This window comes from Chelatococcus asaccharovorans (assembly GCF_003201475.1).
In the GTDB taxonomy this organism is placed as follows: Bacteria; Pseudomonadota; Alphaproteobacteria; order Rhizobiales; family Beijerinckiaceae; genus Chelatococcus; species Chelatococcus asaccharovorans.
Window position 1 is genome coordinate 403,701 of record NZ_QJJK01000002.1, and the last position, 115,343, is coordinate 519,043.

At 64.0% G+C, this 115,343-nt stretch carries 88 protein-coding genes (2 of these 88 cut by a window edge); 47 read left to right on the forward strand and 41 right to left on the reverse strand.

Features of this window, described 5'->3' with window-relative positions; all coding sequences use genetic code 11:
• The 7 genes in view from treY to C7450_RS06495 are tightly spaced (at most 4 nt apart) and all read right to left on the reverse strand, a layout consistent with a single transcriptional unit that may run on beyond the window.
• On the reverse strand, positions 1 to 949 hold the beginning of the coding sequence (treY, locus tag C7450_RS06465; protein ID WP_110373582.1) for a malto-oligosyltrehalose synthase. Its footprint begins 1,652 nt before the window's first position; 949 of the gene's 2,601 nt are visible here — the first part of the coding sequence; its start codon is at positions 947 to 949; the stop codon falls past the left edge of the window.
• Positions 946 to 3,054 carry a 4-alpha-glucanotransferase gene (malQ, locus tag C7450_RS06470; protein ID WP_110373583.1) on the reverse strand — a complete coding sequence of 703 codons (2,109 nt, stop codon included), beginning with the start codon at positions 3,052 to 3,054 and terminating at the stop codon, positions 946 to 948. The genes treY and malQ overlap by 4 nt, the downstream gene beginning before the upstream one ends.
• A complete protein-coding gene (treZ, locus tag C7450_RS06475; protein ID WP_110373584.1) occupies positions 3,051 to 4,832 on the reverse strand; it encodes a malto-oligosyltrehalose trehalohydrolase in 1,782 nt (593 codons plus the stop codon). Before treZ ends, malQ begins: the two co-directional genes overlap by 4 nt.
• Positions 4,829 to 6,946: a glycogen debranching protein GlgX gene (gene glgX, locus C7450_RS06480; RefSeq protein WP_110373585.1), complete on the reverse strand. Its 2,118-nt coding sequence runs from the start codon at positions 6,944 to 6,946 to the stop codon at positions 4,829 to 4,831. Before glgX ends, treZ begins: the two co-directional genes overlap by 4 nt.
• A 4-nt stretch (positions 6,947 to 6,950) precedes the next feature.
• Complete coding sequence (gene glgB / locus C7450_RS06485) at positions 6,951 to 9,188, reverse strand: 1,4-alpha-glucan branching protein GlgB (protein ID WP_110373586.1); 2,238 nt, start codon at positions 9,186 to 9,188, stop codon at positions 6,951 to 6,953.
• Positions 9,188 to 12,481, reverse strand: a complete 3,294-nt coding sequence (treS, locus tag C7450_RS06490; protein ID WP_110373587.1) for a maltose alpha-D-glucosyltransferase — start codon at positions 12,479 to 12,481, stop codon at positions 9,188 to 9,190. Before treS ends, glgB begins: the two co-directional genes overlap by 1 nt.
• Position 12,482: 1 nt before the next feature.
• The gene (locus C7450_RS06495; RefSeq protein ID WP_210206382.1) at positions 12,483 to 15,560 is read right to left on the reverse strand and encodes an alpha-1,4-glucan--maltose-1-phosphate maltosyltransferase; all 3,078 of its coding nucleotides are present in this window, start codon (positions 15,558 to 15,560) and stop codon (positions 12,483 to 12,485) included.
• A gap of 490 nt (positions 15,561 to 16,050) precedes the next feature.
• Here C7450_RS06495 and C7450_RS06500 point away from each other — a divergent pair, with 490 nt between their 5' ends.
• Positions 16,051 to 16,143, forward strand: a complete 93-nt coding sequence (locus tag C7450_RS06500; protein WP_110373589.1) for a DUF2934 domain-containing protein — start codon at positions 16,051 to 16,053, stop codon at positions 16,141 to 16,143.
• 280 nt (positions 16,144 to 16,423) lie between these two features.
• Here the strand turns inward: C7450_RS06500 and C7450_RS06505 are convergent, their stop codons facing one another.
• Entirely contained in the window at positions 16,424 to 17,440 is a 1,017-nt protein-coding gene (locus C7450_RS06505; RefSeq protein WP_110373590.1) for a carbohydrate kinase family protein, read from the reverse strand.
• 327 nt (positions 17,441 to 17,767) lie between these two features.
• Here C7450_RS06505 and C7450_RS06510 point away from each other — a divergent pair, with 327 nt between their 5' ends.
• From C7450_RS06510 to C7450_RS06535, 6 genes are all read left to right on the forward strand, one after another.
• Complete coding sequence (locus tag C7450_RS06510; RefSeq protein WP_170147101.1) at positions 17,768 to 18,490, forward strand: helix-turn-helix domain-containing protein; 723 nt, start codon at positions 17,768 to 17,770, stop codon at positions 18,488 to 18,490.
• Between the two features lie 314 nt (positions 18,491 to 18,804).
• Positions 18,805 to 20,055 carry an ABC transporter substrate-binding protein gene (locus C7450_RS06515; protein WP_110373592.1) on the forward strand — a complete coding sequence of 417 codons (1,251 nt, stop codon included), beginning with the start codon at positions 18,805 to 18,807 and terminating at the stop codon, positions 20,053 to 20,055.
• Positions 20,052 to 21,014, forward strand: a complete 963-nt coding sequence (locus tag C7450_RS06520) for a carbohydrate ABC transporter permease (RefSeq protein ID WP_110373593.1) — start codon at positions 20,052 to 20,054, stop codon at positions 21,012 to 21,014. Before C7450_RS06515 ends, C7450_RS06520 begins: the two co-directional genes overlap by 4 nt.
• Entirely contained in the window at positions 21,014 to 21,859 is an 846-nt protein-coding gene (locus tag C7450_RS06525) for a carbohydrate ABC transporter permease (RefSeq protein ID WP_110373594.1), read from the forward strand. The genes C7450_RS06520 and C7450_RS06525 overlap by 1 nt, the downstream gene beginning before the upstream one ends.
• Before the next feature lie 10 nt (positions 21,860 to 21,869).
• On the forward strand, positions 21,870 to 23,246 hold the full coding sequence (locus C7450_RS06530; protein WP_210206383.1) for an FAD-dependent oxidoreductase: 1,377 nt from the start codon (positions 21,870 to 21,872) through the stop codon (positions 23,244 to 23,246).
• A gap of 109 nt (positions 23,247 to 23,355) precedes the next feature.
• On the forward strand, positions 23,356 to 24,393 hold the full coding sequence (locus tag C7450_RS06535) for an NAD(P)-dependent alcohol dehydrogenase (RefSeq protein ID WP_110373596.1): 1,038 nt from the start codon (positions 23,356 to 23,358) through the stop codon (positions 24,391 to 24,393).
• 34 nt (positions 24,394 to 24,427) lie between these two features.
• Here the strand turns inward: C7450_RS06535 and C7450_RS06540 are convergent, their stop codons facing one another.
• The 5 genes from C7450_RS06540 to pcaD are packed head-to-tail and all read right to left on the reverse strand — an operon-like array spanning position 24,428 to position 28,070.
• Entirely contained in the window at positions 24,428 to 25,480 is a 1,053-nt protein-coding gene (locus C7450_RS06540; RefSeq protein WP_110373597.1) for a 3-carboxy-cis,cis-muconate cycloisomerase, read from the reverse strand.
• 47 nt (positions 25,481 to 25,527) lie between these two features.
• The gene (gene pcaG / locus C7450_RS06545) at positions 25,528 to 26,148 is read right to left on the reverse strand and encodes a protocatechuate 3,4-dioxygenase subunit alpha (RefSeq protein WP_110373598.1); all 621 of its coding nucleotides are present in this window, start codon (positions 26,146 to 26,148) and stop codon (positions 25,528 to 25,530) included.
• On the reverse strand, positions 26,148 to 26,897 hold the full coding sequence (gene pcaH / locus C7450_RS06550; RefSeq protein ID WP_110373599.1) for a protocatechuate 3,4-dioxygenase subunit beta: 750 nt from the start codon (positions 26,895 to 26,897) through the stop codon (positions 26,148 to 26,150). Before pcaH ends, pcaG begins: the two co-directional genes overlap by 1 nt.
• Positions 26,894 to 27,283: a 4-carboxymuconolactone decarboxylase gene (gene pcaC, locus C7450_RS06555; protein WP_110373600.1), complete on the reverse strand. Its 390-nt coding sequence runs from the start codon at positions 27,281 to 27,283 to the stop codon at positions 26,894 to 26,896. The genes pcaH and pcaC overlap by 4 nt, the downstream gene beginning before the upstream one ends.
• Positions 27,276 to 28,070: a 3-oxoadipate enol-lactonase gene (gene pcaD / locus C7450_RS06560; RefSeq protein WP_110373601.1), complete on the reverse strand. Its 795-nt coding sequence runs from the start codon at positions 28,068 to 28,070 to the stop codon at positions 27,276 to 27,278. Before pcaD ends, pcaC begins: the two co-directional genes overlap by 8 nt.
• Positions 28,071 to 28,220: 150 nt before the next feature.
• Between pcaD and pcaQ the strand changes: the two genes are divergently transcribed.
• Positions 28,221 to 29,168, forward strand: a complete 948-nt coding sequence (gene pcaQ, locus C7450_RS06565) for a pca operon transcription factor PcaQ (protein WP_110373602.1) — start codon at positions 28,221 to 28,223, stop codon at positions 29,166 to 29,168.
• Positions 29,169 to 29,311: 143 nt separating this feature from the next.
• Here the strand turns inward: pcaQ and C7450_RS06570 are convergent, their stop codons facing one another.
• Positions 29,312 to 30,172, reverse strand: a complete 861-nt coding sequence (locus tag C7450_RS06570; RefSeq protein WP_110373780.1) for a helix-turn-helix domain-containing protein — start codon at positions 30,170 to 30,172, stop codon at positions 29,312 to 29,314.
• A gap of 87 nt (positions 30,173 to 30,259) precedes the next feature.
• Here C7450_RS06570 and pobA point away from each other — a divergent pair, with 87 nt between their 5' ends.
• A complete protein-coding gene (gene pobA / locus C7450_RS06575) occupies positions 30,260 to 31,420 on the forward strand; it encodes a 4-hydroxybenzoate 3-monooxygenase (protein WP_110373603.1) in 1,161 nt (386 codons plus the stop codon).
• A gap of 333 nt (positions 31,421 to 31,753) precedes the next feature.
• Here pobA and C7450_RS06585 read toward each other — a convergent pair whose 3' ends face one another.
• The 7 genes from C7450_RS06585 to C7450_RS06615 form a co-directional block, all read right to left on the reverse strand.
• Complete coding sequence (locus C7450_RS06585) at positions 31,754 to 32,464, reverse strand: ABC transporter ATP-binding protein (RefSeq protein ID WP_110373781.1); 711 nt, start codon at positions 32,462 to 32,464, stop codon at positions 31,754 to 31,756.
• Positions 32,445 to 33,206, reverse strand: a complete 762-nt coding sequence (locus C7450_RS06590) for an ABC transporter ATP-binding protein (protein WP_110373605.1) — start codon at positions 33,204 to 33,206, stop codon at positions 32,445 to 32,447. The genes C7450_RS06585 and C7450_RS06590 overlap by 20 nt, the downstream gene beginning before the upstream one ends.
• On the reverse strand, positions 33,203 to 34,216 hold the full coding sequence (locus tag C7450_RS06595; RefSeq protein ID WP_110373606.1) for a branched-chain amino acid ABC transporter permease: 1,014 nt from the start codon (positions 34,214 to 34,216) through the stop codon (positions 33,203 to 33,205). The genes C7450_RS06590 and C7450_RS06595 overlap by 4 nt, the downstream gene beginning before the upstream one ends.
• Complete coding sequence (locus tag C7450_RS06600) at positions 34,213 to 35,076, reverse strand: branched-chain amino acid ABC transporter permease (protein ID WP_110373607.1); 864 nt, start codon at positions 35,074 to 35,076, stop codon at positions 34,213 to 34,215. Before C7450_RS06600 ends, C7450_RS06595 begins: the two co-directional genes overlap by 4 nt.
• A 70-nt stretch (positions 35,077 to 35,146) precedes the next feature.
• Positions 35,147 to 36,313: an ABC transporter substrate-binding protein gene (locus C7450_RS06605; RefSeq protein ID WP_110373608.1), complete on the reverse strand. Its 1,167-nt coding sequence runs from the start codon at positions 36,311 to 36,313 to the stop codon at positions 35,147 to 35,149.
• 264 nt (positions 36,314 to 36,577) lie between these two features.
• Positions 36,578 to 37,717, reverse strand: a complete 1,140-nt coding sequence (locus C7450_RS06610; protein ID WP_210206384.1) for an alpha-hydroxy acid oxidase — start codon at positions 37,715 to 37,717, stop codon at positions 36,578 to 36,580.
• A gap of 68 nt (positions 37,718 to 37,785) precedes the next feature.
• Positions 37,786 to 38,532 (reverse strand): ribonuclease activity regulator RraA, encoded by a 747-nt coding sequence (locus C7450_RS06615; protein ID WP_110373610.1) that lies wholly within the window; start codon positions 38,530 to 38,532, stop codon positions 37,786 to 37,788.
• Positions 38,533 to 38,782: 250 nt separating this feature from the next.
• On the opposite strand from C7450_RS06615, the gene C7450_RS06620 reads away from it, so the two are divergent.
• The 24 genes from C7450_RS06620 to C7450_RS06735 all read left to right on the forward strand — a co-directional run bounded on the left by C7450_RS06620 (position 38,783) and on the right by C7450_RS06735 (position 74,821).
• On the forward strand, positions 38,783 to 40,354 hold the full coding sequence (locus tag C7450_RS06620; RefSeq protein ID WP_110373611.1) for an ABC transporter substrate-binding protein: 1,572 nt from the start codon (positions 38,783 to 38,785) through the stop codon (positions 40,352 to 40,354).
• Between the two features lie 109 nt (positions 40,355 to 40,463).
• Entirely contained in the window at positions 40,464 to 41,654 is a 1,191-nt protein-coding gene (locus C7450_RS06625) for an enolase C-terminal domain-like protein (protein WP_110373612.1), read from the forward strand.
• A gap of 137 nt (positions 41,655 to 41,791) precedes the next feature.
• Positions 41,792 to 42,940: an Ldh family oxidoreductase gene (locus C7450_RS06630; protein ID WP_110373613.1), complete on the forward strand. Its 1,149-nt coding sequence runs from the start codon at positions 41,792 to 41,794 to the stop codon at positions 42,938 to 42,940.
• A 26-nt stretch (positions 42,941 to 42,966) separates the two neighbouring features.
• On the forward strand, positions 42,967 to 43,698 hold the full coding sequence (locus tag C7450_RS06635) for a FadR/GntR family transcriptional regulator (protein WP_170147102.1): 732 nt from the start codon (positions 42,967 to 42,969) through the stop codon (positions 43,696 to 43,698).
• A 7-nt stretch (positions 43,699 to 43,705) separates the two neighbouring features.
• Complete coding sequence (locus C7450_RS06640) at positions 43,706 to 44,656, forward strand: ABC transporter permease (protein ID WP_210206385.1); 951 nt, start codon at positions 43,706 to 43,708, stop codon at positions 44,654 to 44,656.
• A 10-nt stretch (positions 44,657 to 44,666) separates the two neighbouring features.
• A complete protein-coding gene (locus C7450_RS06645) occupies positions 44,667 to 45,536 on the forward strand; it encodes an ABC transporter permease (RefSeq protein WP_110373615.1) in 870 nt (289 codons plus the stop codon).
• Between the two features lie 10 nt (positions 45,537 to 45,546).
• Positions 45,547 to 46,455 carry an NAD-dependent epimerase/dehydratase family protein gene (locus C7450_RS06650; RefSeq protein ID WP_170147103.1) on the forward strand — a complete coding sequence of 303 codons (909 nt, stop codon included), beginning with the start codon at positions 45,547 to 45,549 and terminating at the stop codon, positions 46,453 to 46,455.
• A 133-nt stretch (positions 46,456 to 46,588) separates the two neighbouring features.
• Positions 46,589 to 47,572: a hypothetical protein gene (locus C7450_RS06655; protein WP_146227273.1), complete on the forward strand. Its 984-nt coding sequence runs from the start codon at positions 46,589 to 46,591 to the stop codon at positions 47,570 to 47,572.
• A 165-nt stretch (positions 47,573 to 47,737) separates the two neighbouring features.
• Positions 47,738 to 48,832 carry a hypothetical protein gene (locus C7450_RS06660; RefSeq protein WP_146227274.1) on the forward strand — a complete coding sequence of 365 codons (1,095 nt, stop codon included), beginning with the start codon at positions 47,738 to 47,740 and terminating at the stop codon, positions 48,830 to 48,832.
• A gap of 26 nt (positions 48,833 to 48,858) precedes the next feature.
• A complete protein-coding gene (locus C7450_RS06665) occupies positions 48,859 to 52,242 on the forward strand; it encodes a DUF6603 domain-containing protein (RefSeq protein ID WP_110373618.1) in 3,384 nt (1,127 codons plus the stop codon).
• Between the two features lie 22 nt (positions 52,243 to 52,264).
• Complete coding sequence (locus tag C7450_RS06670) at positions 52,265 to 55,570, forward strand: hypothetical protein (RefSeq protein WP_110373619.1); 3,306 nt, start codon at positions 52,265 to 52,267, stop codon at positions 55,568 to 55,570.
• A gap of 9 nt (positions 55,571 to 55,579) precedes the next feature.
• A complete protein-coding gene (locus C7450_RS06675; protein ID WP_110373620.1) occupies positions 55,580 to 61,153 on the forward strand; it encodes a hypothetical protein in 5,574 nt (1,857 codons plus the stop codon).
• Between the two features lie 9 nt (positions 61,154 to 61,162).
• Positions 61,163 to 63,031, forward strand: a complete 1,869-nt coding sequence (locus C7450_RS06680; RefSeq protein WP_110373621.1) for a hypothetical protein — start codon at positions 61,163 to 61,165, stop codon at positions 63,029 to 63,031.
• A 167-nt stretch (positions 63,032 to 63,198) separates the two neighbouring features.
• The gene (locus tag C7450_RS06685) at positions 63,199 to 63,945 is read left to right on the forward strand and encodes a FadR/GntR family transcriptional regulator (protein WP_110373622.1); all 747 of its coding nucleotides are present in this window, start codon (positions 63,199 to 63,201) and stop codon (positions 63,943 to 63,945) included.
• A gap of 111 nt (positions 63,946 to 64,056) precedes the next feature.
• Positions 64,057 to 66,003, forward strand: a complete 1,947-nt coding sequence (locus C7450_RS06690) for an ABC transporter substrate-binding protein (protein WP_110373623.1) — start codon at positions 64,057 to 64,059, stop codon at positions 66,001 to 66,003.
• Positions 66,004 to 66,061: 58 nt separating this feature from the next.
• Complete coding sequence (locus C7450_RS06695; RefSeq protein WP_110373624.1) at positions 66,062 to 67,054, forward strand: ABC transporter permease; 993 nt, start codon at positions 66,062 to 66,064, stop codon at positions 67,052 to 67,054.
• 2 nt (positions 67,055 to 67,056) lie between these two features.
• A complete protein-coding gene (locus C7450_RS06700; RefSeq protein ID WP_110373625.1) occupies positions 67,057 to 68,220 on the forward strand; it encodes an ABC transporter permease in 1,164 nt (387 codons plus the stop codon).
• An 8-nt stretch (positions 68,221 to 68,228) separates the two neighbouring features.
• Complete coding sequence (locus C7450_RS06705) at positions 68,229 to 69,266, forward strand: ABC transporter ATP-binding protein (RefSeq protein ID WP_245449503.1); 1,038 nt, start codon at positions 68,229 to 68,231, stop codon at positions 69,264 to 69,266.
• The gene (locus tag C7450_RS06710) at positions 69,259 to 70,329 is read left to right on the forward strand and encodes an ABC transporter ATP-binding protein (protein ID WP_110373627.1); all 1,071 of its coding nucleotides are present in this window, start codon (positions 69,259 to 69,261) and stop codon (positions 70,327 to 70,329) included. Before C7450_RS06705 ends, C7450_RS06710 begins: the two co-directional genes overlap by 8 nt.
• Entirely contained in the window at positions 70,314 to 71,072 is a 759-nt protein-coding gene (locus tag C7450_RS06715) for an SDR family NAD(P)-dependent oxidoreductase (RefSeq protein WP_110373628.1), read from the forward strand. Before C7450_RS06710 ends, C7450_RS06715 begins: the two co-directional genes overlap by 16 nt.
• Before the next feature lie 37 nt (positions 71,073 to 71,109).
• Positions 71,110 to 72,324 carry a mandelate racemase/muconate lactonizing enzyme family protein gene (locus tag C7450_RS06720; protein ID WP_146227275.1) on the forward strand — a complete coding sequence of 405 codons (1,215 nt, stop codon included), beginning with the start codon at positions 71,110 to 71,112 and terminating at the stop codon, positions 72,322 to 72,324.
• Between the two features lie 24 nt (positions 72,325 to 72,348).
• The gene (locus C7450_RS06725; protein ID WP_110373630.1) at positions 72,349 to 73,014 is read left to right on the forward strand and encodes an RraA family protein; all 666 of its coding nucleotides are present in this window, start codon (positions 72,349 to 72,351) and stop codon (positions 73,012 to 73,014) included.
• A gap of 3 nt (positions 73,015 to 73,017) precedes the next feature.
• Positions 73,018 to 73,899: an NAD-dependent epimerase/dehydratase family protein gene (locus tag C7450_RS06730; protein ID WP_110373631.1), complete on the forward strand. Its 882-nt coding sequence runs from the start codon at positions 73,018 to 73,020 to the stop codon at positions 73,897 to 73,899.
• A gap of 34 nt (positions 73,900 to 73,933) precedes the next feature.
• Positions 73,934 to 74,821: a helix-turn-helix domain-containing protein gene (locus C7450_RS06735; RefSeq protein WP_110373632.1), complete on the forward strand. Its 888-nt coding sequence runs from the start codon at positions 73,934 to 73,936 to the stop codon at positions 74,819 to 74,821.
• A 4-nt stretch (positions 74,822 to 74,825) separates the two neighbouring features.
• Here C7450_RS06735 and C7450_RS06740 read toward each other — a convergent pair whose 3' ends face one another.
• Complete coding sequence (locus C7450_RS06740) at positions 74,826 to 75,605, reverse strand: SDR family oxidoreductase (RefSeq protein WP_110373633.1); 780 nt, start codon at positions 75,603 to 75,605, stop codon at positions 74,826 to 74,828.
• Positions 75,606 to 76,080: 475 nt separating this feature from the next.
• Here C7450_RS06740 and C7450_RS06745 point away from each other — a divergent pair, with 475 nt between their 5' ends.
• The 4 genes from C7450_RS06745 (at position 76,081) to C7450_RS06760 (ending at position 80,468) form a co-directional block, all read left to right on the forward strand.
• Positions 76,081 to 77,031, forward strand: coding sequence for a carbohydrate ABC transporter permease (locus C7450_RS06745; protein WP_110373634.1), 951 nt, complete (start codon positions 76,081 to 76,083; stop codon positions 77,029 to 77,031).
• Positions 77,028 to 77,897: a carbohydrate ABC transporter permease gene (locus C7450_RS06750; protein ID WP_110373635.1), complete on the forward strand. Its 870-nt coding sequence runs from the start codon at positions 77,028 to 77,030 to the stop codon at positions 77,895 to 77,897. Before C7450_RS06745 ends, C7450_RS06750 begins: the two co-directional genes overlap by 4 nt.
• 5 nt (positions 77,898 to 77,902) lie before the next feature.
• Entirely contained in the window at positions 77,903 to 79,081 is a 1,179-nt protein-coding gene (locus tag C7450_RS06755; RefSeq protein ID WP_110373636.1) for an ABC transporter ATP-binding protein, read from the forward strand.
• Positions 79,082 to 79,154: 73 nt separating this feature from the next.
• Positions 79,155 to 80,468, forward strand: coding sequence for an extracellular solute-binding protein (locus tag C7450_RS06760; RefSeq protein ID WP_110373637.1), 1,314 nt, complete (start codon positions 79,155 to 79,157; stop codon positions 80,466 to 80,468).
• Between the two features lie 78 nt (positions 80,469 to 80,546).
• Here the strand turns inward: C7450_RS06760 and C7450_RS06765 are convergent, their stop codons facing one another.
• The 5 genes from C7450_RS06765 to C7450_RS06785 form a co-directional block, all read right to left on the reverse strand.
• Positions 80,547 to 81,377, reverse strand: a complete 831-nt coding sequence (locus tag C7450_RS06765) for an ABC transporter permease (RefSeq protein WP_110373638.1) — start codon at positions 81,375 to 81,377, stop codon at positions 80,547 to 80,549.
• 4 nt (positions 81,378 to 81,381) lie between these two features.
• Complete coding sequence (locus tag C7450_RS06770) at positions 81,382 to 82,287, reverse strand: ABC transporter permease (protein ID WP_110373639.1); 906 nt, start codon at positions 82,285 to 82,287, stop codon at positions 81,382 to 81,384.
• Positions 82,256 to 83,284: an ABC transporter ATP-binding protein gene (locus C7450_RS06775; protein WP_245449504.1), complete on the reverse strand. Its 1,029-nt coding sequence runs from the start codon at positions 83,282 to 83,284 to the stop codon at positions 82,256 to 82,258. Before C7450_RS06775 ends, C7450_RS06770 begins: the two co-directional genes overlap by 32 nt.
• 53 nt (positions 83,285 to 83,337) lie before the next feature.
• Entirely contained in the window at positions 83,338 to 84,360 is a 1,023-nt protein-coding gene (locus C7450_RS06780; RefSeq protein ID WP_170147104.1) for an ABC transporter substrate-binding protein, read from the reverse strand.
• 537 nt (positions 84,361 to 84,897) lie between these two features.
• Positions 84,898 to 85,851, reverse strand: coding sequence for a cucumopine synthase-related protein (locus C7450_RS06785; RefSeq protein WP_170147105.1), 954 nt, complete (start codon positions 85,849 to 85,851; stop codon positions 84,898 to 84,900).
• A 263-nt stretch (positions 85,852 to 86,114) separates the two neighbouring features.
• Between C7450_RS06785 and C7450_RS06790 the strand changes: the two genes are divergently transcribed.
• Positions 86,115 to 87,173 (forward strand): cucumopine synthase-related protein, encoded by a 1,059-nt coding sequence (locus C7450_RS06790; RefSeq protein WP_210206386.1) that lies wholly within the window; start codon positions 86,115 to 86,117, stop codon positions 87,171 to 87,173.
• 370 nt (positions 87,174 to 87,543) lie between these two features.
• Entirely contained in the window at positions 87,544 to 88,266 is a 723-nt protein-coding gene (gene hutC / locus C7450_RS06795) for a histidine utilization transcriptional repressor HutC (protein ID WP_146227276.1), read from the forward strand.
• A gap of 275 nt (positions 88,267 to 88,541) precedes the next feature.
• On the opposite strand, the gene C7450_RS06800 is transcribed toward hutC, so the two are convergent.
• The 4 genes from C7450_RS06800 to C7450_RS06815 form a co-directional block, all read right to left on the reverse strand.
• The gene (locus C7450_RS06800; protein ID WP_170147106.1) at positions 88,542 to 90,089 is read right to left on the reverse strand and encodes a M81 family metallopeptidase; all 1,548 of its coding nucleotides are present in this window, start codon (positions 90,087 to 90,089) and stop codon (positions 88,542 to 88,544) included.
• Positions 90,090 to 90,179: 90 nt separating this feature from the next.
• Positions 90,180 to 91,040: an ABC transporter permease gene (locus C7450_RS06805; RefSeq protein ID WP_110373646.1), complete on the reverse strand. Its 861-nt coding sequence runs from the start codon at positions 91,038 to 91,040 to the stop codon at positions 90,180 to 90,182.
• A complete protein-coding gene (locus C7450_RS06810) occupies positions 91,040 to 91,906 on the reverse strand; it encodes an ABC transporter permease (RefSeq protein WP_110373647.1) in 867 nt (288 codons plus the stop codon). Before C7450_RS06810 ends, C7450_RS06805 begins: the two co-directional genes overlap by 1 nt.
• Positions 91,907 to 91,909: 3 nt before the next feature.
• Positions 91,910 to 93,040, reverse strand: a complete 1,131-nt coding sequence (locus C7450_RS06815; protein ID WP_245449505.1) for an ABC transporter ATP-binding protein — start codon at positions 93,038 to 93,040, stop codon at positions 91,910 to 91,912.
• Between the two features lie 206 nt (positions 93,041 to 93,246).
• On the opposite strand from C7450_RS06815, the gene C7450_RS06820 reads away from it, so the two are divergent.
• The 7 genes from C7450_RS06820 (at position 93,247) to C7450_RS06850 (ending at position 101,726) form a co-directional block, all read left to right on the forward strand.
• Entirely contained in the window at positions 93,247 to 93,933 is a 687-nt protein-coding gene (locus C7450_RS06820; protein WP_110373649.1) for a GntR family transcriptional regulator, read from the forward strand.
• Positions 93,934 to 94,044: 111 nt separating this feature from the next.
• A complete protein-coding gene (locus C7450_RS06825) occupies positions 94,045 to 95,400 on the forward strand; it encodes an aspartate aminotransferase family protein (RefSeq protein WP_110373650.1) in 1,356 nt (451 codons plus the stop codon).
• Entirely contained in the window at positions 95,397 to 97,130 is a 1,734-nt protein-coding gene (locus C7450_RS06830; protein ID WP_110373651.1) for an acetolactate synthase catalytic subunit, read from the forward strand. The genes C7450_RS06825 and C7450_RS06830 overlap by 4 nt, the downstream gene beginning before the upstream one ends.
• The gene (gene fabG / locus C7450_RS06835; RefSeq protein WP_110373652.1) at positions 97,130 to 97,900 is read left to right on the forward strand and encodes a 3-oxoacyl-ACP reductase FabG; all 771 of its coding nucleotides are present in this window, start codon (positions 97,130 to 97,132) and stop codon (positions 97,898 to 97,900) included. Before C7450_RS06830 ends, fabG begins: the two co-directional genes overlap by 1 nt.
• 50 nt (positions 97,901 to 97,950) lie before the next feature.
• Complete coding sequence (locus C7450_RS06840) at positions 97,951 to 99,012, forward strand: ABC transporter substrate-binding protein (RefSeq protein ID WP_110373653.1); 1,062 nt, start codon at positions 97,951 to 97,953, stop codon at positions 99,010 to 99,012.
• A 61-nt stretch (positions 99,013 to 99,073) separates the two neighbouring features.
• Positions 99,074 to 100,579, forward strand: a complete 1,506-nt coding sequence (locus tag C7450_RS06845) for a M81 family metallopeptidase (protein ID WP_110373654.1) — start codon at positions 99,074 to 99,076, stop codon at positions 100,577 to 100,579.
• A gap of 61 nt (positions 100,580 to 100,640) precedes the next feature.
• Positions 100,641 to 101,726, forward strand: a complete 1,086-nt coding sequence (locus C7450_RS06850; protein WP_110373655.1) for an ABC transporter substrate-binding protein — start codon at positions 100,641 to 100,643, stop codon at positions 101,724 to 101,726.
• 46 nt (positions 101,727 to 101,772) lie between these two features.
• Here the strand turns inward: C7450_RS06850 and C7450_RS06855 are convergent, their stop codons facing one another.
• The 10 genes from C7450_RS06855 to C7450_RS06900 all read right to left on the reverse strand — a co-directional run bounded on the left by C7450_RS06855 (position 101,773) and on the right by C7450_RS06900 (position 114,790).
• The gene (locus tag C7450_RS06855; protein WP_110373656.1) at positions 101,773 to 103,725 is read right to left on the reverse strand and encodes an oxidoreductase; all 1,953 of its coding nucleotides are present in this window, start codon (positions 103,723 to 103,725) and stop codon (positions 101,773 to 101,775) included.
• A 67-nt stretch (positions 103,726 to 103,792) separates the two neighbouring features.
• Entirely contained in the window at positions 103,793 to 105,844 is a 2,052-nt protein-coding gene (locus tag C7450_RS06860) for a dipeptide ABC transporter ATP-binding protein (protein WP_245449506.1), read from the reverse strand.
• Between the two features lie 3 nt (positions 105,845 to 105,847).
• Positions 105,848 to 106,759, reverse strand: coding sequence for an ABC transporter permease (locus tag C7450_RS06865; protein WP_110373657.1), 912 nt, complete (start codon positions 106,757 to 106,759; stop codon positions 105,848 to 105,850).
• Positions 106,760 to 106,768: 9 nt separating this feature from the next.
• Positions 106,769 to 107,710, reverse strand: coding sequence for an ABC transporter permease (locus tag C7450_RS06870; RefSeq protein WP_110373658.1), 942 nt, complete (start codon positions 107,708 to 107,710; stop codon positions 106,769 to 106,771).
• Between the two features lie 35 nt (positions 107,711 to 107,745).
• Positions 107,746 to 109,422 carry an ABC transporter substrate-binding protein gene (locus C7450_RS06875; RefSeq protein WP_146227277.1) on the reverse strand — a complete coding sequence of 559 codons (1,677 nt, stop codon included), beginning with the start codon at positions 109,420 to 109,422 and terminating at the stop codon, positions 107,746 to 107,748.
• A 113-nt stretch (positions 109,423 to 109,535) separates the two neighbouring features.
• A complete protein-coding gene (locus C7450_RS06880) occupies positions 109,536 to 110,711 on the reverse strand; it encodes an NAD(P)/FAD-dependent oxidoreductase (protein ID WP_110373785.1) in 1,176 nt (391 codons plus the stop codon).
• A 2-nt stretch (positions 110,712 to 110,713) separates the two neighbouring features.
• Complete coding sequence (locus tag C7450_RS06885) at positions 110,714 to 112,093, reverse strand: FAD/NAD(P)-dependent oxidoreductase (RefSeq protein ID WP_110373660.1); 1,380 nt, start codon at positions 112,091 to 112,093, stop codon at positions 110,714 to 110,716.
• Positions 112,090 to 112,437, reverse strand: coding sequence for a (2Fe-2S)-binding protein (locus tag C7450_RS06890; RefSeq protein WP_281064260.1), 348 nt, complete (start codon positions 112,435 to 112,437; stop codon positions 112,090 to 112,092). The genes C7450_RS06885 and C7450_RS06890 overlap by 4 nt, the downstream gene beginning before the upstream one ends.
• 26 nt (positions 112,438 to 112,463) lie before the next feature.
• Entirely contained in the window at positions 112,464 to 114,014 is a 1,551-nt protein-coding gene (locus tag C7450_RS06895) for an AMP-binding protein (RefSeq protein ID WP_110373661.1), read from the reverse strand.
• On the reverse strand, positions 114,014 to 114,790 hold the full coding sequence (locus C7450_RS06900) for an enoyl-CoA hydratase/isomerase family protein (RefSeq protein WP_110373662.1): 777 nt from the start codon (positions 114,788 to 114,790) through the stop codon (positions 114,014 to 114,016). The genes C7450_RS06895 and C7450_RS06900 overlap by 1 nt, the downstream gene beginning before the upstream one ends.
• 165 nt (positions 114,791 to 114,955) lie before the next feature.
• Between C7450_RS06900 and C7450_RS06905 the strand changes: the two genes are divergently transcribed.
• On the forward strand, positions 114,956 to 115,343 hold the 5' portion of the coding sequence (locus C7450_RS06905; protein ID WP_170147128.1) for an IclR family transcriptional regulator. The gene runs 377 nt beyond the window's last position; 388 of the gene's 765 nt are visible here — the first part of the coding sequence; the start codon lies at positions 114,956 to 114,958; its stop codon lies off the right edge, out of view.

The following is a 115,343-nucleotide window of genomic DNA, read 5'->3' on the forward strand; positions in this document are numbered from 1 at the left end:
CGGTCGAGCCGTCGATGCCCCATTCGTGGGGGAGCTCTTCATGGTCAGCAAGGATCTTCTCGACGATGACGTAGCTGCCGCGCGGTGCGCCCGGCGGACGCCGCCCCTCCAGGGCCGTCAGCCGCTGGCGCAGGGCACGGCAATACCCGCTGGGATCGGTCAGGCCATCGATATGGTCGATGCGAAGTCCGTCGATCTCCCCCTCGGCATAGAGCCTGAACAAGGTCGCATGGGTGGCTTCGAAAACGACGGGATCCTCAACCCGCACCGCCACCAGTTCGTTGATGTCGAAGAACCGCCGCCAGTTCAGCCGCGTAGCCGCCTCGCGCCAGAAGACCAGTTCATAATGCTGCCGGGCGAGAAGGGCGCGCAGGTCGGTCGGCTGGTACAGGTCGGTCGACGCGTGCGCGTCGAGCGCGCTGTCGGGAGACAACGGCAGCCGGTGCTCACCGTAGGCGAGCGCGAGGGCATCGCTATCTGCGTCAAGTACAAGCGTGATCTCGCCCCGGTCGATACAGGTGTCGAGCGTATCTCCGAGGATTGGCAGGACGACGCGGGGATTGGCATCCCAGTCGATGTCGAAGAAACGCGCGTATTCGCTTGCGCGCCCTAAGGTCAGGACGTCCATCCACCACGCGTTATCGCGCCCGACACCCATATGGTTGGGCACGCTGTCGACGATGAGGCCCATATCGTGGCCGCGAAGCGTCTCAGCCAGCCTGAGGAGCCCGGGCTCTCCGCCGAGCTCCGAGTTGACCGTCGTCGGATCGACCACGTCATAACCGTGCATGGAGCCCGGACGCGCGGTCAGTATCGGCGATGTATAGAGGTGGCTGATGCCGAGCTCGGCCATGTAAGGCACGATCGCGGCCGCATCGTCGAAGGTGAAGCCGCCATGGAGTTGCAGACGCATCGTGGCGCGAGGATAAGTCCTGCCGCTCCCGTTCATGGCTTTCCTCTTCGTCTGGACAGGCTGCGCAGGCGGCGTGCCGCTGCCGGCGGTTCCGCTAGTCCTTGCGTTGCAATCGGCAGGCGTCGGCACCAGTTGGGATGTTCGGCCACGGTGCCGGGCAGGTTCGGCTGCTCGGTTTCGCCGAGGATGTCCTCGAGCGGGATGAGAACCAGATCCGCCGGCGTATCCGCGACGAAGGCGATAGCGGCGTCGACCACGGGCTCGGCTTGTGCGCCGGGCTGGGGCTCTCTATCCGTGACGAGCCCCTCCGTCGTGAACGCCGACCATAGGGCGGCGCGGTCCTCGTCCCGTGCCGCCCGCTCCGTGGCGGCGGACCCGCCGTGGCCAAACAGCGCGAGCTTCTCGCGCCAATCGATGTCACGCCCTGTCCACCAGCCCGCGACGGTCGGAAGATCATGGGTCGTCGTCATCGCTGTGGCTGTTCTCGGCCAGGAAGAGGCAGATTTGTAGGCGTTCTCGTCCCGCTCGAACCAGAGCACGCGCATGCCGATAACGCCAATGTCCTCCAGGGCCTCGCGCAGGCCGGGAGGGACGGTGCCAAGATCCTCGCCGATGACGATCGCCTGATGCCGCCAGGATTCGAGCGCGACGAGCCGCAGCATCGTGGCGAGCGGATAGGCAAGATAGGCCCCCTCATCCGGCGTCGCGCCGTCAGGAACGAGCCACAGTCGCGCGAAACCCAGAATATGGTCGATACGCAGGCCACCGGCATGACGCATGCCGGCGCGCAGCGTGTCCAGGAAGGGTGCGAAATCGCGGGCCACCAAGGTTCGCGGCGAAAGGGCCGTCAGCCCCCAGTCCTGTCCCAGCTGGTTGAAGAGATCAGGCGGCGCGCCAATGCTGACCCCCGCCATGACCTCATCGCGGTGGGCCCAGGCATAGCTGCCCCCGCCGTCGGTGCCGATGGCGAGATCACAGAGAATGCCGATGCCGAGCCCTGCATCCCGGGCCGCGGCCTGGGCGCGCGCGAGGCTCTTGTCCGCGAGCCACTGCAGGAAGAGATGGAAGGAAACCTCCTCGGCCTGCGCCGCGGCGAAAGCGGCCACCGCCTCGCTTCCGGACTCATGAAATTCGGCCGGCCATTGGCGCCAGTGATGGGCGCCGGGGTCGTTCTTCAGACAGGCGGCGTGCAAGGCTTCGAACACGGCATGATCGCGCAGCGCTCGCCCGCCGCGCGCGACGAAGTCCGCGAAATCTCCGCCGTAGGAGCCGCCGGGAGCGAGATCCGCCGCCATGATCGATTTGAGCGCGCGCAGGAATGCCAGCTTGGCCTTGGCCGCCGCCGGCCAGTCGATCAGGCGGCTTTCGTTATGGCGCACCATGGCCATCCGCATATCGGCCTGATCGAGCGCCTTCTCGATCTGCGACAGATCCGCGATCGCCGTGGGGTCCGCATGGAGAGGATTGAGGAACAACCGGCTTGAAGGTGCATAGGGGCTGGCGCGGCCGGGATCGGCGCTGAAGAGCGCATGCACCGGCCCGATCGAGACCGCTTCGCCGCGCGCATCGGCCACGACGCCCGCGAGATCCGCCAGGTCGCGGAAATCGCCGATGCCGCCATTGCCGACGGGCGTCTTCGCATCGATCTCACGCCGCAGGCCATAGAGCTGCGCCGCGACCCCCCAGCGACGTCCGGCGCCCGTGAGTTCCTCCACCGAGACGCATCGTGACGGTGCAATGGCGAGGGTCACCTCGCGGTCGCCATACCGGAGCCTATGGTACCCCGGCACGCCGATCGCAGGAATGGCGGATCCTCGCCCCTCTATAACCTCGCCGTTCTCGAGGCGGATTTCGAACGGCCGTGTTTGCGCGCCGGGGGACCTTAAGCCGGCCGGCATGGGAAACGGTTTGCCGACCTCGCCCGTGACGAGGGTCGGCGCTGCGTGCGAAGCCTGGCGCAGACGGTTGTGGCTGGCGGCGATGTCTGACGGCGTGTGCGCGGCGAGGCCGAGCGCCCCCAAGAGATGGCGCAGCGTGACGGACTTCACGGTCCGGCGCTTGCCGAACGCATCGGTCCAATCGACCGCTATGCCGGCGGCCGTCGCCAGCGAACGGAGATCGGGAGACGCCCCGCCGCTCATGGCTCCGTGCCTTCCGCCGGGCCGCAAGTGGCGATCGTCGCCCGCGGGGGAAGACGTCCGGCAGCGACCTCGGCCTTCACGTCCGGATCGCTCGCAAAGATGACATCCCCCGCCACCGGCGCGACGGACACAGCATCGGCACCGAGATTACAGGCGATCGTCAAGCGCCGGCCATTGCCGAGGCGCCAGGAGGCCATCACGGCTGCATCCCCAAGCGCTTGCGCGCCCATGGACTGCGCAGCGCGAATTCCGGGAACGATGTGCTGCCGCCTCAGATCGAGCAAATTCCTGTAATAAGCGAACATCGCCTCACCGTGCGCCGCGTCCGGCGCCACGGGGCGCGATCGCTCGAATGTGTCGACGGCGTTGGGATCCGGCAGGGCCTCCACGCCGACGTCGTTGAAGGCGGCAAAGGCCGCGAATTCGCGGCGACGGCCCTCCCGAACGGCCTTTGCCAGTTCAGGATTGTGATCCGTGAAGAAGAAGAACGGTGTTTCGCTGCCGTATTCCTCCCCCATGAAGATCAGCGGGATCTGCGGGGTCAGAAGCTGGAGCGCGACCGCCGCCTTGAGAGCGCCGGGATCAGCCAGCGTCGTCAAGCGCTCCCCGAAGGCGCGGTTGCCGATCTGGTCGTGATTCTGCAGGAAGAACACGAAGGCCGAAGGCGGCAGCATACCGCTTGGCGTGCCGCGCTTCTCGCCGGCGCGATGCGGCGATGGCTCGCCCTGGTAGATAAAGCCCTCCGACAAGGCCCGTGCCAGCTTGGAGGCAGGCGCGTCGGCGTAATCGGCGTAATAGCCGCCCGTCTCGCCCGTCAATAGAACATGCATGACGTGATGGGCGTCGTCGTTCCACTGGGCATCGAAGTCCCCGGCAAGATGCGAGGCAATATTGCCGTCGTGTTCGAGAACGAGATGCACATGGCGGCCAGGCTCGACGGTTCGCCTGACGGTTGCGGCCATCTCATCCAGCCAGTCGGGCTCGGTGATGGCATGCGCGGCATCGAAGCGCAGGCCGTCGAAGCGATATTCCATCAGCCAGTAAAGCACATTCTCTGTGAAATACCGCCTCACTTCGGGCCGACGAAAGTCAATGGCCGCGCCCCAGGGGGTCGCTATATCTTCGCGGAAGAATTGCGGCGCGTAAGAGGCAAGGTAATTTCCGTCCGGCCCGAAATGATTGTAGACGACGTCGAGGAATACCATCATCTCAAGCGCATGGGCGCGATCAATAAGCCGTTTGAGATCATCAGGCGTGCCGTAGGCTAAATTCGGCGCGAAGGGCAAGACGCCATCGTAACCCCAGTTGCGCCGCCCCGGACAATCGGCGATCGGCATCAGCTCGACCGCCGTTATGCCGAGCGCCTTGAGTTTCGGCAGCTGGGCCGCCACGCCGGCGTAGCCGCCCAGGAGGCCGGGGTGAAGCTCATAGAGCACCACCTCCTCCCATGGGCGTCCCAGCCAGTCAGCCTGCTGCCAGCGGTAATCCCGCGGATCGATGACCACGCTTGGACCGTGGACATCGTCGCGCTGGGCCCGCGACGCCGGGTCCGGCACGGATGTGCCATCGGGCAGGCGAAAGCGATAGGCGGTGTCCGCTCCCACCGCCGCCTCGCACGACCACCAGCCCTCCGCCGGGGCCATGGGGATGGGCGGCATTCCATCGATGACCAGGTCCACGGCGTCGGCACCGGGAGCCCAGAGCGCGAACCGGGTCCTGCTGCCCTCACTCGTCGCACCAAAGCTCAACGGATACGCGAAGCTTTGACCCGTGCTCATCCGCCTTCTCCGATATATCCCGCGAGAACAACTGCGCTATGGCCGGCAACCATGAAGCCCTCGCCGTCCAGGGTTTCCCACGCGCGCCAGGGATCGGCACTGTCGATCACGCGGCGCCACGCCAAGACGGGCGGCGGCAGGGTGAAGAGGGCATCCTCGGCGGAGCCATTGATCAGCAGGGACACGACCTCGACCGCGCCGTTTGCATCCCGACCGGCTCTGCGCAGATTAAGCCGCCGGCCCTCCGGATCGTTCCAGGCTTCCGGCGTCATTCCCTCGCCGCGTTCGTCGTACCAGGCGATATCCATGACGCCGGGCGCGGGTTCGGATCGGCCGTGCATGAAGGACTTGCAGCGGATCACCGGATAATCACGCCGCACGGCGATCAGCCTCGCGACAAAGGCTTGAAGGCTCTGGCCCTCAGGTGTCGCTGCCAGCGACCAGTCGAACCAGGATATCGCGTTGTCCTGACAATAGGCGTTGTTATTGCCGCCCTGGGTACGTCCGCATTCATCACCGCCCAACAGCATCGGCGTGCCGTGGGAAGCAAAAAGGGTGGTGAGCATCGCGCGCTTGATCTTCTGACGAACCGCGAGGATGTCTTCATTATCGGTCTCGCCCTCAGCGCCCCAATTGTTGCTGAAGTTCTCGGAGTGGCCGTCGTTGTTGTCCTCCCCATTGGCCTCGTTGTGGCGTTCGTTGAAGCTCACGGTATCTTCAAGCGTGAAGCCATCGTGGGCTGTCAGGAAGTTGACCGAGGCCCAGGGCGACCGGCCGTTGCGGTCGAAGATCTCGCCGGACCCGGAAAGACGCGCGGCCAGATCGCCGCGCACGCCGGGATCGCCGCGCCAGAAGCGGCGCACGCCGTCGCGGTAGCGGTCATTCCATTCGGCAAAGCCCGGCGGATGGTTTCCGAGTTGATAGCCGCCCGGCCCGATGTCCCAGGGTTCCGAGATGAGCTTTTTGGTCGAGAGGATCGGATCTTGCCGGAGCGCGTCGAAGAACCCCGATCCGGGATCAAAGCCGGAGGGCTCACGTCCGAGCGTGGTGCCGAGATCGAAGCGAAAACCGTCGATGCCGTAGAAGGTGACCCAGTAGCGCAGCGAATCCATCACCATCTGCAGCACGCGCGGATGGGAGAGATTCACCGTATTGCCGGTTCCGGTATCGTTGATGCAATGGCGTTCATTCCCGTCGACGAGCCGGTAGTAGCTTGCGTTGTCGAGGCCCCTGAACGACAATGTTGGGCCAAGTTCACTCCCCTCGCAGGTGTGGTTGTAAACGACGTCCAGTATGACTTCGATACCCGCGGCATGCAGGCGATTGACCGCCATACGCAATTCGTCGCGCGACCCGTCCGAGAGATAGCGGGGCTCCGGAGCGAAGAACGACAGGGTGTTGTAGCCCCAGTAATTCCTCAGGCCCTTTTCGAGAAGGTGCCGATCCTGCAGATAAGCATGGACGGGCAGCAGCTCGATACTTGTTATGCCAAGTTTGGCGAGGTGCTCGATAATGGCCGGTTCCGAGAGCGCCGCGAATGTACCCCGCTCATGCGGACGAATATCGTCACGATGCATGGTGAGACCGCGCACATGCGCTTCGTAGATCACGGTTTCGGACCACGGGACCCGGGGCAATGTGCGCCCATCCCGTGACGGCGGCTGAATTGGACTATCATCGGTGACGACGGCCTTCGGCATGGCGGCCGCGCTGTCGCGGCGATCGAAGGACATGTCCGCCCGGTTCGAATTCAGCCGGTACCCGAACAGGGCATCCGACCAGCGCACCTGGCCGTGGATGGCGCGCGCATAGGGATCCAGCAGGAGCTTATGATGATTGAAGCGATGTCCGCGACGCGGCTCATACGGTCCATAGGCTCTGTAGCCATAGAGCAAGCCCGCGCGCGCCAGGGGCAGATGGCCGTGAAAGACCTGATCGGTGCATTCGGGCAGCGTCAATCGCGCAATCTCGCGCCGGCCGGAGGGGTCGAACAAGCACAGGTCGATGCGCTCGGCATGGGCGGAGAAGATCGCGAAATTCACGCCGAGTTCGTCGCAGGTGGCTCCCAGCGGATAAGGTGATCCGGGCTCTAGGCGATCGGGCGTTGTCGGCATGGGGTCAGGTTTCCGGCGTGAAAAGGACGGTGGCGAGGGGCGGGATGGTGAGGCAGATGGAGAAAGGCTCGCCGTGGCTCGGCTGCTCGCTGGCGGCGACGCCGCCAGCATTGCCCATATTGCTGCCGCCAAAGATCGCTGCGTCGCTGTTGAAGATCTCGGCCCAGCGCCCCCCTTGCGGCACGCCGATACGATAGCGCGTGTGCGGCACCGGCGTCATGTTCACGACGACGAGAACGGGTGAAGCCTCGCGGCCGAGCCGCAGGAATGCGAACACGCTATTGGCGCGGTCGTCACCGACGATCCAGCGGAAGCCACGGCCTTCGCAGTCCAGCTGGTGCAAGGCGGGTTGGCTGCGATAGACGTGGTTAAGGTCACGAACAAGGCGCTGCATGCCGCCGTGCTCGGGCTGGGAGATGAGGTCCCAGTCGATCATGCGATCGTGGTCCCACTCGCGCTCCTGGGCAATCTCGCCGCCCATGAAGAGGAGCTTCTTGCCGGGATGGGTCCACATGAAGCCAAGGTAGGCGCGAAGGTTGGCAAAGCGCTGCCATCGATCGCCGGGCATTTTGCCTATGAGCGCGTGCTTTCCGTGAACCACTTCATCATGGGAAAGAGGAAGAACGAATTTTTCGGAGAAAGCATAGACGAGACCAAAGCCGACTTCGTCATGATGATAGCTCCGGTGCACAGGATCACGCTCGATATACTGCAGCGTGTCGTGCATCCAGCCCATGTTCCATTTGTAGGAGAAGCCCAGCCCGTCTTCGTCGACGGGTCTGGAGACGCCAGGCCAGGCCGTCGATTCCTCGGCGATCGTCATCGCGCCGGGACAGGCCTCCGCGATCACCGCATTCAGATGCTTGAGGAAAGCGACAGCTTCGAGATTTTCCCGCCCGCCGTGGATATTCGGCACCCATTCTCCGGGCGCCCGGCTGTAGTCGCGGTAAAGCATTGAAGCCACCGCATCGACGCGCAGGCCATCCACGTGAAAGCGTTGGAGCCAGAACAGGGCACTGGCAATGAGAAAGCCCGCCACCTCGCGACGACCCAGATTATAGATCAGGGTGTTCCAATCCGGGTGGTATCCCTCGCGCGGATCGGAATGCTCGTAGAGCGCGGTGCCGTCGAATTGCGCGAGACCGTAGACGTCAGAGGGGAAATGGGCGGGCACCCAGTCCAGGATGACACCGACGCCAGCCGTATGGCAGGCATCGACAAATCGCGCAAAGCCGTCAGCGCCGCCATGGCGCGCCGTCGGTGCAAAAAGGCCGAGGGGCTGATAACCCCAGGAGCCGCCGAAAGGATGCTCCATGATTGGCATGAGCTCGACATGGGTGAAGCCCATCTCCGCCACATAGGGCACGAGCCGCTCCGCCAGATCGTCCCATCCGAGAACAGACCCATCATCCTTCCGCAGCCAGGACGCCGAATGGACCTCATAGATCGCGATCGGCGCGTCGGGCGCGTGGCGAGCCGCGCGTCCGGCCATCCAATCCGCATCGGTCCAGTGATGGGCCGGCTTTGCCGGAACGATTGATGCCGTTGCCGGGGGCGGCTCAGTTGCCTGCGCAACCGGATCAGCCTTCAACGGCAGGACATCGCCATTGCGGGCGACAATCTCATATTTGTAGCGCTCCCGGGCGCGCAAGCCCGGGATGAAGATCTCCCACACGCCCGCCGCATGGCGCAGACGCATGGGATGCCTGCGCCCGTCCCAGGCATTGAAGTCACCGACGACCGAGACCCGCATCGCGTTTGGTGCCCAAACCGCGAACGAGACACCCTCAACGCCGTCAATCACCCGCGGATGAGACCCCAGCGCCTGCCAGAGGGTATGATGACGGCCCTCGGCAATCAGATGAAGATCGAGATCGCCCAGAATGGGCCCAAAAGAATAGGGGTCGGCGCGCTCGTCGACCACTGCTGCGCCGCCGTCTCCGGGCCATGTGACGCGCAGGCGATAGGGCGCCGCGTCGCGCAGGAAGCCGACGAACAGCGCGGGATGCTGGGGCGTGACGAGCGTCGCGAGAGGGCGGCCGTCGTCGCGTGCGATGACCGAGACCGCGCGCGCGCCTGGCAGGAAGGCGCGCAGGACCCGCTCTTCCCCAGCCTCGTGCGGGCCAAGCACCGAAAAGGGATCTTCGATGTGGCCCTGTGCAAGCGCCTGGACGGTCGCTTCATCGACGCGCAGGAGCGGGTGGTCGCAAGGTGCGGGAAACAGGGGCGCTTCCTCATGCATCATGCAGGCTCCCGTACCGGGCTGCCCACGAGCCGGGATGTCAGTGCGGCCAGCGCGCGAAGGGGGATATCGATCCAGTCAGGACGGTTGGCGGCCTCGTAGCAAAGCTCATAGGCGGCTTTCTCGAGCGTGAAGAGATCGATGAGGGCTGCATCGCGGGAGTCGCGGCGTTGCGGCTGCCGGTCGTCGGCCTCCGGCTGGACGCCGTGGTAGGCTTGCAAGAATGTATCATGGGCCACTTCGCGGAACTTCTCGATGAAGGCCTGCTTACGCGCGTCCGTCGATTCACCGCGAAGTTCTGTCCGCGCCGCCACCTTAGCCGCATAGTCAAACGAACGCAGAAGTCCTGCGACATCGCGGAAGCGGCTTGCTCTAGCGCGGCGTTCCACAAGACTGCGGCTCGGCTCACCTTCAAAATCAACGATGAAAACGTCGCTTTGCGAGATCAGGACCTGGCCGAGGTGGAAATCCCCATGAATGCGGGTTTCCAATGAGCCGACGCCGGCGGCGGCGAGCCGCGTCACCTCCTGTTCGAGACGGCCACGGTGGCGCACGATGCGCTCGGCGCGCAACCGGTCCTCGTCATTCGACCATTCCTTCCTGGCCTCGATGACGGCGCAGGCCTTCTCGATCTGCGCGACGACGGCCGCGGCCCATGCGGCCGTGCCGGCCTTGTCGACGACGACGGGCGCAAAGGCCGGATCATCGCTCGGGCGCGCGAGGAGGTCGTGCATCTGCGATAGCGCATGGCCGAGTGCCGCGGCCATAACCCGGTAGGATTTGAGCAGTTCCTCATCGGTCATGCTCTCGTCCCGAACTGCCTCACCGCAATTGCGCTTGATAAAATCGAGCGTCCAGTGCCAGCCGTCGCCCTGGTTCCGGATAAAACCCTGCACGATAGCAATCGTCCGGGCGTCGTCTTCACCCCATATCTTGACGACTTCGCCAAGAAACGGTGGGGAATTCTTGAAGCCGAGCTCCGCCAAATGGCGGTTCATCTCAGCCTCAGGATGGATACCCGGCTGCTGTCGCCGAATGAGCTTGGCAACAAGCACATCCCCCATGATGACGGAACTGTTTGATTGCTCGGCGGAAAGCCAGGTCAGCGGGGCATCCCCCGCGATATCGACATCCATAAGCTGCGGTGCCGGCAGAAAGCGGATTTCGCCGTCGCCGAGGACAATCCGCTTGGCATCGACAAGCGCGGTCAAGGTGCTGCGGATGAAAGGCTCCAGGGCAAAAGCATCTGTGAGATAACCCACGCGCCGGCCGCGGCGCAGACGCGTCAGCGCGAGCTGCTGCGGCAGCGGGGTGGAGATTTCGTCCTCCCAGGCGATCCCCATGGGCATGAGATAGCGCGCAGTGCCGCGCTTGGTGGTCACATCGATCTCGGCGATCACCGTATCGGCGACCTTGGGCAGGGGCGCGAGCGCTGCGATCTCGACCTTGACGATTGCCTCATCCTTCGCCGCGAACCAGCGGCGCTTCGGCAGATAGGCCGGCAGCGACTCCGTCTCGAGAATGCGGCGGATCGGCTTGTCCATGAGCTCATCGAGCCCGCGACGCAGCACGATCGTCGCGAATTCCGGGAGCGGCTCGGGCGCCGGCCTATGCCAGGAGGGGAGATTCGTCTCGGTCGCCAGCAAGAACCAATAGAAGCCGAAGGGTGGCAGGGTCAGCAGATAGGTCAGTTGTCCGATCGGCGGAAAGACCGAATCGGCTGTCATCTCCACCGGAATGCGGCCCGCGAAGGCCGACAGGTCAAGCTCGACGGCCTGCGGCGAGCGCGACAGATTCGCGACACACAGGATCGTTTCGTCCTCGTATTCACGCAGGTACGCAAGAATCTTTCTGTTTCTCGGGTAGAGAAATCTGAGAGTTCCGCGGCCAAAGGCTGGATGTTTGCGGCGCGTCGCCAGCATCCGCCGCATCCAGTTGAGCAGCGAATGCGGATCTCTGTTCTGCGCCTCGACATTGATGGCCTCGAAGCCATAGAGCGTGTCCATGATCGGTGGCAAGACGAGCTGCTCAGGGTCGGCCCGCGAGAAGCCGCCATTGCGATCGGCGGACCACTGCATGGGCGTGCGCACGCCGTCACGGTCACCGAGGTGGATGTTGTCACCCATGCCGATCTCGTCGCCGTAATAGATCACCGGCGTGCCCGGCATCGATTGCAGAAGGGCGTTCATCAACTCGACGCGACGGCGGTCGCGCTCGAGGAGGGGTGCAAGGCGGCGGCGGATGCCAAGGTTGATACGCGCGCGCCGATCCGCCGCATAGACTTCCCACAGATAATCGCGCTCGCTGTCGGTGACCATTTCGAGCGTGAGTTCGTCATGATTGCGCAGGAAGATCGCCCATTGGCAGTTCTCCGGAATTTCCGGGGTCTGGCGTAGAATATCGGTGATGGGAAAGCGGTCTTCGCGGGCGATCGCCATATACATGCGCGGCATGAGCGGGAAGTGAAACGCCATATGGCATTCGTCACCATCACCGAAATACTGCTGCGTGTCTTCCGGCCACTGGTTCGCTTCCGCCAGAAGCATCCGGTCGGGATAGGCCGCGTCGAGCTCGGCGCGGATACGCTTCAGGATGGTATGCGTTTCCGGCAGGTTCTCATTGATGGTGCCTTCGCGCTCCACCAGATAGGGCACTGCATCAAGGCGCAGACCGTCGACGCCGAGATCAAGCCAGAAGCGCATGACGCTCAGCACCGCCCGCACAACCTGCGGATTGTCGAAGTTGAGATCCGGCTGATGAGAATAGAAGCGATGCCAGTAATAGGCACCCGCCACGGGATCCCACGTCCAGTTCGACTTCTCCGTGTCGAGAAATATGATCCGCGTGCCGGCATAGGTCTGGTCGCTATCCGACCAGACGTAAAAATTGCGGGCGGCCGAACCCGGCTTGGCGCGGCGGGCCTTCTGAAACCATGGATGTTGATCCGACGTGTGATTGATCACGAGCTCCGTAATGACGCGCAGTCCCCGCGCATGGGCTTCGTCTATGAAGCGTTTGACATCGGCCATGACCCCGTAATCTGAGTGTACGTCCCTGTATGCGGCGATGTCATAGCCGTCATCGCGTCGGGGGGACGGATAGAAAGGCAGCAGCCAAACCGCGGTAACACCAAGACCGGCAATATAATCCAGTTTGTCGATGAGCCCCTTGAAGTCACCCACGCCGTCATTGTTCGCGTCAAAGAACGACTTGATATGGAGCTGATAGATAATCGCGTCCTTGTACCATTGCGGGTCAGCGGGAAGCGGTGAGATCTTCCGACGTTTCGCCATGTCAATGCCCTCCAGCCGGGCGAACGCGCCAGATGGCGTAGGGCTGATGATGGGGATCAAGGGTCAGCCATTGCAGCTTGCCCTCGCGCACCGACGATCGATCGTTGAGGAGATCGTCGATCTCGAGTGCGGCGTTGTCACCAAGTCCCCACTCCCAGAGGGGAAGCTCGAACGAAAACGTCGCCTGGTTGAACGGATCGAGGTTTATAAGCACCAGAATAACACTATCGCGTGCGGCCGTTGCCTTGCCATAATAAATAACCCGATCGTCGAACGCATTGTAGAACGTCAATCCAAGATGCGTTTGGAGAGCTGGATTGTTTTTTCGGATGCGATTCAACTGCGTTATCTCAGCGATAATATGTCCGTCTTTCGTCCAATCGCGCGGCTTGATCTCGTATTTCTCCGAGTCCTTGTATTCCTCGCGGCCGGGCAACGCCTCAGCCTCGCAGAGTTCAAAGCCGGAATACATGCCCCACAGGCCAGACAATGTCGTTGCCAGGGCGGCGCGAATGAGAAATCCCGGCCGGCCGGACGTCTGCAGGAAAATCGGATTGATATCCGGTGTATTCACGAAAAAATGCGGCCGGAAAAAGTCCCGAACCGGCGAGCTTGTTAGCTCCGACAGGTAGTCGATCAGGCCCTGCTTGTCATTTCGCCATGTGAAATATGTGTAGGATTGCGAAAAGCCAACTTTGGCTAAGCGGTACATCATCTTCGGCCTGGTAAAGGCTTCCGACAGGAATATGACATCGGGATAGCGGGACGAGACTTCATCGATCATCCATTCCCAGAATGGGAGCGGCTTTGTGTGCGGATTGTCGACCCGGAACAGGCGCACGCCTTCCGCGGCCCATGTCAGCACAATGTCGCGCAGGGCGAGCCAGAGCCCGGGAATGGCGCCCTCGCCGTCGAAATCGACATTGACGATGTCTTCGTAGCGCTTCGGAGGGTTCTCAGCATAGCGAATACTGCCGTCCGGACGCCAGGCGAACCATTCGGGATGCTCCTTCAGCCACGGATGGTCCGGCGAGCATTGAATGGCGAAATCGAGCGCAATTTCGATGCCGCGAGCAGCGGCTGCATCGCGCAGCCGTCGGAAATCCTCAAGCGTGCCGAGCTCCGGGTGGATCGCGTCATGGCCGCCCTCCTCGCTGCCGATGGCGTAGGGGCTGCCCGGCTCGTCGGGCCCGGCAATCAGGGCGTTATTGCGGCCTTTACGGTTCTTCCGTCCGATCGGATGGATCGGTGGAAAATAAAGAACGTCGAAGCCCATGGCGTGGATGGCGGGCAGGCGTTCGATGACGCCGGCGAGCGTTCCGTGCCGACGGGCGTCACTGGTTTCGGAGCGGGGAAACAACTCGTACCAATTCGCGAAAGCCGCTCCCAGGCGCTCCACCGTGAGCGGTATCTCGACAGGATGGCGCGCCCGATGGTCCTTCGGGTCACAGGCGGCAGCGCACTGCGCCACGTCGGGAGCAAGAAGCCGGTCTATCGCCGCATCGACAGTGGGCGCGGCTTCGGCGGCCTCGATCGCTGCGGTAAGGGCGTCGCCATCCGCGTGCCGGGCACCGGCCGAGGCCCGGCGCAAATGCTGGAGCCCTTCCGCCAGTGCCAGATCCAAAGGCTGCCTGGCAGCACGCTTCTTTTCAACCTCGTCACGCCAGGAGCCGTAAGCGTCGCGCCAGGCTTCCACGGTGTAGACGTGGCGGCCAAGGCGTAAAGGCATAAAGCTGCCTCGCCAGCGGTCGTTGTTCTCGAATGCCATCGGCGCCCGGCGCCACTCCGCTTCGTCGACAGGACGCCACAGGATTTGAGCGGCTATTTTGTCATGTCCATCGATGAAGATGTCGGCCGTCACAGCGACGGGGCAGCCAAGCAGCTCTTTGACGGCAAAACGCCCACCGTCGACCGCAGGGGCCACGCTTTCGATCACGATACGCGGCGCTTCGGCTGCACGGTGTACGGCGTCAGGACCCGGTGAGCGGACGACCGCCGGCGCGGCCCGAGAGCTCAGTCGCAAGGCGGCCCCGGGTTCCAGGCGAATGCTGCCGGTCGACGGTACCTGGATAGCGCCAGCCACGAACTGGAGCGATGCGGAGGGCAGAGGGCCGAGGCTCTCCGCCTTGATCATGGCTGGACGGTCGAGTGCGGGATTGACGAGAGCAAGCGCCGCTTCCCTCGCTGCGCGGGGAGCAGCGTGATCGGCGCGCAGCAAGACGGTCACGGGCGCATCGGGTCCGCTCAGTCCATGAAGCGTATCTGTGCGGTTCCCATATTGCCCTTTCCTGACGTCGCCCAGGACCTTGGAAAACCTGCCGGACAAATCCGCCGGGAGGGGCCTGCTCTCCTCACGGCTGTAGGCACGCATGGGCGTCGCGGCCCCGCGCTCGAAGCCTTGGGGGACGAGGATTCCGGAGCCTGCGAAAGCGGCGACCTCCAACGCGCGTTGCGCCGCACATAGGCGATGCTCTCCGGCACAAGCAGCGAGGCGGCGGCCGAAGGGTGTCTCCACCGCCCAGATGAAGGGCGCGACGAACCGGCCAGCCTGCTGGCAAGCGGCAAGATCGGCGGAACGATAGTCCCAGCCCGCAAGCGAGGATTGGAGCAGGTTGAAGCCGCATCCACGCAGGCGCTCGATCTCCGCCGGCTTGACACCCGTCACATCAGCGATGAAGAGGCAGTCTGGCGCGTCTTGCCGGATGTGCGCCATCAATCTGGACCAGACCTGGGCCGGCACTTCACTCGAACCGACGCACCGGAAACCTGATGCGCCGCTCACGTACAGGGGCGCGAGCACCCGCGCGAAATAGGCAACGATGCTGTGCTCACTTGCAGGGTCATCCCAGCGCGGGGTTCGGGAGCCGCGCGCGGTCAAATGGCGCGGGTCGATAACGTCCGGCCAGTTGCTTTCCGAAAAGTACGGGTGAAGCTCGGGAATATTCGCTTCCTCTGCCAGACGGCCCACGACGACGTCAATGAGAAGCTCAAGTTTGTGACGGTGGCAGGCCTCCGCCTTCCGCGCGATCCAGGCGGCGGGGGCATTGTCATGCCCCAGCTCTGCGAGCGCGTCGGCCACACTCGCGAAAGTCGCGGTGCGGAAAACATCACATCGACGGCCTGCCTTGAAAATTGGCGCAGTACATATATGCGTGAATCCCATCGAAAGGATTTCAGATAGCTTTTTATCCAGCCTATCATCGCAGAAGAATATCGGTGCGACGTAATAAATGCATGGAGATGCCGGATTCGCTGGCATATTATGTCTCTTCATATCCCCTTAAACCAACGAACGGCACGATTTTATCATTGCAGGGGGCCTGTTTTGCTGTGGGAGTGGAAGCCGGCTCGGACGCTGCTTCTGCAGTAACAACCACGAGCGTCAGAACAAGTTCCGTCAGCGCACGGCAAAGGTTACTGCAGCAGACCGCGGGTCACCGTGGCCGGGCTTCCGCGCAGAGAAAGAAGAACCGCAGGCGGCGTGCTCAACATGGCACGTCGGCGTACGGTTCTGTTCGGAACGTTCCTCCTTTCACGTGCGTTCTCCCTGCACCCCATTGGAGGACAGAATGGACGAAAGAGAACATCGCATCCGCGAACGCGCCCACCGGCTCTGGGAAGAGGAAGGCCGGCCGGAAGGGCGTGCCGAGCGCCACTGGTAGCAGGCCGAAGAGATCGTGGCGATCGAGGAGAGATACGAGGAGGGATATACGGACGATCGACAGGTGGTCGATGCTGCCGCGGCGCCCGCGGTAGAGCCGATAGGGGTGCCGGCCCATGCTGGCGAGAACAACCCGGCCAGCGAGAGCCACATTCCTCCCCCGGAACCGGCGCCGCAGGTGCAGCGCGGACGGAAACGCCAGCGGACGACCCGCTCAGAGTGACAAGCGGCGATGCCGTCCGTTTGCGGTTCCACTGCTGGAACCGCCGGTCCGGATTCAACTAGCGGGATGACCCTTCAGGTCCGGCCGTGCCCGGATCGTCAGGCCTGACCGCCCCGCCGCTCGCGAACCGTGGTTGCATGACCGCGAGGATATCCGATTCCGTTGGCAGATCGGCCCCTTTGCGCGAGCAGGTGATGGACGAGGCGGCGATCGCGAAATTCATCGCCTTGCGGAGATCGGCAACCTCCAGTTCCATGAAGCGAGGACGGGCAAGACGGCCGATCTTGCTGAGAGAGGCGAGCAGCGCGGCATGGAAACTGTCACCGGCACCAACGGTGTCAGCCACCTTGACCGGGAGCGCGTCCACGCGAATCTCCGGTTGCCCGCGCAGAAAGGCTGAGGCTCCATGCACGCCCCGCGTGAGAACCACAAGGCGGGGGCCCCGCAGCAACCATCCGGCGATCAAGTCCTCTGGGACGCAGGCAGTCCCATAGCCGGTGCAAAGATCCTCCTCGCTCGCCTTGATGATATCAGCGTAAGGCAGGAAGGCCTCGAACTGTGAACGCCACGCCTTGATGTCGGGTGTGACCGTGGGCCGGACGTTTGGATCGAGCGAGATCGTCGCGCGTCCCGCCTCCCTCTGGACAAGCGTCAGCAGGGCGTCCGCGACGGGCGGCACGGCAAGCGTGTAGGATCCGACGGTGATCGCCTCGAATTCATGCTCCGGACCGGGAAGATCGGCTTGCGTGATATCCCGGTCGGCCTTGCCCTCGCCGTGGAAAGCATAGCTCGGCTGGCCGTTCGCGTCGGTCGCCACGACGCTGATTGTCGAAAGGCGCTCGCTCTTCTTGGCGAAGGAGAGCGCAACCCCTTCTCGCGCGAGTTTCCGGCCGATCGCTTGGCCAAACGGGTCAGTGGAGATCCCCCCGAAGAAAGCCGCCCGCGCACCGAGCCGCGAGAGGCCAACCGCGACATTGAAGGGAGATCCCCCCAGCAACGCCTCCGTCGCCACGTCGTTCACCGGATCAACCGAGACAAACAAATCGACGAGGGCCTCGCCGCAGACAAGAATCATGATGGCTACTCATTCAAGGGCTAGACAGAAAAAGCTGATGCCGCGATTTTGCGGTTTACTGCGGTTGCGATAACGAAACATATGCAGATTTCAGCATCAGGTCGTTGCGTGGCCGCCCGAGGGGAAGCCCCGCGGATTTGATGCGATTGGTCTCTATGAGCGCAAATCATGCCCCGATCGATCAGCAAGAGCCCCGCCCTCGAACGCATCATAGCAAGTCCCGAACATAGCTTTCGGTGTGTCTCGCACGATTTTCCCTGCGAGGTCGCGCGTTGGAACTACCATCCCGAACATGAGCTTCACCTCATCCGGCGCTCGACCGGCCGTGTGTTCGTCGGCGACTATATTGGAACCTTCGGCCCGGGACATCTCGCCTTCGTCAACTCCAACGTTCCCCACAACTGGGTGAGCGATCTCCACCCCGATGAAGTTGTGGCCGATCGGGATCTGGTCATCCAGTTCGATCCCGGTCTCCTCGAAAAGGCGGCCAGCCTCTTTCCGGAATTGCGCAGCTTTTTGCCGAGCCTGGAGGTTTTCAACCGCAGCTGGCAGTTCCATGACGACTGCGCGCGCGCGGGAGCGAGCCTGATGGAAGACATCAGCACGGCAACCGGCGTAACCAGGCTGATACGCTTTCTCGAGTTGCTCCACCTTCTGGCGACGACAAAAGACCGAACGCCGCTCGCCACCCCCAGCTACGTCCCAACCCTCGATCAGGCCGCTTCGGACCAGATCGAAAAAGCGATGCGCTTCATCCTCGCCAGGCTTCCGCACGAGGTCAGTATGGAGGAGGTGGCCACCCATGTCGGTATGTCGTCCAGTTCGTTCTCACGCTTTTTCAAACGCAATACAGCGCATAACTTCGTTGACTATATGCGGAAATTGCGGATCGGCGAAGCCAGCAGGCTGCTGGCCGAAACCCAAAGGCCGATCACGGACATCTGCTTTGACGTTGGATATGCAAACATCTCCAGTTTCAACCGAAGCTTTCGTGAGGAACGCGGTATGACGCCGAGCGCCTACCGCAGACTTTCGCGTGCGATCGATTGAAATGGATTGAACGGCGGCGCCTTTTGCCCGGTAAAACCGGGAAACGCGCGGGACGAGCCCCTCCCTATCAGATCACCCGGCGCTCCTTTGCACCGGACGCGATCAATCATCCCAGACATGACTATTAACGATCGGCGCCTCCGTCTACAAATTTTTGCAGGCTTAGTGCGCCTCGCGCCGATCTTTCGATCTTCTTTGCGCAAAAAATCATAGGTTTTGCGCAAGCCTGATGCTGGCGCGCAGATCCCCGGAATGGTGTTATCTCAGTCGTCCCGGTTCGCCGCGAGACCAAAGATAAGCGGGAGGAGAATACGATGACGACGACTTTTGCACGACGATTCGGCTTGGCGCTCGGCGCCTCAATCCTGGCCGGTTCGCTGATTTCGGGCGCGGTAGCGAAGGATCTCACCGTCACGACCTGGACGGCGACCTCGCCGGGCCTGAAAGATTGGTGGAAAGTCATCGAGGAGAAATTCGAGAAGGCCAATCCGGGAGTCGACGTCAAGATCGAGAATATCGCCTTCGGCGACTATATTCGCACCCTGACCACCCGGTTTGTCGCGGGCAGCGCGCCCTCGATCGTGCATGTTCCTTTGCCGACCATCAATCTGCCCGCCTGGGCCGAAGCGGGCTTTCTGATGGGTGTCGATGACCGCATTGCCGGAACCGACATCGCCAGCAAATGGCCGGCCAACCAGGCAGCGATGTCCTGGAAGGGCGCCGACTATGGCGTTCTGCTCGTGCATTACGGCTACGTCTTCTTCGTCAACGAGAAGATGTTCAGGGATGCCGGCATAGCCATTCCAACGAACAGGAATGAACTGCTTGCCGCGGCCAAGGCGCTGACCAAGGACGGCAAATACGGCTTTGCCATTACCGACGATAACACGGTCAACTTCATGCGCGATGCGCTTGAGTTCGTCAGCGGTCTCGGCGGCCAGTGGGCGAAAGATGGCGCCTGGAATTTCACGGATCCCAAGGTCGTCGAGGCGATCGATCTATGGCGCGACATCGGCCAGAACTACGCGCCGCGCGGCACAGATATCAATGCCAAGCGGCAGGCGTTCTATGATGGCAACGTGGCCATGATGATCGAGAACCCCTCGGTATGGCCTAATGTGGCTGCGGCCGCGAAGCCCGGTGTCGTCGGCGATCTGCACCTCGCGACCATGCCCTTCAAGGTGGTGCCGGGCGATGTCAGCCACGGCTTGTCCATCCCCCAGGAAGCCGATGCCGAGACCGCAAAGCTTGCCTGGGCCTTCACCGAAATGGCCGCCTCGCCGGATCTCATGCGATCTTATGTCGAACTGGTGAAATCACCGGTGGCGCGGCCGGGGGTCGATGAAGCGCTGTTGAAGGATAGGGATACCGTCGTTATCGCCAAATCCGCGGAGAATGCGCAGGTCCTTGTTCCCAACGAATACTATGGCGTGCGCAAGAACTACGCGGCGTTTTCCACGGAATTGACCAACGCCCTTCGCAGCGTCCTGCAGGGACAGGCACCGACGAAGGAGGCCCTTGCCGCACTTCAGGAACGGTTGGTCGCCAAAGGCATCACGCCATGACACGTGTCGCAGCGACGGCGGCGCCTGCAGGCGCTGTCGCTCTCATGCGCCCACGGAGGACGCGGCATGGCGCGCCGCCGCGCGAAGGATATGGCTTTGCGCTGGCCCTGCTCGCGCCGTCGTCCGCGCTTATCGGCGCGCTCCTGCTGGCACCTCTTGTTCTGCTGCTGATCATCAGCTTCAAGAGCGTCAAGCTTGGCAATATCGCCCTGATCCTGAGGGCGGACTTTACCTGGGACAACTATATTCGGGTTCTCTCGGATCCGGCGACATGGCATAGCCTCTCGATCAGCGGAGCCTATATCCTGGGGTCCTCGATCATGGCTTTCGGGCTCGGCCTTGCGACGGCGCTGATTCTGAATGAGAAGTTCCCGGCACAGAGACTGTTTCGAACACTCATGCTGCTGCCCTGGGCCGTCCCAGGCATCACAGCGACGATCGCCTTTCTGTGGATCCTGCAACCGTCCTTTGGCGTTTTCAACTTCATGCTGCGGACGCTCGGCTTTGCTGCCCAGGACATCAACTGGTTTGGCGATTCACGGCTTGCCCTTCTCGCGGTTATTTTTCCGACGGTCTGGAAGACCTATCCCTTCTTCACGATCATGCTGCTGGCCGCGCTGCAGACAATCCCGCGGGAGCTCTATGAGGCCGCCTCGATCGACGGGGCCAACAAATGGCGTCAGTTCCAGTGGATCACCTGGCCCAGTCTTCGTCGCTATGCGATTGTCGCGCTCGTCTTCAACGCGATGTATGTCTTCCGCGAGTTTGACTTCATTTTTGCATCGACCAAAGGCGGCCCGCAGGGCGCCACCGATACGATCGCGATCCGCATCTATAACCTCGCCTTCGAGACCTTCGACATGGCCGCGGCTTCGGCGCTCGGCGTTCTCACATTCGTCCTTGTCGCGATCTGCGTGTTTGGCTTCGTCCGCTGGCAGATGAAACTGGAGCAACGGTGATGACCGGTGACGCCGGATCCCGCCTTGCGTCGACGCTTCGCCTTTTCCTTGCGGGGCTGCTGACGGTGCTGCTGCTGTTTCCGATCTACTGGATGGCTCAGACGTCCATCCTGCCAACGTCATCGATCCTGTCGCGCAACCCCGACCTCGTGCCGAGGCTCGCCGACATCAATCTGTCCGCCTTCGAGACGCTGGTGCGGCAGTATCCCGTTGCCCGGTGGCTCATGAATTCGGCGACGATCACGGTTGGCTCGGCCGTGCTCAGCACAGTCTGCGCCACGCTCGCGGGCTACAGCTTGTCGCGGTTCAAGTCTCGAACCGCCAGCGGCATCGCCTTCGTGCTCCTGCTGGGGCGCGTCCTGCCGGGCACGCTCCTGGTTCTCCCCTATTTCGTCCTGTTCCGCTGGGCGGGCATCCTCGACACCCACACAGCCGTGATCCTTGCCAACGCGTCGATGATCATCCCTTTCTCCACATTCATGATGAAGAACTACTTCGATGACGTGCCGCGGGAGCTCGACGAAGCCGCCAAGGTCGATGGCTGTTCCGCCATGACGGCACTCTGGTTCGTGGTCCTGCCGATCGCCAGGCCCGGGATTGCGGCCACGGTTGCCTTCGCCGCGACGGCCAGTTGGGTCGATCTTCTGTTCGCGCGGACGCTGTTGCTGTCGGCTGAGAATTGGACTGTCCCCGTGGGGATCGCCTCACTCATCGGCGAAGTGCAGACGAGTTGGAATCAGTTGATGGCAGCGGGTGTTCTATCCGTTTTGCCCGTATTTGCGGTCTATTGGTTTGCGCAACCCTATCTCGTCGGCGGAATGACGTCGGGCGCCGTGAAGGGCTGAAGGAATGACGATGAACGATACAGTCTATCGCGAAGCGGCCAAAGATCTCCCGGTCATCGCCGACGTCGACGTTCTGGTCGTCGGTGGCGGGCCGGCCGGTGTCTGTGCCGCGGTCGGTGCGGCACGTGCGGGCGCCCGCACGTTCCTCGTCGAACGCCACGGTTTTCTCGGCGGCATGTGGACCGCCGGCATGGTTCTGACGCTTGCGGGCTTCAACTCATGGCTGCGGCCTTACCACCGCTGTGTCGGCGGGATCGCTGGAGAATGGATCCGCAGGGCGGCCGCCCAGAACGGATGCCAGGATCATACCGGCTTCGTCCTCAACTCCGATCCGGAGATCATGAAACGCGTCGCCGATGATCTCGTCACCGAAGCGGGAGTGGAACTCCTCTTTCACTGCTGGGGCGCCGATCCGATCTGTGAAGACGGCGTGGTGAAGGGCCTGTGCATCGAGAACGTCGAGGGTCGGCAGGCCATCCGGGCGACAGTCACGATCGATTGCACCGGCGACGGCGACGTCATGGCGCGCTCTGGCGCAGGCTGGACCAAAGGGCAATCCCTGCAGCCGATGACCATGTCCTTCCGGATGGGCAACCTCCGGATCGAGACAGACAACGACATTCACAAGCCTGTGTCGCCCCCCATCGGCCCCGAGCCCGGTTATCTGCATGAACCCACGCTCAGCCAATATGCGTCCGTGCGGCAGGACGTGGTGGTCGATGCCGACCACATGCGGGCCGAGCGCGAGAGCGGCCGGTTGCCGCGCTACGGCGGGCCATGGTTCGGCGGCCTCGACGCGGATGTGATCTGGGTGAATTCGACACGGATCACCGGCGATGCCTCCGTCGCGTCGGACCTCACGCGGGCCGAGCTCGCAGGCCGTCGCGAAACAGCTGAGATAGTCGACTATTTCGTGAAGCACCTCCCCGGCTTTGCCGCGGGGCGGCTCATCCAGACCAGCACACAGATCGGCATCCGGGAGACGCGGCGGCTGGAGGGTGTCTATACGCTGAAAGCCGCGGACATTCTCGGCCGCACGGATTTCGACGACGGCATCGCGCTTGGCTGCTGGCCGATCGACGTGCATCCGACGACGGACGCCGTCGGCCATCATGCCATGTATGTGCCGCTGCCTTATCGCATTCCCTATCGCTCCCTGCTGCCGACCAACGTGAATGGCTTGCTGGTGGCAGGACGCTGCTTCTCGGCCGACCGGGAGGCGCTGGGCTCAGCCCGGGTCGGTGCAACCTGCGCCGCGATGGGGCACGCGGCGGGCGTCGCTGCGGCGATTGCCGCGGCACGCTCCACGGAACCCCGCGCGCTTGATGCGGCGCTTATCCAGCGGGTATTGCGCCAGCAGGACGCAATCATCGATTACCCCGGCTGATGCGTGGCGCACCTCCTTTCAAGGTGGCGGCTCTTCCCCGGCCCATCGGGTCAGGCCCGCATCGTTCTCCCACCTCTCGCCGGTCAGGCCCGGCACCGGAGCCGTTTCCATGAAAGCCCTTGTTCTCGAAAGCCCACGCAAACTCGTCCTTCGCGATATCGGTCTCGAAGCCGAGGCGGGACGCGGCGAGGTCAAGATCAGGCTGAATACTGTGGGTATCTGCGGTTCCGACGTGCATTACTATACGCACGGCCGCATCGGACCCTTCGTCGTGGAGGCGCCGATGGTGCTGGGCCATGAAGCCGCGGGCACCGTCGTCGCCGTCGGAGAGGATGTGACCGGCCTGAAGCCGGGGGACAGGGTCTCAATGGAGCCGGGCATCCCCGACCCTCACTCGCGGGCCTCGCGTCTCGGCATATACAATGTGGACCCGAACGTGACGTTCTGGGCGACCCCGCCGATCCATGGCGTCATCCGACCCTTCGTGGTGCACCCGGCGAATTTCACCTTCAGGATACCGGATCATATCAGCTTCGCCGAGGCGGCGCTGGTGGAGCCATTCGCCGTCGGGATGCAGGCGGCCGCGAAGGCACGGATCCAGCCGGGAGACACAGCCGTCGTCATTGGCGCCGGGCCGATCGGGATCATGGTGGCGATCGCGGCCTTGGCCGGTGGTTGCGCCAGGGCGGTCGTTGCAGATTTCGCCCAGCCGAAGCTCGACATCGCGGCGTCCTATGACGGCGTGATCCCCGTCAATGTGCGCGAGAGCAATCTCCAGGAGGAGGTCGCGCGGCTGACTGATGGATGGGGCGCCGACGTCGTCTTCGAGTGTTCAGGCGCTGCAGCGGTCTGGTCGGATATCGCGGCCCTGCCTCGTCCCTGCGGTACCATCGTGGCTGTCGGCTTGCCCATTGATCCTGTGCCCTTCGATATCGCCGGACTGTCGACCAGGGAACTCAGGGTCGAGACCGTGTTCCGCTACGCGCATCAATATGATCGGGCGCTCGCCCTGATGGGGTCTGGACGCGTGGATCTCAAACGCCTCATCTCCGCGACGTTCCCCTTCGAAGACGCCGTTGCCGCCTTCGAGCGTGCCGCCGAGGGCCGCCCGGCCGACGTCAAGCTCCAGATATGCCTCGAAAGCTGACAAGCATTCATCGGCCTGGATGGCCTCGGCCGATTCATTCCAGGCCGGATCTGCTCTCAGTCCTGATAGCAAGCTGGTCCAGCAGAGAGGCGGCGAGCCGCAAGCTCGCGCCGGTCGCAATCGCGATAGCCGGCAGGGTCATCCATTCCAGCGTCCAGGCTGCCCCGGATCGTTCATTTTCATGGACCATCGCCTGATGCAGGAGGCCCGCCTGGCCGGCGTTGTAGCGTGCGAGTGTCACGAGGATCTCGGCCGCCACCGGATTCGACTTATGCGCCATGGCCGATGAGCCGCCACCTCCGGTCAGCCGGACGGCGGCGATTTCATTCTGCGCCATCAGGGACACGTCCGCACCGATCTTGCCGAGCGACCCGCTCACCAGCGACATCAGCGACCCCAGGTTGGCGATCCGATCCCGCGCGGCGTGCCAGGGAGGAGCATCGCCAAGGCCGAGACGACGGGCCAGCGCACGCGCGATGGCATCGCCATGCCCCGCGAAACTGGACCGGTCACCGATCGGACCGCCGAGTTGAACCACCAGGCCTGACTTGCGGACCTCGGCCAGCGCCGCGAGATGACGCTCGAGCGGTTCGCTCCAGCTCCGCAACTTCTCATGCCAGGTGAAGGGCAGCGCCTGTTGCATGCGCGTATGGGCCATCAACGACAGGCCGCCATGAAGGCGATCGATGGCGTCCAACCGGCCCAGCACGGCCACCAAACGCGCTTCGAGGACAGCCAGAACGGCGGCAAGCTGCAGGACGAGCGCGGTGTCGACGACATCCTGGCTTGTGGCGCCCTTGTGCAGCGCCTCCCGGAAGGCGGGCTGCAAACCGGCGCGGATCTGTCCGACGAGAGCCGGCACGACGACGCCATCGCGCGCAATGCCGGCGGCGAGGCCGTCCCAATCCGGCCGGTAGAGCGAAATCGCCGCCGCCACGGCCTCGGCCGCCTCGGCCGGGATGAATCCCACCTCGGCCTGCGCACCCGCGAGCGCTGTTTCGAAGCGCAACATCGCCTTCAGCTGTGCGTCGTCGGACAGCAGCTCTTCGATGTCACGATCGCCGACAAGCGAGGCAAGAAGCGACATAGGCTTGCTCAAATCCGCATTTTTCCATTCCGCGCGAATACATCTTACTACATATCGAAGAATACCGTCTCACTATCCCCTTGCAAATGAATGTCGAGGCGATACTGCGGCACGTCGCCCTCCTCTTTCCGCGCGATCAAGGTCGCCCGCCGCTTCGGATCAGGAATGCGGTTCAGGACGAAATCCCGCGCATTCGCCGCCTCTTCGTCGGCAAAATAGATCCTGGTCTGCAAGCCGATATTGATGCCACGCGCGACGATCCACACCGCCACATGCGGCGCCATCGGCCGCCCGTCAGGACCGGGGACCGGCCCGGGCTTGATGGTTTCGAAGCGGAATTCACCCTCGCCGTTGGCAGGTTGCCGCCCCCAGCCCGTAAACGCCGGTCGCGCCTCCGCGCTCGACCCCACCGGCCGGCCGTATGAGCCGTTTCCGTCCGCCTGCCAGATCTCGACCACCGCATCGCTGACCGGCACGCCGGCGCCGTCGATGATCCGCCCGGACAGAATGATCCGCGTGCCGGGCGTGTCCGCCGACACCATCGTCGCCCCGGGATCCGCGTCGTACACGCCGCGGATCCCGGCCCAGTTGGGCGTCATGCCGATATGGACATAAGGCCCCGCCGTCTGCGATGGCGTTTCCTTCAAGGTTGGAACAGGGTGCAGCATCAATTCCCCTCCAGCTTGTTCTCGAACAGGGTCGAGCGCCGCCCGCGCAGGACGATATCGAAGCGATAGGCCAAAGCATCCATGGGGGTGGTGTTGTGGCGGTCGAGTTTCGCGATCAATTGCGTGATCCCGGCCTTGTCGGGCACGCTGCCGACGATCGGACACTGCCATATCATCGGATCGCCCTCGAAATACATCTGTGTAATCAACCTCTGGGCGAACGCATGGCCGAATATTGAAAAGTGGATATGGGCCGGCCGCCAGTCATTCGCGCCGTTGGGCCACGGATAGGCGCCCGGCTTGACGGTGCGAAAATGATAGAAGCCGTTGGCATCCGTTATCGCGCGGCCGCATCCGCCGAAGTTGGGGTCAAGCGGCGCAAGATAGCCTTCGCGCTTGTGGCGATAGCGGCCTCCGGCGTTGGCCTGCCAGAACTCGACCAGGGTGCCCGGGACCGGGCGGGCATTCTCGTCAAGGACCTGTCCATAGACAATCAGCCGCTGACCGATCGCCTCGCCGCCATCCTGGCTGTAGTTGCGGATCAGGTCGTTGTCGAGCGGATTGAGCGGCATGTCGCCAAAAGTTGGGCCCGTCAGCTCGGACGCCGTCCCCGGAAGAGACAGGAGCGCATGGCGCGGTGCGCGGAAAGTCGTGCTCTTGTAACCCGGCGTATAGGCGGGCGGCTGCCACGAACGATCGCGCGCAAAAAGTGCTCCCTGATCGTCACCCGGCAAAATGATATCGTTCACTTGTCTCCTCCCCCTCGTTTGGCCAATTCTTCCTTGGCGATCCTGAACGCGCGGTTCGCGGCCGGAACGCCGGCATAGACCGCGACGTGGAGAAGCGCCTCCTTGATATCGTCCGGCGTGGCGCCGGTATTGGCCGTGGCGCGCACATGCATGGCGAGTTCCTCATCATGGCCCATCGCCGCCAGCAAGGCGACCGTCAGCATCGACCGCTCGCGCTTGCTGAGCCCCGGGCGCGACCAGACCGTGCCCCAGGCCGCCTCGGTGATGAAGGACTGAAAATCCTCGTCGAAGGGCGTCTTTCGCGCCGTGGCGCCGTCGACATAGGTGTCACCGAGGACCGACCGGCGCGTGGCCATTCCTTGCTCGAAACGGGATGTGTCAGCCATCGTTGGTCCCTCGTAGGAAAGTGCTGATGTGCTCCGCGAGAATCCCGGGCTGCTCGATGCTCGGGATATGGCCCGCATTGGCGATGATTGAGAAGCGTGCACCGGGAATGCGCGCGGCGGTATCCCGGACAAGATCCACCGGCGTTGAGACGTCGTCGGCACCGACCACCATCACCGTCGGCACGGAAATTGATCCGACCTCAGCGCGCAGGTCGGTGTCGCGCAGCGTCGCGCAGGTTCCCGCGTAGCCGGAAGCCGGCGTGCGCAGGAACATGTTGCGCCACCCGGCGACGTCCTCCGGCCGCTCTTGCCGATATCCCTCCGAGAACCAACGCATCACGACAGCCTCACCGAGCGCCGGCATCCCGCCAGCCCGCACCAGCGCGATGCGCTCGTTCCACATGGCGGCTTCGCCGATCTTGGCGGCCGTGTCGCATAGAATGATGCCGGCCAGACCGCGCGGGTGACGCAGCGCCAGGCCCTGGGCGATAAGGCCACCGACAGAGACGCCAGCGAGAACGAACCGATCGATTCCGAGACGGTCGAGCAATCCGGCGAGGTCGCCGACGTGATCGTCGAGGGAATAGTCCCCGTCCGGCGCGTCACTCAGCCCGTGCCCGCGCTTGTCATAGGCAATGATCCGATAACGATCCTGAAGACGCGCCGTCACGTCATCCCAGATGCGTGCATCCGTGCCCAGCGAGTTCGCCAGGACCAGAACCGGTGCCCCCTCCGGCCCGCAGACGCCGTAATGGAGCAGGACGCCATCGATACGTGCAAAAGCCATGTTCGCCTCTCGTTGACGCGATTTAAGATGCCGGCAGGGCACGCGTAAAATGATTACTTCACAGATTCCTATAACCTAGTGATTATGAGATACGGCACTTGGCCGTGTGCAACGTTGATTGTCGCCACGATCTATAACCGGAGGTCGAGAATGCCGCACCCCCCTATCGATCCCCGTATCAAGCTCCGCCACATCACCTGCTTTCTTGAGGTTGCGCGGCTCAGCAGCGTCGTCAAGGCGGCCGACATGCTCAACATCAGCCAACCCGCGGTGTCCAAAACCATCCAGGAGCTGGAGGAGCTTGTCGGCACCGCATTGTTCGATCGCAGCCGGCGCAACCTCATGCTCACGCCCTTCGGTGACGTGTTCTACCGCTATGCCGGCACGAGCCTGGCTGCGCTGCGTCACGGCATCGATGCCGTCAGGCAGTCGAGCGCCGTCACCACCGTCAAGGTCGGCGCCCTGCCCACGGTCTCCGCACGCGTCCTCCCGGCAGCCGTCGAGGCCTTTTCGTTGCAGGGGCCGAATACCCGCGCACGGATCATCACAGGCCCCAACGCGTATCTCCTGTCTCTCCTGCGCACCGGCGACGTCGACCTCGTCATTGGCCGGATGGCCGAACCGGACGCCATGCTCGGCTTCGCTTTCGAGCATCTCTACTCCGAGCGCGTGGTGATGGTCGTCAGGCCCGGCCATCCCTTGCTTCAGGAGCCCGAATTCGACCTCTCCATGATCGAGACTTACCAGACCCTCATGCCGACGCCCGACTCGGTCATCCGGCGTTCGGTGGACCGCATGCTGTTCGCCAACGGCATCACCAACCTGCGTGCGAATGTCGAAACCGTGTCCAATGCCTTTGGCCGCGCCTATACCCGGCAGACGGACGCGGTCTGGATCATTTCCGAAGGCGTAGTGGCGAACGACACGGCCGAAGGACTGCTCGTCGCCCTGCCGGTCGACACCGGTGAAACGGTTGGCCCCGTCGGGCTCACCACCCGCACGGATACCGGACAGTCGGTGGCGGCCGCGAGCTTCATGCAGGCCGTGCGTACCGCGGCCGCAAAGCTGCGCGGGCTTAATCTCGTGGAGCGAATTTGACATGTGAGTCCCGCCTGACATGAGGCTCCAGATCACATGTCAGATTCAAAATCTCCACTAAAACCAGTAACTTGCTAGCGGTTCGACTCCGGCATTTGCATCCGCCTGATACGAGCCCGGATGCAAATGCCGGAGTCGAACCACTAGAGTGACGCGCGCGCGGCCTGTCGGTATCGGCTCGGTGCCATGCCCAGCATCCGTGTCAGGAACCGTGTGAAATAGGCGGGATCATCATAGCCGAGCTCGGCCCCGATCTGCCTGATCGTCAGGGACGAGAACAGCATCTGACGGCGCGCTTCCAGCGCAATGCGCCGCTCGATGAGCTGCAGGGCGGAAACGCCGAGGATCTGACGGCTGATCCGGTTGAGATGAGTTGGGCTGATACCCAGTGCGTCGGCATAGTCGCCGATGGCGCGCGTTGCCCGAAAGCGGCTGTCGACCAGGGCGCGGAAGGCAAGGGCGTGCCGGACAGCCCGGTCGTGCCGGCTCCCGGCGCGGTCATCGGACATCCGGCGGGCGCGCAGCAACGCAACGAGCAAGAGGGAAATCAGCGCGGGCATCGCCAGGCCGTGCCCCATGTCGCGCCGGTCCGCCTCGGCAATCAGTGCGGCGATCGCCCGGTTGACCTCGGCCAACCCGCCCCCGGTGAGCACGCGCGGTTGGGCGGTGATCTCGCTGACGGCGCGCCCCACGCCGAGCACGTCCCTTTCCATCAGCGTCAGCACGACACCCTCGACGTCGCGGCTGAACAGGTAGCCATGCACCGTGAGCGCCGGGACCACGATGACGGCGGGGCCCGAGAGATCGTAGGTCGCGCCGTCGATCGTCGCCCGCGCGATCCCGGCGGTGATCTGGAGGATCTGGAAGAGCTGCTCGTGACGATGGGGTGCGATCCGGAAGTCGTGGCGACTGCTGCGCGCAGCGATCGTCTCCCAGTGAAGCCACTCATGCTCCTGGTCCGCGACCAACTCGCCAAAAAGCGCATAGATCGGAATTGCTTTCATGGTCGGATCGTCCAACATTTTGCCCGCTCCGTCCATTGGCGTCGCGGACCTTTGCGCGCAGTATCCGGCTTAACAAGGGAGGAACTGATGCGCACGCAAGTCGCCATTGTCGGAGCCGGGCCGGCTGGCCTGATGCTGGGTCGATTGCTGGAGCTTGCCGGCATCGATACCGTCGTCCTGGAGCGCCGGAGCGAAAGCCACGTGCTCGGCCGCATCCGCGCCGGCATTCTGGAACAAGGCACCGTCGATCTCATGGACCGCGCCCAAGTCGGGGAACGCCTCCATGTCGAGGGGCTCATTCATCACGGCGTCGAACTCAGCTTTGACGGTGATCGTCATCGCCTCGACTTTTCGCGGCTCGTCGGACGCGAGGTGATGGTCTACGGGCAGACTGAGGTCACACGGGACCTGATGGCGGCGCGGCAGGCGACCACGATCTATCGCGCCGAGGGCATCGTCCTGCACGATTTCGACACCTCGCATCCGTGGATCAGCTATCAGGCGGGCGGCGAAAGCCACCGCCTCGCTTGTGATTTCATCTGCGGCTGCGACGGCTATCACGGCGTCTCGCGGCAGAGCGTGCCGACGGGTGCGATCACATCGTTCGAGCGCGTCTATCCATTCGGCTGGCTGGGCGTTCTCGTCGACAAGCCACCGGTCGCGCCGGAGCTCATTTATGCCCACCATGAACGGGGTTTTGCGCTGTGCTCACAGCGCTCGCCCGTCCGCAGTCGCTATTACATCCAGGTGCCCACGGACGAACGGGCGGAAGACTGGTCCGACGATCGCTTCTGGGACGAGTTGCGGGCGCGCCTGCCCGCCGACGTCGCGGCAGCGGTCGAGACAGGCGCCTCCATCGAGAAATCCGTCGCGCCGTTGCGGAGTTTTGTCGCCGAACCCCTACGCTTCGGCAGGCTCTTCCTCGCCGGAGATGCAGCCCATATCGTTCCGCCTACAGGCGCGAAGGGCCTCAACCTGGCCATGCGCGATGTCGCTTCACTGGCCGATGCCCTGGCCGAATATTATGCCGAGACGTCGTCGGCAGGCATCGATGCCTATTCGGCCCATGCGCTTCACCGGATCTGGCGCGCCGAACGCTTCAGCTGGTGGATGACGAACCTCCTGCATAGCTTCCCGGAGACCGGGCCGTTCGGCCGCCGGATCCAGAGAGCGGAGTTCGACTATCTGACGCAATCAACCGCCGCGCAGATGAGCCTGGCCGAGAATTACACCGGATTTCCGGATTGAGGCGCCCGCCAGCGCAGCGCCCTTGGCCGCGACGCGGCGCAAGAGCAAATCCGACTTGAATGGAATCGTCTGATACCATCCAAGTCGGTGAATTTGCTCATTTATCGTGGTGTGGAGCATGCTTATGTTATACGGAACCACCGTGTCATTCCGGGGCGGGCCGAAAGGCCCGAGCCCGGAACCCAAGAATACCAGGTTCAACAACACCACGCTTAACCGGGGAGGCACAGTCCGATGCGCCTTCATCTCGGACCTCGTGTTCATGGATTCCGGGCTCCTCGCTGACGCGAGGCCCCGGAATGACGGCGGGATTTCCTCCAAACACAGCATGCTCTAATGGCCAACGCCGAGCAGACGCTCCACGACCCGTTGGTCAGCATCGAGAGCGGCGGGCGTTCCCTGCCAGGCGATCCGCCCGCGCTCAAGGATGATGACATCATCGGCGAAATCCAGCGCCGCCTTGATCCTCTGCTCGACCAGGAGGATGGTCGTCGTCCTGTCGGCGGCCAGGGCGGTCAGGGCTGCCATCAACTCGTCGCAAATGACGGGGGCCAGGCCCTCGAGCGGCTCGTCCAGCAGCAGCACGGTCGGCTGGCCCAGGATCGTCCGCGCCGTGGCCAGCATCTGCTGCTCCCCGCCACTCAGTTGCGAACCGAGATTCTTGCGCCGCTCCTTGAGCCGGGGAAACATCGCGTAGCTTTCCTCGATCGCCGATCTGGGGCGGCTTTTGAGGCCGACCTGCAGGTTCTCCTCCACGGTCAGGGACTGGAAGATGGACCGGTTCTGCGGGACATAGCCGAGCCCGCCGAGCGCGCGCGCTGAGCCATCGAGTGCGGTGATGTCCAATGCGCCGAGCGTGACATGTCCGGCGTAACGCTTCGTCTGTCCCGCGATGGAAGCGAACAGCGTCGTCTTGCCCACCCCGTTGCGGCCGAGAACGGCGAGCCTGCCGCCCGCCGGAACATGGAAGGTCACGTCCTCGATGATGCGTGTCGGACCATAGCCAGCACTGAGCCCGTGCACATCAAGCGGTGCCGCGGTCATCGGCATAACTCCCGAGATAGGCCTGGCGCACCCGAGCATCCGCGGCGACGGCCTGCGGGGTGCCATCGAAGATGACGCCCCCGGCAGCCAGCACGATCACCTTGCGGGCGAAGCGGAACACGAAATCCATGTCATGATCGATCATCAGCACCGCAAGGTCCGCGGGCAATTGTGCGAGTGCCCGCTCGATAAGCGCGATATCCGCACTCGGCACGCCGGCTGCCGGCTCATCGAGCAACAGCACCTTGGGCTTCAACGCCATGACCAGCGCGACTTCAAGCAAGCGCTGCTGGCCATAGGCGATGGCGCCAACAGGAACCCGGGCAATCCCGCTCAAATTGAACAGCGAGAGGATTCGGTCGGCCTCATCAACGACATCCGGCATGCTGCGGAAGTCAGCGAAGATACGTCTCGATCGTCCAAGACGTTGGAGCATGGCGAGAGCTATATGCTCCTCGGGGGTCATCTCGGAGAACAGGCGCGTCACCTGGAAACTGCGCACCAGGCCTGCCCTGACGCGCGCGGTCGGCGACGCGCGGGTGACATCCTTGCCGTCGAGGAGGACCGTGCCGCCGTCGGGCCTGACATGGCCCGTTACGAGATTGACGAAGGTCGTTTTTCCCGCGCCGTTCGGGCCGATCAGCGCAACGCGGTCCCCCTTCCCGAGCGTGATCGACACGTCGCGGGTAACGACCAGCCCCCCGAACCGCTTTCTGAGTTGGCGCACGTCGAGAAGGCTCATCGCCGGCCCCCCCGCGCCCGCGTCCAGAGCGCCTCGGCTGCGCCGGTCAGCCCGCGCGGCTCGAACAGCACCACGACGATCAGCATCACCCCGACGATGGTCAGCCAGTGGAAAGGGTTGATCGCCGCAACGAGATGCTCGAACCAGATGAACACGAATGTCCCGATCAGGGCTCCGAACAACTTCCCGACGCCGCCGAGCACCAGCATGACGAGCGCTTCCGCCGACAGCGTGAACGAGAGACTGTCCAGCCCGACCACTTTCGTCGCCACCGCCGACAAGGCCCCACCGAGGCCGGCAACCGCGCCGGCGATGGCATAAAGCTTGACGAGCGTTCCATAGACCGGCGCGCCCATGGCGCGCACCCGGACCGGGTCCTGCTTGATCCCCCGGCAGAGCATACCGAAGGGCGAGCGTATGATGACGCGCAACAACACAAAGACCACCACGAGGAGCGCGACCGCCAGGATGAAGGCGGTTCGCCCCCAGAGATCGAACCGATAAAGGCCGAATATCGGCGCTGGCGCGATGCCGGAGAGGCCATCGCTCCCGCCCGTCCAGGCGGACAGCTTGTTCGCCGCCTCATGGGCAAGCTGGACGATGGCAATGGAGAGAACCAGCTGGCCCAAGCCGCGGCCGCGCAGAATGACGACGCTCGATACGATCCCGGCCAACGCGCCCGCCACAGCACCCACGCCCAACATGGCAAACGGGTCCGTGAACCCGAATTTGGAAGCCAGGATGCCGGCCGCATAGGCGCCCGCCCCGAACAACGCCGCATGCCCGAGCGTCGCGATACCGGCGAACCCGGTGACGAGATCAAGCGAAAGCGCCAGCATCATGATCGCGACCATGCGCGTGAACAACGCCAGGCTGCCGGGGAAGAGGACATAGAGGAGAGCAGCTGCGGCAAGGATAATCACCACGGCCGTCGCATCGACAGCCGCACTGCGACGCACCCTCCCCAGACTTGCTGCATTCCGGGCCTTGACCGTTGCGTCCGTCGTCATCCACGACGTCCCAGCAGGCCGTGGGGAAAGACACAGACAATCGCGATGACGGCGAGATAGAAGAAGAACTCCCCAAATTCCGGCATCAGATAGCGTCCCGTCGTCTCCACAGCCCCCAGCAGCAGGCAGGCGAGCAAGGCCCCGGGGATGGAGCCTGCGCCGCCCACGGACACCACGACCAGAAACGTGACCATGTAGCGCAGCGCATAATAGGGCTCGATGGGGAGCAATTGCGCCCCGACGACCCCGCCGAGCGCGGCAAGCCCCACGGCCGCCGCGAAGCTGACGGCGTAGACCACCTTCGTGCGGACGCCAAGCGCAGCCGCCATCGTCGCATTGTCGACGGACGCGCGGAGCTTCACGCCGAAGGCCGTCCGCTCAATCACGAGCCACGCGGCGGCGGCCACGACGAGACCCGTCGCCACCGCGAAGAGCTTATGCGCGGCGATCGACCGGAAGCCGATGTCCACCGGCCCCTCCAATATCGTGGGCAGGGGTATCGTCTTCATCGAGGGGCCCATCGCGTAATTCGCGATCCCGATGATCACGAAGGTGATGCCAATGGTCATCAGCACCTGCGTGAGTTCCGGCGCACCGTAGATAGGGCGATAAAGGACGCGCTCGACGGGGATGGCGGCCAGCACCGTGCCCGCCACCGCCGCAACGATGGCAACGCCAAAAGGCACGCCGAGCTGATGCGTGGCAAAGGCGGCGATATAGCCCCCCATCATCGCGAAAGCGCCATGGGCCAGGTTCACCACCTTCATCAATCCCATCGTCACACTGAGACCGATGGAGATGACGAAGAGCACCATGCCATAGGCAACGGCGTCGGCCGCGATGGAGAGGACTGTCTGCATTGCGCCTCCCGACCGACCTACGCGCGCTTTCGGGGGAACGAGCGCTTCATCATGTCATCCACGGCTGAGGTTACGGGGCCTTCCAGCCGGGATCCCCCTGCTTCTCGAAGGTCCGGATTTCTTTATTGATGGACTTGCCGTTCTCACTAGCCACTTCACGGAGATAGATATTCTGGGTGATATGGCGGTTCTGCGGATCGATCGTCACCGGCCCACGCGGGCTGATCCACGAAAGGCCCTTGACCGCCTCGACCGCGGCTTTCGCGTCCTGCTTGCCCTTTGTGGCTTCTATCATCTTGGAAATGACGTACATGCCGTCATAGGCGCCGACCGCCGGGAAGGTCAGGCTCGCGGGATCGCCGATCGCCTTCGATGCCGCCGCGACGAAGGCCTTGTTCTCCGGTGAATCATGGCTGACAGCATAGTGAAAGGTCGTGAGCGTCCCCAAAGCGCTGTCGCCGAGCGCCGGCAGATCCGATTCCTGCGTAAGGTCCCCCGGCGCCAGCAAGGTGATGCCCGCCTTCTTGAGCCCGTTCTCTGCGAAAGCCTTCATGAAACCAAGCGTGGCCGGCCCCGAGGGCAGAAAGGCAAACACCGCCTCGGCCCCCGAGTCCTTGATGCGCTGCATGATGGGGCTGAAGTCGTTGGTATTCATGGGCATACGCACCGAGGCGACAATCTCGCCGCCGGCATCCTTGAAGCCTTTGACGAAGGCGGACTCGGCGTCGACGCCTGGGCCGTAGTCCGTGACGACGGTAATGGCCTTCTTGATGCCACGTTCCCGCGCGACGGCGGCCATCGGCGTTGACGTCTGCCAGGTCGTGAACGACGTGCGCACCACATAGGGGCTCGCATTCATGATGGCCGAGGTGGCTGCGTTGAAGACCACCATCGGCACGTTGCCCTCCACCAGAATCGGCGCCGCCGCCATCGCATCGGGCGTGTAATAATAGCCCGCGAGATAGCGTACGCCCTCACCGACAATGAGATCCCGCGTCAGCGCGGCGGATTTGGCGGGATCGGCCGTAGGCAGGTCGCGGTAGACGATCTCGATCGTATCGTTGCCGATCTTGTTGCCGTTCAGCGCAAGCCAGGCGTCGATCCCAGCCTGGAAATTACGGCCCTGCTGGGCCGCCGGGCCCGAGAAAGGGCCGACCACACCAATCTTGATCGTATCGGCGATGGCCACGCCACCGCTCAGGACGAGAGCCAGCGCGAGTAAGGTCAGCCGTTTCATATCAGTCCTCCCGAAACCGCGGGCATGCCGGACGCTCACCTCAGCCGGACAGCCCTGAGGCACCGCTTGGCACGGTTGCCCCTGATCCGAACATTTTGCAAATCCTCCCCATCGGGAGAAATGAAAATGTAGCGAGGATCTATAGCTCAGGGATTATATGTGCAGAACCCGGAGATTATCGCGAAACGCATCGGACCAGGGCACCGTCATCCGCATCGCTCGAGCACACCCCCCGGGGCAGGTGCCGTGTTCAGCGCGATCCCGTCACGCTGAACGCTCGCGGGTGGAGAGGCACTCCCTGCGGCGCTGCGCGAGATCGTCGACGGAGGCGATGCCGGCCAGCGCCATGCTCATCGTCAATTCCTTCCGCAGCATCTCCAGCACGCCGACCACGCCTGAGGCGCCAGCCGACGCGAGACCATAGGCGTAGCTTCTCCCGAGCAGGCAGCCGTCAGCCCCGAGCGCCATCGCCTTGAGCAGATGGCTTCCACGCCGAATGCCGCTGTCGAAGAGAATTTCGAGCTCTCCCGAATACCGGCTGGCGATCGCCGGCAGGGCGGCGATCGAGGACATGCCGCCGTCGAGCTGTCGCCCGCCGTGGTTGCTGACAACGACGCCGCGCGCTCCGACCCCGATGGCACGCGCGACGTCCTCGGGATCGGTGATGCCCTTCACGACGACCCTTCCCTGCCAGCGCTTCACCACCGCCTCGAGGTCGTTCCAGGTCAGGTCCCTCTTGAGCTGCTGCGACATGTGGGCCGCCTGCGCGATCAACCCGCGCCCGACATCGTCCCACTGCGCATAATTGCCGAGCCCGCGGCCGAGAGCCCGCCAGGAACGCGCGAACCAGCGTGGATGGAGTGCGCAATCAAGGACCATGCTGAGCGGCGGACGCGCCGCCGAGCGGTACCCGTTGCGCAGATCGCGATCGCGCATGCCGGGATGTGTCGTATCGACGGTCACAACGAGGTTTTTGAACCCGGCCTCGGCGGCGCGCCAGAGAAGCTCCTCCGTGCGCCCGGGGTCGTTCAGCACGTAGAGCTGGAAAGCGTCGCCCTCCTGCACCTCCGGCGCCACCTCCTCGATACTGCACACGGAAAAACTCGACAGACATGCGCTGACGCCCGCAGCATGCGCTGCTTGAAAGGCAAGAACCTCCCCCCGCGGGTAGAGCATGCCGAGCGAGCCGATCGGTGCGAGGGCCACAGGGAACGAAGCCGTGCGTCCAAGGACAGGCCCAGCCGTGTCCACCGTTCGGCCGTGCAGCACCTTCTGGCGGATATAGATGTTATCGAAATCTGCCGTGTTGCGGGCGAGCGTCGACTCATCGAGCGCCCCGCCATCGACATATTCAAAGAGGGTGCGCGGCAGAACCGATCGCGCGGTCAGGCGATAGTCGTGCACGGATGCCGCTCTTCGCCTCAACATTGGTGAAAATCCTCCACAGCCGCGCCTGTTTCATCGCCGCCGGATTACCGGCGACTGACCTGCGCTGCCTTCCACGCCTCGAATTCGCCTCGCGCGTCCTGCGCCAGGGGATAATAGCGCCGGAGATCCCCGCCCTCGAGCAGGCGGATGCGCGAGTAGTCTTCCCATTCGTGCCAGACGGAGCCTTTCTGCAGGAGTTCTTCGGCGGCGACCGCGGGCACGGCGATCGCGCCGTCGTCGTCCGCGACGATGATATCGCCCGGCAGCACAAGGACGCCGCCACAGGCGACGGGGACGTTGACGGCGAAGGGCATGAGCTCGGTCTGGGTGTGGAAATTCGGCGTGAAGCCACGCACCCAGAGCGGAACCTCAAGCTTGCTGACATTGGGAAAATCGCGGAGACAGCCGTCAACCACCATGCCGGCGCCGCCCCGGCCCTTGAAATAGGCCAGCATCATCTCGCCAAAGATGCCGGCCGTCATGCAGCCCCTCGCATCGACCACGACGACGTCGCCCGGTTCCGTCTGGTAGAGCACATGCCGGTGAAGCTGCGCTTCCGGATTACCGTACTCGTCATCCCCGTAGATATCCCGCCGCTTGGGCATGAACTGCAACGTCAGCGCAGGACCGGCGACCGTCACGCCAGCCGCATGCGCCTTGATGGGCCCGGCCATGAAGACGTTCTGATAGCCCATCCGATAGATGACGCTCGAAAGCTTGGCGGTTCCGATCGACTTCAGACCCTCAACCAGCTCTGCGCGAGGCCGGACAATGGTGTTGATTGGCTGCATGAGCGCCCTCCCAATTCATTTGCTCTAGATATCTAGATATGTTGTGATTAGCTGTCAACTCAGCACGCGACGCGGCTTACCGCTCATCCGTCAAATCGCTCGTCGATATTATTAAGTCTTTGATTAATAATATTTTACTGAATCTCGTGCGATCGCGACAAGCATAACAGCTGCGCGCACCTCCCCCACTTGACGGCAGAAAGTCGCACAGATATCTAGATAAGTAGAACACTAATGGGAGGGACGCATCATGGTGATCTCGATCGCGAGCATCAGCAGGCGGGGGTTGCTGCAGTCAGGTTTGGGCGCGGGTGTCGTTTTGACGGGCCTGCCGGCCCGGGCTCAGGAGGCGCCGAAGCGCGGCGGCACCATCGTCGCGTCGACCGATGTCCAGCCGCGCAGCCTCGATCCGGTGATGGGTAACGCGCCCACGAGTGATCGCTACACGACCGGACATATCTTCGATTCACTGCTGCGCCAGGAAGAAGACGGGAGCCTTTCTCCCTGGCTGGCGGAATCCTGGGAGGTCACCGACGGCGGCAAGGGGATCGTCTTCCGTCTGCGCCGCGGCGTCACGTTCCACGACGGAACGCCATTTAACGCCGAAGCGGTGAAGATCAACCTCGATCGGACGCGCGACCCCGCGGTCGGTGCCACCCGCGCCGTCGATCTCATGGGGATCGAGTCGGTTGAAGTCCTGGACGATCACACCGTCAAGATCGCGCTCAAGGAAGTCAATGCAGGCATGCTCGCCGCCTTCTCGGTCGAGCCCGGCATGATGTCCTCGCCCAAGGCTCTGAAGGAGAACAGCGTCGCCGACTACGGGCTGAAGCCCGTCGGGACCGGGCCTTTCGTCTTCCAGAACTGGGTGGTGGGTAGCCATGTCGAGCTGCGCCGCAACGACTCCTACTGGCGCCAGGGCGTCGACGGCAAGGCGCTGCCCTATGCGGACAATCTGCGTGTGCGCTACATCACGAACCCGGCGGTCAAGCTGATTGAGGTGAAGGCCGGCTCCGTGCACGTAGCCGACAACATCCCGCCCAACGAATATCCGGGCATTGAGCGCGATGCCAACCTCACCCTGTTGAAAGTGCCGCCGGGCGTCATGCAATGGCTCGCCTTCAACACACGTCGCGCACCGATGACCGACGAGCGCGTGCGCCGCGCCGTCAGCCTCGCGGTCGATCGCAGCTTTATTTTCGACCTCGTGGCGGATGGCTATGGCGCGGTCGCGCGCGGACCGGCGGCCCCTTCGGGCTGGGACTATAACCCCGAACAGCCGAAAATTCCGCCGCACGATATCGAGGAAGCGCGCCGCCTGCTGGCCGAAGCCGGGTACGGCAAGGGGTTGAAGCTCTCCATGCTGATCATCCAGCGCGAACCGGACACGCAGATTGCCCAGGTGATCCAGCAGCAGCTCGCCGATGTCGGCATCGAGGTCGAAATCAACGCGCCCGACCGCAGCGCGGTCGGCGCCATCCGGCAATCCGGCGCCTGGGATATCTATATGGCGCGCTTCAATGTTCCGCGGCCCGATCCGGTTCAGATCTATGATTTTCACTATGGACGTAACGCGAGCCAGAACTTTGCGCTGATCGAGGGGGACGAGGATTTGTTCGCGGCGGTTGACGCCGGCCGCACGCATCTCGATCGGGATGTGCGCAAAAAATACTATCTCGATGTGCAGAACATTCTGGTCGGTAAATCCTACTATGCCTTCCTCTTGTTCAGGGAGGCACGCCACGTCGCGCGGAAGAACCTGCGGAACCTTAACGTCGACGGCGGTGGCGTGTGGAATATGGCCGAGGCATGGCTCGCCTAGGTGACCTGCGCGCTGCGGCGCCGGGACAGCAACGTAGATCAGGCACCCTCTGCCATCACCGCATAGTCGGCTTTGCGGCCGTCAAAGAAAACGAGCGGACTTAGACATCATGAAGATCGTCGACTTTCGCGTCACATGTGTCGCCATACCCTTGAATGCCAAGCTGCGCCACAACCGTGGTGTTCATCCAGGCCGCTTCCAGCGCACGATCATCGAGCTCATCACCGACGATGGCATCATCGGCATCGGCGAGGTCGGGGGCGGTGATCAGCGTCGCGCAATGGAAAAGTTCCGCCCCCATCTGATTGGGCTGGACCCTTTCCACCTGAATACCATCAAGCTGCGCGTGCTGCGCTCGACCTACTATATCTCCAATGCGCTCATCTACGCGGCGATCGAGATGGCCTGTCTCGATATCCAGGGCAAGGCGCTCGGGCGGCCGGTTCACGATCTGCTGGGCGGCGCCGTCCGTGAGGCTGTCCCGTTCATCGGCTATCTGTTCTGGCGTTACGACAGGCCCGGTGGCGGCGACGACACCTGCGCGGAGGATGTCGCGGATCATTGCGTCGAATTGAGCGAAACGCTCGGCATCAAGGCGATGAAGCTCAAGGCGGGCGTGATGGCGCCCGAGGAAGAGGCGCGATCGCTGGAGTTGTGCCGGAAGAAGCTCGGTGACCGCTTCGGGCTGCGCATCGATCCCAACGGGGTGTGGTCCGTGCCGACGGCGACGCGGATCGGGCAGCGTCTCGAGCCGCTCGGTCTGCAGTTCTACGAGGACCCATCCTGGGGCCTCACCGGCAACGCTGCGGTCCGATCCGCCGTGCGTATTCCCATCGCGACCAACATGTATCCCGCGCGCTTCGACGATCTGGCGCCGGGCATCCGCCTGGGGGCGGTCGATATCATCCTCACCGATCTGCACTATTGGGAGGGCCCGCGGGGCGTATTGGAACTGGCGGCTGTGTGCCGCACCTTCGGCCTCGGCATGGCGATGCATTCCGGCACCGAATTCGGCATCGAACTCGCCGCGATGATCCACACAGCAGCCTCCATTCCGGAGATGACCTTCGAGGGCGATGCCCACTACCACTACCTGGAAGACGACATCATCGCCGGTGGAAAGATGACCTACACGGACGGCATGATCGCGGTCCCGCAGGGTCCCGGCCTCGGGGTCGCGATCGACCAGGACAAGCTCCGCTTCTACGCGGACTATTTTGAAAAGATGGGCGACTACTACGGGAGCTGGCCGCGCGACGCCCGGCGCCCGGACTGGGTGCCCATGACCGGTGCGATCTAGGACCGATCGACATTCAAGAATTGCCCAAGCCATACCATCGTCATCACCGGGCTTGTCCCGGTGATCCCGACCGGAAAGGCGCCTCCATACATCGGGATGGCCGGGACAAGCCCGGCCATGACAGCTGGATACGCTGAATGTCGATTGAACCTAGCGGAATGGCAGGAGATCAAAGCGCCATGCGGGCCGGAGCGCTCAAGCCCGATGACCTCGCGGATATTCTCGCCGCCGTCCTTCGCGCCGCGGGTTGCGCGGCCGATATCGCGGGAGAAGTGGCTGCAGCGCTGGTCGATGCCGATCTCTCGGGCCACGGCACCCACGGATCGCGCCAGATCGACTTTTACGTCGAACGGCTGAAGCGCGGCGAGGTCGACGGGCACGCCCGTCCGACCATCGCGAGCGACACGGGCAGCCTGATCCGTATTGCCGGCAACCGCGCGTTCGGCCAGATCGCCGGCGCATTTGCCGCCCATCTCGGCGCGGAGCGTGCAAGGCGGGATGGCCTCTGCCTGATCTGCCTTGCCGGATCAGGCCACCTTGGCCGCAACGGCCGATGGGCCGAGATCGCCGCCGCGGAGAACGTCGGCTCGCTCCATTTCGGCCAGGGGATTGCGCAGAGCGGCCCTGTCGCTCCCCATGGCGGCCGCGAGGGGCGGCTCAATACCAACCCCATCGCACTCGGCCTGCCGGGCACCACGCCCCACACGCCGATCGTGCTCGACTGCGCGACCTCGGCCGTATCGGGCAGTACGATCAAACAGGCCCATGATCGCGGGGGCCTGCTGGACGCGCCCTGTCTCGTGAGGACCGACGGCACCGTCACCGCCGATCCCGCTGCCTTCATGACGGGCGATGCCGCCGTCATGACTTTCGGCGGCTTCAAGGGCTTCGGTCTCTCGGTCTTCAGCGAGATCCTCTCCACCATCGTCGCGACCGCCGGGGACGCCAAGCCCGCGACCAACAGCCTGTTCTCCGTCTATTTCTCCGTCGAAATGCTGATGGACATGGGGGACTATTCCGAGCGCCTTGCGGCCTATCGCGAGCGCATCGTGACATGCCCGCCCGTGCCCGGCGGCGACGCTGTCATGCTGCCCGGGGATCGTTCCCGCAAGGCGCGCCATCAGGCAATGGAAGCGGGCTTCACCCTGTCCGCCGATTCAGCACAACACGTGCGTCGGGCCGCAGAACGCGTGGGGATTTGGGAAGACCTCGCCGACCACTACCCGCAACTGCGATATTGGAGGCAGGACCCCGACGCCGGGGGCGGCGACGGATCGATTGGATAGCGGCAGAGAGAAAAGGGACCAGGCCTGTGGTAGCAGCCAGGATAAGCGACCGACGTAGACTGTCATCGATCGTTGCTCAGGAGATCACGAAGTGGATCATCAACGGAACCTTGAAGGCCGGCGATGCACTTCCTCCGGAAGCTGAGATCTGCCGACAGTTCAACGTCAGCAAACCGACCGCGCGCGAGGCTATCGACAATCTCAGCGTGATGGGAATCGTCAAGGTCCAGCAGGGCAAGCAAACCACCGTCAATCCTCTCAACTCGCTGGTGCTTGAGGACTTCTTCCGTTACGCGGTGCAAACCTATCCGGAAGGCCTCTACGATATCGTGGAGCTTCGCCGGGGGCTTGAGACCGAGGCCGCCGCGCTCGCCGCCGAGCGCATCACGGACGACGAGGCGCAGCTCTTGAAGGCGCTGACGGAGCGGCTGCGCGCGGGCCTCTACTCGCCAGCCGAATGGCTGTCGACGGACTATGAATTCCATGCCGCCATCGTCAGGGCCTCGAAGAACAAGCTGATCCTGCAGACCTTCAACGGTATCAGCGAGCATGTCCGCTATGTCCAGCGCGTCTGCCACATGCAGCGCGACATGCGCGTGCCGGACTACAACATGCGCCTTCACGAAAAGATCGCCGAGGCGATTATCGCGGGGGACCCGGGGCGTACGCGAACATTGATGTTCGAGCATTTCGGCTACGTCCTGCCCTTCGTCGCCGCCATCGTGAACGACAAATCCCGCCTGAGTGAGATCTTTTGAGACAGCGATGGTCAAGATCCCGAAGTTCCTCCTGAGCCGGCTCGCGCAGATGCTGCCCGTTCTGTTCCTGGCATCTGTGATCGTATTCGCGATTACGAATCTGCTCCCCGGCGACCCGACCTACGCCCTGCTCGGCGAGACGGCGAGCGAGGCCGAACGCGCGGCAGCACGGGTCCGCTACGGATTGAACGATCCGCTGCCGGTGCAGTATTTTCGCTGGCTAACGACGATCCTCGGCGGGGATCTCGGACGATCACTCTACCGCAACCAGTATGTTCTCGACATGCTGATCGGCCGAATTCCGGTAACCCTCCAGCTCTGCCTTATGTCGATCACGCTCGCCGTCGCCATCGGCGTCCCCGCGGGCGTGGTCGCAGCCAAATGGCGCGGCAGCACCGCCGATATCGTGGTCAGCGTGCTCTCCATGGCCAGCGTCGCGATGCCCTTCTTCTGGGCCGGCATCCTGCTGATCATCGTCTTCTCCCTGCATCTCGGATGGCTGCCGTCCTCCGGCTATGTGCCCTTCACGACGGACCCGCTGCGCAACCTCCAGCTCATGGTCCTGCCGTCGATCACGATCGGAACCTCCTTTGCCGGGCTGATCATGCGGCAGGTGCGCGGTGCCATGCTCGAGATCATGAGTTTCGACTATATCCGCACGGCGCGCGCCAAGGGCGCCTCGGAGATGCGCGTCATCTTCCGGCACGGCCTTCGCAATGCGCTCATACCCGTGATCACCGTCGTCGGGCTGCAGACCGGCGCGCTCCTCGGCGGCGCGGTTGTGGTGGAATCCGTGTTCTCCCTCCCCGGGCTCGGTTCGATGATGATCGAGAGCATCTTCTCGCGCGACTATCCGGCCATCCAAGGCGCGGTCCTGTTCAGCGTCTGCTGCGTCCTGCTCGTCACCGTGATTGTCGATGTGCTCTACGCCGTCGTCGATCCGCGCATCGAATATTGAGGAGCATGCCATGTCGATGGCCGTTGCGGCGATCCCCATTTCGCCGACCCAACGCTATATCAGGCGTTTCGCGACCCACAAGCTCGGGGTCATAGGCCTTCTCTTCCTCACACTCGTGGTCATCGCGGCCGTTTTTGCGCCTTGGGTCGCCCCCTACCCGCCCCAGCGCATATTGACGCGCGCGCTCCAGGCGCCGTCCTGGAAATACTGGTTCGGCACGGACGAGATCGGTCGCGACGTCTTCAGCCGGATCGTCTGGGGATCACAGATCTCACTGCAGGTCGTCGGTTACTCGATCGCGGGCGCCGCCATCGTCGGCGCAACCGTCGGGCTTATCGCCGGCTATGTCGGAGGCTGGCTCGATATCATTCTGATGCGGATCATGGATGCTATCCTGGCCTTTCCGTTCCTGATCTTCGCGCTGGCAATCGTTGCCATCCTCGGACCGTCCGTACAGAATTCCGCGATCGCCATTGCGATCGCCAAGTCGCCCGGCTTCGCGCGTATCGTGCGCAGTGAAGTCTTGAGCCTGAGAGGACGTGAATTCATCAAGGCTGCGATTGTCCTCGGCGCCACCAATCAGCGCATCATCACGCGGCATCTCTGGCCGAATATCACGGGCAATCTGATTATCTATGCCTCGTTGAGTGGATCCACCGCGCTCATTACCGAGTCCTCGCTGTCCTTCCTCGGGCTTGGCGTGCGGCCGCCGGCCCCAAGCTGGGGCTATATGATCGCGGTGGGCATGGATCACTGGCAATATTGGTGGATGAGCGTGTTTCCGGGCCTGGCGATCTTCCTGACGGTTCTGGCCTTCAATTTCGTCGGCGATGCGCTGCGTGATGCATCCGACTCCAAGCTCGACCTCGGCACATCCTGAGAGGACCACCGTGGGACAGGAGAACGGATCCCGCCCGTCCCGGGTGCTGGTGACGGGTGCCGCCGGGAGGCTTGGACGGCTGGCCGTCGCACATCTCAGCCAAGCGGGCCGATATCAGGTCATTGCGACCGACCGGGTGCCCCTGCCTGACGGCGTGGCAGCCGATCTCACCCAACCGGCCCTCCAATGGGCGGGGCTCCTGGAGGATGTCGATGCCATCCTCCATTGCGCCGGCCATCGCGGGCCCGACACGACCTGGCGGGAGGCCCAGGACCTCAACCTCGATATGAGCCTGCGGCTGATGATGGCCGCGCGCCGACGGGTCAGCCGTTTTGTCTTCCTCAGTTCCAACTGGGTGATGGCGGGCCACCGCTTCACGGAGGGGGCCATCACGGCCGATCGCGATCCGGATCCCATCAACCCCTACGGCATGGCCAAGCTGGCGATCGAGCGCGTGGGCGTCGCGCTGGCCGAGGCCGGCGACTTCGACTTCGTCGCCCTCAGGATCGGCATGGTCATCGCCGATCCTCTGGAGGCCGCCCGTCGGCTTCCGTCGCTGCGCCGCTGGTCGCAGGGGATGTGGCTGAGCGGGACGGATTTCTGCGAGGGGATCGAGAAGGCTCTCACCGCGCCTATCGACAGCGCGAGCGTGCTCAATCTTGTTTCAGACAATCCCGGCACGCGCTGGGACATCTCCGAAACCATGCAAAGGATCGGCTATGCGCCCACCACCGGCTGGCAGGCCGACGTATCAGAGGCGCAGACGAGAGCCGAGGATACCGCTGCCCGGCTTAACTGCTGTCGGGGTGAGATCATCCGGCATCTGACGGCCGGAAGCGCCGACGGATCGGATAAAGCGGCTGCGCGCTGTGTGCAAATCCTCACCCGCGCGGAGAAGGGACCGAAGGAACCGAAATAGGTTTCAATGCGCCGCCTCCACACACGTCGCGCGCAACGGCAATCGAATTGCCTTATTTTGCTGGTCATCGTTGCCGGGCTCGGGTAGCATTCTGCCATCCTGCATGGACATCGGATCGGGGTTGTCATCGATCATGCCCGTTCGCAAGACCGAAAGCCGTATTCCGGAGAATTGTCAGGCTTCCGATCTCGGACAGGCCAGCCTTTCGGCCGATGGGCGCTCGATCCTTGTATCATTCATTACATCGCCGCTCGTTATAGGCCGCGACAATACTTTCGTCGTCTTCGTGACGGATGCGGCTGTCGCTGCCTCTCTGCAGTCATTTGAATGGTCCTTCGCGGAAACCGGCAGCCCGCCGCATGTCGAAACGACGACCATGGGCGAGATCAGCTATCGTCCGCAGGCGACCGGACGACTGACGACAACGGTGCGCTGCCTTGACGGCGGCGGAACCGCGCTCGCGACCCTCACGCTCACGCAGGCGGTGGTTCAGCCGCATGCGGGGCTTGAGGCGATGATCGCGGCGGGCGCTGACGAGGCAGGCCCTTCGGCCGCCAATCCGGATGTGTCGCGCGAGCTCGTCAACGACTATAATATCTACTATCAGAACGCGGCCCCGCGCTCCGCCGCGGCGGATGACGGCTTCCGGCGTCTTCTCTTCGCCGTCCTGATGGAGAGCGCGCTGCAATGCGATGCCGTGCGGCGCAAGGCTGACCTTGCTGCGCTGGCTATGGTGCTGAATGCGGGCACCGCCGGTTTCGCGACCCTCGCGGGCTGTGGGCTGGGGGTGGCGGGGCTGCGTCCGGCACTCCTCGCCATGACAGTCGGCCCCTATCTGCCCTGGACGGAACTGCCCAGCGAAGGGCCTGCCCGCAGCCTCGCCAATGAGGAACTGCGCCGCAAGACGGCCGCGCTGCCTGAGGCCGTGCGCATCGACCTCTTCAACCTCATCCGCTTTCCCAAAAGCAGTATCACGCATTGCGGGCGGGTGATCGAGGCCCTGCGCGACCGCTATTTCAACGGGATCGATTTCAATACGGTCCTGAGCGAATTGTCCGGTACGCGCGCTCACTGGATCAACAGACATTACCGGGAAGGCCCCTTGAAACGCGGGTGACAGGCAACATTCCCGCCGATCCGTGCGGGCTGGAGGGTCGGAATGGGGAGGACGAGCAAGCGTTCGCAGACGGCCGGCCACGAGGCCATCCGTCAGCTTGCGCCCAATACGGCTCCCGAAGGGCCGGGGCCTGATCCCGGTGGCGGGCCAGTCTCGACCTTTCCCTTGCCGCCGGCGCTCGAGACCGCCGCGCAAGCCTTCAAGCAGCTCTTCACGGACAATGGCTCGGAATACCACCTGCTTGGCGGCCAGTTCGCCCTGGTGCGCGCCATGCGCGCCGCCCTCAAGACCAGGATTTACGATATCAACGACACCGCCCTGCGCGAGGCACTCCTGGCGCTTGTCGAAGGCGATGGCTGGGGTGATCTCTCCGGCGCGCTGCGCTCGGCCGGCGTGCGGATCGGCCAGGCCTACCAGAACGGCCTGCCTGCCGGGCACCCCGACAAGACAAAGCCGCTCGGCGTGCTGCGATCTGGCTCGACGGTCACAGGCACCACCGCCTATACGTCGGCAACGACCTCCGCACGCGCGACAATGAATGCCGCGCAGGTCTCCGCTGCCGACAAGGCCGTCGCCACCGCCGTACTCAACGATAGTACCGCCAACGGCGCGTGGGCTTATGGTCGAGTGAACCAATGGCTCGGCCAACCCAAGCTCGCCGCTGCGACATTCGACAAGGTGTCCTTGCCCCGGCAATGCGCGCTGTTTCTTGACTCGCTCGTTATGTGCGGTTCCGCGTCGCAGTTCACCGCGAAACAACTCTTGAAAACGCGCAATGTCGCTGCGCAGTCGCTGCCAGCATTCACGCCGGTCACCCTGACCAATCTGAATGCCAAGGACGACCGATCGACGACAACCAATCTGATGTTGAACTATACGCCCAGCCAGCTGCAGACTGTCGTCGCGGCCGCGAGGACGCTTCTCAGCGGCGGAGGCTATCTTGTCGCCGGCTGCTTGAGCGGCCGCAAGTACGAAGCCGGAGAACATCCGTTTCCCGAACATTACATTCTTCTCTTTGCTGCCGACGACAATACGTTTCTGTTCTGGGACCCGGATGTTTCGGTCACCGATATCGCTGAACTGAGCGGGAAACTTGGACCTGCTATCGGAGTTCTGTTCTACGACAATTCCGATGCCGCCCGGCCGAAGCTCTCGACCGGTCTCAATTTCAACGATCTCTCTGATGTCGACATCAGCGGGCACCATACCAAGCACCCAAAACGCCACCGTTATCAGATCGTGACCCTGCAAAAGCCATAGCCCTTGTCTGGAGTGAGCCCTGCATCATGTCCCAGAACGCCCTCACCTCCCTGCTGTGTGACATCGCGGTGGCGTTCGGATCGATCGCCGACATCGATACAGCCGAGCGGGCTGCAGCCTTCTTCGCCAAGCTCGGCTATGCCGTGCCAGGGGCGGCGGCGCTGGGGGCGCTCTCGGGCCTCAAGAGCGCGGTGGCCGGGCTTGGCGGAAGCGTCCGGGCCTCCGCCAGCATCGACAGCGACAACGGCAAGCTGGCCGCCAATATCGATCTCGTCGCGCGGCTCGCGGCGGTCACTGATGCCATGCGCCAGGTCCAATCGGCCCTCCAAGGCGCCGGTGTCCCCAATCTCGGCGAGCTCGTGCCCCGGCTGACCGACCAGCTCCTGCTCGACCATATCGATCGCGCGCTGCCGCAGCTGCACGAGGGCCTCCTGCTCATGGGGCTGATCGATTGCAATGCGACGCCGGCCAACGGCCAGCCCATGCGGCGCATCAACTGGCGGCGCCTGAGCGCCTTGCTCACCGCACCCGGCGAGATCGCCCGGGATGTCTACCGCTTCGACACCAACCTCGATATCGACCTGCTCCTTGCACGTTTGGAGGCGCTGATGCGCGCCTCCGGCATGCCGGGCGGGCGCTACCCGCAATCGGCTGCCACCAAGGCCGCTTTGGGCAATGCGGGCACCGGACTGCCCGAACTGCGTTTCCCCTTCTTCCAGAAAGGCTTCACGCCCGAGACCTACAGCCAGTTCGGCATCACCATTTCGCCGGCCGAGGCCACGGGGGGCAAGAAGAAGGGCGTGGCGCTCCTCCCCTATATCCGGGGCGGAAACAGCTTCCAGTTCAATGTCTGCGACCGGGGTGAGCTCGTCTTCTCGTCCACCGCCGACATTCGCAAGGTCGGCTTTGCCCTGCGGCCGCCTCTCTCGGCGGAAGGGCTCTTCGACCTCACCGGCGCCTTTGGCGCCAATCTCGCCATCCGCGAGAAGAAGGCGCGCGCGGAGGAAGTCATCCTCATCGGCTCGCCCGGCGGCACGCGCCTGTCCGTCCAGGGCCTCGGCTTCAACGTCTTCGCTGGCACGCCGCAGGGCAAGCTCGACCTCGGCGTCGAAGCCGAAATCGGCGCCTTCCGTTTCGTCATCGATGCCGGCGAGGCAGACGGCTTTCTGCAGAAGGTTCTCTCCGGCCTGCATGTGGAAGCGGAAACAGACCTCGCCTTCGGCATGGCGCTGCTCTCGGGCTTCACTTTCCGCGGCGGCGGCAAGCTCGCGCTGGAGCTCAGCACCCATATCGATCTCGGCCCGGCCAAGATCGAAGGCATCCGGCTCGGCCTCGGCCCGAGCAACGACCGCTTCAGCCTCGATACGGGGGCGCTGCTGAAGTTCGATCTCGGACCGCTCAAGGCGGTGGTCGAGGATATCGGCCTCTCGACCGGCCTCGATTTTCGTCCCGGCAATCTCGGCCCCGCAAACCTGTCTGTCGGCTTCAAGCCGCCGAAGGGCGTCGGACTGTCCGTGGATGCGGGCGTCGTCACGGGTGGCGGCTATCTCAGCCTCGATCCCGAACGGGGCGAATATGCCGGCGCCATCGAGCTCAGCTTCAGCGGCATCGTCGCGCTCAAGGCCTTCGGGCTCATCTCGACCAGGATGCCCGATGGCTCGAAGGGCTTTTCCCTCGTCATCATCATCTCGGTCGAGTTCGGCACCGGCATCCAGCTCGGCTTCGGCTTCACGCTGCTGGCGGTCGGCGGCCTCATCGGCCTCAACCGGACGATGAATCTCGAAGCGCTGATGGACGGCGTGCGCACCGGCGCGATCGAATCCATCATGTTCCCGCGGGACGTGGTGGCGAACGCACCGAAGATCATCAGCGATCTCCGGACGTTGTTCCCGGCTCAGGAAGGAACCTTCCTCATCGGGCCGATGGCCAAGCTCGGCTGGGGCACGCCGACGCTGGTCAGCGTCTCGCTCGGGATCATCATCGAGATCCCGGGCAATATCGCCATCATCGGCGTCCTGAAGGTGGCGATCCCGGCCGAAGATGCGCCGCTCATCATCCTTCAGGTCAATTTCGCCGGCGCGATCGAGTTCGACAAGCAGCGCATCTATTTCTTCGCGTCGCTGTTTGAATCCCGCGTTGTGTTCCTTACCATCGACGGCGAAATGGGGCTGCTCGTCGCGTTCGGCGACGACGCGAATTTCGTCGTCAGCGTCGGTGGTTTCCACCCCCGTTTCGCGCCGCCGCCGCTGCCCTTCCCGAGCCCCCGACGCATCAGCGTCAGCCTCCTCAGCACACCAGTGTCGCGGGTGAGGATCGAGGGCTATTTCGCCGTCACCGCCAATACCGTGCAATTCGGAGCCCGCGTCGAGGTCTATTTCGGCTTCAGCGCCCTCAACGTCAAAGGCCATCTCGCCTTCGACGCATTGTTCCAGTTCTCGCCCTTCCGCTTCATCATCGAGATCTCCGCTTCGCTATCGGCGAATGTCTTCGGGGCGGGGCTGTTCTCGGTGCGCGTCCGGGGCGAGCTGCAGGGTCCCGCGAAATGGCGCATCAGAGGCCAGGGGTCAATCTCTCTGCTCTTCTGGGATGTCGATGTGGACATCAACGAGAGTTGGGGCGAGAGCGCCGATACCCTGCTGCCGCCGGTCGCGGTGCTGCCGCTGCTCGCCGGCGAATACGCCAAGATGGAGAACTGGCGGGCAATCCTGCCCCCGGCGAACGGGCTCTTCGTCACGCTGCGCAAGATGTCGGCCGAGGAAGCCGCGCTCGTCCTGCATCCCGTCGGCCATCTGGCGATCAGCCAGCGCGCCGTTCCGCTCGCCATCAAGCTCGACAAGATCGGCAATCAGGCGCCGAGCGACGTCAATCGGCTGACCATCGACGTCGGCGGCGGGGGCCTCGCCAAGCGCGACGACGCCTTCGAGCCCTTTGCGCCGGCGCTGTTCCAGAATTTCTCAGACGCCGACAAGCTGTCGCGGCCAGCCTTCGCGCCGGAGAAATCCGGCCTGCATTTGTCGGCCGCAGGCGCGGATCTCAGGACAAGCCGCATGGTGAAACGCATCGTGCGCTATGAAGAGATCATCATCGACAACAACTTCAAGCGCTTCACGCGGCGTTTCTTCCTCTTCGCCGGCACGCTGTTCAATTTCTTCCTGGACGGGGCGGCGATCACCCATTGCGCGCTCTCGAAGGCAGCCAAGACGAAGCTCGATCCCTTCGCGGACAAGATCACCGTGATGCCGGAGACCTTCACGGTGGCTTTCCAGGCGACCAACAAGGCCTTCGCCGCCAATGCCGGCGCCTTCCGCAGCGAGGCGAGCGCCCGCCAGTTCATGAATGACGTCGTCGCAAACGATCCCGCGCTCGTGGACGCCGTGCACGTCATTCCAAGCTACGAGCGGGCGGCATGAAGGCGGGGACGAGGGCGATCGGATGAGCATCATCGGCACCTATTCCTTCCTGCCGTGGCTGCGCCAGGGTCTTGCCAACCAGATCGCCTCCGCGGATTTCGATCCGGGCGTGAAGGTCAGGGCTTCGGTCAGCATCGATCTGACGCTGGCCGGCGACAAGCTCGACGGCGGCACGGCATCCGAGACGGTGAGCCGACCCATGGCGCTGTTCGGCCCCGGCGATATCGTCGGCATCGACAAGCGCGCCATCGTCCGTGTCGAGCCGCGCGACTGGGTCACCAATTTCGAGCCCAACTATCTGCCGGCCATCGAATTCTATGACGAGGACTTCCCCTGGCGCTACACACCGGCTGCGCCTGATCTCGGCCGGGGGCGCCTGCGGCCATGGCTCGCCCTCGTCGTCCTGGCAGAAGGCGAGTTCAAGGACGGCAAGGCAGGCCTCGACCGGCCGCTCCCTTATATCGACGTCGGCAATCTCGCCGCCTTTCCCCGCGCCGACGAGCTTTGGGCCTGGGCCCATGTCCATGTCAACCGCAGTCTCGCGGCAGGCGATGGTGAGTTCGTCTCGACGGATGCGAATGCGGTGCAGGCCAGGCTCGGCGCCCTTCTCGCGGACAATCCGGACCTTGCCTATTCGCGCATCATCTCGCCGCGCAAGCTGGCGGAGAACACTGCCTATCACGCCTTTCTCGTGCCGACCTTCGAGACGGGGCGTCGCGCCGGCCTCAAGATCGAGATCGGCGACGATGTGCCCGCGACACTGTCCGCCTGGGACGCGGGTCCCCGGCCGGAGCCGCAGAGCTTTCCCTATTATCATCGCTGGTTCTTCCACACGGGGGCACGTGGCGATTTCGAGATGCTCGTCCGCCTGCTCAAACCGAAGCCGGTCGATCCGCGCGTCGGCACGCGGGAGATGGACGTGCAATATCCCGGCGCCAATGTCGCAGGGCTCGACAAGCCGGAGCTCGGCGGCATCCTCAAGCTCGGCGGCGCGCTGCGGCCGCCGGCCAAGGTGCCGGCCGCGCCGCCCGACATGTTCGAGACCTGGGACGATCCCTTTCCGAGACCCCTGCAGGAGGATCTCGCCCAGCTCATCAACCTGCCGGACGACTACCAGCGCGCCGGTGATCCAGACCCGATCATCGCGCCGCCCCTTTACGGAACCTGGCACGCCCTGACGAAGCGGGTGCTGAACGAGGCTGACGGGGCGCCGGCAGCGAACCCGGACAACTGGGTGCACCGGCTCAATCTCGATCCGCGCTTTCGCGTGCCGGCGGGCTTCGGCACCCGCGTCATCCAGGACAACCAGGACAAATACATGGATGCGGCCTGGGAGCAGGTCGGCAACGTCCTCGAGGCGCAGCGCCGCATCCGCTTCGGCCAGTTCGCCGTCAAGGTCAGCGAGATCTGGTATGACCGCCATCTGCTGCCGCTGGTCGGCGTCAGCCGCCAGAAGGCCCTTCTGCTCATGGCGCCGCTGAACAAGCGTATCCTGGCGGGGGCTTTCACCATTCACCATGCGCAGGCGTCGAGCCTGCTGCAGCCGGTCATGACATCGGCGCCACTCCGCCGCGTCATCCGGCCGCGCGGGCGGCTGATCAGCGCCCTTCCCTTCGACGCCGCACGCCCGCCTGACCAGCTCATCGAGCGCGTCAACAGAGGCGAGGTGAGCGCGGCACCTCCCAAACAGACACCGCCCGGCCTCTTCACCGCCGATCAGGCGGCAGACGCGCTCGTGCCGGCCGCCGCGCCGCCCTGGGTGGTGGACTGGCTGAAGCGCCTGCCGCGGCTGCCATGGCTCGTCATCCTCGTCGCCATTCTCATCGCTCTCCTCTGCCTCCTGCTGCTGTCACCAACCATCGGGGTCCTCCTGGCGGCCCTCGTCATCGCCGTCGCCGTCTATCTCAGGCGGTGGCTCAACCAATGGGCTCCGTCCGTCGCCGCGTCAGAGGCCTTGAAGGAGGACAACCAGACGCCGGAGGCGGTCGATGCGATGCCGGGGGCGGGAGGCTTCGTCATCACCGAGCCGGACTCGGGTTATGTGCCCGGTCGCGGGCCGGACAGCCAGGAGGCGACGCGTTTCAAGACCGCCCTGAAGGAGGGTTTCGCGCTCGTGCAGGCAAGCGCCGTGGCCGGCGGCGCCCCGGTCCGGCGTCCGCTCGATCTCGACGACCTCACCGCGACAGCCGTCAAGGCGATCAACCCCACGCAGACCATCCCGCGCCGGATTCGCGCCGGCCTCTTCGTTCCGCCCCGCCTGATCGCCGAGATCGGCGAAGCCTTCGTCGAGCCCATGGCCTATCCGGTCATCGACCAGCCGATGTACGAGCCGCTGACGGCGCGGTCTTCGGAGCTGTTCCTGCCGAACATCAATCTCATCGCGAATAATTCGATCACGCTGCTGGAAACCAACCAGCGCTTCATCGAATCCTACATGGTCGGCCTCAACCATGAATTCGCGCGCGAACTTCTTTGGCGGGAATATCCGACCGACCAGCGCGGCTCGACCTTCCGCCAGTTCTGGGATGTGCGCTCGTTCTTCAACAGGGACAATCTTGACGACGCGGCGCTGAAGGAAAAGCTCCGCGACATCAAGCCTCTCCACACATGGAGCCGGACCTCGGCGCTCGGCAGCCACGACAACCGGGAGGCGGTCGCCGGGGCGACGGAGGAAGAGCTGGTCCTCGTCATCCGCGGCGAATTGCTGAAACGCTATCCGACCGCCGTGATCTATGCCCATCGCGCCGTCTGGCAACGCAAGGACGATGGCACGGAGGCCGACAAGGCCCGCGAGCCGTGGGATCGGCATGGCCCAATCGACAATCTCAAGGAGCGGCGCCTCGCCCCCCTCACCGCCGCCGAGGAGGCCAATCCGCCGAAGTCCAAGGTCCTGACGCCGCTCTACCAGGCGCGCGTCGAGCCCGACATCCATTTCTTCGGCTTCGACCTCACGGTCGACAAGGCCAAGGGGGGCACGGGCGCCCATCCCGACGACGACCCAGGCTGGTTCTTCGTCATCAAGGAGCGGCCCGGCGAACCGCGCTTCGGCCTCGACATCGAGAAGCAGCCAAAACTGAATGTCTGGAACGATCTCGCGTGGGACGACGTACAGCCCAATGCGCCGGGCAGCCATATCGAGATCGCGACGGCGCCCGCCGCCTTCACGCTCGTGACGCCGACCGGCACCGACAGCGAGAAGGCCGTGCAATTCGCCGACGACAAGAAGATCGCCTGGAGCCGCGCCATGAGCTCCGCGGAGCTTGCCTATATCCTCTTCCAGGCCCCTGTCCTCGTTGGCGTCCACGCCAGCGAAATGCTTCCGAAGTGAGAGGGCGTCATGGCTGATTTCGACGATCTGCGTGCCGCCCTCAACACAACACGATCGGCGCTCGATGGTCTCCAGGGTGAGATCGCGGCGCTCAGGGCGCGCCTGAAACGCCTCGAGGACGCGGACGCCGCGGCTGCCCGCCACTTCAACCCGCGTGACGAAGCCGACGTCGCGGCACGGGAGCGCCGCGCGGCGGACAAGCGCCGTCTCGCATCCGCGCTCGCGGACCTGCGCGCGCGCGAAAAGGCGGCCCTGACTGACGAAATCCGCATCCGCACCGATTTCGCCGATTTCACGGATCCGCGCAGGGGGATAGCCAACCTCAGCGACGCGACGCCGATCCTCATGATGCCAATCCGGCTTGAGACGCGCTTCAAGCCTGCGCGGGAGACCGGCGCGGGTACCGATGAACTCTGGCTACGCATCTATCCCGATGACTGCTTCATCACCACCTTCGATCCGGCACTGACCGCCGCGGAAGCGGCGGATGCGCGGAGCTGCTGGGCCGGCATCTGGTCAGCCGGCGGCCATGAGGATGAGGAACGCGCCGCCTGGCGGGCCATCGCCACCACCCATGGCGCGGGGCGGGCCGGCTGGATCGTCGATCAGTTCCCCGACATTGCGGCCGCGGCCCGGCCGACGAAGCCAAGGCCGCAGGACATCATCCTGACCGTCGTCACCGAGACGCCCCTGCCCGCCGCCGAGGCGACGGCGCTCGCCCCGTTCTGGCAGGCTGCCTGGCGTGCCCAGGGCGACGCGACCGCGTTGACGGCGGCACGGGAGGCGCTTGAAGCGGCCCTGGGCGTGGAGCGCGCCGCGGCGATCGCGGCCGAAACCACGCCCGTCAATTTTGACGTGACGCCGGCGGCGGGCAACGATCCGGCGAGCCTCAATGTCGCCGTCGCCTTCCTCGTTTTTCCTCCCGTCGAGACCAAGGAGAGCGCCTGGGCGAGCGCGCCGAAGATGACGCTCCTGCCGGATCGCTTCGTCTTCATCGGCTATCGCGGCAATGCGGCTCCGCGCATCGTCCTCGGCAACCCCGTACCGGCAACGCTCTTCGTCGGGCCGGATCCGCGGGCGGACGCAACGAGCCAGATCCGGCATGACGACGACGGCGATATCGTGATGCCGGACGAACTCAAATGGATGACGGACTTCCCGCAGGCCGTCGAGAACGGCATGGGCTTGCGGATCGCGCTCGATCCGGACGAGGCCAGGGGTGGCTTCGACCGGGTGCTCGTTGTCGGCCTGCGCCTGAGTGCCGACGCCCCCGAGGGGGCCGCACAATTCGCGGAGCTGCTGCGCGGCCACGCCTGCGGCCGGACCGGGCTCGCCGTCCTGCCGCAGGGCACGCCGACCAACAACACCGAGACGGTCTCCTCCGGTCACGCCCGCCTCGACGATCCGGATGCCGCCTTCGACGATCGCAAGTCGGCGCTTTTCACGCCCGATGCCGACTGGCTCGACAAGCGCGACGGCGAATGGCTGGCGGACTATCTCGGCATCGACGCGCAAGTCTTCGCGCATGTGCATGGCGCCGGCGCGACCGACCAGCTCGCCGCGCGCGCCATGAACACCGCGCTCTGGCCGGCCACCCTGGGCTACTGGATGGAAAGCCTGATGTCGCCGGTCTTTCGGCGTCGGGTGATCGAACAAACGCGCGGCTTCTTCAATCGCTATGTCATCGCCGGCGGCGCCGTGCCGGCGCTGCGCATCGGTGCCCAGCCTTACGGCATCCTGCCCGCAACGGCCTTCTCACGCATGGCATGGCTCGACGCGCGTGAGCGCCCGCTCCTGCGCGGCGAGGACCCGACACTCGCCTTTCTGCGGGAGCTGCGCCGGATCATCGCCGCCTTCGAGACGGACTGGCGCGCGATGGGCGCCGGCCTCGCCCATGTCGGCAAGGCGGGCGACCCGCACCAGATCCTGCTCGATATCGTCGGGCTTCACTCCGGCTCGGTGGAATGGTCGCAGCGCTATGCCGAAAGCCTGAAGACGGTCTTCAACCGCCTCAACCTGCTCGGCCTCGGCGGGCTCATGGAGAAGATCAATATCAGCGTGCGCCAGGCGGCCGCCCGCCAGATCCTGAGCAATCTCGGCTATGCCGGCGAGGAGACGCCGGAGATCTTCGACAAGCTCTTTTCGGGCCGCCACAACCTCCTCAAGGGCGGCGTCGTGGATGACGTCCCGCTCTCGGAGACGGCCCCCATCCGCGCCTATACCGCCGACGGCCGCAATTACATCGAATGGTTGAGCGCGGCTTGCGGCACCTCGCTCAATGTGCTCTATGCCCAGGACGGCTTCCTCGACGACACGCCGCCGAAAGCCTTGCTCTACCTGATGCTGCGCCATGCCTTGCAGCTCGGCTACCACGATGTCGGCATCCGCCTCTATGAGAACGCCGCCCTGATGACGCCGGCCGCAGCCGTCCTGGCCCGGCAGGACAGTCCCTTTCTTCATATCCAGACAGCGAACACGGTCAGCGAGAGCCGCTACCAGATTCTCCACAACGCCGAGGTCACGATCACGGGCTCGGCGACCCAGACGGTCTCCGATTTCATCACGGCGCAGTTGCCGACCTTGAACCTCGCCTTGCATCTGCGGGACCAGCGCGCCGCCCTCGAGCGCCTGAAAACGGAACCCACCGCGCGCCTCGAGCGGGTTTTCGCCGATCATATCGACTGCCTGAGCTACCGGCCGGATGCCTGGCTGCTCGGCCTTGTCACCTATCAGCTCACGCGCATGCGCAATATCGCCGATGGCGAGGACCGTGAACCCCGGCGCGGCCTTTATCTCGGCGCTTATGGCTGGCTGGAGGACTTGAGGCCGGAGAACAAGCATCTGACACCGGTCAGGCTCGATGACCCTGCCCTCGCCGCAGATTTCGGTCATCCGGACGCCCCGCCCTTGATGCGCGACGACACCAACCAGGGTTCTATCCATGCGCCGTCGCTCAATCACGCCGTCGCGGCGGCGGTGCTGCGCAACGGCTATATCACCAACGCGGGCAAGCCGAACGGCGAGACCATGGCGGTCAACCTCTCCTCAGAGCGCGTGCGCACTGCGCTTGCCCTGCTGGAAGGCGTACGTGCGGGCCAGGGCCTAGGCGATCTCCTCGGCTACCAGTTCGAGCGGGGACTGCACGACCGCCATGGGCCTATCGAGGTCGACAAGTTCATCTATAAATTGCGCAAGGCCTTCCCAATCCGGGCCGACCGTATGGCCTCCACCCGCACCGGGGAGGGCGTGCCCATCGAAGCGATCGAGGCGCGCAACGTCATCGATGGCCTCGCCCTGGTCAACCACATGAAAGCGGGTGGCGCCTCGACCTATCCTTTCGGCAAGGCGAACCTGCCGCCTGCCACCGCCGCCGAGGCCGCCGCGATCAACGCGGAGGCGCAGGCCCTGGTCGATGCCCACGACGCCGTCGCGGATCTTGCGCTCGCCGAGGGCGTCTACCAGGCCGTGCTCGGCAATTACGACCGGGTGGCCGCCACCTATGATGCCTATGCACGCGGCAACTTCCCGCCGGAGCCGGAGGTGGTCCGCACGCCGCTCGACGGCATCGGCCTGACCCATCGCGTCGGCCTGCATCTCGATGCGACCGCGAGCCCCACCGCCTCGCCGCTTGCGGGCGTCGCGATGACCCCGCGCGCTGAGGCCGAGCCCGCCCTGAACCGCTGGCTCGCAAGCGTCTTGCCCCCGCCCGCTGATGTCGGCTGCGTCGTTGCTTTCACCGAGGCCGCCACGGGTGCAGCGCGGACGCGCGAGGTGACACTCGCCGATCTCGGCCTCCAGCCGAGCGACAGCCTCGCCCTCATCGGCCATGACAGCGATCAGGCCATGCGCGAGATCGATGACCGCGTCCTCCGCCATGTGATGGAGAATTTCGCGCCGCGCCCCGACAAGCCGGTCACGATCCGCTATATGGAAACGCAGGCCGCCCCCATCTCCATCTTTGCGCTCAGCCCGCTGCTCAGGGCGTTGCGGCAGCTCACCACCAAGTCGCGCGCGTTGAAGCCGAGCGACCTCACCCTGATGAATGAGGCGACTGTCGCCCAGGACGCCGCGCCGGTCATCGATAAGACAAGGCTCGATCTGGTAGAGACGGCGATGGCGGGCCTCCACGCTGATCTCACGGCTTTCCAGGCCGCGCTCGATGGGCCGCTCGCCGATCTCGACAACCGCCGCGGCGAGATCCTCGACCCTATCGACGATCACGTGACGGCGCTGGTCGCGCTCCTGGCGCGGGCGGCGCTCTTCGCCATACCGCAAGCCGGCTGGGGGATGGCCTACGACTTCAAACGGCGCAGCTATGCCGCCGTGCTCGCGCAATTCAGCGAGCGGGTCGCGCGCTGGGACGCCCAGCTGGCCGTCTTCGATGCGACGGTCACCACCTATGGCGCCCTGCCGGTGGTGACGAGCGACGACGAGCGCTTCAGGCTGCTCGTCCAGGCGGAACAGGCGATTTCGGCGAGGGCGACGGAGGTGCTGCCGCTGACACCGGCCGCCTTCCTCGCGGACCTGACAACGAAACGCGCCGCTTTCGTCGCCAAGCAGACGGCACTCAAAAGCCTTGACGTCACGACGGAAACCGGGCTCGCCGGCCTCCTCGCCGAGGCCGCCGGCCATCTCCCGATCGACAGCTTCGACCCCCTGCCCTTCACGCTCGCGGAGCGCGAAGCGGAGATCATTCGCTTTGCCGAGGATGCGGCCTTGCTCAGCGCCACGATCGTGGCCGAGATTGAACGCCGCCTGACCCTATGCCAGAACCACTTCGACGCCCACGACGCGGCCGCGACAGCGACTGAAGCCGCCACCGCGCTGGAAAAGGCGGCAAAGGCCCTCCTCGGCGAGGATTTCCGCATCATCCCGACATTCCGCCTCGGCGCGGCCCAGGGTAGCGAACTGGCGAACGCGCTGGCAGCCAGCCAGTCCGGCGATCTCTTTGCCTATCTGACCGCAGCACCGGACCCCGCAACGCCCCCCGTCGCGCCCTTGCCCGTGGAAACCTGGCTCGCGGGAATTGCCCGGGTGCGCGACAAGCTTCGCGCCTTCGAGCAGATCGCAACCTTTACCGGCGCTTTCGGTCTCGATGAACCGGAGCTGACGCCCCTGCAACTGCCCTTCCAGCCGGATGACCGCTGGCTTGCGCTGGAATTCCCACCGGATCTCGCGCTGGACAAGGACCGGCTGCTCTATAGCGCGGTCTTCGCCGCCCCATTCGACGGAACGGCGAGCCAATGCGGCCTGCTCCTCGACGAATGGACGGAGACGATCCCCGGCGCCGCCGCCACCACCGGCATCGCCTTTCATCACGACCGGCCCAACACGGAGGCGCCGCAGACCATGCTTCTCGTCACGCCCAGCGATTTCCGGGGGGCATGGCAGTGGGACGACCTGGTCGACGCCCTCAACGAGACGCTCGACCTCGCCAAGCTGCGCGCCATCGAGCCGGCCCATATCGACGCCACGCCCTATGCGCCCTTCCTGCCGGCGACCGTGATGGCCGCCCAGGCGCGGCAACTGACCATCGCCGCCAATCTCGTGCTCAACAACAGCTTCAACCTTGTCCGGCCTTAAGGATCCGCGATGTCCGAGAAGCTCATCACGGCCAATCTGGCCTCAACGATCGCCACGCGCGCCCTGCCGGGCATCACCCAATGGAACAGGCTCGAGGGCCGTCCGCGCACCGAGAATTTTGAACGGGCCCTGCGAGCGGAAATCCGCGATCCGCTATGGCTTCTGAGCCGCCAGTGGCAGATGGGTGAATTCCGCGGCGATGACGCCGGCTCCCCGATTTTTGCCAGGACCCGCATCGAAACGACGCGGCTCACAGGCTATCGCGCCGCCCATGGCTCGGCCGAGGCCTTCGACACATCGCTGCCGCTGGAGGCGCGTGTCGAGCCGCTGCCGCTCGCCCTCTCCCTCGGCGACCACGACATTGCCCTCGATATCCGGCTGATGTTGGGGCGTTACTGGCTGAAGCTGATCAAGGCTCTGCCCCAGGCTGCCCGCGGCCAGTATATCGCGGCCTATCCCATCCATGCGCCCGACCCGAATGACGCGAGCGATGCGCCGACGCTCGCTCACGCGGAGGCCTGGGCGCAATTCGCCGCCGTGGCCGGCCGGGCGATGGATGGAGCCAGGCTCTATGCCTATCTGAAGGCCGATCCGGCGCACCGCGCCTCCGACGGCATCGCAGCCCTCGCCGGTAGTGAGGCGCAGGCCGACGCGCAGGGCGTGCGTTTCCTCGCCTGGTTCGAGAAACTCCTGCACCAGCCCGCCGAGGGTTCCGCCTTCGTCCCGGAACGGCTCGAGTATCAGTTCAGCTGTTCGACGCCCGCCGCCGCCGGCACGGATAAGGTCTATGTCGCGGATCAATACTTCCAGGGACATCTCGACTGGTACAATTTCGACAGCGACCCCACGCAGACGACGCTTGGCGAGGCAACAGCCGAGGGCGAGATCACTGAGGCTGTTGAGCCCGAGGTGACGACCCTGACGACCCTGCCGGCGCAGGCGACCTTCAACGGCATGCCCAACACACGCTGGTGGGCCTTTGAGGATGGCCGGACCAATTTCGGCGACATCAAACCCGATACGACGGACCTCGCCAAGCTCCTCCTGATCGAGTTCGGCCTCGTCTATGCCAATGACTGGTTCGTCGTGCCCTTCGTCGTGCCGGCCGGCGCGATCGCCACGATCAAGGGAATGGCCGTCACAAATGTCTTCGGCGAGCGCATCTGGATCGAGGCGGCTGGTCGCGGGGCCGATGACGACTGGCAGCGCTGGGCCCTGTTCCTCACGAGCGTCAAGGGGCAGGGCCACCAGGCGGCGGACCTGAGCCTCATGATACCCCCGACCGCCCAGAAGACGCTGGAAGCTGCTCCCCTCGAGGAGGTCATTTTCGTCCGCGACGAGATGGCGAACATGGTCTGGGGACTGGAGAAGACCGTGCCCCTGCCGTCCGGCATGCCGAAGCCCGGCGCCGCCGCCGCCCGCGAAACGCGGCTCTTCTTTGAAAAGGACGTGGAACGGCGCCTCGGCGCCCCACCGCAACCGCCACCCGCGGCGAGTGGCGCCAAGATCCGCTACAAGGTCATGAGCACGGTACCTGAAAATTGGATCCCCATGATCCCGGTGCATGTGCCCGGCGACAATCGCGAGGTTCAGCTCCAGCGCGCGTCCATGCCGCGCATCATCGAGGGCGATCCCTCGCCTCCAGCCAGCGTACGGCCGCGCACATCGCTGCTGCGCCATGGGCTCGATCAGGCACCGCCACAGCCCTATTTCCTGCACGAGGAAGAAGTCTCGCGCGCCGGCGTGCGCGTGACCAAGAGCTTCCAACGCACGCGCTGGCGCGATGGCCGCGTGTGGTTGTGGCTCGGGCTCCGCAAACAGACCGGCCGGGGCGCAGGCTCGAGTGGCCTCGCCTTCGACCGCATCGTCGATCTGTAATAAGCCGAAAGGCGCTTGAGCACCGGATGCATGAGGTCGCGAGGCGGCCGCGCGCCGATTGGCCTGTCCAATTTACCTATTATCCGACCCATATCTGCGAGATTGCCGCTTGACGCCCGAATTCTCCTTGATATTGTCCTGACCAATAGATCTTTCCGGGAAGCGGTATGACCAATCCAGCGACCAAGACAACGCCGGCACTGTCGATCGTGCGCAACAAGCGTGTCTATGAGCAGATCGCCGAGCAGATCGGTGACATGATCCGGTCCGAGCAGTATCGCGCGGGCGACCGCATTCCGCCGGAGCGGGATCTTGCCAAGCTGCTCGGGGTCAGCCGACCCTCGGTCCGCGAGGCGATGATCGCGCTGGAAGCCGCAGGCCTGATCGAGGTTCGCGTGGGCGACGGCACCTACGTCCGGGAGGCCGCGGCGACGACCGGCGTGATGCCATGGTCGGCCGGCGCCGATCCGGGGCCTGGGCCGCTGGAGCAGTTTCAGGCGCGTCGCCTCATCGAGACCGAGATGGCCGCCCGCGCCGCCGTCAGTGCCACCGCGGGGGAAATCCAGGAGCTGGAAGCACTGGTCGAAGAGATGGCGCGGGTCTATCCCACGCTTGACGACTTCGACGACAAGCTCGGCTTCCGTTTCCACACCGCGCTCGCCCGCGCCGCGCGCAACGGCGTCCTCGCCAATGTGGTCGAATATCTCTGGACGCTGCGCGACAGCGACATGTGGCGGCATCTGCGCCGCCGCGTCGTCACGCCCGACAATCGGCGCCAGGTCGTCATCGATCGTCGTGAGATCGTCGCCGGCATCGCCGAGCGCAACCCCGTACGCGCCAAAGCGGCCATGATCGCGCTGCTCGATCGCGCCGAGCGGCGCTACTTCGGGCCCGACGACGAAGAGTTGAAGTAAAGCCCCGGCGACGCGGGGAGGAAACGTCGCATCAACGGCAATCGGACAGCAAAGCCACGCCGGCTCCGCGAAGAAATCCGATGCCTGCAAGACAACGGAGAGGAATGAAGGATGGGGCTCATTCGCATGACGCCGTCACGGCGTAGCCTTTTGCTTGGCAGCGCCGCAGCCATCGCCCTGCTGGTGCCGCATATCGCGGCCGCACAGGAAGCCTACAAGGAAGCGCCGGCACTCGCCGCGCGTGTTGCCAAGGGCGAACTGCCCCCGGTCGCCAAACGGTTGCCGACCAACCCGCAGGTCATCAAGCCCAACAAGGAAATCGGTCGCTACGGTGGGACGTGGCGGGCGACGATGCTCGGCGCCTCCGACCATTGGTGGCTGATCAAGACGATCGCCTATGATGGACTTATTCGCTACGATCTGGATACGAAGGGCTATGTCGGCAACCTCGCGGAAAGCTTCGAGGCCTCGCCGGACGGCAAGGAATTTACTTTCAAGCTGCGCGACGGACTGAAATGGTCTGATGGCCAGCCCTTCACATCGGCCGATATCCAATTCTGGTTCGACAGCGTCGCCAAGAATTCCCAGCTGACGCCAAGCCTGCCCTCCTGGTTGCGTACGGCGAGCGGACCCGTGGAGATTACCTCTCCCGACGCGCGCACCGTCAAATTCGTCTTCAAGGAACCGAACGGCCTCTTCCTGCGCAACCTCGCGTCGAACTCCAATATCGGCGACAATCCCCCGATCGAAGGGTTTCCCAAGCATTTCCTCGCCAAGCTCCACGCCGACCACAATCCGAACGCCGATGCTGAAGCCAAGGCGGCCGGCTTCTCCGGTTGGGTCGAACGCTTCACGACGGTGACCGGCCCCCTGAGCCGCTGGCGCTTCACCGGCCTGCCGACCATGCAAGCCTGGGTTCTGACCGCGCCCTATGACGACAAGCGCCGGGTGGCTGCTGAACGCAACCCCTATTACCACAAGGTCGATCCGAACGGGCAGCAGCTTCCTTATCTGGACGGCTATGATTTCCGGGTCGTCGACGACGCCGAGGCAATGGTCCTGCGCGCGACCGCCGGCGAAATCGATCTCCAGGACCGTACGCTCGCCAGCCTGCGCAACAAGTCGGTGCTTTTCGACAACCAGGAGAAGGGCAAGTATCACTTCTTCGAGGTGCCGCAGCCGCATCACAATACGATGGTGCTGTTTCTCAACCACAACCATGCCAATCCGCAGAAGCGCGCGCTGATCCAGAACAAGGACTTCCGCATCGCGCTGAGCCACGCGATCAACCGCAAGGAAATCATCGATCTTGTGTATTACGGCCAAGGTGAACCCTGGCAGGTCGCGCCGCGCAAAGGCTCCGTCGGCTACGACGAAAAGGTCGCAAAGCAATATACGGAATACGACAAGGCAAAGGCGAACAAGATCCTCGACGAGTTGAAGCTGGACAAACGTGATTCCGCAGGCTTCCGCATCGGCCCGGATGGATCGCGCCTCAGCATCATCGTCGAAGCACCGTCCGACTTCCGGCCCGACTGGATCGACGTGCTCGAGACGGTCAAGAAGCACTGGAAGGAGGTCGGCGTCGATCTGCAGATCAGGCCGCTCGGCCGCGCACTGATCCGCAACCGGGCGCTGGCCAACGAGCACGAGGCCTTCGTCTTCCTCGGCAACGGCGGCGAGGACATCGACCTCGTCATGCATCCCGACAACTTCCTGCCTTACGACCAGACCGGCTACCGCACCTTCGCGCTGCTGTGGTCCAACTGGTTCGCCGGCAAACAGCCATCCGAGGAGCCTCCGGAGAACATCAAGAGAGCCTTTGAGCTCTACCGCAAGGTCCAGTCATCGCCCGATCCGAAAGTCCAGGGCGAAGCGATCAAGGAGATCGTCAAGATCAGCGGTGACGAGTTCTTCAATATCGGCATTTCGCTGGCACCGCCCGGCTATGGCCTGATTGCCAACTCCATGCGGAACGTGCCGGATTCGATTACCGATATCGGCACTATTCCGTATATCGGGGTCGTCAAGCCGGAGCAGTTCTTCAAGGCGCAGTAGAGCCAATCCCGCCCCGGTCAGGCCGGGGCGGCCCATCCCGCACAGGGACGTCGCATCCATGTTTGCTTTTATCATCAGGCGCACCGCGCTGATGGTGCCGACGATGCTCATCATCTCGGCCATCGTCTTCGTGGTGATCCAGCTGCCGCCCGGCGACTTCCTCGACACCCTTGCCTCCCAGCTCGCATCGCAGGGGGAGGGACTGGCCGACTCGCAGATCGCGCTGCTCAGGGAGCGCTATGGGCTCGATCAATCGATCCTCGTCCAGTATCTCAAATGGATCACCAATATCGTCACGGCCCTCGATTTCGGGCAGTCGTTCGAGTGGAACAAGGCGGTGCTCGATGTCATCGCGCCGCGCTTCTGGGTCACGCTTGGCATTGCGCTGCTGTCCCTGGCGCTGACCGCCGTCGTTGCCATTCCCTGCGGCATCTATGTCTCGCTGCGCCAGTATTCGCTCGGCGATAATCTGGCGACATTCTTCAGCTTTCTCGGCCTCGCCGTGCCGAACGTCCTGATGACGCTGGTTCTGATGTATGCGAGCTTCACCTTGTTCGACAGCAATCCCGGCGGCCTGTTCAGCGCGCAATATCAGGATGCGCCCTGGTCCGTGGGGCGCGTCCTCGATCTCCTGGCGCATCTGTGGATCCCGGCCGTTGTTCTCGCGACGGCCGGCACCGCCGAGGTGGTCCGGGTGATGCGCGCCACCATGCTCGACGAGTTGTCAAAGCCCTATGTGGACACCGCGCGCGCCAAGGGGCTCACCGAAGCCCGTCTGACGATGAAGTATCCCGCCCGCATCGCGATCAACCCGATCGTGTCGAAGCTCGGGTGGATGATACCGATCATCGTATCGAGCGAAGCGGTCGTCAGTATCGTTGCCGACATTCCGACGATGGGTCCATTGCTCCTGCGCTCACTGCTGGCACAGGACATGTATCTCGCCGGCGCCATCATTCTTCTGCTCGCATTCCTGACGGTCATTGGAACGCTCATCTCCGACATCCTGCTTGCGCTGCTTGATCCGCGCATCCGCCATGCGATGGAGTAGCCATGTCGTCCGCCACTGACACGACAGCCGCCGCGCCGGCTCCAGCCGTTCCCGCCGCGATCGCCGCACAGGAAAGCCGCCTGGCCGGCGCCAGCGAGTGGCGCCTCATCTGGTGGCGTTTCCGCCGCCACCGCCTCGCTTTCGCGTCCGGCATCGTCGTCCTCGCGATCTACGTGATTGCGCTCCTCGCCGACCCGATCGCGCCGGCCTCGACCGAGGCCTCGAAACCCCAATACACCTATGCACCGCCGCAGATGCTGCATCTCTTTCGCACGACGGATGACGGCTGGCGCTTCGAGCCGCATGTCCTCGGCTATCGCGTCCAGATCGATCCACGTGCCATGCGACGCAGCTTCGTGACCGATCCCGATACGGTCATCCCCGTCGGGCTCTTCGTCCGCGGCGATCGCTACAGCTTCCTCGGACTGTTCGAGAGCGACCTCCATCTCTTCGGCCCCATCGAGGCCGGCCAGCCGTTCTTCCTGCTCGGTGCCGACAGGCTGGGGCGCGATGTGCTGAGCCGAACGATCCACGGCGCGCGCGTCTCGATGTCGATCGGCCTCGTCGGCGTCCTGATGAGCCTCGCCATCGGCGTGGTGCTCGGCGGCCTCTCGGGCTATCTCGGCGGCCTCGTCGACAGCGCCATCCAGCGCACCATCGAGATCATCCGCTCGATCCCGACGATCCCGTTATGGATGGGGCTCGCTGCCGCAGTACCCCTCACCTGGCATCCGCTCGCCGTCTATTTCGCCGTCACGGTCATTCTGTCGCTGATCGGCTGGACGACCATCGCGCGGATCGTCCGTGGCAAATTCCTGTCCCTGCGCAACGAGGATTTTGTCGTCTCGGCGCGGCTCGACGGTGCTTCGCAAACGCGCATCATTCTCGTGCACATGCTGCCGTCGTTCTACAGCTACATCATCGCCGCGACGACGCTCGCCGTGCCGACGATGATCCTCTCGGAAACCGCGCTCAGCTTCATCGGCCTCGGCCTGCAGCCCCCCATGGTGAGCTGGGGCGTGCTGTTGAAGGAAGCGCAGAACATCCGCTCGCTGGCGAGCGCACCCTGGCTGTTCGCGCCCGGCGTTGCGGTGATGATCGCCGTCCTGTCGCTGAGCTTCCTGGGCGACGGCCTCCGCGATGCCGCGGATCCCTATCAGAAATGAGGGCTGAGATGAGAGCGCCCACCGCCGCGCCCCTGCTCGAGGTCGACAACCTCCGCACCCATTTCACGACGCCGGGCGGCCTCGTGAAGTCGGTCGATGGCGTCAGCTTCACGGTCGGCCACCAGGAAACCGTCTGCATTGTCGGCGAATCCGGGTCCGGCAAGTCCATCACCGCGCGCTCGATCATGGGGCTCGTCCGGCGGCCGGGGCGGGTCGTCGGCGGACGGATGAACTTCCGCCTGCGCGACGGATCGACGGTCGATCTCGCGGCCATCCCGCCGGATTCGGCGACCTACCGCGCCATTCGCGGACGCGAGATCGGCATGATCTTCCAGGAGCCGATGTCCGCCCTGTCGCCGGTGCACACCATCGGCAGCCAGATCGAGGAAGGCATTCGTCTGCACCTCGGTTTTGGCGCGCGGGCGGCGCGCGAACGCGCGGTCGATGCGCTCGAGAAGGTCGGCTTTCCCGGCGCCCGCCAACGGCTGAATACTTATCCGTTCCAACTGTCCGGCGGGCTACGCCAGCGCGTCTGCATCGCCATGGCGCTTGCCTGCGAGCCGAGCCTTCTGATTGCGGACGAGCCGACGACGGCTCTCGACGTGACCACCCAGGCGAATATCCTCGAGCTCCTGCTGCGCCTGCAGGGCGAGCTCGGCATGGCGATCGTCTTCATCACCCATGACCTCGGCGTCGTGGCGGAGATCGCCGATCGCGTTGTCGTCATGTATCTCGGCCAGGTCATGGAGGCCGGGCCTGCCAGCGGCATTCTCGGCCATCCCCGCCACCCCTATACCCGCGGGCTCCTGCGCTGCGTCGCCGACATCGAGGGCGACGGGCTCCTGCGCGCCATTCCGGGGATCGTCCCGCATCCCCTCGCCCGCCCACCCGGCTGCCCCTTCAGCACGCGCTGCGAGGAGATGATGCCCGGCCTCTGCGACACCACGGCTCCCGAACTGCTGGCGATCAACGGCGAGAGCCGGGTCCGGTGCCATCTGTGGTCGAGCGGCCAGCCGCATGTAACCGAAGGGGCAGTCCATGGCTGAGCCGATCCTCTCCGTCCAGGACCTGCAGCAGCATTTCCACCGCCGCAAGGGCTTCCTGAAGCGCGAGACCACCACGGTCCGCGCCGTCGACGGCGTCTCCTTTGATCTCATCGAGGGTGAAACCCTCGGGCTGGTGGGTGAATCCGGCTGCGGGAAATCGACCACCGGCCGCGCCATCGTCGGCGCCTACCGTCCCACGGCCGGATCGGCTCTCTACCGATGCACCGATGGGCAAACGATCGACCTCGTTCAAGCGGATCCGGCGGCACGCCGCGCCGTCTTCAGGGAGATCCGTCTCGTCTTTCAGGATCCGCAGTCCTCGCTCAATCCGCGCATGCGGGTCATCGACATCGTGGGCGAGCCGTTGCGCAATTTCGGCCTCGCCAGCGGCGCGGCGCGGCGCGAGCGCGTCGGCCAGCTCCTCGCCCAGGTCGGCCTCAGGCCCGAATACATCGACCGCTATCCCCATGCCTTCTCGGGTGGCGAGCGTCAGCGCATCGGCATCGCCCGCGCCATCGCCACAAAGCCGCGGCTTCTGATCGCCGACGAGGCCGTCTCGGCACTGGACGTGTCCATTCGCGCGCAGATCCTCAACCTGCTCGTGGAGCTGCAGGCGAGCCTCGGGCTCACCTATCTGTTCATCTCCCACGACATGAGCGTTGTCCGGCGCATCGCTTCCCGGGTGGCCGTCATGTATGTCGGCCGCATCGTCGAGATCGCGCCGACGGCGGACATCTTCCGGCAGCCGCTCCATCCCTACAGCCGCGCGTTGCTGTCGGCGGTGCCCGACGTCAACCGGCCGAAGTCGGCGCATTCACGCCGCATTCGCCTGACGGGCGAGGTCGCCGATCCGGCGAACCCGCCATCCGGCTGTCACTTTCACCCGCGCTGCCCCTTTGCCAGCGATCGCTGCCGCACCGAGGCACCGGTCCTGCGCCGCATCGCCGGCAGCGGCGAGGTCGCCTGTCATCACGCCGAAGCGATCGCGGCCACGGGTCCCGTGACCTCATCGGCGCAACCCGTCATATCCCAGGAAGGAACACAACTATGGACAACGGCTTGAAGGGACGCGTCGTCTTCATCACCGGCGCCGGTGGCGGTATCGGCCGCTCGATCGCCCGGCACTTCGGCGCCGAAGGCTCGCGCGTCATCGCCACCGATATCGATGCGGCGGCGGCCGAACGCACGGCCGCGGAGATCCGCGAGGCCGGCGGCGAGGCCGACGCCCACGGGCTCGATGTCGCCAGGCGCGACGCCGTGTTCGCCGTGGTCGGGACGGTCACGCGCAAGCACGGCAAGATCGATGTGCTCGTCAACAATGCCGGCGTGGTCGGCCTCGCCAAGATCGAGGAGATCACCGACGCGGAATTCGACCGGCTCTATGGCGTCAACGTCAAGGGCAAGCTCTGGTGCATGCAGGCCGCGGTACCCTCGATGAAGGCCCAGAACTGGGGCAGGATCGTCAACCTCTGCTCCGTCTCCGGCAAGACGGGCGGCCGCCTGCCCTATGCGCATTACACCTCGTCGAAGGGTGCGGTGTGGACGATGACGATGGCGGCCGCACATGAATTCGCGCCCTGGAACATCAACTGCAATGGCGTGGCGCCCGGTTCCGTCATCGGCACGGCCTTCTCCAAGGATTTCGAGCTCTCCAATGATCCGGAGGTGCTGCGCGCCTCGATCCCGCTCGCCCGCCGTGGCCAGCCGGACGATATCGCCCCCGCCGTGGTGTTCTTGGCCTCCGAAGGCGCCCGCTACATCACGGGCGAGCTCATCGACGTGAACGGCGGCCTGCATATGGACTGAGGCTGCGGAGTGAAAATCCTGCAATGAGGATGCTGCCGTGAGTTCCCTGAGAATTGAATCGATTGAATGCATACCCGTCACGGTGCCGATAGAGGCCCCTATCCTCACCTGTTACGGCTCGCTCGGCTCCTATCCGCGCGTCATCATCAAGATCGTCGCCGAGAATGGCCTCGTCGGGTATGGCGAGACGTCAGCCCGATACAAGGCCGATACGTTCCGGATGTTTGAGAACATCTTCAAGGGCGCCAGCCCTTGGGAATCAACGCGCCTGATCAACCGGATCAAGCACTGGAACTACTATCCCTGGCAGAAGCCGGAACCGCTGATGGCCGGGCTGGAGATCGCCTGTCTCGATCTGGTCGGCAAGGCCACGGGCGAACCGCTGCACCGGATTCTCGGTGGAAAGATCCACAACGAGGTGCCCGTCGCCTCCTACCTGTTCTATCGGCATGCGAATGCCGAGGGCTATGGTAAGATCCATTCTGTCGAAGAGGCGGTCGACTTCGCCAAGGCGCAAGTCGCCGACTATGGATTCTCCGCCCTGAAGCTCAAGGGCGGCTATTTCCCGCCGGAAACCGATCGCGATACGCTCTATGCCCTGCGGGATACCTTCGGCCGGGACATGCGCCTCAGGCTCGATCCGCAGGGATGCTGGACGCCCGTCACGGCGATCCGCATCGGCCGGCAGCTCGACGCCATTGATCTCGAATACTACGAAGATCCTTGCTGGAACGCCGCTGCAATGGCCCAGGTCCGCAAGTCCGTGACGACGCCGCTCGCCACCAACATGTGCGTCACCCAGTTCGAGGAGTTTCATCCCGCGACCCAGCTCGGCGCGGTCGATGTGGTGCTGAGCGACATCTGGTACTGGGGTGGCGTGCGCGCCACCATGGCGGCTGATCGGATGTGTCACGCCACGGGCATCGATCTCGGCATGCATTCGAGCGCCGAACTCGGGGTGGCCTGGGCCGCGATGATCCACGTGGCGAGTGCCATGCCCCACATGAAGCTCGCCATCGACTGCATGAATCTCCATCTCGCCGACGACATCATCGTCGGTGGCAAGATCGTGCCGCGCAATGGCGTTGTCACGCCGCCGGACGGGCCCGGCCTCGGCATCGAGATCGATGAGGACAAGCTCGCCAAATATGGCGCGCTGGCCACATCGGGCGCTGCCAATGACCGCTACCTCAATCCCAATCTGGCCGATAGCGCCCGCCCGGGCTGGTCACCCCACAGCCCCGCCTGGTGATGCCCCCATAAGAAAGACACGACAATGCAGCTCGACACTCACGATTGGCCTTCCATCGCCGAGCGCTTCAAGCGCCTCTATACGCCGGCCGTCTGCGACGTCCTCGATTCCTACGAACTGCGTTTCCAGTTCGTGCATCACTCCATTCGCCCGCTCGATCATCGTCTGATGGTCGCGGGGCCGGCCTTCACCATCGTCGGCACGTCGAATTCGACCCGTGACCAGACGAAGCGGATGGGCCCGCGTGTCATCGACAGCTTCCTGCCGCATGTCGTGGCCTGCTACGACACCATGGGCGACGAGGAGACGGGTGTTTGGGGTGAGCTCTGGAGCGCCGGTGCGGTGCGACGCGGCTGCGTCGGCGCTGTCGTCGACGGTGGCATCCGCGATACCGCCTATATCCGCCGCGCCGGCTTTCCGATCTTTCATAAATACTGCATTCCCGGCGATGCCGTTGGCCGTTTCAACATCGTCGACTTCGGCTGCCCCGTGTCCATCGGCGGCGTGCGCGTCAATTTCGGCGACTATGTCTTCGGTGATGAAGACGGCGTCGTCATCATCCCGCGCGAATTGACGCTGGAGGTTCTCGAACGCGCGGAGGAGGTCTGCTCCAAGGAGAACCGCATCCGCGACGCGATCCAGGACAATACGTCTCTGGCCGATCTCTACAAGACGTTCGGCAAGTTCTGAGCGATGACAGCGAAGATCCGCAGCGTCCTCGTCACGGGTGCGGCCGGGCTGCTCGGGCGCGCGGTGGTCTCGACCCTCAATTCCGCGGGGCATCGGGTCACCGCGCTCGATCGCGTCGACGCCCCCGTGCCGGATGGCGTGCGCCCGGTGGTCGACGACCTCAGCGACCGCGAGCGGCTGGAACATCTGCTGACCGGCATCGACGGCGTCATTCACTGCGCCGCCTATGCGATCCCGCAGGCTGCACGGGAGGATATCGTCTTCACGGGCAACGTCACGGCGACGACGAATATTCTGCTCGCGGCGGAAGCGAGTGGCATCAGCCACTTCGTCTATGCCTCCAGCCAATCGGCGCTCGGCCTCGCCTATGCACCGGAGATCATCCCGCCGGACAGGTTGCCGGTGGACGAGACGCATCCCTGCCGCCCGCGCGAAGGCTATGCGCTGAGCAAGCACGTGGGCGAGCAGATCTGCGCGATGGTCGCCGGACGCTCCAGCGTTGCCGTCACGGCGCTGCGCTTCCCCGTGATCTGGGCCGCCGAGCGGTTCGCCGAACACACGGCCAAACGCCTCGGCGATCCCGCCCAGGCCGCCAAGAGCCAATGGGCCTATGTCGACCTGCGTGATGCCGCGCGCGCTTGCCGGCTTGCCATCGATCATGAGGGACAGCGCGGATTTACCCTCTACAACATTGCAGCGCCCTGGCCCTTCGCGATGGCCGAGGCGGAGGCAAAGCTCGCCATCGCGTATGGCACAATCCCGATGCGCGCCGGCTGGCATCCCGGACAGGCCGTCTTTACGCCGGAAAGGGCTCGCCAGGACCTCGGCTTCCTCGCAGAATGGCGATGGACGCCGGAAGGGATCGAACGCATCGCGCCGGAATGAGGGAACACTTGAGAGAATAAGGGAGGGCTCATCGATGTCGTCGTTCGCTGACACTGTTCACACGGCGCCTGTTGCCTGGCCTCCGCCGAAGCGCCTGAAGCCGAGGACGGGCACGGCGCCCGATGGCATGCCGGCCCGCGCGATCACACCGGCCGAGGTGACGGACCGCCTGTCCAGCCGATTGCGCGACCTGGTGGGGCCCGGACGGCGCTGGAGCTACGCCGAGATCTCCGCGCACACCCTCATCGATGTCCGCACCCTCAAGGCCTATGTGCGCGGCACGGCTTGCCCCAATCTCGCCAAGTACAAACGGCTCGTGGTCGTGATGGGCCCCGAGGTCGCGATCGACCTCAACCGGATGTTGGGTTGGGAGCCGCGCATCGGCAATGATCCGCCGGAGGCGCTCGACCTCGGCGCGCTGGAGGCCGCGCTCCTGCGCGCCGAGCAAGCGCTCGCCGGCCTTGACCGCGCGCGGCAACCCGGCCCGTCGGGTCTGATCAAGCCAAATTCCCACACGGCCACCGCGCGCGTGGCCGACACGCGGCCTGAATTCGCCCGCGCACTGCCTGCCCAGGCGATCACGCCGGCGGCGATCGCCGCAAGGCTGAGCTATCGGCTGAGGCGCATGCTCGATGGCGAGGGCAACAGGAGCATCGGCGGCATCGCCGAGGCCACCGGTATCTCGCGCGGCGTGATCGAGGCCTATGTCGCCGGTACCGCCTGCCCCAACCTCGCGCGCTACTTCCGGCTGGAGCGCGTGCTCGGCCAGGAGCTCGGCATCGAATTCGCCCTCATGCTCGGCTGGAGGCCGCGCTATCAAGCCAGCCGCAATGTCGCCGCGCCGCTCATCGAGGCCCTGCACGGCAGCGTGCGCGCCTGCCTCGATACGCTGGAGCGCATCAAAGGCACCGATGGGCGGTGAAAGGTCAGCGGCCGCCGGTCGCGTCGATGAAGGCACCGGTCACGAAGGACGACCGTTCGGACAGCAGAAACAGGACGACTTCGGCGATCTCTTCCGGGCGGCCGGGACGGCCCATCGGAATGATCCGCCCCATGCGCTCATAATGCCCCGGGCCATCGACATCATGGGCGGGCGTCATCACCGTGGCGGGGCGCACCGCATTGATGCGAATGCCTTCGCCGCCCACTTCGACCGCGGCGTTCAAGGTGAAGCCGTCGACCGCCGCCTTCGCGGCGGCATAGAGAACAAGCCCCTCGGCCGTCGCCTTGCGGCTCGTTGGCCCGCCGCGCCGGGCACAATCCGAGGAGATGTTGACGATCGAGCCGCCCTTGCCGCCATGGCGGGTCGACATCCTGCGCACGGCTTCGCGCGTACACAGCATGGTGGACACGACATTGAGCGCCATGATGCCGTGCATCTGGGCGACGGTCGCCTCCTCGACGCGGGCGCCGTCAGGCCCGAGCACGATCTTGCCGCCGCCCGCGTTGTTCACAAGGCCGGCGATGGGGCCGAGTTCAAGATCCACCTGACGGAACATGGCGACGACGGCCGCCTCATCCGTCACGTCGGCCTGGACCGCGATGGCACGCCCGCCCGCCTCACGGACGGCGGCCGCGACCTCCTCAGCTGCCGCGCGGGACGTATTGTAGTTCACGGCGACATCCCACCCATTGCGGCCGAGGACCGGGCAGATGCCCGCGCCGATCCCGTGGCTACCGGCGGTGACGATGGCGACAGGTCTCATCTGATCGCTCCCTGCTAGAGCAAGTCCGTCTGTTGCGGACTTGCTCCGATCGAAAATTAACGAGCAAATTCAAAGTCTGAGATGGTATCAGACGATTCCATCTCAGACGGATTTGCTCTAGACGCCAGTGGCGGCGTCTCCGATGCGAATGGCAGGAACGATAACCGCGATGGGGACCGAGAACCTTGTTCAATCGTGGCAAAGCACGAGGGGCGGCCTAGGATCAACCGAATTGCCGCAAGAGTTACGTTGTCATCACCGGGCTTGTCCCGGTGATCCCGACCGGAGAGGCGCCCCGATTTATCGGGATGGCCGGGACAAGCCCGGCCATGACAGCTGAGAACGCTGAATGTCGATTGAACCTAAACCGCAACCAGCCGACGCACGTTCCGGCTCCATGCGTTTTGCAGCAAACCGTCATTGTAACCCCTCAAGCCACGCAGCATTCTCTTCGAAACGATAAGGGGAACGTCCTATGGCCCTGCCAGAAACGGCGGATTACTGGGGCAGCCGGCCGCCGCAGCCGCTCGTGATGCCGCGACGGCGGCGCCCGCTCCTATCCGCCGACGAGATCCGCGCCTATGGCTTCGTCGCGCCGCTCGTGGTGCTTGAAATCCTGTTTGTCGTCACGCCGCTGGTGATCGGCTTCTACTACAGCCTGCATCGGGTCGATTACTTCGAACTGACGTCGTTCCGGGGCTTCGACAACTATTGGCGCGTCCTGACATCCCCGATGGTTCTCGCAAGTCTCGCCGCGACTGCCATCTTCGCCATCGGCGCGCTCATCCTGACGTTGTCTGTCGGCTTGAGCCTCGCACTCTATCTCGAGCAGGATACGCGCTGGAACATCTTTGCGCGGGCTGCGGCACTTGTGCCCTATGTCATCTCGATGCTCGTGGGCTCGCTTCTGCTCCGCTGGATCTTCTCCACGGATTCGGGGCTGGTGGCGGCCGCACTCGGCCCCTTTGGGCTCGGCGACACGACAATCCTCGCCGACCCCACGGCGGCGATGGGCGCGCTCATCTTCAACGCCGGCTGGCGCGACAGCGCCTTCGCCATGATCCTGCTGCTCGCCGGGTTGAAGAGCATTCCGCCCCAGCTGCATGCTGCCGCCCGTGTCGATGGTGCAAGCGCGTGGTACCGCTTCCGCCACGTCACGCTGCCGCTCATGCGCATTCCGATCCTGATCGCGGTGGTGCGCCTGCTGATCCATTTCGTGAATGTGCTCACCTTCGCGCTGGTGCTGACCGGCGGAGGCCCGAACGGGGCGACACAGACGATGGGGCTGGCGATGTATCGGCTTGGTTTCCTCGACGCGCGCATCGGCGAAGCCAATGCACTCGCCATCCTCGTGTTCCTGTTCAATATCGTGCTCATCGCCATCAATGTCGTCTTGTTCAGCGAACGCCGGAGGGCTGCACCATGAGGCCGGATTCGCCAGGCAAGGCCGCGATCCCGCTCTGGAAGCGCCGCCAGCGGATGCGCGCGCTGGTGCGCCGCGCCATCAATCTGGCCATCGCACTCGTCGCCCTCTTCCCGATCCTCTGGGGATTGTCGACGTCTTTCAAGACGACCCCCGAGCTTGCCACATTCCCGCCCACGCTGCTGCCCGCGCATCCCACTCTGGAGCACTACGCGCTTTTGTTTCGGACGGGTATCGAGCGCTACATGCTGAACAGCGTCTTCCTGTCCGCCGCGACGGTCATCGGCTGTCTCGCCTTCGGCAGTCTCGCGGCCTATGCGATGGCGCGCGTCAAGTTCCGCGGCGGAAACACGCTGCTTCTCGTTATCGTCGCGCTGATGAGTATCCCGCTGCCGTCTCTCCTGGTGCCGACTTTCACCTTCCTTGCGCAACTCGGGCTTCTTGACAGTCTGACCGGCCTTGCGCTGCTTTATATCGCCTATCAATTGCCGATCGCCGTCTGGGTGCTCTACGGATATTTCCTCACCATTCCGATCGAGCTTGAACATGCCGCGCGCGTCGACGGCTATTCCCGCTTTGCGACGCTGCGCAAGGTCATCCTGCCCCTGTCGGGGCCGGGCCTGGTCGCTGCCGGCCTGTTCGTCGTTACATTCGCCTGGAACGACTTTGTCGTCGCCGTGGCGATGACCTCGTCCGATGCAGTCAGAACGCTGCCCGTCGCCATCTACGGCTATCTCGGCTTCTATGGCCGCGAGTGGGGGCCGCTGACGGCCTCGGCGATACTCTCCACCATTCCCGTCATTGTCGTCTTCATCGTCTTCCAGCGCTTCTTCCTGGGCGGAATGACGAGCGGCGGCGTCAAGAGCTGAATGCCATGACCACATCCGTCCAGTTCCGCGGCGTCACGAAACGCTTCGGCTCCGCCGAGGCACTCTCGGCCCTCGATCTCAAGGTCGAGCCCGGCGAGTTCGTCTCGCTGCTCGGCCCGTCGGGGTCGGGAAAATCGACCACGCTCGGCCTTCTCGCCGGGCTCATCGAGGCTGATGAAGGCGAGATCCTGATCGGCGATCGCATCGTCAACGATATCGGGCCTGAAGGCCGCGACATCGCCATGGTGTTCCAGAACTATGCCCTCTATCCGCATATGACCGTCTTCGAGAACCTCGCCTTTCCCTTGCGCGCCCGCGGGCGGCGGCGCCCGGAGAGCGAGATCGAGAGCCGCATCGCGGCGGTGGCCCATGCGCTCGGCCTGCCCGACCTGCTGCATCGCTATCCCCGCGAATTGTCGGGCGGACAACAGCAGCGCGTCGCGCTCGGTCGCGCCATGATCCGCGAACCGAAGGTCTTCCTGCTCGACGAGCCTTTGTCGAACCTCGATGCGCGGCTGCGCATCCGCATGCGCCACGACATCAAGGCTCTCCATGCAGCGATCGGCTCGACGATCATCTATGTCACGCATGACCAGGCCGAGGCCTTGTCGATGTCATCCCGCATCGCCATTTTCGACAAGGGAAAGCTGCAGCAATACGCATCCCCCTTCGAGATATACAATCGTCCGGCCAATATCTTCGTTGCCAATTTCGTCGGCGAGCGTGAGACACTCTTCCTTGACGGGGCCATCGCGACAGATCCCGCGCTTTGCTTTCGCTGCCGCGATGAGGCATTGGCGATCCGCCCGGGCGCAACCAACCTCGGCGCCGTCGCCGGGCGCCCGCTCAAGCTCGGGCTTCGCACGGAGGCTGTCGAGCTCGTCCCCGCCGACGCCCCCGCCGCTTTCCCCGTCACCGTCTCACAGATCGAGCTCGCCGGGCCGGATATCATCGTCTATGCCACGACCGGCACAGGCATCGAGCTTTGCTGCCGCGTGCCCGCAAACCGCCCGATCGCGCGCGGCGACCGGTTGCATGCGGCGCTCGTGCCGGAGGCGCTGCATCTTTTCGATCCGGAGACAGGGGCCGCGATCGCGCTGCCGGCCCTGGAGAATAGCCAAGGCCGCCGCGAACCCGCGGCCGCCGCATTCGCCTACAAGGACGCCGTCCAAAGAACGGCCTGAGGGGCGCGCCAGGACGCGTGCCCCGGTTTAAGCACGCGCAACCTGACCGCCAGAGACCAACGGGAGGAAACCAATGTCAGCTCAACAATCGCGTGGATTGACGTCGCGTGCGGTTGCGCTCGCGGGTATCGTCGCCAGCATGATCACCGCCGGGCCGCTCGCGGCCCAGACCACGGTCACCATGTGGACGTTCCTCGATCCCAACAAGACATCGCCGCGCGAGGTGGCGCTCAAGGAGATCATAGCCGGCTTCGAAGCGGCCAATCCGTCCATCAGGATCAAGGTGGAGCCGCAGGACTTCGCGCAGATGCCGCCCAAGTTCTTCCTCGGCCACCGGACCGGTGGCAATCCGGACCTCGTCTGGATCGACGCGAAGAATCTTGGCGGCCTCTCGCAATCCGGCGCCGGAGCCGATCTCAACGCGCTCGTCACCAAAGCCTGGTCGCAGGCCGACCGCGACGACTTCTTCGTGAAGGCGGGCTGGAATGCCGCGCTGAAGGACGGCAAGCTGACGGCCATGCCGCTCTTTCATGGCGCGAGCGTCATCTACTATCGTAAGGACCTGTTGAAGGCGGCCGGCATCGATCCCGCCAGCCTCACGACATGGGACGCGCTCGCCGCAGCCGCAAAGAAGCTCACAACCGACAAGGACGGCGACGGCCGTGTCGACGTCTGGGGCTTCGGCATGCCGCTTGCCGCCATCAAGACGGAAAGCACTCCAGCGCTTATCGGCATGCTGGATCAGGACGGCGGCCCCTTCAAAGGCTGCAAGGCGAACTATGCGACGCCCGAGGGTATCAAGTCCCTTGGCTTCACGGCGGATCTCATCACCAAGGACAAGGTGACCCCACAGGAGGCCCTCGTCCAGAATGTCGACGACATTACCGAACAGTTCACCGCCGGGCGCTATGCGATGGCGATCACGTCCAATCTTCGATTCAGCGTCATCGCCAAGGCTGCCGCCTTTGGTGGCGACAATATCGGCATCATCGCCTGGCCATCGTGGTCCGGCAAGAAGCCCGCACCGATGCCGGTGTCCGGCTGGTGGATCGCCGCCTGGCAGAAATCGCCGCGCCTCGCCGAAGCCGCGAAGTTCATCGATTATCTCGCCAGCAAAGACTCCATCGCCAAATGGATGACGGTCGGCGGACAGGTGCCCATCCGCAAGTCCCTTCTCGACAGTCCTTTCCTCAAGCAACCCGCCAACGGCTGGATGACGACCATGGTCGATGCCTGGAGCACGTCGAGCTGGATGGAACCGACCGAATGCAACACGCGCACCTTGCAATCGGCCCTCAACGAGGCGGTCAGTCGGGTCGTCCTTGACAAGGTTGACCCAAAGGCCGCCCTTCAGGAGGCCGAGCGGAAGTTCGCCGACGCGCAATAATGGGCGCGACTATCGAATATCGTTTGCCGGCGACTTTCGCGACGCGCAGCCATCGGCCGCCACTCGAAGCGGCGGCCGTCAGGCCCGGCGGCCTGTGAAGACATTCAAGCCGACGAGCCGATCAATCGCGATGACGATAATGGCCGACCCGATGACGGACCAGGTGGAAACCGCCGCAATGATCGGCCGATATTGATAAAGGAGATATTCATAGATCTTGATCGGCAGCGGCTGGAGTTCCCGGGGTGTCAGGAAGATTGACACCGAGAAGTCGTTCCACGACGTGATGAAAGCGAATAGAAAACCGGCGATCACGCCCGGTTTGATCAGCGGCAGCGTAATGGACAGAAAAGTCCGCCAGGGCGTTGCGCCGATGCTGCTTGCCGCATCTTCCAAGGCCGGGTCGAGATTTTCGGTAACAGCCGTAATCGTTCTCACGGGGTAGGGCATCGTGATAATGATATGCCCGATCATGAGGACAAACAGGTTCGTCAGGCCGAAGATATACATCATGACCTGATAGAGGGCGAGCGCGAAGATGACCGATGGGACCAGAAGCGGGCCCATGAAGGACAGTGTCAAGACGCGCCCCACCGCCGGCGACATTCTGCGTAACACCAAGGCCACGGGCAGCGCAAACAGCGTCGATACCGATGCAGAGACGAGCGCAACGACGAGGCTGACCATGGCGCCGTTGACGAAGCTGCCTTCGGTCAGCGCCATCACCATCCACTTCAGGCTCAGCGACCGCGGCGGAAAGGTCATGGAATCCGCGTTCAGGGCCGAACCCGCCACGACGATGAGCGGCGCGACGACGAAGATAAAACTGCAGAACGCGGCGATCTCCAGGCCCGTCGGCAAGCGGAGCCGGAACGTCGATCGATTGAGGTTGTGCGAAGCGGCGGCCATGGACTCACCTCAAGGTCCGAAACGTTCGGCTGACGACAAACAGGTAGATCGCCGTGATCAGTAAGCTCAGAATTGTCAGGCTGATCCCGATGGCCGCGGCGAAGGGGAAATTGCCCTGGATGGCGGCCTGCTCGTAAGCCATCATGCCCATCATGCGCACCCGCCCGCCGCCCATCAGGGCCGGAATGGCGAAGGCGGCCGCGTTGAGCGTGAACGCGATCAACGTTCCCGCGACCACGCCGGGCAGGGAAAGCGGGAAGGTTACAGCCCAGAAGGTTCTGTAGCGATTGGCCCCGACACTGGCCGCCGCTTCCTTCAAGGCTGGATCAATGGCCGCGATGACGCCAATCAGCGGGAGAACGACATAAGGGACGGCGATCTGTATGAGGCCGATGAGAACGCCAAGCTCCGTGTACATGATGCGTATACGCGGCATCCCGATCAGTCCGAAGACGCTGTGAACAAGGCCGCCGTTCATCAGGAGCACGTTGAGGCCGAATATGCGAATAACGATGTTCACCGCCAGCGACACAACAACCATGCTCGTTATCAGGCCGCGCCGCTGCGGCGGAAGTTCGGCGATATAATAAGCCAGCACATATCCGATCAGTAACGCAAATACTGTCGACAGAACAGAAAGCTTGATTGTGGTCCACAGCGCCGTCTCGAGATAGAACGGATCTGTCCAAAATCGCGCATAGTGCTCCAGCGTGCCGGTGAATTCCGGCGGGCTGCCGATTTCATGGGTGGAGAGACTGGTGGCGACCAGCCAACCCATCGGAATGAAGAAGAACACGACCACGAAGACGAAAGGCAAGAACACCGAGCTGCGGCCGAGCAGTTCACCCGCATTCACCCCAAGGCCACGCCCGCGGATCTCAGTCCTCTGCAATGACTGCGTTGCTGACATTTATCCTGACCTTGTCTCCGGGCTCCAGCACGTCGGCATTGGAGCGCTCCTGCAGGAACAGGAGCGTGTCGGACCCGTCATCCGGACTGAGGCCGTAACGGACAGCTGCCCCCTCGTAGATGACCTCGCGAACAACGCCACTGAATTCGTTTGCCGCGACAGGAGATGGTTCACGACGAAGAAGCATCCACTCCGGCCGCACGATGACGCGAACCTTGTCACCCGATCGCACCCCGCTCGGCGCATAGGCGTCGACGACCGACCCGCCGGCGAGCCTCACGCGGCCGCGTTCGTTCCCTTCGATCGCCAGCACGTCGCCATCGATGAAATTGGCGCTCCCGAGGAAGCCGGCAACGAAACTGTTGGCCGGTCGCTCGTAGACCGTACGGGGATCAGCCACCTGCTGGATGCGGCCGGATTGCATGACGACCACCCTGTCCGACATCGACAGGGCCTCCTCCTGGTCATGCGTGACGAACAGCATCGTCACCCCGAGGGAACGCTGCAGGCGCTTGAGCTCGATGCGCATATCCTCGCGGAGACGTCGATCCAGGTTGGACAGAGGTTCGTCAAGAATGATGACCTCGGGGTCGATCGCCAGAGCGCGCGCCATCGCGACGCGTTGCTGCTGCCCCCCGCTCAACTCGCGCGGGTAACGATCCTTCAGTCCCGTCAGGCGCACCATCTCAAGCGCCCGATCAACCCGGCGGGCGATCTCCTCGCGCGCCAGCTTGCGGATGCGCAGACCGAACGCGAGGATCTCGAAGACCGTCATATGCGGCCAGAGGGCATAGTTCTGGAAAACAACGCCGATGTTCCTGCGATAGGGCGGAAGATGCGTCACATTTCTTCCCCGTATCGTGACCTGGCCCTCATCGGGGATAATGAACCCCCCGATGATGCGAAGTGTCGTCGTCTTGCCGCAACCGCTCGGGCCGAGAACCGTGACAAATTCGCCGCGCTTGATCTGCAGCGAAACGTCGTTGAGAACGTCCACGTTTCGGTATCGCTTGCCGCAATGCGAAAGTTCTATATCGATACTGTCAGACATTACCGCTGAACTTCCCGGTCCCAGCGGGACTGCCACTGATCATAAACCGTCACAATGTATTTCCAGTCGGCGCTCTGGAGATCGTCAATGTTCTTCGGGTTGAGCATAAGCTTTGCCTGCAGTTCGGGAGGCAACACCGTATTGCGGTTCGTCGGGAAGTAGCCGAGCTTCTCGGCCATACGGACCCCGGATTCCGGGCTGAGCAGATGATTGACGAGCTTCTGGGACAACTCGCCATTCGGCCGGCCAGCAACAACACTGAGGGTCGAGGACAGGGGAAAGAACCCTTCCTTCGGAATGGCACCCTGGATCTTGACCCCCTCGACATCGCGCGCCCAGGCAATGCGGCCGTCGGTCCACATGCTCATCGCAATCTGATCGTTGCGATAAAGCTCAAGATGATCGGCATGGGCATTGATCCACACATCGATATTGCGGGCGATCTTTGCGAGTTCGGCGAAGCCGGCGTCCGGATTGCGCTCACTGCCGCCCGCGAGCTTCGCGAACAACGTGATTAGCTCGATATTTTCCGGGCGAAAGCCGCGCAGCGCTATACGGCCCTTATACTCCGGCTTGGCGAGATCGTACCATGATTCCGGCGGCTTCACCTCCGCTGGATTATAGGCAATTACATAAGCACCGAAATTGGCGGCGATGACAGCGTCCGAGTAGATCGCCTTGGGATGAAGCGCCTTTAGATTTGGAATAAGCTTCGCATCCAACGGCGCGAAGGACCCCTCCGCCTCCATGCGCAGCGCGAAGACCGGATCGGAAACGATAACATCGATCTCCTTGTTGCGGACGCGCGCGATATTATTGGCGCCCGATCCCGGAATGATCGTGACCTTGACGTTGTTCTCCTTCTCGAAGGACTTCACGCTTTCGGCCATCGCCTCATCATAGGCGCCGCCGAAGCCGCTCAAGATCAGCTCGCGTTGCTGCGCCGCAGCGACAGAGCCGAAAGTCGCAACCGCTGTGACGATCAGGCCGGCAAGCACGGCCCGACTCTTTATCCACTTCATGACTCGTTCCCCTTTTTTGGCTTTTTTGTCCGCCATGTCGACTACAACGGGCGGTGGAATACGATCGTGTCCGATCTGAGCGGAAGATGCTCTAACGCTGCTATTGTCGCGTCACACTCAAACCATGACACTGCGACGACTATTCAGTACAATGACGTTTTTACTGACGACCAACATGATACGCTCCGCCTCGCGCCAGATCACATGCCGCCGAGCTATCGACACACAGATGCCAGTTCTTCGAAGACGAGACACAAGGCACAGGGCCCGTGGGAGCTGGAGGATGGCTGTCGGTATCGGCGCCGGCCTCGCGAGCAACCGCCCCGCCGGCTCGGACATATTCAGCTCCAACCGAAATGCTGAAACAAGCACCTCCTGTGTCGAAGGCATATCGCCATTTAGTATATACATTTACACAGGCTGAAGAGGGGCGCAAGCATCATTTCGGAATGCCCGGCTTATCTGGGCTCTCTGACGCAACCGTTCCGGCCGGCCTCGTGCTCACCCTGGGCATCCGCCAGCCTACAGCTTCGCGGATCAGACGAGCGAAACGGTGAGCCAGATCTGTTCCTTGGTCTCGAAGGTGCTCTGCCAGACGCGACGACCAACCTCATCAAGGCGATCAGCGTGCTCGGGGATGACCTCGCCGAGGACGGGCTGGGCAAGATCCTCAGTCGTCGGCCCATATTGCACAATGAACTTCTGGCCCGTTGACTGCGAGAACCGGATGCGGCCCTTCGGCGCATCGCAGATGCGCTCACGCACCTGGATCGGCGCCGTGCTGATCAAGGGCGTCCACGCATACATGGATTCCCCGGTCACCACCGCGTGGTCCTGGAGGATCCTGAAGGGCAAGGCCGCGATGACATCCCGGCAGAGCTCCGGGTTCTCGTTGACCGCGAGAAACGCATCGACGCTGATACCAAGCGGATCCCACGTCAGCCTGATCCTCCGGCCATCCCGGATAGGCACGCGACGCGAAAGATCCATGAGCGAGGGCACCTGCTCCTCGGGCTTATCGTAGACGAATTGCTTGCCGAGCCCCCATGGAAAATAGTGAAAGGACCACGCGGCGAGCTGATTTGTATAGGCGCAAAAAGCTCTCACCGCATCGATCGCCTCCTCGCGGCTTTCCGCCGACGGAAGGTGTTCGCGCAGGGCAAATGCAAGAAGCCCCATGTCCGGAAACCCGCTATAGCGGAGATAGTTGCTATAGGAATGATCAAACGAGTTCAGAATAAAGCAAAACTGTTCAAGCGAGATATCTCTGTTTTCGATAATGTGAACCAGCGGATAGTAGGTATACATCGAATAATCGCGGATCATCCCGGCAGCGATATCCCATGTACCGAAATATTGCCCGTAGCTACCTGCCTTGTTCTCCAGATTACCACTGCGAAACGCGCGGATCTCCTGCGGCTCGTTGTGAAGGATGGCGGCTGTCCGCTCCTTCGTCGCCTTGACAACATCGCGCAAACTTTGAAATGACATGTCCATTCACCCCGTAACCTTGATGGCATGGCGGCCTCGCCGCCTGCATTGGATATACCATTAGATCATATTTGTACATACAATAACGCACGGCGGATCAGCTCTGGCAATGCGCTTTTTTTGGGCTTCCGACAGCTATCCATCGGCGGGGCGGGTGAGCCTTCGTGATGGGAGAGCGGCTGCTGAAGGGCTCAGGAGCCCAGTAAAGTAGACATAAGCAGCATTATGTCTATAATAAATTTCGACCAACGACGAACCTTGGCGTGAAAACCGCTTGCGCCCGTGGTGGGTTTCATTTTGTATATACCTTTAAGGGCTTTTGTCGACTTTCGCGCCCTTCCCACCATGAAAGGACTGCAACGATGGGCAGATTAATCGATATCAGATGGCCTGAGCTCGACATCATGGTCGTCGCCGAATTGGCGGACGAGCAGAACCCCGAGATGTGCGAGGAGTTCTGGCAGGATCTGCCGTTCAAGGTCATGCAGGCCCACCCGGTTGTGTCGGGCGAGTCCTTGTACGCGTGGACGCCGACGATCAGCACGGCGCCCGTGCGGCACCGCGAACGCATCGTGGATTGCCCGGTGGGACGGCTGCGGTATTCACAGGCAACGGGAAACAAATTCTCGATCCAGTACGGCAAGGGCCTGGAGCCGCTCGCGCAGCCTGTTCTCGGCATGGTCCTGCCGGAGTATCATCATCTGTTACCCGTCGTCGGCAAGGCCATCTGGAACAATCTCTTCTTTGCGAAAGAGCAGATTTTCGTGGAAGTTAGCCCCCACGATCCCGCCGAAGCCTTCAAGGGTGAAGGGCGCTTCGCCAATCTCAAGGGCGCGGCCGCGGAATTCTATGCAGAAGCCAAGCGTATCCAGACGGTCGAGCCCGAAGACTTGCGCCGCATCCGGTCTGGTGAGATCGGCGACACAGGCACGTATGGACAGTACTTTACAGCGTGGGATTTCGCCAATGGCATGCTGCGCGACTATATCATGTACACGGCATATCCCTTGCTGAAGCTGGTTGATACACTATCGCACAAGGATCTTATCGCGGCGGTTGATGCTTTCGATCCGGCCTATTCCGAATACCTCGGCTATTCCGGGCTCGAAACTCTCCTCGATTTCTCGGTCAAATTGCGCGCTGCTATCCGCGAAACCGAGGACAAGGAAGAACTGCGCACCCTGATGCGGACGTTCATCATGTATGGCAATCGCCTTTGCGCCTGGTCCTATCACTATTTTCCATGGTACCTGGGCATGTTCTATGGCCGCAAGATCAACGGCCAGGAATTTCCGGGTCGCTTCAACCCCGTGAAGTCCTGATCAACACGCGGGGCAGGCCGGGGATCGGGCTGCCCCACGCAACCGTCAGGCGCCGTCGCCGCCGATCATGGAACGGCGCGGGGCAGCAGGACCTGGTTTTCAGCTGGTGCTTTGGTCTCCTGGCTGTCGCGATCACTCTTGGCTGTGGCGATCAACAGAGACGTAAAGCTTTACTCGATTTAAGTTCCTGAAGCCGCGGATCGGGAATATTGATACAGATTGGATCAGTTTTGCGGCCCCGGATCCGGGTGTTATAGATGACAGTTGAGTTGCGGTGATTTTGCCCCAAGAGGTCTGGTTGGTGGACGAACAGGACGCTTCAGCGGTTGCCCCCTCCGCAAAACGCGACGCGCGCGCGGACAAGCAGGCCATGCCGTTATATGCAGAGATCCAGCGCGACATCGAACGCAAGATCATGACCGGCGAATGGGGAACGGGCACACGGATCCCCCCGGAAACGGAGCTTGTCGAGGTTTATAATTGTTCGCGGATGACCGTTAACAAGGCGCTGTCCAGCCTGGCCGCAGCCGGTATGATCACGCGAAAGCGGCGCTCGGGATCGTATGTCGCACCTCCCCGGATCGAGGAGCCCCTCACCTATATCCAGGATATCCGCGCCGAAATTCTGGCCACGGACCGGTCCTACCGTTTCGAGATCGCCAACCGCAGCATCCGCAAGGTCACCGAGGCCATCGACGCGCGGCATGTCGGCGTACCCGTCGGCACGCGACTTTTATATCTGGAAGTCATGCATTTCGCAGACAATCTGCCCTTCACGATGGAGACCCGGCAGATCAATCTGGATGCGGTCCCTCAGGTCGAGCGCCTCCAGTTCAAAAGCGAGCCCCCCGGGAGTTGGCTATTGAGCAACGTGCCGTTCAGCGAGGGCGAACATTCGATCCGGGCCATTTCTGCCGATGCCATGATCGCCAAGAAACTGCAGATCGTCGAGCGCACCGCCTGCATCTCCATCGCGCGCCGCACCTGGCTCAATGGCGAGCTCATCACCTTTGTAAGATTGATTTACCCGGGCGACCGTCACCGCTTCATCGTGCGTTTCAGCCCGTCATCTTCCGCCTTCGGTTCGCTCTAACGGGTCAATACCGCGGCTCTACTCCCCCGCCGACGCCTTTCGTTGAGCGCGACGAATGCTACGATGCCGTGCGCGAAGCCTTCGCGCCCGCGGCAGGAGTCGTTGATCCCTCCTAAGGGCTTGATCTCGCCAGTGCGTGCCGCGACCAACCCGTCAGGGATCCTTCCCTGCGCGACGAGCCGCGGGGACTCACGCGAGACTGCCCGCTGTCGCAGATCGTGGCGGCGATCGCACCTGCGCGGGCGGCAGGGGTAGATCCGTCCGGCTTCTTCGCGTCAGCCCTGGCGCTGGCGAGGAGCACCCCCGCTTCGTGCGGGGAAGGTGATCGGAGATTCAACCGGCATCGCACCCACGTCATGCTCGGGCCAGAAGCGCCCTTGCGTCCAGGTGAACTGCCCGCGGGTGAAATAGCCGATCCCGGGCGTCCGCAGCATCAAGGGCCTCGCGAGACCTGCAAAGTTCAAGGTGAAATGATAGCCGGACTTGACGACGATGCAGTCCTGATCCGCGATCATGATGCCGTTGCTCTCGAAGGCGGCCGGATCATGCGTAAAGCCCGGCTTGCTCGTGACGAGAACCCTGATGCGCCCATCGATCTCCAGTACAGCAACGGGCCCGAGAGCCGTCGGTTCACCACCGCGATACGGGCCGCGCATCTCGAACAGGCCGTCACCGAGACTGACGATGCGGGCTTCGACGTCGAGGGGCGCAAAGCCCGGCGTCATCCCGCCGCCGAGCTGAAACCGCGCAACCTGCCCGGCCCCGAGCGTCTGCGCCCTGGCGACGCTGGCGGCATCGGTGATCGGCACAGCGGCGCGCAACCCGTCCCCACGCGCCAGCAAGGCAGCCAGGATCGCGGTGGAATCCCCCGGCGCGCCGGCGAGCACCCGGTCGCCCATGTCGGCGAGGACATAAGGTTCGGTTCCCCGGTTCGCCGCGACGCGCGCGAGCGCCTCGTCGATCGTCAGCAGGTCATCGACGAATTCCTCGCGCTTGCGCCAGAATGCCTCGCCCAATTGCGCGGCTGCATTCCGCGCGCCGTCCTCTGCCCCTTCGGCGCTCGTGACGACGACGGCCTGGCCCATACCCGCGTCGTCCAGGAAGCGAAATACGTTGTAGAGCGAAATGTCCCAGATCCCGGCCGTCCGCGATGTGAGGTCCCGGGCCATGTCGTGGAGTTCCCGCAGAGGGCCTATCGCGGTCTCGTTGCCGCCCGGCAACAGCATGGGAACCTTAACCAGGGTGCGCACCGGCCGGAGTGAGCCGTCGAGCACGGCGAGAACGCCTTGGGCGACCTTCTCGCCGCAGGCGACCACGTCGGAATGCGGGTTCTCCTTACACGCAATGCAGATGTCGGTGGCCAGGAGCATGGCTTCCGTCACATGCGCATGAAGATCGAGCCCCACGCCGATCACGACCTCCCGGCCCGCCGCCGCGCGCACGTCGCGCAGCAGATCGCCCTCGGCATCCGGCAGCACGGTGGTGCCCATCGCACCATGCAGTTCGAGCACGATCGCGTCGGGCGCATAGGCCGCGACGGCCGCGCATATCTCCCCCTTGAGAGTGAGATAGAAATCGTGGTCGACGAGCCCGCTCGGCGGTGCCGAGGCCGAAAGCGCCGGGATGAGCTCCACGCCAGCCTCATCAAGGACGGAGATGATGCCGCCGAGCGTCGTGCCTGATCCTCTCGCCTCGCTCAGCACGCCCTCCCCTCTGGAGAGGACGAAGCAGTCCGCCGGCGTCGGGATCGGGCTGAAACCGTGCGATTCATGGAAGATCCGCGCCACCATGACGCGCGGCGGATTACGAACGGCCCTGTTCATCTCGGACATCCATTGGTTCGGACAAGAGGGTATTTCCGGCTTGGCTCCGAGGACACGCTCTGGAGCCGGCGAGCCTCGATGGCGGGAATGCTACGGTGCGGCTTTTGCGCCGCGGCTGCGCAGCCACTCGACCCCGCCCATCAGGACGAGCGAGATGACCACCATGACCGTCGATGCCGCAGCGATGACCGGCGTCAGGTTGTAGTCGATGTCCTCGAAGAGCTTGCGCGTGATGGTCTTGCCCTCGACGCCGGAGATGAAGAACGCAACCGTCGCTTCGTCGAAGGAGGCGAGGAAGGCGAAGACCGCGCCGGCTGCGACGCCCGGAGCAATATTCGGCAGCACCACATGCCAAAAGGCCTGGGCACGCGTGGCGCCACAGTTCAAGGCGGCGAGTTCGAGAGCGGGATCGATCCGCTGCAGCGAGGCCGACACCGTCAGCATGACATAGGGCACCGACATCATGGTATGGGCGATCGCGAAGCCGAAGAAATTGCCCGTCAGCCCAATTGGCGCGAAGACGAGGTAAAGCGCGACCGCCAGCACGATATGGGGAACGATCAGCGGCGCGAGCGTCAGCGCCTGCAGCGCGGCGGCACCCGGAAGGCTGCCGCGCACGATGGCAAAGGATGCGAGCGTCCCGACAATCGTCGCCGAGACGGTCGTCGCCACCGCGATCTTCAGGCTGAACCAGGTTGCGCTCATCCAGTCCGCGTCAGCGAAATAGGCGTGATACCACTTCAGCGTGAAACCCTTTGGCGGGAACTGGATATAGGAGGCCTCCCCCAGCGACATCGGCACGACGAGCAGGGTCGGCAACAGGAGGAAAATGAGGACGAGACCGACGAATCCGTGGAGAAGCCAGCGGCCAAGATGCGGTGACAAGGCCGCTCGGGATGCCGGGGGCGATTGCAACACGTCCAAAGCGGGGGTTTCGGAGAGTGTCGACATCAGGCACCCTTTCCAAAGCGAAGGAACCGCCGAAACAGGCCGACCAGACCCAATGTGACCACGAGCAGAACCCCGGCCAGCGCGCCGGCAAACGGCCAGTTGAGGAGTTCGGTCGTCTGCTGGCCGATCAGGGTGGCGATGGTCAGGTTCTGTGGCCCACCGACCAGGGCCGGGGTGACGTAGAAGCCCAGGGCCAGGATGAAGACCATGATCGACCCGGCATAGATGCCGGGAAGGCTGAGTGGCAGCGTGACGGCGATGAAGCTCGTCCAGGGCCCGGCGCCGAGATTGCGCGCGGCGCGGTCGAGCTCCGGCGGGATCGATCGGAGCGAGGAAAAAATGGGGAGGATCATGTAGGGCATGAGCACATGGGTCATCGCCACGATCACGGCCCCTTCGGTGTAGATCAGCTTCAGCGGCTCGTTGATCACGCCCCAGCTCATCAGCGTACTGTTGACGACCCCGGTTCGCTGCAGCAGTACGATCCACGCGTAGGAACGGACGAGAACGCTGGTCCAAAGCGGTATCAGGACACAGGCAGCGACCAGCATCGCGGCGCGTCCGCCGAGCTTCGACATGACGAGCGCGACGGGATAGCCCAGGACGAAGGCGAGACATGTGACGACCGCCGCCGTCTGCACGGTGCGCAGCAGGATCTTCAGGAAGATGGGCTCCTGCACGATGCGCAGATAGTTCTCCGCGGTCGGCGACGGGGTGAACACGCTGCCCCACAGAAGCTTGGCGACGGGCAGCAGAAAGGCGAGGCCGAGCAGCAGGATGAGTGGCAGCGCGAGCGTCAGCGAGGCGGGCCTTGAGAGTTGCCCGGCTGTCGCGCGATCCGTGGCGGCAACTGTCGCATTGGCCATCGCTCAGTCCTCGCCCGCGAAGACGCGAACGGCGCCGGGATCGAGCCGCACGAACGCCCGGCCGCGCTGCTCGACGCCGCTGTCCCGATGGGACGAGGGCACCTGCACCTGAAGCTGCGTTCCGTCGTCGGATCTGACGATCAGGGTGCGATGCGACCCCAGGAAGATGGTGGTTTCGATATCTCCCGCAATCGCCCCCTCGCCATTCTGCGTCGGGCTCAAGCTCTCGGGACGCGCGGCAATCTGCACGGGGCGCCCGATCGCGACATCATCGCGTCCGCCGAGCTGGGACCGCGCCACGCTGATCGTCTGTCCTGAAACCGTGATGGCGATCGAGCGATCATCCAGCCCGCTGACGATCCCTTTCAGAAAATTCATCTTACCGATGAAGTCGGCGACAAAGCTGCTGTTCGGTTCGTGATAGAGCGACACCGGGCTGCCGAGCTGCTGGATGCGCCCCTTGTCCATCACCGCGATCCGGTCGGACATCGTCAGCGCTTCTTCCTGATCATGCGTGACATAGATGATCGTGACGCCGAGGCTCGCATGCAGCGTCTTGATCTCGATCTGCAGCTCCTCGCGCAGCTTCTTGTCGAGCGCGCCGAGCGGCTCGTCCATCAGAAGGACCGGCGGCTGGAAGACCAGCGCCCGCGCCACGGCGACGCGCTGCTGCTGCCCACCCGAGAGCTGCGCCGGCGCCCGGCCGCCGTAATCCTGCAGCCGGACACGCGCCAAGGCCTGTTCGACGAGCGGGGCGATCTCGGCCTTGGCCAGGCCGCGCATCTTGAGCGGAAAGGCGACGTTCTGCGCCACGCTCATATGCGGGAACAGGGCGTAACGCTGAAAGACCATGCCGATGCCGCGCTTGTTCGGCGGAACATGGGTGAGATCCCGGCTCCCGAGCGTGATCGATCCTGAGCTCGGCGTCTCGAACCCTGCCAGCATCATCAGAAGCGTGGTCTTGCCCGAGCCTGAGGGACCAAGGAGTGAGAGGAATTCTCCGGCCTCGACATGAAGATCGACATTATCGACGCCGACGATGGACCCAAACCGCTTCGATATGCCTTTGATGGCAATAGCTTCGCCTTTCGGAGGCGACAGGCCTCGGCTTGCCTGCAAGACGTCGCTGGACATCCCGTTCATGTTCCCGCTTCAAACCTCTGCAAGTGCGCTGGACCCGGCCTTCTTATCAAGACAGGGCCGCGGATAATTTTGATGTTTGATGTATCATTTATTGGGCTATGCTTGTCAACCGCCAAATTTCGCTCATCGACCACGGTTGGACTGGCGGCGTAACGAGACTGCCGCTATTTGATGCATCAAGCAACATGAGGATTGCCATGTCGGAGCATCTGCTCGCCGGGGTCGTCACACCCATCGCCCGCCAGTCGAACCTGGGTGAACTGACCTATGCACGCCTGAAGGAGATCATTGTCGCCGGCTCCTTTCCGCCGAACGAGAAGCTCACCGTCAGGTCGGTCGCGGCTGCCCTTGGCGTGAGCACGACGCCGGCCCGGGACGCGATCAACCGGCTCCTCTCCGAAGGCGCGCTCGTCAACGAAGGCCCCAAGACGGTCGTTATCCCCTCCCTGACGCTGGACGCGCTCGACGAGGTCACCGCCACACGCCTCGCCCTCGAAGGGCTTGCCGCGGAACGGTCCGTGCTCGCGGCGGCGCCCGCGGATGTCACGGCGCTGGAGCTGATGCAGGCGGCCATCAATTCCGGGTTGGACGCTGCGGACTATCGCGAGGTCCTCAAGGTCAACCGCGAATTCCATTTCCTGATCTACCGCCTGTCCGGCTGGCCGCGTCTCGTGGCGATGATCGAATCGCTTTGGCTGCGGGTAGGTCCATCTCTCAACGAACTCTATCCGGACTTCGCCCAGAACCGGCGGGGTGTTTCCAATCACATGGCCGCCATCGACGGCCTGCGCGCCAAGGACGGCGCGAAGGTCCGATTCGCCATGGAGCAGGACATCCGCGACGGCTATGTGCGCCTGAAGGCCATGATCACGTCCCGTGGCTGACCATCGCCAACCCAATCGCAGGCTGGATCGATATTTTTGTTGCATCAAATATCAATTTATACTTAGCTCGTCTCGACCGCTCGCTCTCCAGCGGCTCTTGGATCGAGAACAATGACGGCAACGACGACCGAAGGTCACAACTCCGTAGGGAGCGCTTCGCGGGAAGCGTTCGAACGCGCGCAGCGCGTCTTCATCGACGGCACGACGCGCGTGACAATCGAGCGCGACCCTATCCCGCGCTACATGGACAGGGGCGAAGGCGCCTATCTCGTCGATATCGACGGACGGCGCTTCCTGGACCTGAACGGGAACTTCACAACACTCATTCACGGCCATCGTTTTGCACCGGTGATCGAGGCGGTCACGCGCCAGCTCCAGTCCGGCACCTGCTTCGCCAATCCGACGCTCGCCGAGATCGGCCTCGCCGAGCTAATCTGCGACCGCGTTCCCGGCGTCGAGACGATCCGCTTCGTCAATACGGGTTCCGAGGCGGTGATGTTTGCCATCAAGGCGGCCCGCGCTTTCACCGGGCGTTCGGCGATCGCCAAGATCGAGGGCGCCTACCACGGCGCCTATGACTGGGTCGAGGTCAGCCAGGCAAGCACGCCGGGCAACTGGGGACCGGCCGATGCCCCGGCAGCCGTGCCCTACTATCGTGGCATGCCGGCCTCGGTTCTGGGCGAGGTGGTGCCGCTCCGCTTCAACGACGTTACGGGCGCGGAGCGGCTGATCGCGGCCCATGCTGCGGATCTCGCGGCCATCGTGCTCGACCCCATGCCGAGCCGCGCCGGGCTGATCGCCCCGACGCCCGATTTCGTTGCGGCGATCCAACGGGTGGCGAGGAAACATGGCGTTCTCGTCATCGCCGATGAGGTTCTGAGCTTCCGGCAGGGCTATGAGGGCGCTTCCGCACGCCATGGCCTCACCCCGGACCTCTTCACTTTCGGCAAGATCATCGGCGGCGGCCTCCCCATCGGCGCAATCGCCGGCAACCGCGCCGTCATGGGCGTCTTCGATGCGTCGCAGGGCCGACCCCTTCTGCCCCAGGGCGGCACCTTCTCGGCGAATCCACTGTCGATGGTTGCCGGCCTCGCGTCGATGACCGCGCTGGATCGCGCCGCCTTCGCGCATCTCGAAAGCCTGGGTGATCGGCTGCGCACGCAGCTCACAGCCGCGATCGCGCGCAACCGGGCTCCCTTCTCGGTCTCGGGCGCCGCATCCCTCTTCCGGATCCATCCGAAGGCTGTTCTCCCGAGCGATTTCCGTGAAGCGACGGCGACGGCGGCGCAAGCGCATGTCCTGAAGGAGCTCAGCCGCACGTTCAGCGAGAACGGCATCATTCTTCCCCACGGCGCGGCAGCCTGCCTCTCCACCCCGATGACGACCGCGGATACCGATCGCGTCGCCTCGGTCTTCGACGACTTTCTCGCCACGCGCAGCGACCTCATCGAAAGCCTCGCAGCATGACCAATTCCGCCCCCACCGTCGCGCAAGCGATAGCCCATGCCCTGAAGCGCCACGGCGTCGACGTGATCTTTGGGCAGAGCCTGCCGTCGGCGGTAATTCTCGCCGCCGAAGCGATCGGCATCCGACAGATCGCCTATCGCCAGGAGAACATGGGCGGCGCCATGGCCGACGGTTTCGCCCGCGTCTCCGGGCGCGTTTCGGTCGTTGCCGCGCAGAACGGCCCGGCCGCAACCCTTCTCGTGGCGCCGCTGGCTGAAGCGATGAAAGCGAGCATCCCCATCGTCGCGCTCGTCCAAGAGGTCGAGCGGCCCCAGGTCGACAAGAACGCCTTCCAGGAGCTCGACCATATCGCCTTGTTCGCATCCTGTGCGAAATGGACACGCAGGCTGTCAGGCGCGGATCGCGTCGAGGACTATGTCGATGCCGCTTTTGCCGCAGCGGCGAGCGGGCGCCCCGGACCGGCGGTGCTGCTCCTCCCGGCTGATCTTCTGCGCGAGGCTGCGGTCCCCTCGCAGTTTGAACGCAGCGCATGCTACGGCCGGTTTCCCCTCGACCGCATCCGTCCGGCCGAGGCCGACATCGAGGCGGTGGCACGGGCGATCGTCGCGGCGCGTCATCCCGTGGTGATGGCCGGCGGCGGCGCGCTGTCGATTGGCGCGCCGGAGGCCTTGGCGCGGCTTCAGGATCTTGCGGGCCTGCCCGTCTTCACGACCAATATGGGGAAGGGTGCCGTCGACGAGCGCCACCCCCTGTCCTGCGGCGTCCTCGGCGCGCTCGTCGGGCCGGCTTCGCTCGGCCGCTACACCCGTAGCTTGCTTGCCGAGGCTGACCTGATCCTGCAGGTCGGCACACGCAACAACCAGAACGGCACGGACAGCTGGCGTCTCATCCCGCCGACGGCGCGCCTCATCCAGATCGACATCGATCCGCAGGAGATCGGGCGCAACTACGAGGCCACCCGCCTCGTCGGCACCGCCGTGGAAACGCTCGACGCGCTGACGGAGGCGCTGCGGCGGATGGATCTTTCGGCGCGCACCGGCGCCCGGCCGGCGCTGGAGACGCGGATCGCCACGGCATGGCGGCGTTTCGAGGCCGCCCGCGGCCCGCTGGTGCAGCACAACACGAGCCCGATCCGGCCTGAGCGGGTGATGGCCGAGCTACAGACATTGCTGACGCCCGACACGATCGTCGCCGCCGATGCCAGCTACTCCTCGATGTGGATCGTCGGGCAACTGCGCGGGCTGGCGCCGGGCATGCGCTTCCTGACCCCGCGCGGCCTTGCCGGCCTCGGCTGGGGCCTGCCACTCGCGATGGGCGCGAAGGTCGCAAAGCCTGACGCACGGGTCGTCGCGCTCGTCGGCGACGGCGGCTTCGCCCATTCCTGGGCGGAACTCGAGACGATGGTGCGCATGGGCATCGCGCTCACGGTCATCGTGCTGAACAACGGCATTCTCGGCTACCAGAAGGACGCCGAGACCGTGAAGTTCGGCACTTATACAACCGCCTGCCATTTCGCCCCGGTCGATCATGTGGCGATCGCCCGCGCTTGCGGCTGCGTGGGCATCCGCGTCGATACGCCTTCGGAGATCCTGCCGGCGCTGCGTGACGCGCTCGCCAGCAGCCAGCCCACATTGATTGAAATCATGACCGATCCCGGCGCCCATCCGGCGATTTCCCTTTACGACGGCACGCTGGATCGCCCCGTCGCCGCTGAACCGGAACTTGTCTGATGGAACATGCTCATTCGGTGGCCGTCGTCTCAGGCGGCAGCTCTGGCATCGGACTGGCAGCAGCCAAGGCCTTGCTGGCCGAAGGCTGGGCCGTCGGGCTGTTCAGCCAGCAGCGCACCCATGTGGACAGCGCCCGCGAGACGCTGGCCGCACAATTCGGTGACGACAGGCTTTTGGCCGCAACCCTCGACCTCCGCGAGCCGGCCGCCATCGCTGACTTCTTCGGAGAGGTCAGCGGCCGCTTCGGGCGGATCGATGCGCTTGTCTCAAATGCCGGCTTCTCGCCCAAACGGCCGGGCGGTCGCACACCGCTCGGCGAGATACCGCTCGCCGAATGGAACGACGTCCTGTCGGTGAACCTGACCGGTGCATTGCTCTGCTGCCAGGCGGTTCTGCCTGGCATGGTGGAGCGGCGTCACGGCCGCATCATCCTGATCGGCTCGATCGCCGGGCGCACGACCCCGCGCATCGCTAGTGCAAGCTATGTCGCCTCCAAGGCGGCGCTGGCCGGATTGGCGCGCTCCATCGTGTCGGAATATTCCGAATACGGGATAACGGCCAATACGATCTGCCCCGGTCGGATCTTGACGGAGATGACCGGGCAGGCCTCGTCTCCGACCAACCAGTCAGCCTTGTCCCGCATCCCTGTCCGCCGCCTTGGACAGCCGGAGGACATCGCGCGCGCCGTTGTCTTTCTCGCCGCACCCGAGGCCGGCTTCGTGAACGGCGCAGTCCTCGACATCAACGGTGGCGAGTTCGCCCCCGCCTGAACGCCAAAGCAACCTGAACGCCATAACAACCTGAAAGCCTGGAGATCCGCATGGTCCATCGCAGAGCATTGCTTCTTTCGGCCCTGATTGGGATGGGTCTTGCCAATGGGGGCAGCCACGCCCAATCCCGGAACGAACTCGTGATCACGACAACGGGCGGCGTTCAGGAACAGGTCCTGCGCGAGACCTTCTACGAGCCCTTCGAGAAGGCCACCGGCATCAAGATCGTCTCCGTCTCCGGCTCGGACGCCCAGAACGTCGCGCGTGTGAAAGCGATGGTCGCGGCCGGGAAGGTGACCTGGGACCTCTATCAGGCCGGTGAGATCCAGTCGTCTTCGGCCGAACATCGCGCCTTGAACGAGGATATGGCCGCGTTCTGCACCCGGTTCTCCAGTCGCGACGATCTTCTTCCCGGCGCCTGCAACGCCTCCGGCGTGCTGGCGGCCTATGGCACGACGATGCTCGTCTATAATGACGCGAAGTTTCCCGGCGCCAAACCCCACAACTGGGCGGACTTCTGGAACGTCAAGGACTTCCCTGGCCCACGCGCGCTGCCGAACTTCAACGACCCGTGGCGGGTATTGGCCGCCGCACTGCTCGCAGACGGCGTCCCGGCCGACAAGCTGTTCCCGCTCGACCTCGACCGCGCATTCCGGAAGATGGACGAGATCCGGCCGCATGTGGCGGTCTGGTGGAAAACTGGCGACCAGAGCGTCCAGGGTTTCCGCAACGGCGAATATGTCATGGGCATGATCTGGCAGACGCGCGCCTCTGCGTTGCGGGCCGAGAACCAGCCGCTCGCCTGGAGCCTTGATCAGGCCGTTCTCGTGGGCGACCGCTGGGCGCTCATCAAGGGCGCGCCGAACCGGGACAATGCGCTGCGCTTCCTGGAGTTCTACCTGACGAATGTCGAAGGCCAGGCCAAGCGCTGCGAGGCGCAGACCTGTACGCCCGCCAGCCGGAAGGCGGCCGCGATGATGAGTCCGGAGACCCAGAAGGCCCTGCCGCTTGCTCCCGAGGTCTTCAAAGGCCTCATCGTACCGGATTCCGAGTGGATCAACGCGAACAAGGCGCGATTGCTTGATCGCTGGAACGCCTGGCTCCAGCAGTAGGCGACCATCTCGACCCCTCAGTTCCTGAATCGAACAAAACCGGCCTGGCGGGGCATTCGGCATGCGCATTTTCGTCTCCAGCCTTTTCCATGAGGGCAACAGTTTCAGCAGGCTCAGGACCGGCGCGGGCAGTTTCGCGATTACCCGCGGCGAAGACCTGCTCGAGAAGGCGGCCGGGTCGCGGTCCTCGCTCGGCGGCGCCTGCCGTGCCCTGACGCGTCTCGACTGCCAGATCCTGCCCGGCCTTTCCGCCGTGTCGCCGCCCGGTGGCCCGGTGGAAAATGGGCTGTTCGCGCAGCTCTGCGACGAGATCGTCGCGGGGGTTCGGGCCACGCGGCCTGACGGCGTCTATCTCGATCTCCACGGCGCGATGATCACCGAGAGCCTCGACGATCCCGAAGGCGCGCTGATCGCGGCCATCCGCGAGGTTGCCGGGCCGGAGACACCGATCGCCGTCAGCCTCGATCTGCACGCCTATGTCACGCCCGCCATGCTGGACGGCGCCGATCTCGTCCTCGCCTGCAAGGACAATCCCCATACGGACTACGACATCGCCGGCGAACGGGCCGCGACCCTTCTTGTCGAGGCCTGCCAACGCCGCATCGCGCCGGTGACGGCGGCGATCTGGCTTCCGCTTATTTTCGGGGCGCAGATGGAGACGGCGCGGGGGCCGCTCGCCAGCCTCCATGCGCGGCGGCGCGAGATCCTCGCGGCCCATCCGTCGCTTCTCGATATCTCGATTTGCAACTGTACCACCCTCGTCGACGTGCCGGCCGGGGACCAATGCATCACCGCCATCGCGGACGGCGACGCCAGCAGCGCGCGCAGCGCCGTTGAGGAACTCGCCCGCATGCTGTGGCAACTCCGCGACGACTTCGTCCCGGATTTCGCGCCGCTCGACACGGTACTCGCGGATATCGCCGCCGGTAGACTGCCGAGACCCGCCGTCCTCGGCGACCAGGGCGATCGCGTCCTGGCCGGCGCGGCCGGCGATGGCACGGTCATCATGGCCGAGATCGCCCGGCACTGGCCCGGCCTCAAGGCCGTCGTCCCGGTCACTGATCCCGCAGCCGTTCGTGCCGCCCAGCGGGTCGGCATCGGCGGCGTATTCGAAGCGGCGGTGGGTGGCGGCCTCTCCAAAGGCGTCACACCGTTCCGAGCGGAATGGACCGTCGCGGGTCTCGGCGACGGCCGTTTCATCCACGACGGACCTTATCTGCAAAACGAACCAGCCACGCTCGGGGACACGGCTGTCATCCGCGCGGGCAACCTCACCGTGCTCGCGACCAGCCTGCCGGGCTTCACGCAGGATCCGGCCGCCTTCCGCAGCCAGGGCATCGATCTCGGCGCCCAGGACCTGGTCGTTGCCAAGTCGGGCTATCACTTCAAGATCTCGTTCGGTCCGATCGGCCCCTGCGTCGTCGTCGATACGCCAGGCATCGCGAACTATCGCCCGGGATTGCTGCCCTTCACCAAGCGGCGGCCCGTCTATCCCGAGGACAGGATCCCGGACCCGCGCTTCGCGGCTGAGATCTTCCCACCACGCCGGCGGTCCACGGCTGCCTGACGGCCGAACCCGCCTTCATCCACACCGTCTCCATATCCAACCAAGAAGGGGAACTGCGATCATGACAGCCATCGACAAACGCTCGCGCATGCGGGGATTGGCTAAAACCCTGATCCGCCAGATCGGATTTGGCCTCCTGCTCTCCACGGCAGCGGCAGCCCAGTCCGGCGAAGTCGTCGTCGCGACGACCGGCGGGGTCTACGACCGCGCGCTGAAGGAGATCTGGTTCGAACCTTTCACGAAGGCGACCGGCATCAAGGTGAACACGGTGACGGCGACCGATGCCGAGCAACGGGCGCGCGCTCAAGCCATGGCGAAAGCCGGGAGCGTCACGTGGGATATCATCAACAACGTCGATATCATCGCGGAATCCGACCAGAATCGCGCCTTCACGCGCGACCTCACGTCCTTCTGCGAACCGTTCAAGACGCGCAAGGATCTCGTCGACAAGGCCTGCAACCCAGCTGGCGTTCGCATACAGCTCAACGCGACGCTGCTGGCCTTCAATGCGGATCGCCTGAAGAATGGCGCCCCCCGGACCTGGGCGGATTTCTGGGACACCAAGCGCTTCCCGGGGGCGCGCGCACTGCCGAGCTTCAACGATCCCTGGCGGGTGCTCGCCGCGGCGCTCCTGGCCGATGGCGTGCCCGCCGACCAGCTCTTCCCGCTCGATATCGACCGGGCGCTCAAAAAGCTCGACGCGATCAAGCCTGAGGTTCAGCTCTGGTGGCGCACGGGCGATCAGAGCCAGCAAGGCTTTCGGAATGGCGAATATGTCATGGGCATGATCTGGGGCACGCGCGCCTCGGCCTTGAAGACAGAAGGCCAGCCTGTTCGGATCTCCTATGACGGCGCATTCCTGCTCGCCGACACCATGCAGATCCTGCGCGATGGCCCGAACCCTGCCGGTGCGGAAGCGCTGCTGAAGTATTACCTCGACAATCCAACAGTACAGGCGAAGCTTGCGGAGAGGCTGAACGTCACGCCGCCGAGCATCGATGCGGTCGCGCTCATGAGTGAAGCGGCACGCGCCAATATTCCGAGTTCACCTGAGGCCTTCAAGACCATCGTCAAGCATGATTCCGCCTGGATTGCCGCCAACCAGACCAAAATGCTCGACGCCTGGAACAGCTGGATCCAGCGTTAGAGCAAGTCCGTCTGTCGCGGGCTTGCTCCGCGCGGCCTGACAGCGCTCAGATCTCGCGGGCCACCTTGGCCCCCTCGTAGATGGCTTGTTCGAGCTGCCGCGGCGTGAAGGCATCGCCGATCAGCCAGAGGCTCGGAACCTGCCCCTTCAGCGCGTGATAGAGGTCGTTCTCGGCACTGCCACGACTGCACAGCACGACGCTGTCGCAGGCCGCCTCGCGGGTGTCGGAGTTCAACAGCCTGATCACCGCATGGTCCTCTGTGATCTCGACCAGCTCCTCCATCGCGGACAGCTTGACGCCGAGATTCATCAGTCGCTCATAGGCGGGATGCCATGTCATCAGCTCGGCGTCCTCGCCGATCCGGAAGGCGGACGATACGATTTCCACCGCGTGGCCGCGCACCGCGAGCCACTCCGCCATGGACATTCCCATATTGCGGCCATCCCAATCGCCGATCAGGACCCGCGATCCGAGCGGGGCGCCGGCCAGCGCCTCGCGGGCTGTATACACATGGGGGAGATGGGCGCCGGGAAGACGCGGCCGGGTGTCGCGCGCGCCGGTCGCGACGATCACCGCGTCGGGCTTGGCGGCCAGCACCTTCTCAGCCGTCATCTCGCTGCCGAGCCGCACCAGCACGCCCGAGCGGCGTGCCTGCCGTTCCAGCCAATCGGTGATGATCTTATAGTCGCGCCGGTGCGGTGTCTTTGACAGGAGGGGCACCTGCCCTCCGAGATGACCGGCCTTTTCGTGCAGCACCACGTCGTGTCCACGTTTGGCGGCGACCCGTGCCGCCTCCAGGCCCGCTGGACCACCGCCGATCACCAACACGCTCCTGTAGTCCTCCGTCGGCTCGATCCGCTCCCATTTGTCTTCACGGCCGGTGCGTGGATTGAATACACAACCGACATTGCCTCCGCGCTGCTTGCGGCCGAAACAGACCTCGTTGGCGTGGATGCAGGGACGGATATCCTCGTGCCGCTCCTCCATCAGCTTGCGGATGATCGCGGGCTCGGCGATATGGGCGCGTGTCATGCCCACCATGTCGGCTTCGCCGGCGGCGAGGATACCTTCCGCCTCGGCAGGATCCGTAATTTTGCCGATGCAGAAGACCGGCGTGTCAATCGCCTGTTTGACTGCCTTGGCATAAGGGACGAGCCGCTTCTCAGGCGTTGCGATCGTGGGATAGTGAATCGCGCGGCTCCACATCGAGCCATTTGTTCCTGCGGAAACATCGACGAAGTCGAGCCTACCCCACTCGACCATCATGCGCGCATAGCGGGTGCCGTCCTCTATGGTGTAGCCGCCCGGCACCAGCTCGTCGGCGCTGAAGCGGATGCCGAGCGTGAAGTCGTCGCCGACCGCCTTGCGAACGGCCTGGAGCACCTCGCGGGCGAAGCGCAGCCGATTCTCCTCGGATCCGCCGTATTCGTCTTCGCGGAAATTGGTCAGCGGCGAAAGAAACTGCTGCACCAGATTGCCGTGCGCAAAGGAGAGCTCGATGCCGTCGAGCCCACCCTCGCGGCTGCGCACGGCGGCGGCGGCGAAAGCCTGGACGATACCGGCGATCTCCTCGACCTCCAGCGCGCGCGGAATATCCCGCGAGCGGTCGAAGGGAACCGGCGAAGGAGCGAGCGGCGGCGCGCCGTCGATCCCCATGACCGTGTTGCGGCCTGAATGCGAGAGCATCGTGTAGACCGTCGTTCCCTCCGCGTGAACCGCCTTGGCAAGGCGCTGATAGCCCGGAATGACGCTGTCGTCCGAGTTGCGCAGATAGGAACCGCCCTTGGCGCCGATGGGAGCCGAGTCGACGCCCGTGGCCTCCATGACGATGAGCCCGACGCCGCCCCTCGCCCGCTCCATGTGATAGGCGATCAGTTGATCCGAAACCTTGCCATCCACGGCATAACCCGTGCCGTGCGCGGTGGAGACGACCCGGTTGCGGATTTCCTTGTTGCCGATCGTGATCGGCGAGAGCAGGTGCTTGAAGCTGGATGTCATGTGACAAGTCCTGAAGACGCGCGGATGGCGACGCGGCAAGAAGATAAAGATTGCGATACAGCGGAAGTCAGCCGCTTTCCTGGAGACGACGCAGTTGCGCGATCGGAATATGGCATTTCAGCCAGTGTCCCTCGGCTTTCGACTGTTTTGGAGGCATGGTCTCGCAAAGCGGACCAAGGACACGCGGGCATCGCGTGTGGAAACCGCAGCCCGTTGGCGGATTGGTCGGCTTTGGCAGTGGCCCTTCGAGCCTCATGTCGCGCCGGTTCGCCTGTTCGGCCCGCCCGATCTCCGGCACGGCTGCGAGCAGCGCCTCGGTATAGGGATGTTGAGGCGCCGTGAAGATATCAGCCGTCTCGCCGAACTCGACAATCTCGCCGAGATACATGACCGCGACCCGGTCGGCGATCTGGCGCACGACGCCGAGATCGTGGGTGATAAAGAGGTAGGACGTCTGGTTCTCCGATTCCCGCTGCAACCTGCGCAATTCCTGCAGGATTGCCGCCTGCACGGAGATATCGAGTGCCGAGGTCGGCTCGTCGCAGATCACAAGCTTGGGATTGGCAGCAAAGGCACGGGCGATGCACACGCGCTGCTTCTCGCCGCCCGAGAGCTCCCGTGGTGCGCGCGTGAGATAGCGCTCGCCAAGCCGCACGGCTGTCAGGATCTCAAGCACGCGCTCGCGCAGCGCCCGCCCCCGGAGGCCGAGATAAAGGCGCAGCGGACGCCCGATGATCGCCTCTACACTGTGGTGTGGATTGAGCGCCGAATGCGGATTCTGGAAAACGAACTGGACGTCGCGCTGGTCGTCCCTGCCCCGCGCGCGCGCCAACGCGCTAATGTCCCGGCCGTCGAACAGGATGCGTCCGCCGCCGGGACGATCAAGCCCTGCGACGAGACGACCGAACGTGGACTTGCCGGAGCCGCTCTCCCCGACGATCGCGACGGTCTCGCCTTCACGAACATCGAGCGAAACGCCCCGCAAAGCCTGCACCACCGGCCGCGACCGGAAGAAGGGAAATAGAGGTGCGCCGGGAAAGTCGCGGGTCAGATCGGCGACTTCGAGGCGGGGTGCCATTCCTGCGAGAGATGCGCGCGGCACCGCGGGACGGGCGGGCGCAAGCTCGGTTGCGCAGGATCGCCAGCGAAGACAGCGGCTGCTGTGGCCCGGCCCGATGGTCTCCATCGGGATGACGCCGTGGCGGCAGTCGGCGGTGGCCAGCACGCAGCGGTCCTGGAAGATGCAGCCGTCGGGCACCTGGGCGAGATCAGGCAGGCGACCCGGGATCCCGACCATTTCGCGCGCCGCAGTCACGCTGGGCATGGCGTCGATCAGGCCGCGGGTATAGGGGTGATGAGGCCTCTGCAACAGGTCATCGGTCCGCCCCTCTTCGACCAGCGTGCCGGCATAGAGCACCCCCACCCGATCGCACATGCGCGCGACCACGCCGAGATTGTGGCTGATGAAGAGGAGCGCGACATTGCTGCGCGCCTTGATGTCGGCGATGAGGTCCAGAATGACCGCCTCAGTCGTCACATCAAGGCCGGTCGTCGGTTCGTCAAGGACGAGAAGCTTCGGCTCGAGCGCGAGCGCCATGGCGATGACGATGCGCTGCAGCTGCCCGCCCGAGAGCTGGTGGGGATAGCGGAGCGTGATCGCCTCCGGATCCGGAAGGTTGACGAGGCCGATCAGCTCCAGGGTCCGCTTCCGGGCCGCGCGGCGGTCAAGGCCCGCATGGCGGCGGATCCCTTCGGCGATCTGCTCACCCACGCGGATCGACGGGTTGAGTGCGTTCATCGGGTCCTGGAAGACCATCGATACAACCGAGCCGCGCACAGCCTCAAGCCCACGCTCGCCCATCGCGAAGACATCCGCCCCGTTGAGGACGACCCGTCCGCCGCTCACGCGGCCGCTGTTCAGATATCCCATGACAGCATAGGCGACCGTTGACTTGCCCGAGCCGCTCTCGCCGATCAGCCCATATGCCTCGCCAGGTGCGATGGCGAGGCTGACGTTGCGAACGGCCTGCACGGGACCGTAGTCTATCGAGAGCCCTTCGACGGCAAGGGTGGGCGCCACGCGGGCGGCGATAGGCATGGGTATCATCGCAATCGTCATGGATCAGTTCCCCCGTTCGGTCGGGGCGAGGATCTGCCTGAGGCGTTCGCCGGCGAGGACGGCGGCCACAGCCACCACGGAGATCGCGACGCAGGGCCAGATCACCATCCAGCTCGCAAATTGAATGAATTGTTGTCCGTCTTTGACCATGAGACCCCAGGCGGGTGTAGGCGGGGTCACCCCAATGCCGAGATAGCTCAGCGAGGCCGATAGCATCGTGCCGTAGGTGATACGCAGGCTGAGATCAACGACGACGACGTTGAGCACGCCCGGAAGCAGTTCCCGGAACAGGATGTAAGCATGGCTTTCACCGCGAACCCAGGCCGCCTCTATGAATGAGCGCTGTGCCACGTCCTGCGCCACGGCCCGCGCGATCCGCGCCGAGCGCGGCCAGAAGACGATACCTATCGCTGCGATGACGTTGACGGGATTCGAACCGAGCATGACGACGATCAACGTCGCCAGTATCAGCGTCGGGAACGACATGAGCGCGTCCATGAAGCGCATCAGGACTTCATCGGTCCGCCCGCCCGCATAGCCGGCGAGCAAGCCCGTCACCGTGCCGAGCCCCACTCCCATGATGGCTCCTGCGATCGCGACCACCAGGGTCGGGCGCGCGCCGTGAATGACACGGCTGAGAATGTCGCGCCCGAACTCATCCGTTCCGAACGGGTACTCCCAGCTGGGCGGCATCATCGCCACCGCCGGATTGAACTCGGTGGGGCTGTACGGCGCAATCCAACCGGGCACGAGCACCATGGCAACAACCGCCAGGAGCGTCGCGATGAGGACGACATCGGAGACGAGCATGCCGCGCGTCTGGCGGGACGCCTTGCCCATCCTGCTCCCCCGCGTGACGGCAGGCGGGACCTTGGCCTCGGCTTCTGCGACGAGAGGGATATCGTTCGTGGACATCACTGGACCTCAGGGACGCAGGCGGGGGTTGAGTGCGATCGACACGACATCGGCAAGCAGGTTGCCAACCGCATAGGTCGCCGCGACGATCATCACCGTGGACTGGATGATCGGAATGTCGCGGGCGTTGATGGCACTCACCATGAGTTGTCCGATGCCGGAGTATGAAAAGACCGTCTCGACCACCACGAGCCCGCCGAGCGCATTGCCCAGCGTCATTCCAATCACCGCGACGGCAGGCAGGATACCGTTGCGCAGCGCGTGCTTGAGCGCCACCACGTGGCGGGGCATGCCCTTGAGAATTGCCGTTCTCACATAGTCGCTGGCAAAGGCATCGATCATGCCGGCGCGCGTGATCTGGACGAAATACGGCAGCATGCTGATGGCAACGACCGCAACAGGCAGGACGAGGATCGCCGGGTCCGAGAACGGGCTCTGGCCCGGGGCGAGGAGGCTCGAGCCTGGCAGGATCTGCAGCCAGATCCCGAAGATCAGGATGAGTGCGAGCCCCTTGACGAATTCAGGAACCGAGAAAGTCACCGCGGTCATCGCGGTAATGACCCGATCCGCCGTACTGCCACGGTGCATGGCGGCGAAAACACCAAGCCCCATCGCCACCGGGATGGCGACGGCGAGCGCAAGAACCGCAAGGATTGTCGAATTGAGCAGCCGGCCCGCCAGCATCGGCGCGATCGGCACGTTGTACAGCAGCGAGACGCCGAAATTCCCGCGCAGCATATCGGCGAGCCAGCCGATATAGCGCCCGAGAACCGGCTCGTTCAGGCCCAGGCGCTCCCGCAACAGGGCCGCCTGCTGTGGTGAGGCCGTATCTCCGAGGACCACGGCGGTGACGTCTCCCGGCAGGACGTTCACGATCATAAAGGTCATGAACGACACCGCGAGCAGGACGAGGACAAGAAGTCCGGTCCGCCGAATGATGAGCTCGATCATTACAGAGATCCTCGGAGCGATTTTTTTTCTTTATGTCAGGATAACCACACCTCTCGGAAGTCAATGACGTCGTAATTCGGCGGCGTATAGGCTTGTACTTTAGCGCTGGCGGCCCCCACATAGTTCATCATATACGGGATGATCCGCTCACCGGATTTGTGAATCTTTACCAACGCTTCCTGGATCAACTCTTTGCGTTTCGCCTCATCCAGCTCGGAAATCATCTTGTCGAGGATGGCATCGAGGCCCGGCGCGTCTTCCACCACACCGTATTTCCAGTTGGCGCCCGAGCGATACATCAAATAGAGCCGCTCGTAGAACGTCGGATAAGCACTCCACTGGGTCGTGTAGAACGGCTTCTTCCGCGAAACATTGGAGACGTATTCCGTATAAGGTACGTCACGGATGGTGACGTTGACGCCAACCTTTGCCGCGGCCTCCTTGAAGGCAAGAGCCATCTTCGGCGTGGGCTGGCGCTCGGATGATGTCCACAGCTCGATGTCCAGCGTATTGATGCCGGCCTTGGTCAGAAGTTCCTTGGCCTTTGCAAGATCCTGCTTGTGTTGCGGCAGTTCCGGCAGCATCGGATTGCCGGGCGGCAGGGGTACGTCATTGCCCACGGTCCCTTGACCCAGCAGCGCCGAGGCGACCAGCAGATTGCGGTCGACGATGTAACGGAATGCTTCGCGGACGAGAGGATTGTCGAACGGCGCCATGTTCGACTGGGTCATCATGACCTGATACTGCCCGGTGACCTTTGAGAAGACCTTGATATTCGACGCATTGCGCAGCGACAGGAAGGTTTCGATGGGGATCTGGGTCAGAATGTCGACATTGCCCCCCCGGATCGCCGCCTGCTGAGCGATGGACTCCTTGATGCCCACGAGTTCGACGCCATCGAGATAGGGCTGCCCCGGGATCCAGTAGTTCGGGTTCTTCTCGACCGTCACGCTGCTGCCGGCCTGGGAATTCTTGAACTTGAACGGGCCTGTCCCGGAAGGCGCGGTCTCGAGTGTATCGATCGCATCGGCGGCAATGATGCGCGCCCAGCGACCGGCGACGACCACCGGAATCTCGGCGAAGGGCTGCTTGAGGATCAAGCGTACCTTGTGAGGGCCCTCCGCGACGGCTTTCTCGACGGGCCCGAAAGCGCCCTTGGCCCTGAATGTCACTTCAGGTGCATAGGCCCGCTCGATCGTGGCAACGACATCGGCCGAGGTGAATTCGGTCCCGTGGTGGAACTTGACGCCCGGGCGCAGTTCAAACACCCATTCCAGACCGCCCTTCTCCGGCGTCCAGCTCGTCGCGAGCATGGGATGAGCAACATTGTTCTCGTCGAGCCGCGTCAGATTGTCGAAGATGAGGTAGCTGACCTGGTTGCCTGCGGCCGCCACGGTCTTCTGCGGGTCGAGACTGTCGGGGGTGCTGGCGAAGCCGACGCGGATCACCCCGCCGGAGACCGGCTTGCCTTGCGCGGCAGCAAAGCGGGTGGCCAGCATCCCGCCGCCTAAAGCAGCGGCGCCAGCCAGAACGTTGCGGCGCGACACGCCGGTGGCATTGCTATTATCGTGCTGGTTCATCGTGAATCCCCTCATATTCTGTTGGATCTTGCATCCGGTTTCGTCCGGACTTTTTGGCGACTTGGAACCGGGTTCGATTCTAGTGGTTCGTTTCCAACATCTGCGTCCCATTGGTATCGGCCCCGAGGGCAAATGTTGGAAACAGAAGAACCACCAGGGTGCTTATGATTCTCGTGGAATTTTCGGATTTGACATTCGATCTTGAGGCCGACATCGAGCGGGTACCGAATGTCAAATTCATTCCACTAGGCTTTTACGACACCTGCATCGAACTCCTGTCGGAGATAGTCCTCGTCCACTGTCTGGGTCTGGCGGAAGCGGTCGATCGCGAAGGCTCCGACCGGCGTCTCCGAACGTCCGTCCAGAATGAGTTCGCTCAAGACGGCGCCGAGGCCGGGACAGAGCTGCATGCCGTGGCCGGAGAAAGCGAAGGCGTGCCACAGTCCGGGCGTGGTTGCGCTTGGCCCGATGATCGGGATCATGTCCGGCATATAGCCCTCGATACCGGACCAGCTGCGAATGATCGAGGCACCGGAGAGACACGGAATGATGTCGGCAACGCGCTGAAGATTGGTCAGCGTCTTCGCGCCCGGCATCCGGGCCCGCATTTTCAGCGCATCAGCCGGGCCGCGAGGGTGTCCCGCGATGATCACATTGCCCCGTTCGACCTGACGGATGACAATGGAGCCATCGACGATCTGCAGGGTCGGCTGCATGAAGTAGGGCAGCGGCTCCGTGACCATTTCCGAAGGACCGGCCACGAACATCGGCACCGGCTCCGCGAACCACGCCGCGACATCCGCGCCCCATGCACCACCGGTATTCACGAGCATGTCGGCCTCGATGACATCCCCTTCCGCCGTTTCAAGCCGAAATCCGGCCCCGAGGCGTTCCGCGCCCGTGACGCGGCGGCCCTGCAGCACGGCCACGTCCAGCGCGGCGAGGCGGGCGGCCAGGGCGGGAACGACGAGACGAGGATTGACCGCGCCGTCGATCGCCGACCAGGAGGCGGCGATCGCATGGGGAGCGATCCAGGGCCATCGCCGGCGGATCGCCGCCGGCGCCAGGATCTCAACGCCCAGGCCATAGGCCAGAGCATCCGCAGCATAGCGTTCGATCTTGGCTTGCTGGGCCGCATCGACCGCCACATGCAGGTGACCGGTCCGACGGAATTCCACATCTGTGCCAAGGAGCCTTTCGCTCTCCTCCCAGATCCGCTGCGCGCGCAGCGAAAGCGGCAGCTGCGGCAGAAAGCGGCCCTGGATGCGCATGCTGCCGTAGTTCACGCCGCTTGCCTGGGCACCCGGGAAGCTGCGCTCGACGATCATGACGCGTGCGCCGCGCCTGGCAAGATGGAAGGCCGTCCAGGCCCCCATCGCCCCGCCACCGATGATTGCAATTTCGGTACGCCGGCTTGTCATGATCATACCTCGCTGAGCGCCGGCTCGGGGATGAAGATCGGTTTCACGGGTGGCTGCGGACGATAGTAGGTGAGCGCCTCGGCAGCCTCCTGCCGGGCGGCCGCTGCAACCTCCACGGCCGCCAGGCCGCACATCCGCGCCTGGCATCGGCCCATGCCACAGCGGGTCAACGCCTTGACACGGTTGATATCGCTGACGCCTTCCAGGCTCCGCGCCACCGCCCGCACCGCGCCTGCGGTCACATTCTCGCAGCGACAGAGGACAGTCTCGTCCGGCAGGTCGGCGAAAGCGTGGCGCGGCCAGGCAAAGGCCTGCGCAAGCCCTTCCTGGGACGCATGATAGGCGTCGCGCCGGGTGCGCAGGCGAATGAGCTCGGCCTTGTCGATGCTGCGGCCGAGGTCGGCAAGGCATGCCATGGCCGCCACCCGTCCCGCGAGCTCGGCAGCGGCGGCACCGCCTATGCGAGCCCCGTCTCCGGCGAGATAGAGGCCATCCGCCGCGCGACCGTCGGCATCGGTCCGGGGCAGCCACTGGTCAAAAGTCGCGTCATACGCGAGTTCCGCTCCCGCGAGCTCCGCGAGCTGGGTTTCCGCGCGCAGCCCATGGCCGATCGCCACAGCATCACAGTCGAGCCGCATCGGTCGCCTGCCCGCCTGAAAGCTCACGCCGGCGACGCGCCCGTCCTCTCCGTCAATCCGCAGCCCGCTGACGCCGCTGACGATCGTCACCCCGCGCGCCTTGAGGCCCGCCAGCAAGGCCACACCGTTGCACAACACGGAAGGCGCGCGCGCAATCTTGAGGCTAGCCGCGGCTTTCCGGGCAAAGGGCGTCGTGTCGAGGATGGTGACCTTGCCTGCGCCAGCCTCGATATACTGGGCTGCGGCGAGATAAAGGAGGGGCGATGATCCGTAGAAGACAACCTTCCTGCCGATGGAGCAGCCCTGATCCTTCAGGATGACCTGGGCGCCACCCAGCGTATAGACGCCGGTCAGCGTCCAGCCGGGCACGGGGGCGATCTTGTCAGTCGCGCCGGTCGCAAGGATCAGTCGATCATAGGACAGGCCCGCGTCGACCACCGCACCGCGCTCCGCAAGATAGGCCGCCCTGCCGTCGACCGACCAGACAAGGGTCTCCGGCCGATAGTCGATCTGCGTCTCCAATGCGGTGAAGACGGCATGGATCCGCTTGTAGTTCGCCGCCCGCGCATAGCCGAGTGAGAGGCCGAGCGTCGGATCGCTCTTCCGGTAGCCTTGCCCGCCTGGTCGGCGGCCCTCGTCGATCAGCACGGGACGCAGCCCCGCGCGGACAAGAACGTCGGCCGCTCCTATCCCGGCGGGGCCTGCCCCGACAATGACGATCCCAGGCCCATCCATGTGGCTCATGCCGATGTCTCCGCGCCCATTCCGGGCAGGAGCGGCCCACGGGTGGTGACACGCAGACCTTCCCTCACCTGCGTGGTACAGGCCCTCACCCGGTGGCCGCCCTCGATCCAGACCCAACAGTCCTGGCAGACCCCCATGCCGCAGAAGCCCGCGCGGGGACGCCCGTCGAACTCATGCACGCGCAAATGCGATGCCAGCGTAGTGATGGCGCAGAGCAGGCTATCCCCCTCCTGCGCGTGCATCGCGACGCCGTCGAAAGAGAAGGTCACGTCCGGTGTCCGGCGCCGGCACAGCCTGTGCAACTGACCTGGAGACGTTCCCATCTTGTCTGTTCCGTGCTCCATTTCGGTCATCCTCCCGGTCGTTGTCCTCAGGCGCTCTGGACGAGGGCGCGCTCCATCGGGTTCTCGCGGTCCCAGCTGTCCGCGACGTCCCTTGGGAGGAGGCCTTTGCGAATGCGTTCGCTCGGCGTCTTGGGAAAGCCGTCCACGAATGCGATGTAGCGCGGCGTCCGGAAGCGGCCGAGCCGCTCGGCAAGCCAGGCACAAAGCTCGGCGGCCGCCACGCTTTGCCCGGGCCGCAGCACGACGAAGAGCTTTATGTCCTGCTCGCCGATATCGGCCTTCACGCCGATCATCGCCGCCTCAGCGACGGCCGGATGCAGGACGGCGACATGCTCGATCTCCCAAGCCGAGATGTTCTCGCCGCGGTGCCGGACGCTGTCGTTGAGACGCCCATGAAAAATGAGATTCCCAGCCGCGTCGAAACTGCCCGCGTCCCCCGTGAACAGCCGTCCTCCACGCAGCGCCCTGGCCGTCGCGACGGGATCGTCCAGGTAGCCTTCGAAAAGCGCGCCTTGTTCATATTCGGACACGACAATCTCACCGCGTTCGCCCGCCGGTACAGGTCGCCCGTCGGAATCGAGAAGCTCGACGTGCAGCCAGGGCACCGGCCGACCGACCGAGCCGACGGGGCCGCCAACATTGACCGTCGTCATGCTGGAGGCCTCCGTCATGCCGTAGCATTCGCGGATGTCGACGCCAAAGCGCCTCTCGAACGCCTCCCAGTCGTCGCGCACGCAGCCCCCTCCCCAGGCAACACGGACCTGATGATCGCGGTCGCGCGGGCTTTCAGGCTGGCGGAGCAGGATCTGCAGAATGCCCCCGAGGTAATGGATATGCGTGGCAGCACTTTCGCGCACCTGATCCCAGAAGCGTGACGCGCTGAAGCCAGGGACCATATGCAGGTGGAGATCATAGACGAGCGGAAGCAGCAGCAATTGGCTTCCGCCGATATGGAAGAGCGGCTCCCAGACAAACAGAACGGCGCCATCGCCGATGTCGGCCGCCATGGACACCGCACGGGCGGCAAAATCGAACATCCGGTGGGTGACGCAAACACCCTTCGGCTGGCCAGTCGTGCCGGACGTATACATGATAGCGAAGGTATCAGACGAGACAGGAGGCTGCGGCAGCGCGGCAGTCTCCGGATCACCCGGCAGATCGAGGTGATTGCCGTCCGACCGAAGCGCGAGGATACGCGTCCCGGGCAGTTCAGCCCGCGCCTCGGTGATGGCCGGAACGAGCGCCTCGTCGGCGATGACGAGCGCCGGGCCGCAATGTTCGAGGATGTAACGCAGCGAAGTGCCCTGCTGCCGGGTGTTCACCGGCACCCAGACCATCCGCGCCCGCGCTATGCCGAAAATCAGCGCCAGCGAGAGCGGCCTGTTCGCCATCATTACCGCGACATGCGCTCCAGGCCGTAATCCGGCGCCGACAAGCGCGCGCGCAATGCGATCTGCCCAGGCGGACAGCTCGCCGCAGGTGATGTCCTGCTCGCCGAAGCGAGCATAGAGGCGCCCCGGGGTCGCCGACGCAACGGCGTCCAGCCTGGAGAAAGGAGACGTTTCGGCTCGCGGCATCAGGCCTGCTCCGCGGCCTTCTTGCTGCGGTTCAGGAAGGCCTCCATCAGACGCGCCGGTTCGCCGCTGCCGTAGCTCTCGCGCTGCATGCGGACGCCGGCGTCAAGACCTTCGAGCAGCCCGTCGACCGTCATTTCGTGAAGCCTGGCCTTGTCGAGCCGCATGGCAAGAGGTGCCTTTGCGGCCAACTCATGGGCGACTTCGAGCGCGACCGGCATGACCTCGGCGGCAGGGACAAGGCGATGGATCAGTCCGATCTGATGGGCCTCCTCACCCGACATCATGCGACCGGTCAGCACGAGCTCGGTCGTCCGCGACAGCCCCAGCATCTCCTTCATGATCCAGGGCCCCAGGGAGCTCGCGATACCGGAATTGATTTCTGGCTGGCCCATCTTGGACCCCGCATGGCCAATGCGAATGTCGCACAACAGGGCCACCTGGAAGGCCGAGCCCGCCGCCAGCCCGTTCAGGGCGCAGATCAGTGGCTTGGAGAGCGTGCGAATGCGCAGGTAGAGCCGGCGCCATTCATCGATCCAAGCTTCGGCGCGCTCTTCGTCGAATGACTTGGTCTCGTTGAGGTCCTGTCCCGCACCGAAAGCGCGCTCGCCGGCCCCCGTCAGCACGATCGCGCGGCAGGTGGCGTCGGCCTCGCACTCCTCCAGACGTGCGTAGAGCTCATCACGCATAGGCCGGTGCCACGCATTCAGCACCGCGGGACGGCTCAATGTCAAAACGACGACGTCTCCCCGGCGCTCAGATATGACAAAATTTTCCATTTTGGGCCTTGCGTATTGCATTGTGATACGTTGTATCTTAATTAGCGCCCTAGAGGACGGGCCCTGTCAATAAAAAAATCGCATCCCGCTTCAGATGGCCTAAGAAGAGACGAGAGCGCGTTTCGTGATCGGAGAGGTTGGAGATTGAGCGAGAAGGACAATCTCATGGTCCGCTCGGTAGAGAAGGCCATGCGCATTCTCACAGCTTTCGAGAACGGCCAGTCGAGCTTGGGCTTGACCGAAGTGGCGGCGATTACCGGGCTCGACAAGAGCGGCGCGCAGCGCTTCACCCACACGCTTGTCCAACTTGGCTATCTGCGGAAAGATCCCGAAAGCCGCCGCTTCGAGCTAACGCCCCGTGTGCTTGAGCTTGGCGCCCATTATACGCGCTCGAATCCGCTGATCCGCGCTGCGGCGCCCTATCTGCTCAATATTTCCAAGATCACCGAAGAAGCTGTCAGCCTGACAATGCTGGACGGGTCGGATATCGTTTACGTCTATCGTCTCGTCAGCCGCAACATGCTGACGACAGACGTCATCGTCGGCACTCATC

Excerpts from the sequence above, each read along its gene's own strand:
- malQ (WP_110373583.1), bottom strand. The coding sequence starts at position 3,054 with ATGAGCGGCGGGGCGTCTCCCGATCTCCGTTCGCTGGCGACGGCCGCC.
- treZ (WP_110373584.1), bottom strand. The coding sequence starts at position 4,832 with ATGAGCACGGGTCAAAGCTTCGCGTATCCGTTGAGCTTTGGTGCGACG.
- glgX (WP_110373585.1), bottom strand. The coding sequence starts at position 6,946 with ATGCCGACAACGCCCGATCGCCTAGAGCCCGGATCACCTTATCCGCTG.
- glgB (WP_110373586.1), bottom strand. The coding sequence starts at position 9,188 with ATGCATGAGGAAGCGCCCCTGTTTCCCGCACCTTGCGACCACCCGCTC.
- treS (WP_110373587.1), bottom strand. The coding sequence starts at position 12,481 with ATGGCGAAACGTCGGAAGATCTCACCGCTTCCCGCTGACCCGCAATGG.
- C7450_RS06500 (WP_110373589.1), top strand. The coding sequence starts at position 16,051 with ATGGACGAAAGAGAACATCGCATCCGCGAACGCGCCCACCGGCTCTGG.
- C7450_RS06505 (WP_110373590.1), bottom strand. The coding sequence starts at position 17,440 with ATGATTCTTGTCTGCGGCGAGGCCCTCGTCGATTTGTTTGTCTCGGTT.
- C7450_RS06515 (WP_110373592.1), top strand. The coding sequence starts at position 18,805 with ATGACGACGACTTTTGCACGACGATTCGGCTTGGCGCTCGGCGCCTCA.
- C7450_RS06520 (WP_110373593.1), top strand. The coding sequence starts at position 20,052 with ATGACACGTGTCGCAGCGACGGCGGCGCCTGCAGGCGCTGTCGCTCTC.
- C7450_RS06525 (WP_110373594.1), top strand. The coding sequence starts at position 21,014 with ATGACCGGTGACGCCGGATCCCGCCTTGCGTCGACGCTTCGCCTTTTC.
- C7450_RS06530 (WP_210206383.1), top strand. The coding sequence starts at position 21,870 with ATGAACGATACAGTCTATCGCGAAGCGGCCAAAGATCTCCCGGTCATC.
- C7450_RS06535 (WP_110373596.1), top strand. The coding sequence starts at position 23,356 with ATGAAAGCCCTTGTTCTCGAAAGCCCACGCAAACTCGTCCTTCGCGAT.
- C7450_RS06540 (WP_110373597.1), bottom strand. The coding sequence starts at position 25,480 with ATGTCGCTTCTTGCCTCGCTTGTCGGCGATCGTGACATCGAAGAGCTG.
- pcaG (WP_110373598.1), bottom strand. The coding sequence starts at position 26,148 with ATGCTGCACCCTGTTCCAACCTTGAAGGAAACGCCATCGCAGACGGCG.
- pcaC (WP_110373600.1), bottom strand. The coding sequence starts at position 27,283 with ATGGCTGACACATCCCGTTTCGAGCAAGGAATGGCCACGCGCCGGTCG.
- pcaD (WP_110373601.1), bottom strand. The coding sequence starts at position 28,070 with ATGGCTTTTGCACGTATCGATGGCGTCCTGCTCCATTACGGCGTCTGC.
- pcaQ (WP_110373602.1), top strand. The coding sequence starts at position 28,221 with ATGCCGCACCCCCCTATCGATCCCCGTATCAAGCTCCGCCACATCACC.
- C7450_RS06570 (WP_110373780.1), bottom strand. The coding sequence starts at position 30,172 with ATGAAAGCAATTCCGATCTATGCGCTTTTTGGCGAGTTGGTCGCGGAC.
- pobA (WP_110373603.1), top strand. The coding sequence starts at position 30,260 with ATGCGCACGCAAGTCGCCATTGTCGGAGCCGGGCCGGCTGGCCTGATG.
- C7450_RS06585 (WP_110373781.1), bottom strand. The coding sequence starts at position 32,464 with ATGACCGCGGCACCGCTTGATGTGCACGGGCTCAGTGCTGGCTATGGT.
- C7450_RS06590 (WP_110373605.1), bottom strand. The coding sequence starts at position 33,206 with ATGAGCCTTCTCGACGTGCGCCAACTCAGAAAGCGGTTCGGGGGGCTG.
- C7450_RS06595 (WP_110373606.1), bottom strand. The coding sequence starts at position 34,216 with ATGACGACGGACGCAACGGTCAAGGCCCGGAATGCAGCAAGTCTGGGG.
- C7450_RS06600 (WP_110373607.1), bottom strand. The coding sequence starts at position 35,076 with ATGCAGACAGTCCTCTCCATCGCGGCCGACGCCGTTGCCTATGGCATG.
- C7450_RS06605 (WP_110373608.1), bottom strand. The coding sequence starts at position 36,313 with ATGAAACGGCTGACCTTACTCGCGCTGGCTCTCGTCCTGAGCGGTGGC.
- C7450_RS06615 (WP_110373610.1), bottom strand. The coding sequence starts at position 38,532 with ATGCAGCCAATCAACACCATTGTCCGGCCTCGCGCAGAGCTGGTTGAG.
- C7450_RS06620 (WP_110373611.1), top strand. The coding sequence starts at position 38,783 with ATGGTGATCTCGATCGCGAGCATCAGCAGGCGGGGGTTGCTGCAGTCA.
- C7450_RS06625 (WP_110373612.1), top strand. The coding sequence starts at position 40,464 with ATGAAGATCGTCGACTTTCGCGTCACATGTGTCGCCATACCCTTGAAT.
- C7450_RS06630 (WP_110373613.1), top strand. The coding sequence starts at position 41,792 with ATGTCGATTGAACCTAGCGGAATGGCAGGAGATCAAAGCGCCATGCGG.
- C7450_RS06640 (WP_210206385.1), top strand. The coding sequence starts at position 43,706 with ATGGTCAAGATCCCGAAGTTCCTCCTGAGCCGGCTCGCGCAGATGCTG.
- C7450_RS06645 (WP_110373615.1), top strand. The coding sequence starts at position 44,667 with ATGTCGATGGCCGTTGCGGCGATCCCCATTTCGCCGACCCAACGCTAT.
- C7450_RS06655 (WP_146227273.1), top strand. The coding sequence starts at position 46,589 with ATGCCCGTTCGCAAGACCGAAAGCCGTATTCCGGAGAATTGTCAGGCT.
- C7450_RS06665 (WP_110373618.1), top strand. The coding sequence starts at position 48,859 with ATGTCCCAGAACGCCCTCACCTCCCTGCTGTGTGACATCGCGGTGGCG.
- C7450_RS06670 (WP_110373619.1), top strand. The coding sequence starts at position 52,265 with ATGAGCATCATCGGCACCTATTCCTTCCTGCCGTGGCTGCGCCAGGGT.
- C7450_RS06675 (WP_110373620.1), top strand. The coding sequence starts at position 55,580 with ATGGCTGATTTCGACGATCTGCGTGCCGCCCTCAACACAACACGATCG.
- C7450_RS06680 (WP_110373621.1), top strand. The coding sequence starts at position 61,163 with ATGTCCGAGAAGCTCATCACGGCCAATCTGGCCTCAACGATCGCCACG.
- C7450_RS06685 (WP_110373622.1), top strand. The coding sequence starts at position 63,199 with ATGACCAATCCAGCGACCAAGACAACGCCGGCACTGTCGATCGTGCGC.
- C7450_RS06690 (WP_110373623.1), top strand. The coding sequence starts at position 64,057 with ATGGGGCTCATTCGCATGACGCCGTCACGGCGTAGCCTTTTGCTTGGC.
- C7450_RS06695 (WP_110373624.1), top strand. The coding sequence starts at position 66,062 with ATGTTTGCTTTTATCATCAGGCGCACCGCGCTGATGGTGCCGACGATG.
- C7450_RS06700 (WP_110373625.1), top strand. The coding sequence starts at position 67,057 with ATGTCGTCCGCCACTGACACGACAGCCGCCGCGCCGGCTCCAGCCGTT.
- C7450_RS06705 (WP_245449503.1), top strand. The coding sequence starts at position 68,229 with ATGAGAGCGCCCACCGCCGCGCCCCTGCTCGAGGTCGACAACCTCCGC.
- C7450_RS06710 (WP_110373627.1), top strand. The coding sequence starts at position 69,259 with ATGGCTGAGCCGATCCTCTCCGTCCAGGACCTGCAGCAGCATTTCCAC.
- C7450_RS06715 (WP_110373628.1), top strand. The coding sequence starts at position 70,314 with ATGGACAACGGCTTGAAGGGACGCGTCGTCTTCATCACCGGCGCCGGT.
- C7450_RS06725 (WP_110373630.1), top strand. The coding sequence starts at position 72,349 with ATGCAGCTCGACACTCACGATTGGCCTTCCATCGCCGAGCGCTTCAAG.
- C7450_RS06730 (WP_110373631.1), top strand. The coding sequence starts at position 73,018 with ATGACAGCGAAGATCCGCAGCGTCCTCGTCACGGGTGCGGCCGGGCTG.
- C7450_RS06735 (WP_110373632.1), top strand. The coding sequence starts at position 73,934 with ATGTCGTCGTTCGCTGACACTGTTCACACGGCGCCTGTTGCCTGGCCT.
- C7450_RS06740 (WP_110373633.1), bottom strand. The coding sequence starts at position 75,605 with ATGAGACCTGTCGCCATCGTCACCGCCGGTAGCCACGGGATCGGCGCG.
- C7450_RS06745 (WP_110373634.1), top strand. The coding sequence starts at position 76,081 with ATGGCCCTGCCAGAAACGGCGGATTACTGGGGCAGCCGGCCGCCGCAG.
- C7450_RS06750 (WP_110373635.1), top strand. The coding sequence starts at position 77,028 with ATGAGGCCGGATTCGCCAGGCAAGGCCGCGATCCCGCTCTGGAAGCGC.
- C7450_RS06755 (WP_110373636.1), top strand. The coding sequence starts at position 77,903 with ATGACCACATCCGTCCAGTTCCGCGGCGTCACGAAACGCTTCGGCTCC.
- C7450_RS06760 (WP_110373637.1), top strand. The coding sequence starts at position 79,155 with ATGTCAGCTCAACAATCGCGTGGATTGACGTCGCGTGCGGTTGCGCTC.
- C7450_RS06765 (WP_110373638.1), bottom strand. The coding sequence starts at position 81,377 with ATGGCCGCCGCTTCGCACAACCTCAATCGATCGACGTTCCGGCTCCGC.
- C7450_RS06770 (WP_110373639.1), bottom strand. The coding sequence starts at position 82,287 with ATGTCAGCAACGCAGTCATTGCAGAGGACTGAGATCCGCGGGCGTGGC.
- C7450_RS06780 (WP_170147104.1), bottom strand. The coding sequence starts at position 84,360 with ATGAAGTGGATAAAGAGTCGGGCCGTGCTTGCCGGCCTGATCGTCACA.
- C7450_RS06785 (WP_170147105.1), bottom strand. The coding sequence starts at position 85,851 with ATGTCATTTCAAAGTTTGCGCGATGTTGTCAAGGCGACGAAGGAGCGG.
- hutC (WP_146227276.1), top strand. The coding sequence starts at position 87,544 with ATGCCGTTATATGCAGAGATCCAGCGCGACATCGAACGCAAGATCATG.
- C7450_RS06800 (WP_170147106.1), bottom strand. The coding sequence starts at position 90,089 with ATGAACAGGGCCGTTCGTAATCCGCCGCGCGTCATGGTGGCGCGGATC.
- C7450_RS06805 (WP_110373646.1), bottom strand. The coding sequence starts at position 91,040 with ATGTCGACACTCTCCGAAACCCCCGCTTTGGACGTGTTGCAATCGCCC.
- C7450_RS06810 (WP_110373647.1), bottom strand. The coding sequence starts at position 91,906 with ATGGCCAATGCGACAGTTGCCGCCACGGATCGCGCGACAGCCGGGCAA.
- C7450_RS06815 (WP_245449505.1), bottom strand. The coding sequence starts at position 93,040 with ATGTCCAGCGACGTCTTGCAGGCAAGCCGAGGCCTGTCGCCTCCGAAA.
- C7450_RS06820 (WP_110373649.1), top strand. The coding sequence starts at position 93,247 with ATGTCGGAGCATCTGCTCGCCGGGGTCGTCACACCCATCGCCCGCCAG.
- C7450_RS06825 (WP_110373650.1), top strand. The coding sequence starts at position 94,045 with ATGACGGCAACGACGACCGAAGGTCACAACTCCGTAGGGAGCGCTTCG.
- C7450_RS06830 (WP_110373651.1), top strand. The coding sequence starts at position 95,397 with ATGACCAATTCCGCCCCCACCGTCGCGCAAGCGATAGCCCATGCCCTG.
- fabG (WP_110373652.1), top strand. The coding sequence starts at position 97,130 with ATGGAACATGCTCATTCGGTGGCCGTCGTCTCAGGCGGCAGCTCTGGC.
- C7450_RS06840 (WP_110373653.1), top strand. The coding sequence starts at position 97,951 with ATGGTCCATCGCAGAGCATTGCTTCTTTCGGCCCTGATTGGGATGGGT.
- C7450_RS06845 (WP_110373654.1), top strand. The coding sequence starts at position 99,074 with ATGCGCATTTTCGTCTCCAGCCTTTTCCATGAGGGCAACAGTTTCAGC.
- C7450_RS06850 (WP_110373655.1), top strand. The coding sequence starts at position 100,641 with ATGACAGCCATCGACAAACGCTCGCGCATGCGGGGATTGGCTAAAACC.
- C7450_RS06855 (WP_110373656.1), bottom strand. The coding sequence starts at position 103,725 with ATGACATCCAGCTTCAAGCACCTGCTCTCGCCGATCACGATCGGCAAC.
- C7450_RS06860 (WP_245449506.1), bottom strand. The coding sequence starts at position 105,844 with ATGACGATTGCGATGATACCCATGCCTATCGCCGCCCGCGTGGCGCCC.
- C7450_RS06865 (WP_110373657.1), bottom strand. The coding sequence starts at position 106,759 with ATGTCCACGAACGATATCCCTCTCGTCGCAGAAGCCGAGGCCAAGGTC.
- C7450_RS06870 (WP_110373658.1), bottom strand. The coding sequence starts at position 107,710 with ATGATCGAGCTCATCATTCGGCGGACCGGACTTCTTGTCCTCGTCCTG.
- C7450_RS06880 (WP_110373785.1), bottom strand. The coding sequence starts at position 110,711 with ATGACAAGCCGGCGTACCGAAATTGCAATCATCGGTGGCGGGGCGATG.
- C7450_RS06885 (WP_110373660.1), bottom strand. The coding sequence starts at position 112,093 with ATGAGCCACATGGATGGGCCTGGGATCGTCATTGTCGGGGCAGGCCCC.
- C7450_RS06890 (WP_281064260.1), bottom strand. The coding sequence starts at position 112,437 with ATGGAGCACGGAACAGACAAGATGGGAACGTCTCCAGGTCAGTTGCAC.
- C7450_RS06895 (WP_110373661.1), bottom strand. The coding sequence starts at position 114,014 with ATGCCGCGAGCCGAAACGTCTCCTTTCTCCAGGCTGGACGCCGTTGCG.
- C7450_RS06900 (WP_110373662.1), bottom strand. The coding sequence starts at position 114,790 with ATGGAAAATTTTGTCATATCTGAGCGCCGGGGAGACGTCGTCGTTTTG.